At 41.4% G+C, this 115343-nt stretch carries 115 protein-coding genes and 1 pseudogene (2 of these 116 only partly in view); 6 read left to right on the top strand and 110 right to left on the bottom strand.

Going from position 1 to position 115343, the window contains the following annotated elements:
* The 8 genes from NKF87_RS05075 to mtaB all read right to left on the bottom strand — a co-directional run.
* Positions 1–165, bottom strand: partial view of a peptidase U32 family protein gene (locus NKF87_RS05075; protein ID WP_117597222.1) — the start only. The gene continues 1074 nt to the left of window position 1, outside the view; only the first 165 of its 1239 coding nucleotides appear in the window; it begins with the start codon at positions 163–165; its stop codon lies off the left edge, out of view.
* Between the two features lies 1 nt (position 166).
* The gene (locus NKF87_RS05070) at positions 167–832 is read right to left on the bottom strand and encodes an O-methyltransferase (RefSeq protein ID WP_117597220.1); all 666 of its coding nucleotides are present in this window, start codon (positions 830–832) and stop codon (positions 167–169) included.
* A 160-nt stretch (positions 833–992) separates the two neighbouring features.
* Complete coding sequence (locus NKF87_RS05065; protein WP_055281559.1) at positions 993–2660, bottom strand: ribonuclease J; 1668 nt, start codon at positions 2658–2660, stop codon at positions 993–995.
* 26 nt (positions 2661–2686) lie between these two features.
* On the bottom strand, positions 2687–3148 hold the full coding sequence (locus NKF87_RS05060) for a Fur family transcriptional regulator (RefSeq protein ID WP_055281561.1): 462 nt from the start codon (positions 3146–3148) through the stop codon (positions 2687–2689).
* Between the two features lie 6 nt (positions 3149–3154).
* A complete protein-coding gene (locus tag NKF87_RS05055) occupies positions 3155–3415 on the bottom strand; it encodes a DUF1292 domain-containing protein (RefSeq protein WP_028086992.1) in 261 nt (86 codons plus the stop codon).
* A gap of 14 nt (positions 3416–3429) precedes the next feature.
* Positions 3430–3864: a Holliday junction resolvase RuvX gene (gene ruvX / locus NKF87_RS05050; RefSeq protein WP_028086993.1), complete on the bottom strand. Its 435-nt coding sequence runs from the start codon at positions 3862–3864 to the stop codon at positions 3430–3432.
* A 5-nt stretch (positions 3865–3869) separates the two neighbouring features.
* Positions 3870–4133: an IreB family regulatory phosphoprotein gene (locus tag NKF87_RS05045; protein ID WP_055281563.1), complete on the bottom strand. Its 264-nt coding sequence runs from the start codon at positions 4131–4133 to the stop codon at positions 3870–3872.
* Between the two features lie 57 nt (positions 4134–4190).
* Positions 4191–5519: a tRNA (N(6)-L-threonylcarbamoyladenosine(37)-C(2))-methylthiotransferase MtaB gene (mtaB, locus tag NKF87_RS05040; RefSeq protein WP_117597218.1), complete on the bottom strand. Its 1329-nt coding sequence runs from the start codon at positions 5517–5519 to the stop codon at positions 4191–4193.
* 142 nt (positions 5520–5661) lie between these two features.
* Between mtaB and NKF87_RS05035 the strand changes: the two genes are divergently transcribed.
* Entirely contained in the window at positions 5662–5895 is a 234-nt protein-coding gene (locus tag NKF87_RS05035; RefSeq protein ID WP_006428559.1) for an HPr family phosphocarrier protein, read from the top strand.
* 68 nt (positions 5896–5963) lie between these two features.
* Here the strand turns inward: NKF87_RS05035 and thiI are convergent, their stop codons facing one another.
* From thiI to prmA, 4 genes are read right to left on the bottom strand one after another with little or no spacing between them, the layout of a single operon-like run.
* Positions 5964–7151, bottom strand: coding sequence for a tRNA uracil 4-sulfurtransferase ThiI (thiI, locus tag NKF87_RS05030; protein ID WP_028086996.1), 1188 nt, complete (start codon positions 7149–7151; stop codon positions 5964–5966).
* 45 nt (positions 7152–7196) lie between these two features.
* Positions 7197–8357 (bottom strand): cysteine desulfurase family protein, encoded by a 1161-nt coding sequence (locus NKF87_RS05025; RefSeq protein WP_055281567.1) that lies wholly within the window; start codon positions 8355–8357, stop codon positions 7197–7199.
* A 45-nt stretch (positions 8358–8402) separates the two neighbouring features.
* Entirely contained in the window at positions 8403–9140 is a 738-nt protein-coding gene (locus tag NKF87_RS05020; protein WP_161143413.1) for a 16S rRNA (uracil(1498)-N(3))-methyltransferase, read from the bottom strand.
* 10 nt (positions 9141–9150) lie between these two features.
* A complete protein-coding gene (gene prmA, locus NKF87_RS05015) occupies positions 9151–10104 on the bottom strand; it encodes a 50S ribosomal protein L11 methyltransferase (protein ID WP_117597214.1) in 954 nt (317 codons plus the stop codon).
* Positions 10105–10445: 341 nt separating this feature from the next.
* Here prmA and NKF87_RS05010 point away from each other — a divergent pair, with 341 nt between their 5' ends.
* A complete protein-coding gene (locus tag NKF87_RS05010; RefSeq protein ID WP_171029315.1) occupies positions 10446–10589 on the top strand; it encodes a hypothetical protein in 144 nt (47 codons plus the stop codon).
* A 10-nt stretch (positions 10590–10599) separates the two neighbouring features.
* On the opposite strand, the gene NKF87_RS05005 is transcribed toward NKF87_RS05010, so the two are convergent.
* The 3 genes from NKF87_RS05005 to NKF87_RS04995 form a co-directional block, all read right to left on the bottom strand.
* Positions 10600–12102, bottom strand: a complete 1503-nt coding sequence (locus NKF87_RS05005) for an ATP-binding protein (protein WP_117597212.1) — start codon at positions 12100–12102, stop codon at positions 10600–10602.
* A 34-nt stretch (positions 12103–12136) separates the two neighbouring features.
* The gene (locus NKF87_RS05000) at positions 12137–13420 is read right to left on the bottom strand and encodes a DUF2201 family putative metallopeptidase (protein ID WP_117597272.1); all 1284 of its coding nucleotides are present in this window, start codon (positions 13418–13420) and stop codon (positions 12137–12139) included.
* A 105-nt stretch (positions 13421–13525) separates the two neighbouring features.
* Positions 13526–14491, bottom strand: coding sequence for a leucine-rich repeat protein (locus tag NKF87_RS04995; protein ID WP_117597210.1), 966 nt, complete (start codon positions 14489–14491; stop codon positions 13526–13528).
* A 126-nt stretch (positions 14492–14617) separates the two neighbouring features.
* Here NKF87_RS04995 and NKF87_RS04990 point away from each other — a divergent pair, with 126 nt between their 5' ends.
* The gene (locus NKF87_RS04990; RefSeq protein ID WP_242998814.1) at positions 14618–15511 is read left to right on the top strand and encodes a polysaccharide deacetylase family protein; all 894 of its coding nucleotides are present in this window, start codon (positions 14618–14620) and stop codon (positions 15509–15511) included.
* A gap of 77 nt (positions 15512–15588) precedes the next feature.
* Here NKF87_RS04990 and NKF87_RS04985 read toward each other — a convergent pair whose 3' ends face one another.
* The 7 genes from NKF87_RS04985 to NKF87_RS04960 all read right to left on the bottom strand — a co-directional run bounded on the left by NKF87_RS04985 (position 15589) and on the right by NKF87_RS04960 (position 21114).
* Positions 15589–17331: a cohesin domain-containing protein gene (locus NKF87_RS04985; protein WP_117597208.1), complete on the bottom strand. Its 1743-nt coding sequence runs from the start codon at positions 17329–17331 to the stop codon at positions 15589–15591.
* Between the two features lie 33 nt (positions 17332–17364).
* On the bottom strand, positions 17365–18774 hold the full coding sequence (locus NKF87_RS04980) for an LCP family protein (RefSeq protein WP_055281578.1): 1410 nt from the start codon (positions 18772–18774) through the stop codon (positions 17365–17367).
* A gap of 143 nt (positions 18775–18917) precedes the next feature.
* On the bottom strand, positions 18918–19967 hold the full coding sequence (locus NKF87_RS04975; RefSeq protein WP_195656075.1) for an IS30 family transposase: 1050 nt from the start codon (positions 19965–19967) through the stop codon (positions 18918–18920).
* Positions 19968–20044: 77 nt separating this feature from the next.
* The gene (locus NKF87_RS04970) at positions 20045–20209 is read right to left on the bottom strand and encodes a helix-turn-helix domain-containing protein (RefSeq protein WP_161169758.1); all 165 of its coding nucleotides are present in this window, start codon (positions 20207–20209) and stop codon (positions 20045–20047) included.
* A 13-nt stretch (positions 20210–20222) separates the two neighbouring features.
* Complete coding sequence (locus NKF87_RS04965) at positions 20223–20501, bottom strand: hypothetical protein (RefSeq protein WP_195656076.1); 279 nt, start codon at positions 20499–20501, stop codon at positions 20223–20225.
* A gap of 113 nt (positions 20502–20614) precedes the next feature.
* Complete coding sequence (locus NKF87_RS14245; protein ID WP_005422810.1) at positions 20615–20746, bottom strand: hypothetical protein; 132 nt, start codon at positions 20744–20746, stop codon at positions 20615–20617.
* A 110-nt stretch (positions 20747–20856) separates the two neighbouring features.
* Entirely contained in the window at positions 20857–21114 is a 258-nt protein-coding gene (locus NKF87_RS04960; RefSeq protein WP_005422811.1) for a helix-turn-helix domain-containing protein, read from the bottom strand.
* Positions 21115–21250: 136 nt separating this feature from the next.
* Between NKF87_RS04960 and NKF87_RS04955 the strand changes: the two genes are divergently transcribed.
* Positions 21251–21574, top strand: a complete 324-nt coding sequence (locus tag NKF87_RS04955; protein WP_055218497.1) for a hypothetical protein — start codon at positions 21251–21253, stop codon at positions 21572–21574.
* A 119-nt stretch (positions 21575–21693) separates the two neighbouring features.
* Here NKF87_RS04955 and NKF87_RS04950 read toward each other — a convergent pair whose 3' ends face one another.
* From NKF87_RS04950 to NKF87_RS04705, 50 genes are all read right to left on the bottom strand, one after another.
* Positions 21694–21852 (bottom strand): hypothetical protein, encoded by a 159-nt coding sequence (locus NKF87_RS04950; protein WP_195656078.1) that lies wholly within the window; start codon positions 21850–21852, stop codon positions 21694–21696.
* A gap of 2 nt (positions 21853–21854) precedes the next feature.
* Positions 21855–22391 (bottom strand): hypothetical protein, encoded by a 537-nt coding sequence (locus NKF87_RS04945; protein ID WP_195656079.1) that lies wholly within the window; start codon positions 22389–22391, stop codon positions 21855–21857.
* Between the two features lie 15 nt (positions 22392–22406).
* Positions 22407–24050, bottom strand: coding sequence for a hypothetical protein (locus NKF87_RS04940; protein ID WP_253584104.1), 1644 nt, complete (start codon positions 24048–24050; stop codon positions 22407–22409).
* Complete coding sequence (locus NKF87_RS04935) at positions 24050–24481, bottom strand: phage holin family protein (protein ID WP_005422817.1); 432 nt, start codon at positions 24479–24481, stop codon at positions 24050–24052. Before NKF87_RS04935 ends, NKF87_RS04940 begins: the two co-directional genes overlap by 1 nt.
* 1 nt (position 24482) lies before the next feature.
* A complete protein-coding gene (locus NKF87_RS04930) occupies positions 24483–24710 on the bottom strand; it encodes a hypothetical protein (RefSeq protein WP_005422819.1) in 228 nt (75 codons plus the stop codon).
* Positions 24711–24761: 51 nt separating this feature from the next.
* Positions 24762–25028, bottom strand: coding sequence for a hypothetical protein (locus NKF87_RS04925; protein WP_005422823.1), 267 nt, complete (start codon positions 25026–25028; stop codon positions 24762–24764).
* Entirely contained in the window at positions 25015–26409 is a 1395-nt protein-coding gene (locus NKF87_RS04920) for a hypothetical protein (protein WP_253584102.1), read from the bottom strand. Before NKF87_RS04920 ends, NKF87_RS04925 begins: the two co-directional genes overlap by 14 nt.
* Before the next feature lie 417 nt (positions 26410–26826).
* Entirely contained in the window at positions 26827–28536 is a 1710-nt protein-coding gene (locus tag NKF87_RS04915; RefSeq protein WP_253584100.1) for a hypothetical protein, read from the bottom strand.
* 17 nt (positions 28537–28553) lie between these two features.
* Positions 28554–29360, bottom strand: coding sequence for a BppU family phage baseplate upper protein (locus tag NKF87_RS04910; protein ID WP_173903040.1), 807 nt, complete (start codon positions 29358–29360; stop codon positions 28554–28556).
* A 15-nt stretch (positions 29361–29375) separates the two neighbouring features.
* A complete protein-coding gene (locus NKF87_RS04905) occupies positions 29376–30890 on the bottom strand; it encodes a DUF859 family phage minor structural protein (protein WP_253584098.1) in 1515 nt (504 codons plus the stop codon).
* A complete protein-coding gene (locus NKF87_RS04900; RefSeq protein ID WP_173903038.1) occupies positions 30887–32593 on the bottom strand; it encodes a phage tail protein in 1707 nt (568 codons plus the stop codon). The genes NKF87_RS04905 and NKF87_RS04900 overlap by 4 nt, the downstream gene beginning before the upstream one ends.
* 13 nt (positions 32594–32606) lie before the next feature.
* Complete coding sequence (locus tag NKF87_RS04895; protein ID WP_253584096.1) at positions 32607–33305, bottom strand: phage distal tail protein; 699 nt, start codon at positions 33303–33305, stop codon at positions 32607–32609.
* A 3-nt stretch (positions 33306–33308) separates the two neighbouring features.
* Complete coding sequence (locus tag NKF87_RS04890; protein WP_253584094.1) at positions 33309–36995, bottom strand: phage tail tape measure protein; 3687 nt, start codon at positions 36993–36995, stop codon at positions 33309–33311.
* A gap of 17 nt (positions 36996–37012) precedes the next feature.
* On the bottom strand, positions 37013–37528 hold the full coding sequence (locus tag NKF87_RS04885; protein WP_173903035.1) for a hypothetical protein: 516 nt from the start codon (positions 37526–37528) through the stop codon (positions 37013–37015).
* The gene (gpG, locus tag NKF87_RS04880; protein ID WP_253584092.1) at positions 37528–37878 is read right to left on the bottom strand and encodes a phage tail assembly chaperone G; all 351 of its coding nucleotides are present in this window, start codon (positions 37876–37878) and stop codon (positions 37528–37530) included. The genes NKF87_RS04885 and gpG overlap by 1 nt, the downstream gene beginning before the upstream one ends.
* A gap of 17 nt (positions 37879–37895) precedes the next feature.
* A complete protein-coding gene (locus NKF87_RS04875; protein ID WP_005422847.1) occupies positions 37896–38507 on the bottom strand; it encodes a major tail protein in 612 nt (203 codons plus the stop codon).
* 2 nt (positions 38508–38509) lie between these two features.
* On the bottom strand, positions 38510–38866 hold the full coding sequence (locus NKF87_RS04870) for a hypothetical protein (RefSeq protein ID WP_044925009.1): 357 nt from the start codon (positions 38864–38866) through the stop codon (positions 38510–38512).
* A 4-nt stretch (positions 38867–38870) separates the two neighbouring features.
* On the bottom strand, positions 38871–39302 hold the full coding sequence (locus NKF87_RS04865) for an HK97-gp10 family putative phage morphogenesis protein (RefSeq protein WP_005422849.1): 432 nt from the start codon (positions 39300–39302) through the stop codon (positions 38871–38873).
* 15 nt (positions 39303–39317) lie between these two features.
* Positions 39318–39641, bottom strand: coding sequence for a phage head closure protein (locus NKF87_RS04860; protein WP_005422850.1), 324 nt, complete (start codon positions 39639–39641; stop codon positions 39318–39320).
* Position 39642: 1 nt separating this feature from the next.
* A complete protein-coding gene (locus NKF87_RS04855; protein ID WP_005422851.1) occupies positions 39643–39930 on the bottom strand; it encodes a head-tail connector protein in 288 nt (95 codons plus the stop codon).
* A gap of 20 nt (positions 39931–39950) precedes the next feature.
* A complete protein-coding gene (locus NKF87_RS04850) occupies positions 39951–41192 on the bottom strand; it encodes a phage major capsid protein (RefSeq protein WP_253584090.1) in 1242 nt (413 codons plus the stop codon).
* Between the two features lie 13 nt (positions 41193–41205).
* Positions 41206–41964 (bottom strand): head maturation protease, ClpP-related, encoded by a 759-nt coding sequence (locus NKF87_RS04845; protein ID WP_253584088.1) that lies wholly within the window; start codon positions 41962–41964, stop codon positions 41206–41208.
* Entirely contained in the window at positions 41954–43327 is a 1374-nt protein-coding gene (locus tag NKF87_RS04840) for a phage portal protein (RefSeq protein ID WP_418884114.1), read from the bottom strand. Before NKF87_RS04840 ends, NKF87_RS04845 begins: the two co-directional genes overlap by 11 nt.
* A 48-nt stretch (positions 43328–43375) precedes the next feature.
* A complete protein-coding gene (locus tag NKF87_RS04835; RefSeq protein WP_253584084.1) occupies positions 43376–45115 on the bottom strand; it encodes a terminase large subunit in 1740 nt (579 codons plus the stop codon).
* Between the two features lie 7 nt (positions 45116–45122).
* Entirely contained in the window at positions 45123–45650 is a 528-nt protein-coding gene (locus NKF87_RS04830; protein WP_253584082.1) for a phage terminase small subunit P27 family, read from the bottom strand.
* Between the two features lie 123 nt (positions 45651–45773).
* A complete protein-coding gene (locus NKF87_RS04825) occupies positions 45774–46241 on the bottom strand; it encodes a hypothetical protein (protein WP_253584080.1) in 468 nt (155 codons plus the stop codon).
* A gap of 231 nt (positions 46242–46472) precedes the next feature.
* Positions 46473–46973 carry a hypothetical protein gene (locus NKF87_RS04820; RefSeq protein WP_055218475.1) on the bottom strand — a complete coding sequence of 167 codons (501 nt, stop codon included), beginning with the start codon at positions 46971–46973 and terminating at the stop codon, positions 46473–46475.
* A gap of 15 nt (positions 46974–46988) precedes the next feature.
* Complete coding sequence (locus tag NKF87_RS04815) at positions 46989–47606, bottom strand: hypothetical protein (protein WP_253584078.1); 618 nt, start codon at positions 47604–47606, stop codon at positions 46989–46991.
* A 23-nt stretch (positions 47607–47629) separates the two neighbouring features.
* On the bottom strand, positions 47630–48064 hold the full coding sequence (locus tag NKF87_RS04810) for a single-stranded DNA-binding protein (RefSeq protein ID WP_253584076.1): 435 nt from the start codon (positions 48062–48064) through the stop codon (positions 47630–47632).
* A gap of 114 nt (positions 48065–48178) precedes the next feature.
* Positions 48179–48721, bottom strand: a complete 543-nt coding sequence (locus NKF87_RS04805) for a type II toxin-antitoxin system PemK/MazF family toxin (RefSeq protein WP_253584074.1) — start codon at positions 48719–48721, stop codon at positions 48179–48181.
* Positions 48693–48884: a hypothetical protein gene (locus NKF87_RS04800; protein ID WP_005422874.1), complete on the bottom strand. Its 192-nt coding sequence runs from the start codon at positions 48882–48884 to the stop codon at positions 48693–48695. Before NKF87_RS04800 ends, NKF87_RS04805 begins: the two co-directional genes overlap by 29 nt.
* A complete protein-coding gene (locus NKF87_RS04795) occupies positions 48881–49258 on the bottom strand; it encodes a hypothetical protein (RefSeq protein ID WP_055218469.1) in 378 nt (125 codons plus the stop codon). The genes NKF87_RS04800 and NKF87_RS04795 overlap by 4 nt, the downstream gene beginning before the upstream one ends.
* 14 nt (positions 49259–49272) lie before the next feature.
* On the bottom strand, positions 49273–49545 hold the full coding sequence (locus tag NKF87_RS04790; RefSeq protein WP_055218467.1) for a hypothetical protein: 273 nt from the start codon (positions 49543–49545) through the stop codon (positions 49273–49275).
* Positions 49545–50912, bottom strand: coding sequence for a ParB/RepB/Spo0J family partition protein (locus tag NKF87_RS04785; protein ID WP_242856395.1), 1368 nt, complete (start codon positions 50910–50912; stop codon positions 49545–49547). Before NKF87_RS04785 ends, NKF87_RS04790 begins: the two co-directional genes overlap by 1 nt.
* 2 nt (positions 50913–50914) lie before the next feature.
* The gene (locus NKF87_RS04780; RefSeq protein ID WP_055218465.1) at positions 50915–51295 is read right to left on the bottom strand and encodes a hypothetical protein; all 381 of its coding nucleotides are present in this window, start codon (positions 51293–51295) and stop codon (positions 50915–50917) included.
* Between the two features lie 2 nt (positions 51296–51297).
* Entirely contained in the window at positions 51298–52077 is a 780-nt protein-coding gene (locus NKF87_RS04775) for a ParA family protein (RefSeq protein ID WP_055218464.1), read from the bottom strand.
* A 12-nt stretch (positions 52078–52089) separates the two neighbouring features.
* Positions 52090–52383, bottom strand: coding sequence for a hypothetical protein (locus tag NKF87_RS04770; RefSeq protein ID WP_226861596.1), 294 nt, complete (start codon positions 52381–52383; stop codon positions 52090–52092).
* Entirely contained in the window at positions 52319–52531 is a 213-nt protein-coding gene (locus NKF87_RS04765; RefSeq protein WP_005422884.1) for a hypothetical protein, read from the bottom strand. The genes NKF87_RS04770 and NKF87_RS04765 overlap by 65 nt, the downstream gene beginning before the upstream one ends.
* Positions 52510–52977: a VRR-NUC domain-containing protein gene (locus NKF87_RS04760; RefSeq protein ID WP_253584072.1), complete on the bottom strand. Its 468-nt coding sequence runs from the start codon at positions 52975–52977 to the stop codon at positions 52510–52512. The genes NKF87_RS04765 and NKF87_RS04760 overlap by 22 nt, the downstream gene beginning before the upstream one ends.
* Before the next feature lie 112 nt (positions 52978–53089).
* A complete protein-coding gene (locus tag NKF87_RS04755) occupies positions 53090–53950 on the bottom strand; it encodes a transglycosylase SLT domain-containing protein (protein ID WP_173903016.1) in 861 nt (286 codons plus the stop codon).
* The gene (locus tag NKF87_RS04750) at positions 53931–54839 is read right to left on the bottom strand and encodes a rolling circle replication-associated protein (protein ID WP_253584070.1); all 909 of its coding nucleotides are present in this window, start codon (positions 54837–54839) and stop codon (positions 53931–53933) included. Before NKF87_RS04750 ends, NKF87_RS04755 begins: the two co-directional genes overlap by 20 nt.
* 209 nt (positions 54840–55048) lie before the next feature.
* Positions 55049–56050: a DNA cytosine methyltransferase gene (locus NKF87_RS04745; protein WP_253584068.1), complete on the bottom strand. Its 1002-nt coding sequence runs from the start codon at positions 56048–56050 to the stop codon at positions 55049–55051.
* 281 nt (positions 56051–56331) lie between these two features.
* Positions 56332–56649 carry a hypothetical protein gene (locus tag NKF87_RS04740; protein WP_253584066.1) on the bottom strand — a complete coding sequence of 106 codons (318 nt, stop codon included), beginning with the start codon at positions 56647–56649 and terminating at the stop codon, positions 56332–56334.
* Between the two features lie 51 nt (positions 56650–56700).
* The gene (locus tag NKF87_RS04735) at positions 56701–56904 is read right to left on the bottom strand and encodes a hypothetical protein (protein ID WP_227239612.1); all 204 of its coding nucleotides are present in this window, start codon (positions 56902–56904) and stop codon (positions 56701–56703) included.
* The gene (locus tag NKF87_RS04730) at positions 56901–57221 is read right to left on the bottom strand and encodes a hypothetical protein (RefSeq protein ID WP_173903012.1); all 321 of its coding nucleotides are present in this window, start codon (positions 57219–57221) and stop codon (positions 56901–56903) included. The genes NKF87_RS04735 and NKF87_RS04730 overlap by 4 nt, the downstream gene beginning before the upstream one ends.
* 49 nt (positions 57222–57270) lie before the next feature.
* Complete coding sequence (locus NKF87_RS04725; RefSeq protein ID WP_022426977.1) at positions 57271–57471, bottom strand: helix-turn-helix domain-containing protein; 201 nt, start codon at positions 57469–57471, stop codon at positions 57271–57273.
* 147 nt (positions 57472–57618) lie between these two features.
* Positions 57619–58545, bottom strand: a complete 927-nt coding sequence (locus tag NKF87_RS04720) for a glycosyltransferase family 2 protein (protein ID WP_117597203.1) — start codon at positions 58543–58545, stop codon at positions 57619–57621.
* A gap of 17 nt (positions 58546–58562) precedes the next feature.
* Entirely contained in the window at positions 58563–59870 is a 1308-nt protein-coding gene (locus NKF87_RS04715; RefSeq protein ID WP_055281583.1) for an O-antigen polymerase, read from the bottom strand.
* The gene (locus NKF87_RS04710; RefSeq protein ID WP_117597201.1) at positions 59854–60990 is read right to left on the bottom strand and encodes an LCP family protein; all 1137 of its coding nucleotides are present in this window, start codon (positions 60988–60990) and stop codon (positions 59854–59856) included. The genes NKF87_RS04715 and NKF87_RS04710 overlap by 17 nt, the downstream gene beginning before the upstream one ends.
* 18 nt (positions 60991–61008) lie before the next feature.
* Entirely contained in the window at positions 61009–62412 is a 1404-nt protein-coding gene (locus tag NKF87_RS04705; RefSeq protein WP_117597198.1) for an undecaprenyl-phosphate glucose phosphotransferase, read from the bottom strand.
* A gap of 221 nt (positions 62413–62633) precedes the next feature.
* On the opposite strand from NKF87_RS04705, the gene NKF87_RS04700 reads away from it, so the two are divergent.
* Positions 62634–63614, top strand: coding sequence for a glycosyltransferase family 2 protein (locus tag NKF87_RS04700; RefSeq protein WP_055281588.1), 981 nt, complete (start codon positions 62634–62636; stop codon positions 63612–63614).
* Between the two features lie 23 nt (positions 63615–63637).
* On the opposite strand, the gene NKF87_RS04695 is transcribed toward NKF87_RS04700, so the two are convergent.
* The 32 genes and pseudogenes from NKF87_RS04695 to uvrB form a co-directional block, all read right to left on the bottom strand.
* A complete protein-coding gene (locus NKF87_RS04695) occupies positions 63638–64873 on the bottom strand; it encodes an O-antigen ligase family protein (RefSeq protein WP_055281590.1) in 1236 nt (411 codons plus the stop codon).
* 8 nt (positions 64874–64881) lie between these two features.
* Positions 64882–65490, bottom strand: a complete 609-nt coding sequence (gene rfbC, locus NKF87_RS04690) for a dTDP-4-dehydrorhamnose 3,5-epimerase (RefSeq protein ID WP_028087012.1) — start codon at positions 65488–65490, stop codon at positions 64882–64884.
* A gap of 91 nt (positions 65491–65581) precedes the next feature.
* Positions 65582–66523 (bottom strand): dTDP-4-dehydrorhamnose reductase, encoded by a 942-nt coding sequence (gene rfbD, locus NKF87_RS04685; protein ID WP_055213658.1) that lies wholly within the window; start codon positions 66521–66523, stop codon positions 65582–65584.
* A gap of 2 nt (positions 66524–66525) precedes the next feature.
* Entirely contained in the window at positions 66526–67554 is a 1029-nt protein-coding gene (rfbB, locus tag NKF87_RS04680) for a dTDP-glucose 4,6-dehydratase (RefSeq protein ID WP_028087014.1), read from the bottom strand.
* A 41-nt stretch (positions 67555–67595) separates the two neighbouring features.
* On the bottom strand, positions 67596–68492 hold the full coding sequence (gene rfbA / locus NKF87_RS04675; RefSeq protein ID WP_028087015.1) for a glucose-1-phosphate thymidylyltransferase RfbA: 897 nt from the start codon (positions 68490–68492) through the stop codon (positions 67596–67598).
* Between the two features lie 186 nt (positions 68493–68678).
* Positions 68679–69629, bottom strand: a complete 951-nt coding sequence (locus NKF87_RS04670) for a hypothetical protein (RefSeq protein WP_117597194.1) — start codon at positions 69627–69629, stop codon at positions 68679–68681.
* Positions 69630–69640: 11 nt separating this feature from the next.
* A complete protein-coding gene (locus NKF87_RS04665) occupies positions 69641–70747 on the bottom strand; it encodes an AAA family ATPase (protein WP_117597191.1) in 1107 nt (368 codons plus the stop codon).
* The gene (locus NKF87_RS04660) at positions 70716–72017 is read right to left on the bottom strand and encodes a DUF262 domain-containing protein (RefSeq protein ID WP_055281596.1); all 1302 of its coding nucleotides are present in this window, start codon (positions 72015–72017) and stop codon (positions 70716–70718) included. The genes NKF87_RS04665 and NKF87_RS04660 overlap by 32 nt, the downstream gene beginning before the upstream one ends.
* Before the next feature lie 245 nt (positions 72018–72262).
* Positions 72263–73651, bottom strand: a pseudogene (locus NKF87_RS14480) (AAA family ATPase).
* An 89-nt stretch (positions 73652–73740) separates the two neighbouring features.
* The gene (locus NKF87_RS04650) at positions 73741–74925 is read right to left on the bottom strand and encodes a MerR family transcriptional regulator (RefSeq protein WP_117597189.1); all 1185 of its coding nucleotides are present in this window, start codon (positions 74923–74925) and stop codon (positions 73741–73743) included.
* Between the two features lie 13 nt (positions 74926–74938).
* Positions 74939–76147 (bottom strand): glycosyltransferase, encoded by a 1209-nt coding sequence (locus NKF87_RS04645; protein WP_117597186.1) that lies wholly within the window; start codon positions 76145–76147, stop codon positions 74939–74941.
* Positions 76148–76231: 84 nt separating this feature from the next.
* The gene (locus NKF87_RS04640) at positions 76232–76867 is read right to left on the bottom strand and encodes a GerMN domain-containing protein (protein ID WP_181978312.1); all 636 of its coding nucleotides are present in this window, start codon (positions 76865–76867) and stop codon (positions 76232–76234) included.
* A 104-nt stretch (positions 76868–76971) separates the two neighbouring features.
* Entirely contained in the window at positions 76972–77577 is a 606-nt protein-coding gene (locus NKF87_RS04635; protein WP_117597182.1) for a hypothetical protein, read from the bottom strand.
* Positions 77578–77589: 12 nt separating this feature from the next.
* Positions 77590–78324 carry an ABC transporter ATP-binding protein gene (locus tag NKF87_RS04630; RefSeq protein ID WP_117597180.1) on the bottom strand — a complete coding sequence of 245 codons (735 nt, stop codon included), beginning with the start codon at positions 78322–78324 and terminating at the stop codon, positions 77590–77592.
* A gap of 9 nt (positions 78325–78333) precedes the next feature.
* Complete coding sequence (locus NKF87_RS04625; RefSeq protein WP_028087419.1) at positions 78334–79110, bottom strand: ABC transporter permease; 777 nt, start codon at positions 79108–79110, stop codon at positions 78334–78336.
* 156 nt (positions 79111–79266) lie between these two features.
* Positions 79267–82299 carry a GBS Bsp-like repeat-containing protein gene (locus NKF87_RS04620; protein WP_117597178.1) on the bottom strand — a complete coding sequence of 1011 codons (3033 nt, stop codon included), beginning with the start codon at positions 82297–82299 and terminating at the stop codon, positions 79267–79269.
* Between the two features lie 162 nt (positions 82300–82461).
* A complete protein-coding gene (locus tag NKF87_RS04615; protein ID WP_117597176.1) occupies positions 82462–86502 on the bottom strand; it encodes a GBS Bsp-like repeat-containing protein in 4041 nt (1346 codons plus the stop codon).
* An 18-nt stretch (positions 86503–86520) separates the two neighbouring features.
* Positions 86521–89016: a glycosyltransferase family 2 protein gene (locus NKF87_RS04610; RefSeq protein WP_181978311.1), complete on the bottom strand. Its 2496-nt coding sequence runs from the start codon at positions 89014–89016 to the stop codon at positions 86521–86523.
* A 149-nt stretch (positions 89017–89165) separates the two neighbouring features.
* The gene (locus NKF87_RS04605) at positions 89166–90101 is read right to left on the bottom strand and encodes a glycosyltransferase family 2 protein (protein WP_117597174.1); all 936 of its coding nucleotides are present in this window, start codon (positions 90099–90101) and stop codon (positions 89166–89168) included.
* 1 nt (position 90102) lies between these two features.
* Positions 90103–92232, bottom strand: coding sequence for a DUF7657 domain-containing protein (locus NKF87_RS04600; protein WP_253584064.1), 2130 nt, complete (start codon positions 92230–92232; stop codon positions 90103–90105).
* Positions 92233–92245: 13 nt separating this feature from the next.
* Positions 92246–92632, bottom strand: a complete 387-nt coding sequence (locus tag NKF87_RS04595; RefSeq protein ID WP_117597170.1) for a GtrA family protein — start codon at positions 92630–92632, stop codon at positions 92246–92248.
* 142 nt (positions 92633–92774) lie between these two features.
* The gene (locus NKF87_RS04590) at positions 92775–94673 is read right to left on the bottom strand and encodes a sulfatase-like hydrolase/transferase (protein WP_242998810.1); all 1899 of its coding nucleotides are present in this window, start codon (positions 94671–94673) and stop codon (positions 92775–92777) included.
* A 20-nt stretch (positions 94674–94693) separates the two neighbouring features.
* The gene (locus NKF87_RS04585) at positions 94694–94960 is read right to left on the bottom strand and encodes an HPr family phosphocarrier protein (protein ID WP_117597263.1); all 267 of its coding nucleotides are present in this window, start codon (positions 94958–94960) and stop codon (positions 94694–94696) included.
* Positions 94961–94985: 25 nt separating this feature from the next.
* Positions 94986–96314, bottom strand: coding sequence for a YbbR-like domain-containing protein (locus NKF87_RS04580; RefSeq protein WP_117597168.1), 1329 nt, complete (start codon positions 96312–96314; stop codon positions 94986–94988).
* Positions 96295–97173, bottom strand: coding sequence for a diadenylate cyclase CdaA (gene cdaA / locus NKF87_RS04575; protein WP_117597166.1), 879 nt, complete (start codon positions 97171–97173; stop codon positions 96295–96297). The genes NKF87_RS04580 and cdaA overlap by 20 nt, the downstream gene beginning before the upstream one ends.
* Positions 97174–97218: 45 nt before the next feature.
* Positions 97219–98451, bottom strand: a complete 1233-nt coding sequence (locus NKF87_RS04570; RefSeq protein ID WP_117597164.1) for a hypothetical protein — start codon at positions 98449–98451, stop codon at positions 97219–97221.
* Positions 98452–98847 carry a hypothetical protein gene (locus tag NKF87_RS04565; RefSeq protein WP_028087429.1) on the bottom strand — a complete coding sequence of 132 codons (396 nt, stop codon included), beginning with the start codon at positions 98845–98847 and terminating at the stop codon, positions 98452–98454. It abuts the gene before it with no gap.
* A 58-nt stretch (positions 98848–98905) separates the two neighbouring features.
* Positions 98906–99634: a ComF family protein gene (locus NKF87_RS04560; protein ID WP_117597162.1), complete on the bottom strand. Its 729-nt coding sequence runs from the start codon at positions 99632–99634 to the stop codon at positions 98906–98908.
* Entirely contained in the window at positions 99627–101840 is a 2214-nt protein-coding gene (locus NKF87_RS04555) for an ATP-dependent RecD-like DNA helicase (RefSeq protein ID WP_055281684.1), read from the bottom strand. The genes NKF87_RS04560 and NKF87_RS04555 overlap by 8 nt, the downstream gene beginning before the upstream one ends.
* Positions 101841–101872: 32 nt before the next feature.
* A complete protein-coding gene (locus NKF87_RS04550) occupies positions 101873–102862 on the bottom strand; it encodes a rod shape-determining protein (protein ID WP_028087432.1) in 990 nt (329 codons plus the stop codon).
* A 206-nt stretch (positions 102863–103068) separates the two neighbouring features.
* A complete protein-coding gene (gene uvrA, locus NKF87_RS04545) occupies positions 103069–105912 on the bottom strand; it encodes an excinuclease ABC subunit UvrA (RefSeq protein ID WP_117597159.1) in 2844 nt (947 codons plus the stop codon).
* Positions 105913–105934: 22 nt separating this feature from the next.
* Positions 105935–107923, bottom strand: a complete 1989-nt coding sequence (gene uvrB, locus NKF87_RS04540; protein ID WP_117597157.1) for an excinuclease ABC subunit UvrB — start codon at positions 107921–107923, stop codon at positions 105935–105937.
* A gap of 236 nt (positions 107924–108159) precedes the next feature.
* Here uvrB and NKF87_RS04535 point away from each other — a divergent pair, with 236 nt between their 5' ends.
* Positions 108160–108573 (top strand): potassium channel family protein, encoded by a 414-nt coding sequence (locus NKF87_RS04535; protein ID WP_055281460.1) that lies wholly within the window; start codon positions 108160–108162, stop codon positions 108571–108573.
* A 69-nt stretch (positions 108574–108642) separates the two neighbouring features.
* On the opposite strand, the gene NKF87_RS04530 is transcribed toward NKF87_RS04535, so the two are convergent.
* From NKF87_RS04530 to lon, 6 genes are all read right to left on the bottom strand, one after another.
* Positions 108643–109890, bottom strand: a complete 1248-nt coding sequence (locus NKF87_RS04530; protein ID WP_117597154.1) for a chloride channel protein — start codon at positions 109888–109890, stop codon at positions 108643–108645.
* A 23-nt stretch (positions 109891–109913) separates the two neighbouring features.
* The gene (locus tag NKF87_RS04525) at positions 109914–110690 is read right to left on the bottom strand and encodes a hypothetical protein (protein ID WP_055281456.1); all 777 of its coding nucleotides are present in this window, start codon (positions 110688–110690) and stop codon (positions 109914–109916) included.
* 197 nt (positions 110691–110887) lie between these two features.
* Positions 110888–113266, bottom strand: coding sequence for a trans-4-hydroxy-L-proline dehydratase (gene hypD / locus NKF87_RS04520; RefSeq protein ID WP_117597152.1), 2379 nt, complete (start codon positions 113264–113266; stop codon positions 110888–110890).
* A 4-nt stretch (positions 113267–113270) separates the two neighbouring features.
* Positions 113271–114179 carry a trans-4-hydroxy-L-proline dehydratase activase gene (locus NKF87_RS04515; RefSeq protein WP_055281453.1) on the bottom strand — a complete coding sequence of 303 codons (909 nt, stop codon included), beginning with the start codon at positions 114177–114179 and terminating at the stop codon, positions 113271–113273.
* Positions 114180–114337: 158 nt separating this feature from the next.
* On the bottom strand, positions 114338–114943 hold the full coding sequence (yihA, locus tag NKF87_RS04510) for a ribosome biogenesis GTP-binding protein YihA/YsxC (protein ID WP_055281448.1): 606 nt from the start codon (positions 114941–114943) through the stop codon (positions 114338–114340).
* 46 nt (positions 114944–114989) lie between these two features.
* On the bottom strand, positions 114990–115343 hold the final stretch of the coding sequence (lon, locus tag NKF87_RS04505) for an endopeptidase La (RefSeq protein ID WP_117597150.1). 1977 nt of this gene lie beyond the right edge of the window; 354 of the gene's 2331 nt are visible here — the last part of the coding sequence; its start codon lies beyond the right edge, outside the window; the stop codon is at positions 114990–114992.

Below are 115343 nucleotides of genomic sequence, written 5' to 3'. Positions count from 1 at the left end.
CTGCACGCCTTCTTTCATGTCTTCCATAGAGAAGTTCTTTGCCTTTGCACGAAGTCCAAATGCCTCTCCTCCGATATATACTGCATCTGCACCAAACATAACCGCAGTCTTCAACACTTCCAGACTGCTTGCAGGAATCAGTAATTCTGGATGTCTGTTTCTCATCTTATTGATTCTCCTTCTCCTCTTTTTTCTTCTTGATACTGAGTGCCACACCATCACCCAACGGGATGATCGATGTCTCCAGCACATTGCTGTGCTTTAATTCATAGAGGTAATCCCGCATACGGCTGTGGATGGTACGGTTCCGCCTCTCTACCGCAAATCTGGATTCTATGATATCCCCATCCTGTAATACGTTGTCTGACATCAGGATACCTCCATCCGCAAGCAGTCTTACTGCCTCCGGCATATAATGGATATACTGTCCCTTGGCCGCATCCATAAAGATAAAATCATATGGACCTTCCAGGGTCTTCATCACTTCCAGGGCATCCCCTTCGATCAGCGTGATCTGTTCTTCTTTCCCCGCACGCTTAAAGTTGTTTCGCGCAATCGGGATTCTTTTTTCATAGTTTTCTATTGTTGTGATACGGCTTCCTTCCGGAAGATATTCACTCATTAAGATTGCCGAAAATCCGACTGCTGTGCCCACCTCCAGCACTCTGGCCGGGCGGTTCATTAACATCATTACCTTTAAGAAGCTCTGGGTTTCTTTGCGGATGATCGGTACGAAGTTTTCCAATGCTTCCTGTTCGATTACCTCTATCACAGGATTCTCCGGACGTTCCAACGACCGGATGTATGTAACCATACGTTCATCTACGATCATAGTATCTCTACCTCTGTTCTAACTGTTTGTACCTGTTCTTTCCTGCAGTTTCTCTTAGGATTCTACAAGGAAACGAGCCGTACATTGTACAAAACCAGCCTCACACACTGTGTCGGAAGGCGCCGGTTTCGTACTATGTGGCGGCTCATTTTTTCTTTTTTTATACGTCCATAATGATCGGGAGGATCATTGGTCTTCTCTTGGTACGTTTCCAAATGAAATCGTTCATCGTATCACGGATCACAAGCTTAATCTTACTCCAGTCTGCGTTGCGCTGATGTGTCAGACAATCCTCCACTGCATCTGTAAGGACTTTTCTTGCCTCTTCCATCAGGCTTTCGGACTCTCTTACATAGACGAATCCACGCGATACAATATCCGGACCTGCAAGAAGCTGATTGCTTCCTTTTTCCAGTGTCAGTACAACGATCATAATACCGTCTTCCGCCAGATGCTGTCTGTCACGAAGAACAATATTTCCTACATCTCCTACACCAAGTCCGTCTACCAGAATCTCTCCTGTGTGTACATTGTCTACTACTTTTGCTTCCTTCTCACTGACTTCCAGAACATTACCGGATTTCAGGATGAAAATATTATCTTTCGGAATGCCAAGCATTCTGGCAATTCCCGCATTTGCTTTGAGGTGACGGTATTCTCCGTGAACCGGGATCGCATATTTCGGTTTTACCAAAGAATAGATCAGTTTCAGTTCTTCCTGACATGCATGACCGGATACATGTGCATCCTGGAAGATGACATTCGCTCCCTTAGCTGTCAGTTCATTGATTACCTTGGATACAGACTTTTCATTTCCAGGGATCGGATTCGAGCTGAAGATGATCGTATCACCAGGCATGATCGTTACTTTCTTATGCACATCTGCTGCCATACGCGACAGAGCTGCCATAGATTCTCCCTGGCTTCCGGTTGTGATCAGAACGGTCTTCTCCGGCGGATAATTCTTAAGCTGGTCGATCTCGATCAATGTCTTATCCGGAACATTGAGATATCCCAGTTCCTGTGCAACCTGGATGATATTCACCATGCTTCGTCCCTCTACGACCACCTTACGGTCATATTTACATGCCGTATTGATGATCTGCTGCACACGGTCTACATTTGACGCAAATGTTGCAATGATAATTCTGGTATCTTTATGCTCTGCAAAAACATGATCAAATGTGATACCTACCGTACGCTCTGACTGTGTAAATCCTGGTCTCTCGGCATTGGTACTGTCTGACATCAGTGCCAGTACGCCTTTCTTACCGATCTCTGCAAATCTCTGCAGATCGATCGCATCACCATATACCGGTGTATAATCTACTTTAAAGTCTCCTGTATGCACAACAATACCGGCCGGTGAATAGATTGCCAGTGCTGCCGCATCCTGAATACTGTGGTTTGTCTTAATAAATTCGATACGGAACTGTCCCAGATTGATCGACTGTCCGTGTCTGACAACTTTTCTTCTTGTACTGCGGAGCAGATTGTGTTCCGTCAGCTTTTTCTCAATGATTCCCATCGTAAGCTTTGTCGCATAGATAGGAAGATTCAGTTCTCTTAATACATAAGGAAGTGCACCGATATGGTCCTCATGTCCATGGGTGATTACAAATCCTTTTACTTTCTGAATGTTATCTTTCAGGTAGGTGACATCCGGAATGACCAGGTCGATTCCGAGCATATCCTCCTCCGGGAAAGATAATCCGCAGTCTACAACAATAATACTGTCTTCATACTCAAAAGCTGTGATGTTCATTCCGATCTTTTCCAGACCTCCGAGTGGAATGATACGCATTTTTCCATTGTTTTCTCTTTTCAAAATTACACCTCCACGTGTTTACCGCACTACTTTTTTCTGCCTCTTTTTTGGCACTCCCTGCACTGTCCATAGAACTTTAATTCGTGGTCTAACACATGAAATCCCGTGGTATCTTCGATCTTATCTTCCAGATCTTCCAACAGATCATCCTTAAACGGAAGAATCTTACCACATGTTCTGCATATCAGATGGTGATGATGATGTCTTTCTTCTCCATCAAAGAATTCTCCGATTTCATAACGTGCACATCCATCATCAAGACTGATACGATCCACCAATTGCATTTCCAGTAACAACTGCACTGTCCGGTATATAGTTGCCAGCCCAATCTCCGGATAATCTTCTCTTACTAATTCATAAATATCTTCTGCAGTCAGATGCTTATCGCGGTGATCTGCAAGGACCTCCAGTACCAGTATACGCTGGTTGGTAACTTTCAACCCCTTCTCTCTCAGCATTTCTTTAAACTTCTCTTTACTGATAGACATTCCAAACTACCTTTCAATCTCTACATCTTCAAGTAGTTCTTCAAATACTTTCAGAACAGCAGAAAGCTCTACATCATCCTCTACGATCTCGTATACGCTCTCTGACTGGCTCTCTCCTGATGTGTCTTTCAGAATCAGACATTCTGCATCATCTTCTTCCGAATCCGTCACCAGAATATATGACACACCACCAACTTTCGTCTGTTCAAGTACATAAAAATCTACTTCTTCATTCATCTCTTCGGACATGAATTTAATCTTTTCCATCTGCAATCTACCTCTTAATCCAGTGGCGTGTGTGCAAGTGAATCCAGATATCCCTGCAATATAAAAACAGCCGCAATCTTATCAATATATTTCTTACGGTCTTCACGCCTTACCTTATTCTCTATTAAAGTCCGTTCAGCTTCTACCGTGGTCAGACGCTCGTCCCACATCACGACCTCCAGGCCGGTCCGTCTTTTTAACATCTCACCAAATGCCATTGATTTTTCCGCACGATCTCCAATATCATTGTTCATATGCTTCGGAAGTCCGAGGACAATCTTCGTAACCTGATACTCTTCGATCAGTGCTTCGATACGCGCACAGGTCTTTCTGAGCTTGTTCTCGTCCTTTCTGCATATAGTCTCCACTCCCTGAGCAGTAATTCCCAACGGATCACTGACAGCAACACCTACCGTCTTGGATCCATAGTCCAGTCCCATGATTCTCATAGTCATTATTTCCACTCATTATGCTCAATATACGTCTTGAGCATCTCTTCTACCAGTTCATCTCTTTCCATCTTCATGATCAGACTTCTGGCTCCGTTATGGCTTGTGATATAAGTCGGATCGCCGGACATAATGTATCCTACGATCTGATTTACCGGATTATATCCCTTTTCACTCAATGCCTTGTATACGATTTCCAGAATATCTTTTGCACTGATCTGCGGTCCACTTTCCACCTGGAAAAACTGGGTATTTGTCATATTTTTCATGTAATCACGTCCTCCAAAAATATTTCAATTTTATTCTACATGATTAAATCTTAAATTTCAATGCAATATTTGTAATTGGTTTTCAATTTCTACATTTACAAGCTGATTAATAAGATTATTCGGATTTTTTACACCAATTTTCACATATTCCTTTGTGTGGCCAATCTGTAATTCTTCTCCGTTGCGTATAATTTTCTCTTCGATCAGAACTTCCTGCGTGGTTCCGATCAGTCTTTCTTCGTATGCGGCCTGTTTTCTATGGCTCAGTTCTATAAGTTCCGCACTTCTTACAGCCTTGATCTGATCCGGGACCTGGTCTTTCATTGCTGCGGCCTTCGTTCCTTCTCTTCTGGAATATTTGAAAATGTGTGTCTCGTAGAAATCCACTTTATCTACAAATGCTTTTGACTCGGCAAATTCTTCTTCCGTTTCTCCCGGGAATCCGACGATCACATCTGTTGTAAGTGCCGGGTTACGGAAATACTTACGGAGCAGCCGGCATTTTTCGTAATACTCTTCTGCAGTGTATCTGCGGTTCATACGCTTCAGTGTTGCATTACATCCGCTCTGCAGTGACAGATGGAAATGCGGACACATCTTCGGAAGCTGTGCGATCGTCTGTACAAATTCCTCCGTGATGATTCTTGGTTCCAGTGATCCGAGGCGGATTCTTTCAATTCCATCTACTTCGTGGATCGCAAGGATCAGGGATAACAGATTGTCATCGCAGTCGATTCCATAGGAACTCAGATGGATTCCCGTCAGTACCACTTCTTTGTATCCGTTGGCCGCCAATGTCTTTACTTCTTCAAGTACGCTGTCACGGCTTCTGCTTCTTACTCTTCCTCTTGCAAATGGAATAATACAGTAAGAACAGAACTGGTTACATCCATCCTGTACCTTGATATACGCTCTCGTATGCTCTGCTGCCGTGCTTAAATGCAGATCTTCATACGCTTTTTCATGATTGATATCCAGAATCTCCTGATAGGTCTCTGCCGCTTTTTCCTGTTTTGCCGGTGTTCCGGCCTGGGCATCCGGATTTTTCTCTTTCTCATAATTTTCCAGGATCTCGACAATATTCTGCTTCTTGTTATTTCCGATGACAATATCGATTCCATCCGGGATGTCATCTTTTCTGGCCTGCACGTAACAGCCACAGGCAACGACAATCGAATCCGGATTCATCTTTCTTGCCCTGTGCAGCATCTGTCTGGATTTCCGGTCTGCCATATTTGTCACTGTACAGGTATTGATGATATACACATCTGCACCTTCCTGAAACGGCACGATCTCATATCCGTGCTTTTCCAGCAGTTCCTGCATGGCTTCCGTCTCATACGCATTCACTTTGCACCCGAGATTATGCAATGCTACTTTCTTCATGTATCTGTTCCTTTCTTTTTACACATTGTTGTAACTTCTAACGAAAATCTTCTGAATTCTTTGGCAATTTGTTTCTTGACTTTTCCTCGTCTGACTCTTAATATATCTATAGAACAAGAAATGAATCAAGGAGGGTATTCCAATGAAAACAGTAAAAATTTCTTTAAATTCAATTGACAAAGTAAAATCATTTGTAAATGACATCACAAAATTTGATTATGATTTTGATCTTGTATCCGGAAGATATGTCATTGATGCAAAATCAATCATGGGAATCTTCAGCTTAGATCTTTCTAAACCGATCGATCTGAACATCCACGCTGATGACAACGTAGAAGAGATTATGGAAATGTTAAAACCATATCTTTGTGACTAATCAGTAATAAAAGTAAATGATCTACTTAGAGAAAGGGCTGACCTGTTTAAGGGTTCAGCCCTCTTTTTTTATTTTACTTCAATGACCTCAACAGTCTCGATCGCCTGCTTCATCAGCTCATCAATCTTCTCATTCAGATTCTCTTCCGAACGCCGGATCACATCAATATTCGGCTTTGTTACCGGATGTTTTGCCACGAAGATCGTACAGCAGTCTTCGAATGGCTGGATGGATGTCTCGTAAGTATCGATCTTCTCTGATACATCCACGATCTCCTGCTTGTCAAATCCGATCAGCGGACGGTAAACCGGCATCGTACATACATCATTGGTTGCCGCAAGGCTCTGCATGGTCTGACTTGCCACCTGTCCGATACTCTCACCTGTGATCATACCTAAGCATCCATCTTCTTTTGCAAAATGCTCTGCAATACGCATCATATATCTTCTCATAATGATCGTCAGTTCATCGTGCGGGCACTGGTCATAGATATAAAGCTGGATGTCAGTAAAGTTAACTACGTGAAGCTTGATCGGTCCGGAATATTTTGCTACCTTCTTCGCAAGATCCACAACTTTCTGTTTTGCACGCTCACTTGTATACGGCGGTGCGTGGAAATAAGTTGCTTCAAGACTCACACCACGTTTTGATACCATATATCCCGCAACCGGGCTGTCAATACCACCGGATAACAGCAGCATCGCCGAACCATTCGTTCCAACCGGCATTCCGCCTGCTCCCGGGATGATCTGTGAATACACGTAAATCTCATTTCTTACTTCTACATTGACCATGACATCCGGATGATGCACATCAACTTTGATTCCGCTCTCCGGAAATGCATACAAAATAGCCTCTCCAAGGTCACGGCTGATCTCCATAGAATTCAATGGGTACGACTTCTTTGCACGTCTGGATTCTACTTTGAATGTGAAGTTCTTATCCGGATACATCTCATCCATATATGCCACAACGTCTTTCTTCAGTTCCTCAAATCCTTTATCCTCCATACGGACAACCGGACAGATTCCGACCAGACCAAATACCTTTTTCAGATGTTCTACCGTCTCATCATAATCGTAATCTCCTTCACAGTCCACATAGATTCTCGCCTGTGACTTATGCACATCAAACTGTCCGTCCACATCCTTTAATGCATAGCGCACCTGACGTACCAGTGCATCCTCGAACAGATGACGGTTCTTTCCCTTAATTCCAATCTCTCCATATTTTAATAAAAATGTATGAAATCTCATCTTCTGATTCCTTTCCTGATTTCTTTCTCTTTTATCGTGATCTACTTAATGTCTGGTATATCTTCTAAGCATCGGTACTATATTATATAGTGCATCGAGCGTATAGTCAATCTCTTCCATCGTAGTAAATTCTGACATACTGAACCTGAGGGTCGCATCCAGGAACTCCTGCCTTGCGCCGATTCCCTTTAACACACCGCTGATCTGTGGATGATTGGATGCACATGCCGAACCGGATGATACATAGATTCCCTTATCTTCCAGCGCATGCAGCAATACTTCACTCCGGATACCTGCGATTCCTACACTGATAATATGCGGTGCCGATGTCTCATCATATAATCCGTGGATCGTCGTATTCTCAATCTTTTCCACGCCTTCGATGAAATGCTGCTTTAGCATCCTCATCTTCTCTACCTTCTTATCCAGGTTGTCGTAAATCGTCTTTGCCGCCAGGGAAAGTCCTGCGATTCCCGGTACATTTTCTGTTCCGGAACGCATATCATGCTGCTGGCCGCCTCCATAAACGATCGGACGGATCTTTACATTTTCACCGATGTATAAAGCACCCACACCCTTCGGTCCGTGGATCTTATGACCACTGACGGAACACATATCTACCTTAAGTTTCTTCGGGTAAATCTTATATTTTCCAAATCCCTGTACCGCATCGACATGGAATAAAATATCTTTATTATATGCCTTTACGATACTTGCCGCTTCCTGGATCGGCTGGACAGAACCCACCTCATTATTCACATACATGATCGATACCAGAATCGTATCTTCACACAGTGCTTCCTGCAATGCATCCAGACGGATCCTTCCATATTGATCTACCGGAAGATAGGTTACACGGAATCCTTCTTCCTCTTCCAGGAAACGCATGGTATTAATGATCGCCGGATGTTCAATAGATGACGTGATCAGGTGGTTGCCTGCACGCTTGTTCGCCCTTGCTGCACCGATCAGCGCCATATTGTCACTTTCGGTACCGCCGGAAGTAAAATACACTTCCTTTTCCTGTACTTTCCATAGTCTTGCAAATGTCTCTTTTGCTTCTTTTATATATTTTTCTGCTTCCACACCCTTGTTATGCATGGAAGACGGATTGCCATAGTCTTCACACATAACCTTCTGCACCAGTTCCCCGACGCTTCGATATGCCATAGTGGTCGCCGAATTATCCAGATATACTTCCTTCATTTCTTCACTTCCTGTACTCTTCATTCTTAGTATTAGATTATGTCTCTACCCTTCCAGATGGAACATCAGAACCGAAAGCATTGTAAGTCCGGCCGTCTCTGTACGGAGGATTCTCTTTCCAAGTGTCAGCGGCTCTGCCCCGGCTTTCACAGCCTGTTCTACTTCTTCTTTCTCAAAGCCGCCTTCCGGTCCGATAAAGATGCCAACCGACTGCCCCGGCCGGATCTCTGCAATGATCTGCTTCGTCTCTTCCATGCCTTCTGCCAGTTCATACGGGATCAGGACAACATCCAGTTCCTCTGCACACTTCAGGGCCTGTGCATAGGTACACACTTCTCCTACTGCCGGGATAATGCCTCTTCCTGCCTGCTTTGCCGCACTGACTGCGATCTGCTGCCAGCGTTCGACCTTCTTTTTTGCTTTCTTTGCATCCAACTTTACTACTGCACGCTTCGTTGCCACCGGAATCACCTGGTATACACCCAGTTCCACCGCTTTCTGCACGATCAGTTCCATCTTGTCCTGTTTTGGGAGTCCCTGAAACAGATAGATTTTTGACGGAAGTTCGCTCTCATCCTTCTTTTTCTCCAGAATCTTAAGTACCGCCATGTCTTCTTCGTAAGATTCCACCACACACACATAGAGCCACCCGTCACCGTCCCCAATGGTCAGTTCCTCGCCGGTCTTCATACGGAGCACATTCTTCATATGATTGACGTCACTGCCTTCTACATAGATTTTTTCTTCCCTCACCTGTTCCGGTGATACAAAAAAATGCTGCATATCAGATCCTCTAATTCTTTCTTGCTGTTACAGATACCCACTCACCCTGGTGATTGACTTCCAGGACTTCCAGACCTGCCTCCTTCACAGCTTCTACTACCACATCTTCTTTGTCTTCGATGATTCCACTCGTGATATAGATACCGCCCTTTTTCATCTGATGAATGATCACAGGTGTCAGCGGCACCAGTACATCTGCCAGGATATTTGCTGCTACAATATCATATTTTTCATATCCCACCTTGTCCTGTACTGCTTTATCATCAATGATGTTACCGATCATGACTTCATACTGATCTCTGCTGATTCCGTTATTGTCCATATTCTCATATGTTGCATCGATCGCACACGGATCCAGATCCGTTCCTACGGAATGCTTTGCGCCGAACTTCAATGCCAGCATTCCAAGGATTCCGCTTCCACATCCTACATCTAAGATTTCTGTATCCTCTGTCACATATTTCTTAAGCTGACGGATGCAGAGCTGTGTTGTCTCATGCATACCGGTTCCGAATGCTGTACCCGGATCGATATGGATCACCATCTTGTCACTGTCCTTCGCCTCGACATTTTCCCATGAAGGAATGACAAGAATGTCATCAATATAGAACTGATGGAAATACTGTTTCCAGTTATTCACCCAGTCTACATCCTCTGTCTGTGATTCTTCAATCGTACATTCTCCTACATTCAGGTAGCTTCTCATCTCTTCCAATTCCTGTCTGACTTTCAGTAACAGTTCCTGTTTGTCTACATCTTCGTCCAGATAGAATGTCAGATATGCACATCCATCATCTTCCGGTATATCCGGCAGGATGTCTACGAACATCTGCTCTTTGTCAGACTGGGTGAGCGGTATCTTGTCCTCGATCTGCACTCCCTCGATTCCAAGATCAGCAAGCATGCTGCTGACAATATCTTCTGCCTCTGTCGTCGTCTTCAGGCGAAACTGATTCCATTTCATATATATTCTCCTTTATGTCATCTTATATTTTTTACGTTCATTCATCGTATATGCTGCTCTTATATGCGTTATATCCGCAATCCTCCCAGTATCCATATACATTGTTTATTCTAACACCTGTGCCGTTTAAAGTAAATGTACTTCTTTTGTTAAAACTCCGTTAAGAAATTAACGTATTCTGTTCAGACCGTGTTAAGAAGCCCTTTCTTCTCTTTCACTGCCTTGCCAAAATGCATATAATGTATCCGGAAGCAAAATTCCATATCATATTTACACAAAAGCTGCCACATTGGGTTCTTTGAAATCTCCCGGCGGCGAACATCAGCAAGGAGGACTTTTTTATGAATATTGGTATTTTAATTCTTATGATCATCGGCGGAGGTGTCGGCGTACTGTCGTCTCTTTATATTGCACTCAGTTTTCCGGCAGTCATTATCTGGAAAATTTTCCGTAAGATCCGCCACGGATATAAACTTACATATTAAATTTTAACCATTATTTTACGGCAGTGTTCAGATCCTGTTCGATCTCATCCATTTCGGACAGGATCTCTTCCTGCTGTTTGTCAAATAACAATTTCTTATTGTACTGATAATACTTGTCGCAGTCATTTTCCTTCAGGAACTGAATACTGTAATAATTCGTGTTAAGCTCTGTCACGAAAGAGACCATCTCCTGACTGTCTCCGAATGCATCTTCCATGAACTCAAATGCGTGTTCCAGCGCAGCAAGTGTATGCTCTGTCAGTTCTTCCCGCCCTGCCACTTCATTGCCAAACAATTCCTTTACACGTTCAAATGCTGCTTCTCCGTCCAGATGTTCCTCTTTCGTAAGCTGTTCATAGGATTCCAGCGTATCCAGTACCTGTTTGCGTACATGATCTTCCTGCTTTGTCATCTGCTCTTCTTTCCGGAGTTTTTCGTACTTGTCCCTCGCTTCACAGACTACAAGATCGATCTGCAGATTGGATCTTAATAACTTCAGATATTCATATAAGATCGTCACAAACCGGTCTTTCAGGAAATAATCTTTAAAGCAGGTTCCCAGTCTTCCGATCAGCATGTTAACTACACTGAGACGCTCATCAAATGCTGCATACTGCAGTCTTTCCAAGGTGTCCTTTGTGTAGACACCTTCAATGATCTTCTCAAGTCCGTAATCTTTCTTGTATTTTCTGTACAGTTCCAGATAATTTGCAAAATCCTTTGCAATCTTCCAGTGCTGAATGTACTGATGAACGACCTCTCTGTCTGCTTTCTTTCCCAGCTTCTCATATGTCTTCAGAAGCTGGGAGAGATCTTCCCATCCTCTGGCCGTTGCAAAGACTCTTCCGTCTACTGTCGTCTCCATGCGATAGAAATAATCTCTGCGGATTTCCAGATATGCAAGGATTGCCGGATGGATATCTGCCTGATATGCGTATTCTTTCCAGACATCATAGTTCACATCCACATCGATCTTCTTGATACGATCGAGCGTCACCACATCAAAATCGCGAACCGACTTATTATATTCCGGCGGATTGCCTGCCGCCACGATGATCCAGCCTTCCGGGATCTTCTGATTGCCGAACATCTTACACTGCAAGAACTGCAACATCGTCGGTGCCAGCGTCTCTGACACACAGTTGATCTCATCGATGAAGAGGATTCCTTCTTTTAATCCGGTCTCTTCCATCTTATCGTATATTGAGGCAATAATCTCACTCATCGTATATTCGGTAACGGAATATTCTTTTCCGCTATATACTTTTTTTTCAATAAATGGCAGTCCCACCGCACTCTGTCTGGTGTGGTGCGTAATCGTATATGCCACAAGCGCCACTTTACACTCTTTCGCCACCTGCTCCATCACCTGGGTCTTTCCGATTCCCGGAGGCCCCATCAAAAGAATCGGTCTCTGTCTGATCTGTGGAATCATATAATCTCCAAACTCATCTTTGGCAAGATATGCCTCGATGGAATCTTTGATTTCTTTCTTTGCTCGCTTTATATCCATTTATTTTCTTTCCTCCATGTATTTCAACATTTCCTTAAAAGTCCTGCCCTTCTTCCAGAATGATCTTGATCGCCCACGGCGGGACATCCACATCTTCATATTCTTCCTCCATGAACACAAATGCCGTCTCATAGACCGGGCGCTTCGCCGGATAGATTCCACGTCCGTCCGTAAAATAGATCATCCCCCGCAGATGTTCAAATGCATGCTGCCGGATCATTTCATCCACATAGGCAAATGCCGGGCGGAAATCCGTTCCGCCTTCGCCCTTTAATTCTAACTTCTCCATATAAGATTTCAGTTCTTCCTCACAGGTGATCTTCTGATCCGTCTGGATCTGGTCATCACACTGTATGATATGAATATTCACCTTTCGGAAAAAGCTGTCATTCTCACTCAGCACACCATATGTCTCTTCCAGGAACTTTTTCACCAGTTCCCCGGAGCACGACATTGATGTATCGATCACAATCACAAATTCTTCAACCTTCTGGACTTCCTTCCACTCCTGCGGCTCGATCAATGGCATATTCCCATACAACGACAAACCATAGCTGTAGAAATTATAGTCAAAAGAATCCGGATCTACCGTCATCTCTTCTTTTAAAACCGAAAACTTCCGTAAGAATTCCCGGTAATCCATCCGTTCCCGGTTCTCAACCTTCACCTGATCGATCAGACTGCCCGAACTTTCCGATGCTTCGTTGGAAAATGTCTCCATCTCCGTCTCCATACGTTCGCTGATGTCCTGCCACTGATTCTCGATCTGGCTCTGCTTCTTCTTATCCTCATCTTTCGGCCAGTAGCTGTGATCGTCCACACGGAAGTCTGACTCTAACTGTCCAAGCTTCGTTTCCGAGAATTCTTCTTTCTTCAGCACTTCATATACCCGTTCTGCCGTCAGTGTTTTCATTTCCTTCTTCAGCATCCGGTACATCTCTCTTCTCGGAAGAGACCTGGCCTTCATCACACAGCGGTACTGAAGCCCGTCGATGATGGATTCTGCCACAATGTCGCAGGCCAGATGATAAATCCGCTCTTCTCTTCCCTTTCTCCGGAGCATATGCCGGAAGATACCATGCAGTACCAGATGCAGATAGATCCGGTTCACCATAACGCGGTCTTCCCGGAACAATCCCCCCAGATACTGCGGATCATAATAAAGGTACAGTCCATCCGTTCCCATGCCGTCCGCACCAGTATCCGGTATAAATGGCATGCACGACAATGCAACGTCCAGGAAACGCATCTTCATATAAAGCTCATTTCTTGCCGTGATCAAGATCTTTCGGCTAACAGACTCCATACGCTCCTGCATGGAAGTTGACTGTGACACAGTCTCTGGTTCTGTTGTTTCTTTCTTTATTTCTTCATTTTTTATACGTCTCTTCGTATCTGCCATATGATTTTCCGCTTTTTCTCCTTACAATTCAAACGTCTTTTTCTTCTTCGGGAACAGCTCTTTTCTGACATCCATAAGCACACTCAGACTTTCCGTCCTGTTCCCCTCTGCCGCTACATCCATACCTTTCTGTAAAGACGGTTCACTCCACAGCTTCTTCTGCTCCAGGAACCGGATTCCTTCTATATCTTCTCTCTTTACCAGATACGCTGCCACCGTTTCCATATGCTCCCGTATGTATGTTTTGTAGACATTTTTGTTCTTCTCCGACAATTCCTCCGGGAAACGCAGACGGTCCAGTGCAAGCTCCACCGCCGTCTCTTCTGTATCCTCCGCAACCGTATGATAGAACATCTCATCATATTTCTTATAATCTAATTCCCGGTTATAAAAGCACTGGCGGTAGTATCCTCCCGCACCATGATGGTGTGTCTCAAGAATCCTTGCCGGGGTGTTCTCAACCGCCTCTTCATAGTGTTCCGGAAATAGAATCCGGACTTCCCGCAACCATTCATCTGTACTGTTTTTTTCTGCGCAACATCTCCAACTGTATCCGTATAAGCTTACACGGATCTGATAACGCATCTCTTCTACAATAGATTTCAGACAGCTCTTCTTGCCCTCACGGAAATATATCTCCACTTCTTCCAGACGACAACCCGTCAATGCACCGCCACCCATATCGAGCAGTTGATTCCCCAGAATCAGTTTTTTCAGGTTTCTGCACCGGTAGAATGCGTAACGACCGACTTCTTTTAACGCTTCCGGCAGCCAGATCTCTTCCACTTCCAGATTCCTGGCAAATGCATAAGCATCCAGTGCAGTCACAGTTTCTCCTTCTATCTCATCCGGCAGGACCACACAACTGTCCGCTCCATAATATTCGGTGATCATCATACCCTTCGCTGTCATTTTATATCTGATCTCCGCAGTGATCAGATTATCCTGCTTTTTATTCTTTACCTGTTCATTTATTTTTGCATCCATATTCCATTCAATTCCGTCCCTTTTTCTTTCTTCCCTATACTACTATGATTCCCTGCTATTTGCAAGGCAGGTCATAACTTTGTATTTGCTGCATATATATGAACAAATGATTCCTGCGGAGTTCTTATGTCCCGATTACATAATTACAAACCATTGATCCTCTTATTCTTCTTTTCATTCTGTTTCTTTGCAGGCGGACAGATTGCCCGGATCTTTCCGCCTGCGTCTGTCAAAACAGGTGATAAAAGTTCATCCGGTAATGCAGCTTCCTCCGGCACAGTTCCGGCAGCCTCGACTTCCGGCAATCCCCTCTCCACGATTCTGCCGGCTGCCGAAAACTGGGGGCTAAGCTTTCAGGAGGAAGGCAAAGTTCCTGTCGGTAATGCATCTTTCGATGAGCTTCAGCAATATCACGCCTACTATGCACAAAAGACGGATAAAAAAGTCATCTATCTCACTTTTGACTGCGGCTATGAAAACGGAAATACACCGGCTATCTTGAATGCTTTAAAACGGCACAACGTTCAAGCCACATTTTTTGTTGTCGGAAACTTTCTGCGTGATAATCCGGAGCTGGTAAAGCAGATGTTAAAAGAAGGTCATACCATCGGCAACCATACTTTCCATCACCCCGACATGTCCCAGATTGCAACAAAGGAGACATTTTCCAGAGAACTTAAGAGTGTAGAAGCTCTGTATAAAGATATCACAGGCAAATCCATGACCCGCTTCTACCGGCCGCCACAGGGAAAATACAGTACTGAAAATCTGCAGATGGCAAAAGACATGGGATATCATACCTTCTTCTGGAGTCTTGCCTACGTTGACTGGCTGGCCGACGCGCAGCCATCCAAAGAAGAAGCCTTTGACAAGCTTCTCGGACGGATCCATCCGGGTGCCATCGTGCTGCTGCATAACACCTCCAGTACCAATGGCGAAATTCTGGATGAGCTGCTTGGAAAATGGGATGAGATGGGGTATACATTTTCTACACTCAAAAAGCTTGTCAAGAACACTTGAAAATAAAAAACAAACCGGTTTGCTTCCATCAATTTCTTTCTGATTTCTGCAAACCGGTTCATTCTATTCATCCTATTTTAATCGAGATCAATCACATCCATTTTGAATGTATCATCCATCTCCGCATGACTTCTTCTCTTTTCCGGATGATTACTCAAAAGATCTGCTGTCGCATCAAACAGATCGTCATCATCATAACCTGCTCCGAACAGATCATAATCATCATCTTCTGAATAATAACCTTCAAAGTTGTCAAATGCTTCTTCATCCAGAGGTGTAAATGCTTCAAAATCATTGGTATCCTCCAGATTGATCTTCTTAACAGGTTTACGGATTGCCGGACCTGTCTCGTCTAAGGTACGGACGCCTTGGGATGGTTTCTTTTCTCTTTCAGGTTCTGTGCGTCTTGCTGGCTTTTTCTGCCTTGCTGATTGTTTCTTAGCAGGCTTGTGCTCCATTGCTTTTGCAATATTTTCTGTCACCCATGGATCCTCATCATCGAAATCATCCTCATAATCTTCAAATTCGTCTTCTCCATAGTCAAATCTAGACGTTTTCTTTACAGCTGCTGGTTTTTTAGCTGTCTTTTTATTTTTCTTCTTCTCTTTATTTACTTTTTTCGCAGCTTTTTTCTGAATCTTCTTCTCTGCTTCTTCCTCATCCATATCAATTCCATATTCGTCATACAGATCATCTAATTCAAGATCTCTATAATGAAGTTTTACAGAAGTAATAATTACTACGATCAGCAGTACTACAAAAAGAACAAGTGCAATAATTACTACGATATCCAAAAAACTATCTACAAAATTTAAAATTTTTCCCCAGATTCCTTTTCCGTTATTGACAGTAGAATCTGACGCTGAAGATGTTCCTGATGATGGCGAATATTTCTGGTACGTACCATCTGTTGTATCATAACGGTATGTTGTCTTTTCTCCATCCGAATTCATCGCATAGACAATATAATATTCCGCATTCTTTGTATCCTGCCATGTATCAAACTCTTTTCCGTTTAATGTAAGTGATGTCTTCTGATACTGGCTTGGCAATGAGATATTTCCGTCATCAGCCAAAGGAATAATATATCTGCCCTTTGCAACCTCTATTACTTCAAGAGGAGCGAATTTTCCGGTATCACTGTCATACAGATAAAAATCCGCATCTCCTCCGTTTTCAGGTGTAAGATACATTGCAAGTGCACCACTTGATTCCTGCTTAATAATCTGATGATCTGTTCCTTCAAATTTCAACGCATCTCTTACAAAACCATCAGGAATAATCGTATCCGAAAAATCATCCGTTACGATATATTTTGATTTTCCAATCTTAACCTCTGTTCCACCAGCAGCCGAACTGGTATCTTCTTTCTGAATCAGCGATTTATCGCCTTCTGCTATGCTGACAGATGAAGAACCTGACGTAATCTCCAATGCAACTCCATTGCTATCAATTCCATCAACCTTAGCAACTTCTACCGATGTTGTTCCCTCATCCAATGCCTGAAATTTTAAGTTGAATTCCATCGTTGTTCCGGCATTTTCATCATTTCTTGATATTGTAATTGTTCCGTCTCCACCTGTAGCATCATCACCGCTGATGAAGCGCAGCTTTGTTTTATCATAGCTTAATGTTGCCTGAATTGTATTTAACGCTTTCGCAGATGAAACCTTTGCCGTTACATCTACCTCTGCTCCGACACTGGTCTGCGGATCAGAAAATCTGAATTCTGCTGCGGTTGCACTTGCCACACATGTCATTCCAACACACAACATACACATCAAAAGAAATGATACAATTATTTTTTTGACTTTTTTCATGAATAATACCCCTTTTTTTATCTTTATGGTGTTCTACTCTGTGGTACCTTCGCCGCCGGTTGATTCTCCGCCTGTCCCGGTTGAAGTATCTCCCGTTGATGTACCATTTCCTGTCGTTCCTGTACTTCCTGTTGTTCCGCTTCCTGTTCCGGTTGATGTACCACTTCCCGTACTTGTTCCAGTTGTACTTCCCGTTGTCCCTGTACTTCCCGAAGTACCACTGTTACCACTCGTTCCCGATCTGTACGAAGTGCTTCCGGTTGTTCCTGTACTTCCCGAACTATTCTTTGTTGTTCCACTGTTTCCGGAATATGTCTCTTCCGGCTGTTGCATAAACTCCTGCGTTGATTCGTCTGTATCCGCATCTCTGTTTCCGGCTTTTTTCTCTATCTTTGCACTGATATCCGATACTGTGGAAGACACATCATAATTATCACTTTCTCCATAGAAGAAACTATGCAGCTGCTTTACATTACTTTCCATTGTAACCGGAATAACAACGCTTCCTACATTTCCCAATGTATCGGTTGTCTTATCAAATGGGAACCCTGTTGTTTCTCCCAGTTCATAATCAAACGCATCTTTCGCATATTCAAGGATTTCTGTCATTGTGAAGTTTGTCGAAACCTCAGGAAAGACCTTATCAATAATCTTATTCAACTGTGCCGGTGATGCCTTTTGCAGCTTCTCTACAACTTTCTGCAGAACCGCCCGCTGCCTTTCTGCACGTCTGAAATCATCTCCGGCCGTGTATCTGATTCTGGCATATGCAGTTGCCTGCACACCATTCAGAGTCTGTGTTCCCGGTTCTGTAACTCCCGGAGACAGCTTTCCGGTCACCTTCATAATTTCCTGAACATAACCACAGATGTACGGCATTTCATCTTCCTGTACATCGATATCAATTCCGCCCACAGAATCTACAATGTCTATCATCGAGTTGAAATTCACCGTTACATAATGTTCTATATTCATATCCAAATTCTTATTTAACACTGAAAGAGCACCTTCCGGACCGCCATATGAATATGCTGCATTGATTTTATTCAATGTTCCATCTTCCTGCTCTGACAATGTGTCTCTATATATCGATGCAATTTTCACCTTCATTGTCTTCTTATTCAGGCTTGCAATCATTATTGTATCACTTCTGGTTCCTTTATCCAGATCATTGTCTCTTGAATCCACACCAAACAATGCAACGTTCAGATATCCGCTTCCTCTTTTTTTGGCTTCCTTTGAAACGCTTAATTTATCTGTATCTAACTTTACTGTATTGATCTTCGAAAGTTTACTGGCTACAATGACAGCTCCAATCGCTGCTACCGTTACCAATGTTCCTCCAAGAATGGCTCCAATCTTCTTACCCAAAGACCAGGATGCAAATCCCCTTGTTTTCGACCTTCGTCCCCGTCTTTTATATCTTTTTTTATCTTTTGCCATTACTTTTTATATCCTTTCTTCAGCCGTAGCTTATCATATCATATCTATATTACCTTAAAATATGACAAACTTCAATCAAAAATAAAGCTTTTCGTCTACTTTGAAAATGTCAATATTAAATGCGACACTTTTTTAACTTTTTTTCAACTGATTTTCCGGATCTCCTCTTCAAACAGTTCGCCCGCCGAATGATAGCCATGGATCTTCCGCGGATAATTATTCACCCAGCTTTCAATCGCAGATATTTCTTCATCCGTTTTTTCATCGAAGTTTGTTCCTTTCGGAATATGTCTTCTGATCATTTTATTTGTCACTTCGTTGCTTCCTCTTTCATAGCTGCTGTACGGATGACAATAATATGTCTTTGTCCTGCTGCCTGCTCCCAGTGCTGAACGTTCAATTCCTTCACAGTCTGCAAATTCACTTCCGTTATCCATTGTAATCGTTTTAAATACTTGTTTAAACATATCGCCCCACTTTCTTTCGATCACATCCAGCGCGTTGACAACTGCTGCCGCCGTATGCTCTGGCAACTTCATCACAATTTCATCGCGTGTTTTTCTTTCAGTCAACACAAGAAGACTGTTCTTTGATTTCCCGCGCTTTCCTTTTACCGTGTCCATCTCCCAGTGTCCAAACTCTTCGCGCGTTTCAATTTCTTCCGGTCTTTTTTCTATGCTTTCACCCGCTGACGCTCTCGCCTGTGTTTTCTTGACCTTTTTGTATGTACGTTTCTTATTCTTTTTAACCGGAAGATTTTTATTTGTCAGGTGCAGAAAGATCCCTTTGTCAATATAACTGTACAACGTTGTTGTGCAGATCATCACGCTGAATTCGTTTTCTTTTTGTTGTGCCTTAATTTCCCCCAGTACCGCCGCCGGACTGTAATCTTCTTTCATGATCTTTTCTTCAATATAGTTCGCCAGTCTGATGTCATTCCCAATCTTCAGACTTCCCCCTTTACTCTTCAGATTTTCTTCATATTTATCATGTGCAATATCAGGGCTGTATCTTTCTTCCGTTGTCAGATCTGAATTAAGCGCAGTAAAACGTCCTCTTTTTAATTCTCTATATATTGTGCTTCTATGCACATGCAGCATGTCCGCGATCTCTTTGATTTTTACTCCCGCTTTTATCAATGCTTCAATTCTGATCCGGTCTGCTTTCGTCAAATGTTTGAACGTTCTTTCCATCTCCGCTTTCTCCTTCTATAAAAGAAGCCGCAGGCGATGACCATGATCGTCTGCGGTTCCTTGTAATTTATACAGCCTTATTTATCCCTTAATATTTTTTCGACAATTAGTTTTTCAATATAGTCAGGGCAACTTCTTTCCCCATTTTCCCAGTTTGTCAGCGTTCTATATGGAATTTCTAGCCACTCTGACAATTCTCTTCTGCTCATATTTTTCTGTTTGCGTGCTTCTTCTATTTTCATTCTATTCGCTTCCTTATATTCTGCATTCTTTTTCAATCATTTCATTGATAATGCTTTCGTCATACCCTTTTCCGTAATATTTGAAGATAACGCTTCCATCGTCAAATACTATCCAGTCACAATTAGTATCATTTAAAATTCCATCAAGTGCAACATCAGTCGGCAGTTCATGCCCGAACATTGAAAAATAACCAGCAGCTTCATCTATTGATGCAAAACTAAAAACTTCCCCGCCTTCTTCTTTGCATATCATGATATAATCATGCTTTGTGTATCCTTTTACAGCTTTCATTTTCTTTGCACCCCTTGTCTTTTATTTTTTTCCTGCTATAATCTAATTAAGCACTTGGGGCGGTTAGCAGGAATGTTTAGGTATCCGCCCCCTGTGTGATCCCTTATTCTATTTTATTTTCTTATTTCTTCAAGTATCTTGTCAATATGTTCCACGGTATGTATTTCTCCGTTTGTCCTTGCTACTTCTCTAATTGATACCAACATCGCTATTAAATCGGCTTTGCTCATTTCTTCGTTCTCCATTGTTTTCTCCTTTCCTGCTGTTCCCTTGTTACAATTATATTATATACCCATTGAGCCTACTTGTCAATCTTTTTTTACTCATTGAGCTACTTTTTTACAAAGAAAAAACACTATGATTCCATAGTGTCATCTTCTTCAAGCAGATCATCAACCGTCACATTCAAAACCTTTGCAAATAGCTTCAATTCGTAATCGGTCACAAACCTTGTCCCTATTTCAATTCTGCTTATACTGTCGCGTTCCAGTGTTATCCCTTGCAGCTGAATTTTCGCAGCCAGTTCCATCTGCGTCATTCGCTTTTTCAATCGTTCAATCCGAATCCTGTCACCGCATAGATTCTTTTTGCCTTTATAGGTGTATATCTTCATCCTTCATTCTCAATCCCTTGTGTTAATGTTCAGCATCATTCTTGACATTAGCACTTTTTTCACCTATATTTGTGTTAATGATCAGAATTACAGAAAACTGATCAAATATTATTATATAACGAAGGGGGCTTTTCCTATGTTTGGTAAAAAAGCAGATGACAAAATCGCCAAGAAACAGGCGGAGCAGGAAGCAAAAGACAAGGCGGCTATGGAAAAATTCGGTGTTGATTTCGACAGTTACACTTCGGACGACATCAAAGAAAAGAATGTCGCATCCCTTAAAGAAATCGCATCCAGTCTTGCAGGTTCAAAAATGTATTCTTTTGGAAGTCTTTTAAGTGGAAATTCAAATGAAACTTTCGCACTGGAAATGTCACGCGCACAGGTTGAACAGAATTTCATTCTTATGCGTCAGAATGAAGAAATCATCCGCCTGTTGAAGCAGATTGCAGAAAAATAATTTTCTTCTTTTTTGTACATATTGTCATCGCATAGATCCCGATCAGCGTCATGTATTCGATCTGTTTTCGTGATATTGCACAAAAGGCAGCGACTGTTCTTTGATCGCTGCCTTTTTCATTATTCCATTTTCTTACCTTTTAGGTACTCACAAAACAGCTTGTCTTCCTCTTCGTCCGCTTTCTTTGCTGCCGCTGTTATTGATAGCATGAAAATAGTTGTCACAGATCCAAACGCCGCAGACACGATCGCTGTGACGATGTATGATGCCGGAATCATCGTTATTCCTCCGGAATAAATTCTGTGTGTTCTGGATCTCCTGAAATCCAGTACCCGTCTGTCGTCTTGTAAAGTACCCCGTCACCGATCTTTGCTTTCTTCTCGACTTTCTTTTCATCAAACATCGTCACGCCACAAATTGCATCGTCTTCAAACGAAGGTCTTCTGCGAAGGCGAAGTCTTCCATCAAACACCCTGCGGATCGTTCCATGTACTTCTTCTTCGCTTCTGGCTGCTGCCGCCGCTGCTTCGACGTCTTCTGCTGTGATTTCATCCATTATTTCTTTCACTTCTTCAGCCGGAACTTCACCAACTTTTTTCCCGTTTTCATCATATGCATTCACAGATCCGTCCGGTTTTTCTTCCAGTGCTGCATCATCGGGAACGTCATCTGTCACCTCAACTTTCAGCGGATAAAGTTTTACACCTTCTTCATCCCATACTGACAAGCCATCCTTTTCTGCTGCCTTTTTTGCGTTCTGAATTGTTTTGTATTCCTTATTCGCTTTTTCATCGAAAGTGTTTCCAACATAAAACATCTGTTTCCCTCCTTCCTATTTTGCTTTCAGGTAACTGATTGAACTGAATCCGATATACTCCACTCCATCAAGTGTTACAGTAATATATAACCATTTCGTTCCATTCGATGTATTATAATAGCCGTAATTATGCACTGTGGTTCCTTTCGGGATGCAGCACAAAGCCTTTTTATTCTTTCCAGCGTCGTTTCTACAATACAGATCAGCTGTTGTGACGTAAGATCCCGCCAGCTTCTTGTCATACTCTCTTGCATAGCATGTTGACTTGACTGTTTTGCTGATGGTCTGATCTGCTGGCTGTGGTTTCGTAGTTGTTGCCGCTGATCCATTCAGAATTCTGTTTACCTCTTTCTGAATAGTATCCGGATCATAACCACTTGCAGAAAGTGCTTTTCTTCTTGCTTCTCCATTCCCCCACTGTCCCGCAATTACTTCATGCGCTACGGTTGACACGCTCTTTCCCGGTGTATTTACTGGCTTGCTTTCCGCCTGATCACTGTCATATTTTGGCGTGATAAATCCTCGAATATATCTTCCATTCAGCGATACCGTTCTTTTCTTTACGCTGTCGCTGTAATTGCCTTCGGTAACGACAAAATATCCTGCTACCTGATTAACGTATGTAACCGTTCCAACATGATCCGGTGTTCCGGTATTGTCGCCCACACCGTTATCCTGCCAATCATACAGCACCGCTTCGCCCAGCTTCGGAACGTGTGCATCATTTTCTTCCCATACGCCCATCTGCTTCGCTCTTTCAATCAGATAATAGCAGCTGATTTCAATCGGCATAATTGCCGTATATTTCAACGCAACGGCAAGTGCTGACCAAGTGCAAGCGCACCACGCCCATCCATACGCCATTTTTGTCCCACGCGGGAAGGCACCTGTGAAGCTATTATAAATATCAATAATTGATTTATATGATCCATCCGCTTCATTTTTTCCGATCCAGCTTTCTACCAGATCCACAACAGCCTGTCTTGAATACATTTTTGCACCTTCTTCCCCTGATTTATCCACATTGTCCACAACGTACTGTTTAATCCACCGCACGCAGCACTGATGTCTGCTTTCAAACTTTTTATCCCCCACCTGATTATCATTGCTTGTATCCTTCTGATCCAAGATCAGCGATGCATACACGGTATCAGGTGTATATGGTTTTTTCGCTCTCGCAAAAATTCGTTTTACTGGCTTTGAACCACCAAGATGTTCTATTTCGCACCACATCACCTGTGCTTGTATATTATCAACACCGTATGCTTCAGCTTCAGCGATGTATTTTTCCATCAGTTCCTTGAATAAATCATCCTGACACTTCTTTCCTGCATCCGTTGTGATAATCGCAATCAATGCAGCCTTTTCTTTTGCTGTCGGATTCCATCTTGTAGCTTCCCAGTCTACTGACAGTTTCTTTTCGATTCCTGCTGTGTCAGCAGTCCTGAAGGCTTTCGGATCTGCCTTCAGGATCATCTGACACAATCTTCTGCCTTCATTCCCATAATTTTGCGCCCAGCCTAATGTACACGTTTTTTCATTGTCTGCATTTGCTGCTTTTCCGGCATACGCACCATATTTTCTTTTTCCGTATGTCTGCCCGCCAGATTCCACGCCGCCGATAATGTTGGTCAAAATTGTCAGATATTCTTTTTTCATTACTGTTCACCATCCTTTGACACAGATGCTTTTCGTGTCAAAACTTCGATTGCATTCTGGATCACTGTCGGAAGTGGAATTCCCATCAGTCCGGCATTTTCCGTGATGCTGATCAATTCATTTGCCATGAATCCAATGATCACTGCATTGCGAATATAATTTACACCCAGCGCAAGATCCAGACGGTATGCGATCAACACAAACAGCAATGTCACACCTTTTCTGCACAGCCCCTTCCATCCGGCTCTGCTTTCCAACGCTCCATTTTCTGTTTTTCTGCTGTTGTGAAAAATTCCCGCAACAATCAGCCCCGATAAATAATCAATCACCATAAAGATCACCAACGTCACAAGTGCCTGATCCCATCCACCGAAAGCAGCTGCAATCGCGCTTCCCACTACTCCAACAGCAGTGCAGATTCCTTCTTTCATGTCATATCCTCCTTAGTTTCATTTCGATCCTGTCAAGATCATCTTCCGCCTGTTTTCTTTCTTCCGAAAGATCGGCAGGGAAGACCGCGCCCGCGATCCTCTCCTGCTCGATCAGGACAGCCTGTTTTCTGACGATGTCTGCCAGCTTTTCCGTTACGCCGCACATCATGTCGACGACTTCCAGCAGGCTTCCGGTTCCGCCTTCATACGGTTCCTTCACTTCGCCCATGTCTGCCCCTCCTTCCCGAATAAAATTTTGTATATTGAATGCCTAACAAAATTAAGCATATACAAGCTCCGACATTTCCAGCAGACAGGATTCCAGCATTTCATTCTTTTCCTGAAGTTTCTGAATTTCAACGGTCATTTCTGCCCGCGTCATTCCCCCACTTTCCGGATCCGGTTCATCATCTTTCATGTCTTCGTCTTTTCCAGCCTGATCAGTCTTCCCGTACTCCCAGTATTTTTCAAAGTCATCTTCGATCTGTTTTGTCGTGATCGTGCTGTCCGCCGGAAGTTCAAACACTACTTCATCAAAACGGTACATCTTCCGATCCTTTGCGTCTTCCTGACGGTATTCCTTGATATTGTCCGCCATCCTGACGGTCATTGCGCCACCCGGAAGATTTTCCATCATTACCTTTTCCGGCTTCTGATCTGCATCTACGTTCAAGTAAATCATGCAATTCCTCCATTCTTTTCTGATATTCCAGTTGTCCATAGAATCCATTTACGCAATGCGCCACCTGAAGCAGTTCTTCCGTGTGGTATCTTTCTTGTAAATGGAATGAATCAGATTGTTCAATATAGCTGTTATACGATATTATCTTCTGCGCCCGTTCACGGCGCAGTGTTCCATCACGCTTCAGTTCTCTATATCCACGGATCAGCTGTCGTCTTGCCCTTTTGAATACGCGCCGCCGGATCGTGATGTGTGTTCTGCTGATTCTGTATCCTGCCATGTCCAGCATCGGTACGCCCCTTTGCCCCGGACGCGGCAGGTTCCGCCTTCGCTTTTCTTCTTCAATCGGCAACAGCTTGATAATTCCTGTCGTTTCTTTTATTTGCAAGTGCCGATTCTTTGTCATCCACTTGTCCAATGCTTTTACTGCCCGCTGTTCTCCTTTTATGGATCCGGATCCTATCGAAAAATCATCCATAAATGTTCCGCAGCGTATAACATACGGTATCTTTTTTCCTCTTCGCGTCGATCCCAGTGTATACAGATAGCGGATCGCATACGACATCGCAAAATTAAAGAGCCATGCATCAAGATACCCGCCGATGATCAGATGTCCGCCCGGTGCGACGCTCTTTAAATATTTCAGCAGCCCGATCGCATATCTTGCTTTCGGAATTTCCATCATCACCAGTTCTATACATACATCGTATTGAAGTGAAGCATATGCATGTACAACATCTGTTTTTCTCACATATTCAATTCCCAGCGATTCCTTCAGGAAATAACGCAACATCTGATCTTTCAGCATTGTCTGCCCGTGTCCCGGAATGCTTGCATGTTGCGTTGGAAGCAATCGCGCCTGAATCAATGGTTCTATCATCAGTTTCGTAATATGACCGATCAGCTGATGCATAATACACAGCAGTGCAATGTCCCTGATCTTTCCCGTCATTCCATCCGGACGCTGCCGGATCGTCACTGGTTCCATATCGTCCGGTTCTATTCCGTGATCGACCAGATCTTCCACAATCCCAAGCATTGCCAAGCCAATCGCTTCAACAGCTTCATTTTTGTACTTCCACGATCCGGATAAATCATCTATTTTTATATCGTCGCGTGGAATTCCTGCATACTTTTCAATAAACGTCAGTACATCGTTTCTTCTCCATTTTCCTTTGAAACATTCGACAACTGCCTGTTCGCACAGCTGTCTGCTTAACTTTTTATATCTCTTTTTATGTGCCATCTTATTTTTACTTTATGTGTGAAGCGGCTTTCGGTTGCGACAGATCCTTGAATCAGGATCCGTCTTGTTACTACTTGCCGCACGCATAACCCGCGGTTATACATGCCAGTTTCCCGGCTTCCGGTTTTACTGATTTTCGCTTATGCGCGGATATACAGACGCATTTCAGCAAGTTTTCACCTGCCTTCATAAATACATAAATTCGCGGACGACTGTTCCAGTTCGAGTTACCCGGCGCATTGTTGCCATTCTCCGCAGCCAGACCAGCATTCCCGCCATTGTTCAAGTTCGCAAAACGCCACGGGCAGCGAACCCCGGCGGAGTTGGTACCGTAGAAAGCCGATCCCGCGCCTGCATACCCTTTTTATTTTCTTTTCCTGTTAGGTGTGTATGAGTGGTCTTGCCCCTCTGGTCTGCTTACGCAGACCATTCACCCCGCTTTTTACCCGCGCCACAAAGCCGCGGACGACCGTACCAGTTCGAGCTACCCGGCGCATGGTTGCCAGTCTCCGCAGCCAGACCAGCAGCCCCGCCATCGTACAAGTACGCAAAACGCCACGGGCAGCGAACCCCGGCGGAGTTGGAACCGTAGAAAGCCGATTTAAAATAAGTCGTTGAAGATCCGCCGATCAGCTTCGGAAACAGCACACCCAACTTTGACTTGATAAATGCTTTCACATAGTTCCATCCGGACGGCATACCGGAATATACAATACCTGTATCTTCATAGTCCGCTGTGATTGATCCCGACAGTTTCTGACTGTCGCGGCACTGATACACAGTACAATCAAATCCTCCTGCTTCATTTGCAGTCGTGTCATACAGTGGATCCAGCCCGATCGTATATGATCCATCCAAAACTTCTACACCAGCAACACGAAGCGGTGTCTTTCCTGCTGTCAGGCTGAATGTGCATCCGTCTTTATGTCCCGGCAATGCTTCTGTTGCGCCCGAATGCCACGGCATAGTTGAAATACACGTTGTTGCTGTCGTTGTGATCGTTCCGCTGATGTCAAGATTGATCGCTGTGTATTCTGTTCCATTTACTGTTACTTTTTCGATTGAAGATACTTTCACCAGATCCGCAAGGTTACGCATCCATGCATTCCATCTGTCTTTATTCGACTGTGCGCCCATATCGCCAACCGATACCGTGGATCCGACAATGAATCCTGCTGCCTGACTTGCAGACAGAAGAACCCTTTTCACATTTTCTTCCGGCAACGCTACCATGTACTGATAGTTGTAACTTGTGCATCCTTCAGCGATGTTTGAGTTTTCCAGATCAAAATGTCTTAACTGCCACATACGAAGAATCCATCTTGTATCGCAGTCATTCCACAGTCCTTCATAAATTGTTTTCTGTCGTGCCTTCTGGATCCCCGCCGTTGCTGATGCGAAGTTATATGCCTTGATCCCTGCGCCGGATGTCAATGCGCCTTTGCTGTCCAGACCACCGGGGAATGTTGCGTGCCATGTGATCGGTCGCTTTTTATTTTTCGGATCCACATCCCCCGCATCTGGATAATAGCCGGATCCCCTTGTTGTTCTGAATGAAATATAATCATATGCACCGTCATTCCATTCTTTAATCCATAATGCAAGCGCAAATGTATATACTGGCGCATCTTCGCCAGTGATGTCAAAACCATCTTCACCTTCAAAATATGTGATATTCATGGTTCCGTCTTCCAGTGACAGCGCGTTTGCTCTGATATACCATGTCATCGGATCTTCATCCGCCCAGTCTTCGATCGCTTCAGTATTTTCTGTACACAGCTGTGCTGCCGCTTTATCTGCCAGATCATCCATCGGTGTCATTTTTGTTATTCCTGATACTGACGGATCATAGCTTCGCAGTGTGTACGTCTTTCCATTCCATGCCTGTGCTGCTGCTGTTGCAAACCTTGAAAGCAATTTATATTTGTCTGTTTCGCCCGCCGCCAGCGCACGCGGATACCATGACCAGAAAACCCGTGTTGTATTTGTTCCGTCAAGTAATTGTCTGCACGCAGCGTCAAGTGCTTCCGCCGAATTCTGTCCGCCGTTCAGTGCGATTGCTTCCAGTGCCGCCGCCATTCTCTCATGCTGTGCATAAGACGGAAATGATAAATCAATTCCTTCCATTCTTCTTTTCCTCCTGTTTACTCATTGATCAGTGTTAATACCAGATGTGGGATTCCCCGTTCTGTATAAATTGCGTATGCATATTTAATATTTGCATCTTTATCCAGCATATATGACGCTTCATTGATCTGCCCCGCTATTTTTACAGCTTCATTCGCCTTGTCCAGAACTTCTTGCGCCTGCTTCTGTCTTTCCTGTTCTGCTGTGACGCGATCGCTTTCCGCTGACACTCTGCCTTTTTCCGCGTTCACACGACCTGTTTCTGCCTGCACTCTGGCTTCCTCTGCCTTTACGCGACCTGTTTCTGCCTGCACTCTGTCTTCTTCTGCGTCCACGCGACCTGCTTCTGCCTTCGCTCTGGCTTCTTCTGCGTTCACACGTTTCGTTTCCTGATCAGCATACTGTTTCATTGTCTTATCGAAGATAGAAAGTTCATCGCCCGAAACGATCGCATCTTCATCTTTTACCTTTGCTTCAATCTCTATTTCAAAAGTGACCGATGTTACCACCTGCATCAGATCTGAAGATTTCACTTCTACTTCACACAATGCCGTTCCCGCTGCTGCCAGTGCCTGACTGTCCAATTCCACCATCACAACATTGTCCGTGAATTCACACGGTGTATATACCCTGTGTCTATCTGGTTTTCTGATGAAAGCTGTGACGCTGGATCCCGCCGGGATCGTGTATGGTTCCCCATGATCCAGTAGTACGGTTTCGACATATCTTGTTGCCCGATCTCCCTGTTTTGCAGACACCATATACTGTTTTGTCCCGCCCGACATTTCAATTTCAATTCGCTGAATTACTTTTTCAAGTGTCACTGTCTTCCCTCCTTTCTATAATCCGAGTTTTTTCAGGATCTGCTGCATTGTCACTTCGGATCCATCTGATTTTATGAATTTCACCCTATGCCTGAATATCGCATCAAACGTAAAATCCACTGCGTTTTCCACGGTTGCCTTCGATCCAAAAGCCACGCCGCGCCCACCATGCAAAAAATGCATTGCATATACCGCTGTTGATACGAAGTCAATGACGGTCACTGTATTGAATGTATCTTTCAGCACATAACGAACATCATATGAAAATTCTGTATTCAGATCCCCGCCGCAAACAGTTGTTGCTTCCCCGATCGGAAGTTCTTTTACTGCTGACGTATATACACCCTGACTTGAAAGTTTATACTGTATCTGAAGTGTTGCTTTATTCTTTCCGTTGCATGTTGAATATGTGCTGTCTGTCGTCGCTAAAAAATATACGCCTTCATTTTCCAGTGTTCCATCCTGTCCACACCTCATAGAATCCACCTGAATCGTCGGCGGGTTATATTCCACGACTGTCACTTTTGCAGTTTTTTCCGCCGTCCGTCCTCTTGTATCACGGATCTTCACCGTCACGTCCATGATCCCGTAGTCTTCCAACGTATATGACTGTGGCAACGCAGAAGGTGTTCCATAATATGTCCTGTCATTCAGTTCCATATTGACTGATACAATATCCGCACCGTATGACTTTGTGATATTCGCTGCGGTAATGGCTATATTGCTGTTATGTTCCACGAACATCCCCCACGCCGTAGGGACACGCCCTTTTGTATCTGCGATGGATATGGAATTGATCACCGGGACACAATCATCCGGGACTGTCGCCCTCACCGCAGTATCCATTGATTGATATACCTGTGATCCAAACAGCACTTGAACTGAAAGTGTGCAGGATCCCGCTGTACTGTTTTTTATCTCTTCATTCCAGCTTTTCGGTATGGTGTAGCTTGTATTGATCTTTGTCGCCCCTGACGTTTTTTTGTCCAGCGTATACGACTTTGATCCAATCGCCCACTTGAATCTGTACGTTGCATCAGATGATAGTTTCACAGAAAACAGTGAATCTTCATTTGCATTTTCTATATTGATAGGAACTGCCGTCTTTCCATCAATTTCAAATTCCGAAGCCCCCGGATTAAATCCGTATGGTGTAAATGATCCCAGATCGTAAAATGAAAAGGTCATTTCTGTTCCTTCTTGTGTCGGATTCTGACCGTATACAATTTTGAAGAATGGTTTTCTGATTGTCAGCTTTGTTCCAATGTTCAGTGTTGCTTTTTTTACCCATGTTCCTTGTGCTACGATGGTATTTAATGTAAAGTAGGAATTCACTGTCCATCTGTATTGTTTTCCATCAATGATCATGACTGATGGCATATCTTCTTTTTTTACACCCAGTAGCCAGTCATCTTCGTTTTGCGTGAATGTTACTGATGTGATTGTTGTTACATCTCCGCTGACATTCCCGGTGAAGACAGCCTTTGCATATATACTTGTGACTGGTACTTCTCTTCTTGTCGTACTCATACTTTTACTACCTCGAATATTCCATCATCGTCGATCAGCTGTTTGTATTCCTGTTTCTGTTTTTTCCTTTTGACGCTCTGTGTTGCCGTTTCTTCCACCTGCTCCGCTTCTCTCCATTTCACACCCATTCCGTACTGTGTAGATATGAAATCAAAGTATCCGCCGTCGTCTGCTGCTCCAACTGACCATCTTCGCACCGCTTCGACGTTTTCAATGTGCAGCTTATTGTACTGCACATATGCCACCGGAACGCCTTCCTGTCTGAATTCCAGTCTTTTGTCTGATAGCAATGTTGAAAACGGCAGTACCCCGCCATCTTGCTTTTTTCCGATCTCCATTCCATCATCCGTGTAATGGAAATACGTTTCATTCTCTCTTCTGAATTCTTCCAGTTCGTCGCCCTGCGATGTCACAGTTTCTTCGACCGACTTAATAGACATATCAAATGAATTTGCAGTCTGATTCAGTGCTGTTGAATATTCATTTGTCATTCTTTCAATGGTCTTTTCATTCAGCTGCGAAGCATAGTCTTTCGCTTCCTGTTCTGCTGCATAGGTCAGATCCCTTTGTTCTGTTCTGACCTGTTGAACCGATGTCATGATCCCGCTTTCTGAAGATTTAATTGCAGCCTGTGCCTGTTCGATTGTCCAGTATCCTTCATTCAGCGTTTTCTTTGTCCTTGCCTGTGCCTGATCCACTGCATCGGACTTCATTTTTTCTTCTGTTTCTTCCTGAAGCTGCGCAAAACTCTTTGTCACATTAGAAAGTTCACAGGTGTTTTTATCCGGATGCTGCGGATATTCCGTCATCTTCACGATCCGCTGTTTTTCTTTTGTAGCTTCCGTTTTTGAAATTAGATGCACTGTATCACCGATGTCATATTCCAAAATGCTGTATTCCTTTTTCTGCGATGCCAGATCCGCAACGTCAGCAGTATATGCTGTATACGGCTTCGATGCTGTGTCCAGCTTCGCAGTCGCGTCTTCGATCAGATTTTCAGTGATAGTGTATCGTTCATCTTTCCAATAGCGCGGAATCACTTTATCTGAATACTGATGATTGTCAATATACGGAACCCCCAGCATAATTTCCGGTGTGATCCCATCTTTTCCCACTGGATAAATTCTTGTGTAGAAATCATATGTATCTGATTTCAGTGTCAACTTCCGCAGGTTTAATCCTTCTATGAAATACGCTCCGCGATCCATTCCGATCGCTTCATATAGGTCTATTTTCTTCTGGATACTGTCGATCTTGCATTCGCATCTGTATGTGTCCATAACCTCCTGAAGTACATCCCAAGCATTGCACGTTTCATCAATGCTGACTGTTCTTCGCTTTGTTACTGTGCAATTTCCAACTGTCCAACCCGTTCCATCAAAAGCGAATTCCAAGCAGGCACGCGCCGTCTGTGTTACGCTCTCAAATCCATACAGAAATTCCTGTGATTCCAATTCTTCTATATTCAGCTGCGCTACATAACTGTTTTTATTTTCTCCTGTGCTTATTTCCTTCAGAACATATTCATCATCTTTTGTCCTGATATAATATTCAGCCCGCAGATTTTCAATTTCTGATCCTGTTTTCGGATAACTGAATGAAATCTGCTTATCTCCGGATGATAATGTTTTTTCAATTTTCAGATCATCCGGATCATCTATTCCTGCAATTCTCCGGTGCTGATCATCATATATTTGAAGCATATATCATCCCCCTTTATAACCACATCGGGGAATACCTAACTATCACCCTTGCGCCATTCGTTGAAAACGCAAGGTCATTTCTTCCCGTTTGCAGTTTAGGGAACGCCCACAGATCCACGGATCCGAAAGCGTTGCCCCCTTCCTTTGTTATTTTCCCGGTCTTCCCGTTAATCACAATCGTTTCGCCATTCATCAGGCTTTCAATAGTGTACGGTTCCCCGTTTAGTGTTATCTTATAGTTTGTCAGATCCGCTTTTGCTGTCACTTCAATGATGCAAGGTGTGTCCCTGCTTCCCTCTGCATACAGCTTTCCTTCCAGTTTCTGATCAAATAACGCTTCCGCTTCGTCGTCAAAAAAGAATCCATCAAATTCTAATGTCAGAATTCTTTTTTCCTTTTCAAGCGTTTTTTCGTAATCATCGCCAGTCAGAAACCCTTTATATTTTCCTTTGAATCCTCTGATTTCTTCCATAATGCAGGACGACCTGAAATTCTGCATAAAAGATGACATTGTTCTTTCCAGTGTCGCCCTGTTCTTTCCCCTGAAGTATATGGTCATTGTCATAGAACCCAGCGGAATATCTGTGTCGTACTCTGTCGGAAGAAGTGTTTTTGACATCATTTCATAGTTTGCCGTCATCTTCGGGGGCTTTGTTTCTGCCGTCAGCAATGTCGCCCCGTATCTTCTGACGTCAATCCCGTTTATGATCATGCTTTACCTCCTCCGTTTTATTTCATTTGTGAATTTTTCTTCCACTTTTGAATATACTTTCGTTGCCACGACTTCGCCGTCCATTGTTACATAGACATATACCGTTGTTCCTGTCATAATTGCATCCAGCTTTTTATCCAGCATGTCGCCCAGTCTGTCATAGAACTGTTTCAATGGAAGGATGGCTTCTGCTCCCGCTTCTCCTCCTGCCAGCAATGTGTCGCCTGCTGCCCCGAATGCGGTCGGTTTTGTCATAATACCGCCGTTCTTATACCAGCTAATGCTGAAATGTGGAACTGATGGCGGATTCAAACTGAATGATCCGCTGATAGACGGATGCGGCAGTTTCAAATGCGGCAGTGACCAGCTGAAGTTGAATTTTGATCGGATCGCGCTGATCGCATTTCCTACCGCAGTTTTTGCTGCATTGATCGGTGTTGTGATCGCTGTCTTGATTGCGTTCCATGTTGAAGACGTTGCTGATTTCACGCTATTCCATACAGAACTTATCGTTGACTTAATCCCGTTAATCGCAGATGTCACTGCTGACTTTGCGGCATTGATCGGTGTTGTCACCGCAGTCTTCACTGCATTCCATGCCGTCGATGTTCCTGTTTTGATCGCGTTCCAGATTGTTGTCACTGTTGTCTTTACTGCATTGAATACAGTCTGCACCGTCGTTTTGATCGCATTTACGGCAGTCTGCACTGCCGTTTTGATCGCATTCCACACTGTTGTGATGACTGTTTTTATTCCATTCATTACAGGCGTGATCACGCTGTCTTTCATGAAATTCCATGCCGTCTGTACTGCGGACTTTATTGCATTTATCACTGTCGTGAATGTTGTTTTGATGGTATTCCATACCGTCGTGATCGTTGTGCTGATCGCATTCATCACTGGTGTGATCACATTATCCTTCATGAAATTCCATGCCGTCTGTACCGCAGACTTTATTGCATTTATCACCGTTGTGAATGTCGTCTGAATCGCATTCCATACCGTCGTGATCGTTGTGCTGATCGCATTCATCACTGGCGTGATGATATTATCTTTCACAAAATTGATTGCTGTCTGTACCGCACTTTTGATTGTTTCCCATACGCTTATGATCGTATCTCGACAATTTTCCCAGATAAACCGGAACGGTACGGTTATCAATTCAAATGCGGCTTTGATAACTTCCACTATGAACATGATCGCAACCTGAACCACATTCTTTATTGTTTCCCACACATTAGACACGACATCTTTTACAGCATTAAAGATTGTGCTGATTGTATCGTGTACGGTCGTGCAGAACGCCGTCACGTTTGTAACAATTCCATTCCACACCGTTGTGCAGAATGTTGAAATCCCATTCCAGATTCCTTCAAAAAACGAAGATATTCCGTTCCAGATTCCTTCAAAAAAGGTTTTCACTCCATTCCAGACAGTTTCCCAGTTAGTTCCAAACCATCCAAGAAAAACATCCGCTACGCCTTTGACTGCTCCGATTATTGTTGAAAAATATTCTTTCAGACCATCCCAGACGCTTGAAAAAATTCCTTTTACAGCTTCCCACGCACCAGACCAGTCGCCACTGAATACAGCAGAAAATACATCCCATATTCCAAGAATGACATTGAAAGCTGTTTGTAATGCGATTGCAATCGTATTGAAAGCAGCTTCCAACACTGGTGCAAGTAAATTACAGAATCCGTCCCAGATTGTTTTTATTGCTGACGTCACATCACTGAATGTAATTCCCAACGCTGACAGTCTTTCACTGATTCCTGCCGCAAATGTCGTGAAGGCATCTTTGATCTTCTGCCAGATCGCCGTGATCGTATTTCTGAAATCTTCATTCGTATTCCATAAGTGAATAATAACCGCCGTAATTGCTGCAATCGCTCCCACTACAATCGCCGCTGGTGATGTAATCAATCCCAGTGCTTTCGTGAATACCCCTGAAAATCCGCCTGCTTTTACAAGCCCGGCTGACAGCGTTCCAAGTGCGCGTGATACATTTGCGCTGAATATGATCACTTTTCCCAATCCTATCAGCATCGGTGCAAGTGCTGCCACAAACATTCCGATGCGAAGAATTGTTTCTTTTTGTCCTTCGTCCATTGCATTCAGCTTGTCCACAAAGTTCTGAATATGTGTCACAATATCACGGATTTTTGGCATCAGAATTTCCCCGAAGCTGATAGCAAGTTCCTGAAGCTGCGACATCAGGATCGTGATCTGTCCCTGAAGATTGTCGTTCATTGTGTTTGCCATCTTTTCAGATGATCCGTCACAGTTGTCGATCGCTCCTGCCAGCTTTTCAAAATCTTTATCTGATCCGTTTATAATCGCCAGCATTCCGGACATTGCATCCTTTCCGAACAATGCCGCTGCTGCCTGTGCCTGTTCCGCTTCTGACAGTCCGCCCAGTTTCTGACGCAACTGTTCCATCAATTCACGCAACGAAAGCATCTTACCGGAACTATCTGTCAATGATATTCCATACTTATCCATCGCAGCCGCAACAGTATCTGTTGGTTTTGCAAGGTTTGTGATGGCTCCTCGCAAAGACGTTCCCGCCTGACTTGACTTGATACCTGCATTCGCCATCAAACCGATCGCAAGTGCAGCATCTTCTGCTGTGTATCCTAACGATCCAAGAACCGGGGCTGCGTATTTAAACGTTTCCCCCATCATCGACACATTGGTATTTGCATTCGATGATGCTGCCGCCAAAATATCAGAAAAATGACTGGAATCTTTTGCCGAAAGTCCGAAGGCGGTCAGGGCATCTGTTACGATGTCAGATGTCGATGCAAGATCTTCACCTGATGCTGCCGCAAGATTCATGATGCCCTCCAAGCCGTCCATCATGTCCTGCGTCTTCCATCCAGCCATCGCCATATACTGCATACCCTGTGCAGCTTCTGATGCGCTGAACTTTGTTTTCGCGCCCATTTCACGGGCTTTTCCTCGCAGTTTATCAAGATCCGTTCCTGTTGCTCCGGAAATCGCTGATACTTTCGACATTTCACTGTCAAAATCTGCTGTCGTCTTAACAGCCGCAACTCCAAGTCCTGCGATACTGGTCGATAACGGAAGAAGTTTCTGCCCTACACTCGTTAATGTGCCGCCAACCTTTTCTGCTTTTGCTGCATATCCGTCAAACGGCGCGCGCGCAAGTTCTGCGTTCACATTTTTCAGTTCCGCTTCCATTTCAGTCAGCGCAGCTTTCGACTGATTCACTGCCGCTTCCTGCTTCGTGATCGCTGTTTCTGTTTTTGTGATCTGGCTTTCACTGGTGGACAGCTGTGAAGACAGTTTTTCATATTCCGCCTTCAGCTTCTGTGTTTCTTCGCTGTCTTCGCCTGTCGCTTTCGCACTATCTTCATATGCTTTTTTTGCTGCTTCAACCTTTGTCTTCAGCTGATCGTGCGCTGTTTTTTGCAGTTCCAACTTCTGTTTTAAGTTGTCATACTGCTGTCCATTCTGCTGCACGATCCCCTTTTGAACATCTATCTTCGATGTCAGTTCGGTCACTCTTGCACGCAGGGCGTCCTGCGCGGATCCGCTTAACTTTGCTTGTGCCGCAGCCAGCGAATGCTGTGCCGTCAGGTTTTTCATTTCTGCTGCTGCCTGACGCATCGCCTGCTGATACTGCGACGTTTCTGCCCTAATCTCAATTAAGGTTTTAGCCATGTTTCGCGTTCCTTTCTTTACTTCTCATCGACCGTCCTAATCTCGAATGCCGCATGATCCAAAAGGCTCATGATGTCCGCTTCCATGCACTGCTGATATGAGTTTTTCATAAGATTGATACAGATCTTCACTATCCGATCCACATTTTCCCTGCATATCTTCCACAGGTTTTCGCCCGGATCTTCATCGTTGTATCCATTTTCTTCGTCATATTCGTCGAAAGCAGATTTTTCTTTCTGTATCTTTTCAGGATGTTCTGGATTAAGATCCAGAAATTTCTTCGTGATCACATCCTGCATCATGAAATGGATTTCTTTCACAGCTGACAATACATCTTCCGGATCTGCTTCTTCCACCTCCCGCTGCCTTGCTCCGAATACTACCATTAAGATCTTCGTATTCGCTTCAAAAGCATCCCTGATCGAATCACTGTCATTCCGTTCCATGATTTCCGTATATCTGCGATACATTTCCACTGAAATCGTCGTGCAGACATATTCTTTGTGTCCACACGGCAGAATCAGTTCCGGCATCACTTGCCATTTGTAAAATTTTTCGCGAAGTCTTCCGTTCTTTTATCAACCTTTTCACCCACTGATACATCCATCAGTGCAAATTCCATCACGATCGAATCCGGTGTCATTCCGGTTTCAGCATCCAGCATGTCATCTGTTGTGAACTGGTTTCCGTACATTTCAACAATAACGTCCATCATATCCATGAACTGCTGTCTTGTGTACAACGCCTGTTTCGCTTCTGTGTCCATAATGCTGTCGCGCACTTCCAGATAGTGCAAATATGCCATCGTGGACATCTTCTGCGGCATCGTATATTCTTTGTTGCCGATGATAATTGATCTTTTCTTTGTTTTAGCTGCTGCCATTTCTTTTCCCTCCTGTTTTATGCTGCATCCGGTTTTTCCTGAACTTTTGAAAACCAGTCTTTGATCGCTGCCGCTGCTTCTGTATGTTCCGCAAGAAGATTGCTTTCATCAACGCTGCATTCATATCTTCCATCCATCTGACGGGCATAAAAATCGCCCTTCAATGTTGCTGTCTGCGTTGTTTTTGTTTCCCCTTCTGTTTCGTAATTATCTTCAAATCCCTGACCGAATCTTCCACAGTACAGCCATTTGAATTCATACTTGCCATTCAGCTTCTTCGCACGCCATCCAAGCGCAAGTTCCGGTGCTTTGTCATCCTTCGTCTTAATCAGGAAGCCTTTTTCATACAGATGCCCGAACACCTGCGACTTATCCTGCGGTGCCAAACTGTTCACTTCCAGTTCCACGCTTGTCCCTTTATATGACATGTTTACATCTTCAACCGAATCATCACTGTAAATTTTTTCAGTTTCAAATTCATCGCTGATCTTTCCCGTGATCGCGCGTGCCAGCTTTGACGGTGTTTCTGCCGTGTATTCTGTTTCTGTATTCGTTGTAACTTTTGCGATATGAATATCTCTGAACGATACAGTCCTGCTTCGCACGATCTTTTCTTTTTCTCCTGCCATGTTTATTCCTCCGTTTCCTCTGCTTCTTTCAAAATTAAAAATCGCATCGCATTGATAAAGATCCCCGTATCTGTTTCAGTCTGATCATTTCCTTCCTGAAATAGAAATCCGTTTTTCTTCATCAGTCTTTTTATTCTTTTCACAAGCGTCTGCTGATCGCTCCGCGACCAGATATTCACTTGTATGCTTGCTGCTTCAATTTCACATTCATCATCTGAATGTGCATCTTCTGTGTCTCGTAGCTTCCACAGTGTCACATGAAGCCGTTTCAGGCTTTCGTCATACCATCCTTGCTGTACGATTGTTCCTTCATCCGAAATCGGCTTCAATGCTTCCGCTGCCAATCCAATAACATCCACTGTTTTATCCTCCCAGTTTTTCGTTTAATGCTTTCTGGTACTCTTGATCAGCTATCATGTGATATTCACTTTCACACTCCGATTTCGTATTGTTCAGGAAGTCCCGCGGCGGCATTTTCGATGTCCCCCACTCCACAAACTTCATGTAAAACCAGTTTTGCGCGTCGCCATTCAATTCCCATCCGACTTCGCCTTTTTTGGTCGTTACCTTCTTAGGAATGTTGTCCCGCGCATGTCCCGGCGGTCTGTATCCATTCCGTCCTGACTTCGAATTGTCAGCAGATCTTGCCATGTGTGCCTTCATCTTCGGTTCTGTAATATCGGCGGATCTCTGAAATATTTTTTTATTGATCGCTCCGATTTCAGCACTTGACGACAGGGCTTCCACACCACGCTGTACTTCCTCAAATCCTTCAAATCGGAACGATATTTCCATCTCTATTTCCTCCTGTCAGTCGTGTCTGTTGGCTTTCAGTTGCACATACTGCCTGTCATTTTGTTTGAAATCCGTTGCATAAATGTCATATCTGTCGCCTTCAAATTCGATCAAGAAATCTTTTGCATGTACTTTAATCTCTTTTATACGTCTGCAATATCTCACTTCAAATACGATTGCATTTTCCAGCCTGACATCCAGTGCTTCGTACAATTCCTGCCCGTAAAGGTTTCTGATCTCACACCATGCTTCATAAAACAGTGTCGGTTCTTTTTCCTGCTGCCGTCCGTTTTCCAGACTTTTGTTTCGCTTATAAAATTTGATCCTTGCTGTTGCCATGCTATCCCCTTAACGTTTCTTTCAGCATCATTGACTGAATCGCGTACCTGATGCGTTCCGTTGAATCAGATGTGATTTTCCCGTTGTTGTACATTCGATCCCTGTGATCGTATAATTCCTTCACATACGAACAGATCAGTATTTTCTGCCTATTTGTTGGCTTTTCCGGATCGAATGACGGAATCAGTTCCTTCATTTCGTCGATGACAGCATCATGCATTAGTTCGATCATGCTGTCATCGTCTGTATAATCGACGCGCAGATACTGCTTCAATTCCTTTAGGCTCATATCATCACGCCCCTTTTGTGTTAGCCAGCCACAGCAACGCTGATTTCGCCTTTAACAACCGCAGTTTCATCAACGGACTGAACGTCAAATCTGTCACGAACCTTGATTCCCGTCAGATCCTTCGCCCACAGATCTCCCGCTTCAGTAGAAAGTTCGATCGTCATTTTCTCGCGGTCGAACAGGGTAACAGCTTCCTTCAGATCTCCCATGTATACCGGATATTTGTAACCAGTCACATCGTTTTTGTCAGATCCCGATCCGCCTTTTAATACATTTGTGCTTTTCAGCGTCTTATTGCTCACAACCTTTACCGGATACTTGCCAAAAAGAAGTGTCTTTGTTGCATCTGTCGGATCCGGCTGCATGATGTACTTGCCATCCTTATCCTTCAGCTTGTCCATGTAGTTAAAGCCATCCTGATTCGTCAATACAATAGAACTTACTGCAATCGCCGGATCCAGCTTCACGTTGAATACATCTTTGAAATCATCAAAAGTCGCAACCGCAACTTCTTTTCCTTTTGTGATTGTGTTAATCACATTCAGAATTGCAGCATTTCTTGTCGCTCTTGACTTCTTTGCGATCCACTTATTCAGATATGCAAGGATATTCGTAGTAGTGTCCTGAAGCAGTTCGCGTGTTGTCTTCAGAATTCCGCCCTTTTTCTTGATTGCATACTTGATCTGTTTCAGGTTCGGTGTTTCTTCCTCTCCGAATTCTCCACCTTCATCCACGTCGCCCCAAGGTGTACTGTCTGCATCAACTTCGATCACACGGGATCCACTCATTGTCGCTACCTTTTCGACATTGACGTACTGTTCCAGATCGTTTTCTGTACGGCGCAGTTCAATGATGTCTGTGCTTACATCCTCCGGAACCGTAAAACCTCCATCCTCGTCTACGCCTTCCTTCATCATGTTTTTGAAGCTGTCCATGATCTCCTGATCTTCTTCCGGCATAGCACGTTTACGAAGACCACATACGATCCTGTTTACAAACGCTTTGCACACCTGCGCTTTGCTGTACTTTTTAGACTTCTGACCATCTTCAATTTCCTTCACCTTCCCATTGTGCAAAGAATCCTTGATACCATCGTCATCGTCTTCTTCCATTTCCATCAGCATGTCGAATTCTTCCTGCATCTCACGAAGTTCCGCCATCTGATCCTTCATTTCCTGTGTTTTTCCCTGCCCCTGAAGACCTCTGATCGCATTTTTCTTGTCATTGATCTTCTTCAGCAATGCCCTTGCTGCTTTGCTCATTCTGTTTTCCTCCTTAGATTCCGAAAAGTTCCATTTCATCGATGATTGCTTCTTCTTCGGCTGTAATCTTCGCCGTCACATCATCTGCGCTTTGTGTTTTAATGCCTTCTGGTGCTTTTTTGAAATTCTCCATCATCCAGCCAACACAGGCGGCGACCGCTGGACGTTCTTCGATCTGCACATCGAAGATTTCCTTTGCTTCCTCTGCCGTCATCCATGTTTCGGCATTGATCAGATCTGTGACTTGTTCTTCTGTCACGCCTTCTTTCACTCGTCCCATATATATGTCCGTGATGCTTTTCTGACATTTATCCAGTTCACTGATCAGCCGCTGAAAATCATCCGCATTTCCATATGCCCATGACAGCGGTTTGTGAATCATGATCTGCGCTCCCGATGACATTACAATCGAATCACAAGCCATCAGGATCACGGATGCGATCGACGCAGCCATTCCGTCCACGATGCCTGTTTTATGTCCGGTATGCCGTGATAAAATGCTGTGAATCGCTATCCCGGCAAATACGTCACCACCGCCACTGTTGATGTACACCGTCAGTTCAGCCCCCGGTTCAATCTGATTCATAAAATCCGATATATCCTGCGGGCATGTATCTTCATCGCACCATGCTTCCCATGTTGAAGAAACAATGTCACCGTATATATACAGGTCTGCTGCATTATTCGATACATTTCTGAATTCCATAAATCCAGTATTTTCAATCTTCTTTGTTTTTGGATTTCTCCGTGAAAAATTGAATTTATTCTTCATCGTTTTCCCCTCCTTCCTGCGATTCTTTTTCATCAGGTTCTGTTCCGGTCGTGTCTGCCTGATCTCCTTCTTCCAGATCCTTCTGCGTTTTCTGATCCGTTTCCGGCTGTATAGGAAGCACGCTTTGCTGCTGTGCATTTCCCGCTTTTTCGTACTGTTTTCCAACTTCTGTGATCGGAATATAATTTCCGTTCACGATCAGCTGATCACCGCCTTCTGCATCCATCAGATCCAGTTTTCGTCGGCATTCATTCACTTTTTGAATTCCATTCTGGACACCTGTTGCGAAAATCTCCATCTGTGTCTTGCTGTCAGTTCTTAGCAGAACTTTTTCATTCAGTTTGTAATATTTTCCTTCGCTGAAGGCTTCTTCATCTGTCAATAACTTATAATTGACCTCTTCTTCGTACTGCTTTAATACAAAAAGCATCGTGTCTGTTAGGAATGACAACTGCTGCATTTCGCTGTTGCTGTACGAAGATTTTGTGTAATCATTGATCTGATTCGGCTTGATTCCGAATGCAGCTGCGATCTGAAGTGCTGAATATTTCTTTAGTTCGATGAACTGACTGTCCGAAAGTTTAATATCCAGTGGCGTCAGCTTCATCCCAAGCGGAACCGGAATGATTTTTCCTGCATTTTTTGCGCCTGATCCGAATTCTTCAAATGCCTGCACCAGTTTTTCTTTTAAATCTTTGTTCAGATCTCCTGTGTATTCCAGTGTTGCTTTCCCAGTCAGTCCGCTTTCATATAAGCTGTTCAGATAGTCCTGTGATGCCGCTGCGCCCTCCACAGTCGTCTTCAATATCGCCTGCACAGGAAGCCCCGTAATACCATCCAAGCTGTGTGATGTCTTGAAATGCAGAACTTCATCTGTCCCGAACACATATTGCTGCCCGCTGTATTTATCGTTGTAGACATACCAGATCTTTCCTCTTCCTCCGAAGTATCCTTCATCATCCACTACAATCTGCACGCAGTTCGACGGCATAATCCACAAGTCCATGACTTTGTATTCTCCGCCGTATTTTTTTCTTTTGAACTTCGACCTGACATATACATACGCATTTCCGAAGTGATTTCGGTTCATTTCCACGGCATTCCAGAAAGCTGTGGGCGTCATAAACGGATTCGGTCTGTTTTTCAGCAGTTTCGCAACATCCGACAGTTCTGGTTCAATGATCCCTTTTTCAGTTTTTTGATAATATTTCCACGGTATTTTTGCCAGCGTTTCAGACATCATTTTCAAACATGTGAAGTACGTTACTTCCGCCATCACATCCTTGTTTTTTCTTTTCACACCAAGCCATTCAAGAAATGATTCTTCCTTCATCGCTGGTGATGTTTCCACGGTGAAGTTCATTTTTTTTGCAATCCATCCTTTGAACTTCTGCCATACATTCAACCCGCATCACCCCCTCGCCTGTTTTTTCTTACTTGCTTCATATAGTTTCAGCCATTCTTCGACCGATTCTGCTGTATTCTGTTTCACTTCGCCTTTCATTGCAGCTGTCCATGCGTCAATGATCGCATCTATCACGTCGATTCGTTCTGTCTGATACTCTTTGTCGATCTTGATTTCTCCGAAACTGTTGGAAGTTGTCTTTGCATTCGCGATCGACCATTTGATCATCGCGTTTCCATCGTGTTCCACATTTCCTGATTCAATTTCAAGTCTGAAGTCAACCGTTGCATCATTCAGTGCTTTTGCTGACTGTGTTACAGCCACGCTGTCGAATCCCAACGCTTCCAGATCCGTCAAGAAAGCTGACGCATTATGCGGATCGTAAAGAATAAATTGCACATCCAGTTCATAATCGGTGATGATTTTTTCCAAGTAGGTTAAAATATACCGATAGTCAGTTTTTACCCCGCCCATCGTTTCTGTTACCGTCACAAGTCCGTCGCGGATCCATAAGTCATATTCCGTCCGGTCTGTTTTGATATGTTCTTCAACCCTTCTTTTCGGTATGAAACTGTGTGCATGAACAAAATATTTTCTGACATCATCTTTCAAGAACGGAAATACGATCGCCAGTGATGTCAAATCTCCACCAGCAGAAAGATCCAGCCCCACATAGCACTTCTGTCCCCGAAAATCCTCTAGTGTCTTCTTTGTCGCGCCATTTTGCCACAATTCCATGTCTTTCAGATAGACATCATTCGTCCATTGAATCCACATGTTCAGCTGTTTCACAATGAAATCGCGCAAACTGGATCCGCCCATTTCTTTCGCTGTTTCAGCAATCGGAATCATGTTTTCAAGTGCTTCCAGATCATATTGCAGGATCGGATTCGCCTTGATCCAGTTCTTCGGCGTCCACATGTCGTCTGTTTCATCCATTTGTGCGATGTATATGAACTGTGAATCATTGTGTGCAATGCCTTTCAGCACCTTCACGCAATATTCATACAATGCATAACATGGTGACTTCAGATCGAACCCTGCTGTCGTGATCACACTGATCAGCGCAGATTTCATCTTCTTGATTCCGCCTTCCAGAAGTTTGTACATCTGGTCGTTTTTGTGTGCATGGTATTCATCGACAATTCCAAGATACGGGCGGAATCCGTCGATTGACTTCGTATCTCCTGAAAGCGCCTTTATTTTGCTATGTGTCAGTAAACAATCTATTGTGCTGTTGTGTTCGTGTACGTTGAAACACTCATCCAGATCATGATCCGACCGGATAAACTTCACAATTTCATTGAATACGATCAGCGACTGATCTTTTTTCGTTGCTGTGCAGTATATCTGACCGTATTTGTACTTCTCAAAATTTCCGTAATATGCAGCCAGAATTCCATTCAGAAAAGATTTACCGTTCTGTCTTCCAAGTTGCACATATGATGTTCGGAATCTTCTGTGTCCGCCTGTTTTTGTCCGCCATCCGTTCAGATTTCCGAGAATAAAACACTGGAATGCGTAACATTCGACCTGTTCTTCCTCTTCGCCTTCTGCAATGGTCAATGTTTCAGCGAATTCAATGATTCTTTCCGCCTGCTCCACATCAAAATAGTATTTATATGGCGCAGCCTTTGACTTTTCGATGTCGTCCAGATGACGCTTGCAGGCAAGTTTTACCAGATCCCCGGCAATTATTTTTCCCGCAAGGACATCCGCAGCGTACTGTGTCGTTCTGTCCTGCATCGCATCATCACGCAAACTTGTCTTTAAATTTGTTTGTCTTCGGTGCTTCCGGTGCTTTTGGAATAATCAGGCGGCATCTTGACGATACTGTCAGTCCAAAATCTGCTGCACCCTGTCGGCACTGTTTGAAATACCTGTCCTGAATGATCGCCAGACGTTCCACCTGACTGTTCACAACCTCATGTTCTGCCATGATCGGATAGCCTTCTGCATCTTTTTTCCCTGTGTCGTATGCCACAGTTACCATCAGTGGCTGCTTTGCGATCGTTTCTGTCACTTCTCTGTATTTCTCCTGCGCGATCACTAACCGCGCCAGTGCTTCCACGTCCAAGTTTGAAATCAGGTCGATCGCCCGCAGTTCTTTCACCGTTTTTCTGAATGCCTTTTTCTGCGTAGCTGTCAGGTATGACGGCGGCGTCACTCTGTCCGACGGTGCTTTCACTTCCGTCCGTTCTCTTTCTGCGATCTCTGCCTTTGTCAGATGTTTCTTTCCTTTTGCTTGTACCAGCGCGATCGGCTGTCGTTGTCCTGCCATTATATCGACCTCCTTTCCCGCTGCTTTTCCTTGCGGATTGTGTCAGAATCTGACACATGACCGTTTGCCCTTATATCTGAAATTTCCGTGGGGAGTTTTCTCCACAGAATAGAGGGGGCGCGACTAATCCAGCCCGGTCAAAACTTTTTCGATACCCCCTACCCCTTTCCAGTGCTGGCGGATAATGTTCCGTAGCAGCTCCTGTGTCTGTCTTTTCGTTGCTTCATCCTTCTTGTACAGCGCACTGATGATCCCGTGGTTTCCATTGCTTAACGGGAATAGATTTTCCACGTTCAAACGTTGCGTCCAGTCTTCTTCTATCTCTGTGATGTGGTGTACCATGTCAGCCACAACGATCTTGTGTTGAACATAGTACGCATACATGTCTAAGCTGTCATATAAAGACAATGCAAACGCCCGTACTTTGCGCCATTCCGCCGACACATAAAAAGCTGCTGCTTTCTTATTTCTCCGGCGCAGATTGTATTCCATGTGCCTTGACACCTTGTCGCTTTCCTTTGCTTCACAGTCCGGACACAAGCGTAATTCCTGCGGTATCAATGTCCCGCATTTACATCTGTGTAATAGCACTATGCACCACCTTCTTTCGTGCTATATACACACCGCACGCAGGCATCTTTACGGATGCCCGTTGCAGTGTTCAGAAGGGCGTGGAAATGGCAATAAAAAAGCGACTGCACATTTCTGTACAATCGCTTCTTGCAACTTTCCACGCTATCAGTTTACATCTTTCATCCCACCATTAAAACCCCAGCTTTTCCCCAACTTTTCCCCAAAAAGAAAAGCAAAAAGGATTTCTTTTTAATATTTTTCAACGCCATCTATCCCGAATAACTTCACTGACATTTTCCTGATCAATTCTTTTGACCATCTGGACGGTGTGTTCTTTCCGCAGTTCTGGATGTCTGCAATCTCTTCATACGATACCCCGTCAATATAATGCATCTTAAAGGCATCGTATTTGTATATCATTTCCTTCGTTTCATATTCTGCCCGCAGTTCTTCCATTGCTCTGTCAATATTCGCAATCATCATTGCCGTCTTCATTTTTGACCTGCGAACACTTCCGAGATGTGCGCCTTCTCCTCTGAATACATCATACTGTTCTTCCTTCAGTTCTTCTTCCTCCGATACTGCACTTTCAATGTGTCTTTTCATTTCGATGTATTCTTCCATCAGCATCCGTGTGTTGTGCAGCACCTGCTGCCTGCGGATTTGTCTTTCCGCTTCCAGTGCTGTCTGCACCACCTTCTTCACGAAGGTTTCTTCATTCTTTTCCTTTTCCTGCTCCATATTTGCCACACCATCCTTCCTTTATTATCCTTTTGTCGTCTTCTTTTTCGGCGGTCTATACTGCTGCCGTTTTGGTCGTTTTACCATCGGAATCCCTCGCCTTCTGCGCTCATTGTTTGACATCCGGCTTTTCTCCTCATAATATCGCCGCCATAATTCTCTTTTTCTGATCTGTGTTTCTGTCATCGTATTATTTTCATGTATACGCCTGAAAACCTCTGATATTTTGTCAGCTACCTGCCGTATATTTTCCATCATTTCCGTAAACGCCATATTCAGCTTCACGGCTGCATCACTGATCATTTTCAATGTTTCTGCTGCCTTATCTGGCGACAGATTCCATTCTGCTTCCGTTTTTCTGATCACTTTTTCCACTTCCTCCGGTTCAACCTGCATTTTAGCCGCAATATAAAATTTTCTGTCTTCATATGCCGGAAGATCTTCGATTTTTCGGATTTCTGCATCTTCTGTTTCCCTTTTTTCTTCCGGTAGTGGAATATCATTTATAGGAATTACCGTTTCCGGCTTCTGGTCTTTTTCTTCGACCTGAATTCCGCCTTTTTTGTATTTTTTCATTCCGATCTTCATTTTTGTTTCTTCGATCGCCTGTCCCACTTTTCTAAACGCTTCTTTCAGCCCCATATCGTCACATCCTTCCTTTTTGCTTAATTGAAAGGCAATTCTTCGTCGATGCCTTCCGGTATATTCATAAATCCATCGTTTTCCGTCTGATCCGGTTTTTGATGTCCTCCTGCTCCGCTGGATCCCTCTGCTGCCGCTTTGCTTTCTGCGAATTCGATGTCTTCCGCAATCACTTCCGTCGTGTATACTTTGATATTGTCTTTATTTGTGTAGCTTCCTGTCTGGATCCGCCCGGTCAACACAATCTTCGTTCCCTGATGCACATACTTTTCCACAAATTCCGCACTTTTCCCAAAAGCAACACAAGAAGGAAAGTCAGCATCTTGCTGACCTTCCTGTTTTCTTCCCCTTCGATCGACCGCAAGCGTAAATCTTGCAATCGCCATCAGATCCTGCCCCTGTGTGTATCTCACCTGTGGATCCCGTGTTAAACGTCCCATCAAAATCACTTTGTTCATGTTTTTCTTCCTCCTGCTTTATGTATCCCACTGGAATTAGTATTCTTTTTTCTCCTTTGTCTTCAACGTCGTATACTTCCCCTGTTGCAAGTACAATCTGTGTTTTTCTCATTCTCACCTTTCTAACAGCCTTTCGGTCATCTGTTCATACAGCTTCTTGAATATATCTCTTTCCGCCCTTGTCTTGATCAGTTCTTCATTTGTTTCCGTCTGGACTTTCGTTTCCGTCTTTTTCTCCTCTGCTTTTTTCTCTTCTTTCTGATCAGTGACAACTGTTTTGTCCTTTGTCGCCCCCCCCGCATCGCCTAAACCGATCGAGATCATCAGCCCTATGTCGATGTTCTGCATCTCCTGCGCTGTACACACTCCGATGTATTTTCCAATGCGTTCCACAGCGACTGTATGGATCTGTTCGCATAAAACAGTGCTGACGCGCCCTGTTGATCGGATCGTGCAATGTGTCGGAAGTTCATTCTTCGGCTGCGTTGTCAAATATACAACTTCCAGTGTCTGACTATTTTTATTGTTTTTATCATTGCTGACAATTACGCCCGGTCTGTCTGCCTGCTGTTCGCTTCCTGTGTTGTATCCTCCCCGGCTTATATAATAGATTTCTCCTCTTTTTACATCATCTTTCGGAAGTGTTGTTATCTGCATCTTTCCTTTCTCCTTTCCTGTCCATATCTTTAATGCCCTGACTGATTGCCTTTGCTGCAATTATGATCAGACCTGCAAGAATCACTGCTGCCAGTATCATCACAAGCCAGATCAGCAACGATCCTGTTGCATTTATCATTCTTTCGATGTTCATCTGCATCATGATCCGATTTCCTCCTTGTATTGTTCCTTCAGCATAATCATTCTTTCTTCCTGCTGTTTCTTGATCTTTTCAATCTTTGTGATCAGACGCTGGATCGTCTGCGCCCGACTTCGGATCTGTCTATGCAGTTTGATCTGTCGTTCCACCTGCTGCCGTTTCTGAATCAAGAACTGCATTTCATGATCTACAATCAGCACTGTGTATTTCTTCCCGCATTCCTGACAGGTAAAATACTGTTCTGTCACGTTGAATCCTTCCGCCTGTCTTGCGATGATCCTTGTTTTCACATTTATGTGTTCAATTACAGATCCGCAGACGTCGCAAACAACTTCTGCTCCGTTTCTGTACGCTTCTTCATTGAATTTCTTTTCCATGTCGTTCTCCTTTCCTATGTCGCAGGCATCAGGACATCTTGACCGTTTTCCTGATCCGGTTGCGCGTGTGCGGGCATCACCCCGCACATATGCGCCATCATTGCAGCGATCGCTGTGTCAAATTCCGGTTCCAGCTTTTCATACTGATCATCCGGCATCGTTTTCCATAGCTGCGTCTGAATTTCTCTAATTCCGATCATAGCGTTCATCAGTCTATCCTGTGTCAACAACTTCTTTGCGCTGTATGTCTTCAATTCCGGTTTTATAAATTTATCTTTATCTGCCATCAGTCTTCATCCCCCAAGTCAATCAATCCCAGTGCTTCCGCATCGTAAACATCCATGATCCCGATGACAGCATATCCTTCAATGATCGCACTGGATGTCTGCGCATCATCGGCGCATGTAATGCACACACGCATCTGTTCACCTGTTGATCTTCCATCGCGGAATGCAAGCAGTGTCAAAATGTCCTTTTCTCTGTATCCCGCCTGATCCTCTTTTACAATCATGTGACGGATCTTTCCTTCTTTGATGTCTTTGAACAGTTCCGCCGACACCCGCATCATTCGCGCTTTCTTTTCATCCGAAGGCAGGTTCTTCATCTTTTCTTCCTGCTCCATTTCAGTCAGCTTTTTCGCCGTTTCCCTGTCGATTGCCGCCTGTTCCTCGTCATATCGCTGTTCCGGCGTCTTTTCAGCTTCCGCCTTATCAACATAACGATCACAGTCCTGACATGTCCCTGTTTTCACGTTGCATTCTGAATATCGCTGGCATGAATAGCAAAGTGATGTGATGCTTTCCGGATGTGCCTGCTGCCATTCTTCTTCCTGCTCCTCTTCTGCTTCCTCTTGCTCCCATTCCTCCGGATCTTCCGGCAAATTCATCTGCCCCGGAATTTCTGCTTTCTCTGCTGCTTCTTCGATCTCTTTCTTTGCCTGTTTCACTTCTTTTAATGACAGCCCGCCTTCTTTGTACTTTTCCAGCAGTTCCATCTGCTTATCCTCTGCCATTCCGCTAATTTCATATGCTGCTGAAAATGTCAAGCGACCTTCTTTCAGTTCTGCTGAAAATTCCGGAATCAAATGTTTGTTAATGCTTTCGATCTGTGCAATCTTCGTTCCAGTCATATTCATGATCGAAGCAATCACATCACGCAGACGTCCGCTGTCCAGTTTGTACCCCTGAAGCGTCAATCCATTATCCTTCATGTACTGAAGTGATTCCTTCAGGCGTTTTTCCTCTTCCAACATGTCCGCGATCGTCTTGTCACGATACGCATTCGCAATGATCAGCTGTACCATTTCTTCGTTCTCTTCAGCTGCGCTTTTGATCTGGCATGTCGCCGTTTCAAAATCTTCATATCCCTTTTCCAGTAACAAATTCAATGCACGCCATCTTCTTTCCCCGGCGATGATCTTATATTCTCCGCGTTCACACGGCGCATATGCCACTGTCATATTCTCCATCAGACCAACCGCCAAGATCTCCTGTGCCAGCTGTTCAATTCCCGGCATCGAATAAAAATTCCTGTCATTGCTGTAAATCTTCCGGATGCTAATGTCCCGTGTCCGGAATCTTGCTTTCGGTTTCTCTTCTGCTGCTGCCTTGCTGTTTTTATTTAAGGCATCCATTACGCTCCATCCTGCTGCCATGTTTATTCCTCCTCTGTTTTCATCGTGATCGTTATCTGTTCCAGCACCTTCCGGCTTGCGTTCTTCACATCCGCATGTGAATCACTTCTGTCTTTTTCTATGTACTTCTGAATCAAACGCTTTGTCTTCTCCGGATCCAGAATGATCCTAAACTTCGCAATCGCTTCATCGAACCTTTTCTGTATCTGTTTATCTGTCATATTGCTATCATCAATTTCACGAAAGATCGGTTCTGCTTCTGTTTCGTCGATCTGATCAATAATGTCCGTGATCTCCTCTTGCAGATCCTGCATTCTCTTTTTCAGTTCGTCCGCCTGCTTTGCTCTGTCCTGAAGCTGGTTAAATGTCTTCAGGCTGATCGTTACCTGTCCATCAATGTCCATGCCTATCCCTCCATATCTTTCAGCAGTTCTGTCACAACATTCCGATAGTCCTGTGTGACAATACAATTTTTAGAAAACTTCGGAAGCGGCACACGTTGCATTGTCGCTTTTTCTGCAATGATGGATCTTCTAACAGCCGTCACGAAGCAATCCTGTCCAGATGATTCTTTCAGCCATGCTTCCACCTGAAGGCTTGTCTGGTTCTTCTGTCGCATAGTCATTAAAATCTTCATGCGGATCCGGTCATTCAGGCTTCGCAGATCTTCCAGCTGTTCATCCATATTCGCAATCGCTTCAATTTCAAATCCGCCGATCTTAACCGGAAGGATCACAAGATCCGTCGCCACCAGAACATTCGTCACGGTCATATCCAGCAGCAACCCGCAATCAACCACACAATAATCATATACATCCTGCACTTCCAGCATTGCAGCCGCAAAGCGAAGGATCTGATCTTCTTTTTCGTTCAGTAGCAGATTCATGTTAGTCCGCATTAAATATCCATTTGCTGTGATGATGTCAATATTGTGATACGGTGTTGTCTGGATCAGGTCTGTTGTCTTGTAAGATCCTCCAACGCTTCTGTGCCTTTCTAACAATTCAGACATCCCGATCCCTTCCGGTTTGTATCTGTCATACAGCATTGATACATTGCCCTGCTGATCCGCATCGACCAGCAGCACCTTCTTCCCCTGTTCTTCTCCCAGCAGGTAAGCGATCGAAGCCGCCGTCATTGTTTTGCCGATCCCGCCCTTCTGGTTCATAATTGCGATTGTTTTCATGATGTGTACCTCCTATTTCACAATTTTGAATTTTTTCCTGTTTCTTTTTGCCTGTTCCTCCGTGATGATATATTCATCGCATTCCTGTTTCCATTTATCCGGATTCTTCGTATCTCCGTCATACCATCTGCACCACTCGCAGGCATCGCAAAATATCTTTGCTTCCCCTGCCGTTTTATCTTCGCTGTATAAATTGTTCGCGCAGTGATTGCAGATGCAGCCGCCGCAAGGAAAAGCATAATCACTTCGCTTCATAGTATTCGTTATACTGGCAACGCTTGCACTTCCGATCCAGCGTTCCGTCATCCGGATTTCTGCACCCGGTACATTCTCCGCGGCTGCTGATCACTGCTTCCTTGAATCCGAATTTTTTCTGCCTTTGTGCCAGTTCGCAGTTCTTCAGTGCTTTCCTTGCCTGTTTTGATCTTTCTTCTACTCTTTGAAAATAATACATTTCACTTTCCCGTTCTTTCTGACCATCAAGTTCTGTTCTGACATTGTATCTTCTCTGTTTCCAGTATCAATTTTCTTCAGGTTGATATATTCTTGCAGCACCCGGATCGCTTCTTCTGCCCCATAACAAACTGTGCAGTAATGTCCTGCTGCCGCCAGTGCCTTCAGCATCTTCTTCTGGCTGTCTTCCAGTCTTCCGGCGTCGTATTTCATTTCAATATACAAACCGCTGTACATCCCCATCGGAACCGGAAGACATAGATCCGGAATTCCAGCTTTCACGCCCATCCGTTTCAACTTCACTGCTTCCGCTTTGTTGCGGCTCCCCCCATTCGGACAATGATGCAGCAGTTCCAGTTCCGGATGCGCGTTTTGATTCCATCGCGCCCAGTCCATGACGCTCATCTGCTCTGTATCCTCGCTTCTTCTTGCATATCTTCGATTCACTCTTCTTCCTCCTTGCATATGTTCCAATATTTGCAGAACAGGCAGCAGTGATGACATTGCTGGATCCTGATCATATGGATCATGTGTCTGATCTTCTTCGTGATGTTCCTGATCATCCGCGCCCCTCCTCTGCTTTCTTTTTCTCTTCTTTCAGCTGTTGCGCTCGATCCATAATCTTTGTGTTGTATGTATACTTCACAACGCCCTGATCCCACAGATTCGCTTTTGCGCCCTGCTTCCCGTAGTTATAAACTGCCAGCGTATAGTACGGAAGATCTTCATCTGGTACTGTTCCGCGAAGATCGTTCTGGATTTCTGACAGATAATTCACGCCAACCAGCACATTCTGATATGGATTCTTCAAGTCATACGCTCCCAGTTCTTCCATCCTTTGCATATGCCATTTTTCCGACACCTGCATCAAACCGATTGACGTTCCATTGTCGCCTTCAGCGTCCCATCTGCATCGGGATTCCTGTTCGATCAATGCAAAAACCATTTCATAATCGACGCCATTCTGTTCGCATACAATGTATGTATATACCTGAATGATCGTCGGCAACTCTCCGCCTGCTGCCTTGCATTCTTCAGATATTTCATGATAATAAAATCCTGTCACTTGATCGCTCCCCCAGTCCTGCGACATTGTATTCCACGGAAAATCATATGTACCGTACAGACTTTTGCATCCATATACATCCGTCATGTCTGTCTGCTCCACTGGATCCTGCCGATCATACAATTCTTCGATCTGCTCCTGCTGCTGCCGGATCTCCTGATCCCACGCCTGCACCTGCTTTTCAAATTCGTGCATTTGTATTGTCAGCACCAGCAGAAAAATGATCAGCGGCATCGCAAGCATTGCCGGATGCCTTGCAATGAAATCCCATACAGCACATACGATCTTCAAAGTCTTCCTGATCAGTCTTTTGATCTTTCTTCGTGCTGTTCTCCTACTTCTTGCCCTTGTCATGTGCCGTTCCTTTCCTCAACCGCATCCGCCCGTATATGTAGAACCTGCCGTTGAACGTGTTATATTTCACTTCTGCTTCAGCAAAATCATATTTATCGCCATACCATTTCATCAAATGATCGCAGACATTCAGATCTCCTTTTACGATCCTGTCCACATCCTTCTGTTTCGTTTTGTAATGATTGACTTTTTCTTTCGGTTTCCGCAGTCCCTTTGATGCACACCATGTCTTTTGATACTTTCCTTTTTTGCTTTTCTCTTTCGTGATGTACCTTGCCATTCCGACCAGACCGTTTTCATCCCTCTGAAGCCTTCTGATCTCATTTCTTTTTCCAAGATTCCAGACTGCTTCAACCGTGTCCATATCCACATCGCCATCCATAACGATGTGATGATGCCAGCGTCCTTTTTCACTGCATTCTGTGACATACACATATCTTGCATTACTCAATCCCTGCTTCTTCCGCCGGTAATTCAGTCGCCTGATATAGTTCTGCATGTTCTTCGTTGCCACTTCCATCGAAGCAGGCATATTGTCATCCGTGTATGTGAATGTCGCCCATATATCTCTATCCGTGAAGTTCTCACTGATCACCCTTTCGCACATCTTTTTACTGTTTTTATCATTCAGATTCTTCTGTGCCTGTCTTTGCCTTTTTCTTTTCCCTTCATCCGGGATCTGATCTTTCTGTCCCTTTGTAAACTCTGGATAGATTTCCACTTCCAGCTGATCACCTGATCGAATCTCCTTCGTTGCATAGATGCTTTTCACCTTGCCTTCCTTCAGGATCCTTTCTTCGTTTGCTTCCTCCATCTTATCCAAACTATTCTTATACGCTGCTTCATAGTCATAAGGGACATATACAGCCTTCCTTCTTTTCTTTCTCATTCCCTTTACTTCCTTTAGTTGAATTGTTAGTATCCATTACAAGGTCGTTTTAGGAAGTTCAGAAAAGCGCGGATTCATTGACTTTTCAGGCTGTCCGGTGTACAATATCTTTGATGTGTACTATGGTTTTCGGGCATCGTCCTGAAGCCACTGTGAAGCCTTCTGGTGCCGCCAAGCATACCAGAGGGCTTTTATATTACCCTGCTTTTCTAACGTCCTGCATCGCCTTCCTGACGTTCACTGTCATCCTTCTTTCTCTTCTCCTCTCCCAGAATTATCTTTCGGAAGATGCTTTCAAATATCGGAACCGCTATGCTATTCCCCGCCTGTTTATACAGTGTCATGTAATATCTTCCTTTTCTCTCATGTACAGCTTTTGCTGCTTCAAATTCTTCGTCTGTATATCCCATCAGCCGCCAGCATTCCCGTTCTGTCAAATATCTGTATCGTCCTGATCCACAATCAATCACCTGTGCTGGTGTTCTATCCTGCCGTGTTGTAATCGTGTAGGCAAAATCTTTGATCACCGTCGCCCTTTTTATCCCTGACGCGCCGATCATGTTATATACAGATGGCTGTGTAACGTTATATACTTCTGGAACATTTTCGTTATCTTCCAAAAAATCGCTGATCTTACGCATAGGCGTCCTGATCAGACTTGTGAAATCAAATTTTTCACCATTCAGGCAGCTGATTGTAAACACTCTTTTGCGTGCTTGCGGCAGCCCGAATTCTCTTGCATCTAAAACATCGTAATTATTTGTATAGCCCATTCGTTCCATCTCTTTTTGATAACGCACAAAATTCGCAATCATATGTTTCGATGTCACATTTTTCACATTTTCCCAGATCACATATTTCGGTTTCCATTCCCCCATCTGGTCAATAATGTGAATCGTTTCCCACATTAAACTTGATCTTGTTTCGCTTCCTTCGTCCGCCCCTCTTTGATGTCCGGCTATACTGAAATCTTGACACGGACTTCCATGTATCAAAATATCCGGCTTCAGGTTCCACCCCACGACAGACTGTGTTTTATATGGCAGTTCTTCACTAAACATATTGTTATAAGATCGGACTGCTTTTTCATCAATTTCAACGTAGTCGATCGCTTTTGTTGGTATCTTTAGATTTCGCAATGCACATCGCGGGCTTCCTATTCCTCCGAATAGTTCCAAAATCTGCACTGGTCTTTCTTCTGTTGCTGTCATCTGTTCATTTTCCTTTCTATGTACCGCCTTCCGGCATAATCAATCTGCGCTGATCAGCGCAGTCATATATATCACCACATCCCTTCCGGCAACATCTGACGCTGCGTTGTTGCTTTTCGCATTAAAAAGCATCTGAAAACCTGTTGGACATCCGCATAGAATTCTGGCAGTCTATGCCCGCCGCTATTTTTCCACAGTGTTCATCGGACGGCTATCAGCTTGCCATCGTCAGCGATCACGTTGCCATCGTGACCGGACGGGGCTTGCGCCCCGTTTCGGCTTCACTCTCCGTTGAACATTTCTTTCAGAAGATCTTCGATGCCTGCTGCCACTTCCTGCCCTGCTTCCGCAAGCTGTTTGATCAGATCTTTCTGTTTTTCCATTTCTTCCTGTGTCGGAATCTCTACTGCTTTGCTATCCTGTTCCATCCCTTTAAAGATCGCATATATCACCAACATACAATCTTCTTTCGTTTTGAACTCCGCGATCTCCTCTGCGCATCCATCAAATACCTGAATCGTATGCCTGATGTTTTCACTCTTTCTTTGTTTGTAGTCTTTTGATTCTTCATATCCGATCCCTTCTATGTGACCAGACATGTTATAAATCCGCGTTTTGTCCTGCGATAAAATGTACATTTCTTCACCTTCTTAATAGTCATAATCAATATTTTCATCTGCTTCTGTGTAATATTCCCCGTCATAGCCTTTCGCCATTAGTTGATCGTAGCAGTCCCAGCAAACCAGTCTGAACGGGATCCCATTGCAATCCCGTGTGAACTGCATGTCACTTCGTTGCACCGGATGCCCGCACACGGGACATGTCCGGATGTCAGTCGATCTTTTCTTTGTCACTGTCGTTCCTCCTTTCTGTTCTCTTTCATCAGCCAGATAGTTTCATCATCGTTACAAATTCCGAAGTATTCATCTGTCCGTGTAAAGTTGAATTCAATTCCATAAAACTGTCTGATTGCTAACTTGAAAACTTCCCATCTATCCTGGCAGCTTTTGCATGTACGATCCCAATATCCGAAGCCTATTCCCTGATCTGGATCACCAATTCCCGGCGTCGCTTTTCTTCGTTCTTCCAGTGCCTGATCCCATGCCTTGATCGTTTCTTCCAGTTCTCCGCCCATTTCTGTCATCATAAATTTTTTAATATTCAGCTTCATATTCTTCCGCCTTTCATATGTACTTCCCCGATCCTTTTCGGGGAACAAATTATATTGCCTTCTGTGCCATGTCTGCGCTGTACTGCTTCCGGTTTCCGTTTTCTGCGCCACCTCTTTTCAGTTCGTGGTAGATGGTGGCTCTGTGAACGTCCATTGCTTCCGCGATCTCTTCTGCACGCTTTCCCTGCTTGCACATCGCTTCAATGGCTTTCCGGTCTTCATAATTCAATCTTTTATATTTCCTTGCCACGTTCTCATTCTCCTTTCCTTTGTAAATAAAAAATGCGGTAAGAGTTTTTACGCTCTACCGCATTCTGCTTTTTGAGTAAAAAAAATAAATGCGGCAGAGGTTTAATGCCTCTTGTCGCATTTAATTTTAAAACTTATAGCTTTTCGTCTACTTTTCCCAGTAACCCGGACTCATCGAACACCATTTAACGACTTTATCCGGCAATTTTTTATACATTTTCCCCATCCGGTAACCAATATACTTACAACCACTTTGATAAACCAGTTTTGGAACCATATATATTTTCCGCTGTTTTACCAAATGAGCGGCTGTCTGTTTCACCAATTTTATTCCTTCGCTTTCAGACTTTATACCCTCAAATACTTCCGGATGTTCTGCCTGTGACACAGCCATATCAAAATTGCGGTGAAACTGCTGCATCCCTGTATAATTATGCGAGTGAATCACTCTCGCTTCAGCCACATAAGCGACCTTATATCCGGCATTTATCATATGACCGGCCAATATCATATCCTCATTAAATATTGTTTTCTTGCAGAATCCACCTGCTTTTTCATAAATATTCCGTTTATATGCCGCACAAACGTTAGAACAGAAGAATGTTTTAATGCCCATTTCCTGTAAATCTTCCTTGCTTTTTATCCGGCTGTTTTCCGGGTAATTGAATTTTCTGGTATATTTTTCTATATAATTACAATCAGATGCTGCAAGCTGACGTGCATACGCCGCCCCGGTCATTTCATCTTCTTCCAGTACTTTCACCAGATTTCCAATCACATATTCATCTGCTGGCACTGCATCCTGTGTCATAAATACAACAATTTCCGCCTTTGACATCTGCATTCCCATATCCCGTGTTGCGCCATGATCAAATTCCCGGCGTTCTATATGGGATACTTTTACCTTTTCCATCTGCTCTACTTCTTTCGGAAACCTTCCGGCCTTTGTATTGATCACAAAAATAGTGCCGATCGGATATTTCTGTTCCTGAAGTTTTTTTACAAGTCTGCTAAAATTTTCATCTGGTCTGTATGATGGTATCACCACATCTACAGAAGTCTGATCGTTATTCATCTTTTCTTTTTCATCCTCTATTTCTTATCATATCCTACATAGCAATAAATCATCCCTGTAATGATCAGCCAGAACCATGTCGCAGGACTGCTGAACCATGTTGTAAAAAATGCAAGAGCCAGATACACTGCAATCTGTCCATAAAAAAGATATACAACCGGGTTATCACTTTTTTTAATAATATCAATAATGACCTTTGCCACAACACCAATAAGCAAAGCTATCACAAATACTCCAATGACTCCAAAATCATAATAAGCATCATAAAACATTGTAAACGTTGTCAATTCGGTACTGGTCAGATAGACCGTTGCCGGAACCAGATTTGGCATTACAAATTTCAATCCCGTTAATGACACAAACGGGAATAACATCCGCAGGCCATAAGAAAATTTCGGCAGATTTTTCACCAGACAGTCAAAATTATCGTAGTTATTGGCAATATAGATATACGGCTGGGTCAGAAACACCGGCATATGTGTATATTTCATTTTAAATACATTGTTCAAATATATCGCATCCCGCTTCTGTGACAATGTAATCACCACATACGCTGCACAAACCACAAGGCCAAGAAGAACCAAGGTACTTTTCCGCATATTTTTATTTACCAGTATATAAATGACTGCTGCCACACCTATTTCAAACAGAAACTGAAATCTCGATACATAGAGAAACGGAACTGCAAATGCCACTATATTTGCAATAATGATCGCTCCATTACGCCACTTACTTTCCTCAGAATCGATTTTTTTCCAAAGCACCGTAAGTCCCGGTATCAGGATACAACTGATTGCACAATAATGAAGATAATGTAAAGCCGACATTCTGAAATAAGAATACGAATAAGGTTCATCTGAAAAAACCGGAATATAACCGATCCGGATAATTTCGATTACAAAACATCCGGCCGACACAACCAGCAGCAACATAATACATCGAAAAAGTCTGTTTGCCTTTTTTTTATTTTTTTCAGGTTCTTTTCCCTCTACCCTGCTATACTTTCTTCCCCATTCATATCCTATTCCAAAAGCTATATATATCACAAAAAAGCTCAACCAGGTTATATAGCTCCATGTATCCTGTAATGTACTGAGTTTCAGACAGCTGATTCCCTGGCCCCCTACCCAGGCAAGTGTAAACAGAGCCCTCAGTTCCACAAAGCTTCCACTTTCCCTTACCCAGTGAACATACAAATAAACAGCTTCCACAATCAGAATAATTCCCGAAGCATAATACCATTTTGCCAGTGACGCTATGTAACTGACAAAAAAGCTCAGCATATAAGTTCCATATTCTAAAATAATTTTATTCCGTTCCCTCATTCAGACTGTCTCCTTTAAACGTAGACTCCATTGCCTCTGTATTATCTGCTGTTATATCCGTCAGATAAACAATGTCACTGTCAATCTCTTTTACTTTGTCTGATGCCTCATAAGAATCATCATTAAACAGTTCCTGATGTAATTGCTTTACATTCTGTTCCAAACCGATTGGAATGACAAAAGATACACCGCTATGATTCTTCACTGTTTCACTGGTTGTTACCTGATATGGAAATCCATTTGTTGACACCAGATTATAATTCAGTGCATTCGCTGCAAATCCCAGAATCTGTTTTGAAGAAAAACTTGTCGAAATCATCGGAAATACTTCATTTACTATTTTATTTAAAGTAATGAAATTCGCTTTCTGTGCTTTCTTTGCAACCTTTTCTAATACAATTCTCTGTCTCTGTGCACGTTTGAAGTCATTACCACTTGTATAACGGATTCTTGCATATGCCACACCATGAATACCGTCCAGATGCTGTGTACCGGCTTTTTCTTCTATATCCGACCAATGTTCGCCAATCACTCTTGCCGTCTCGGCACCATACAGATTGCACCAGTGTGCTTCTTCTTTCGTCATTTTAATATCAATCCCACCCAGAGCATCAATCACTTTTACAAGCGCATTAAAATTCACACTGACATAATTCTTAATATCAAGATCAAAGTTGCGGTTCAGAAGACTGATTGCCTCTTCCGGACCGCCTGTATTATATGCTGAGTTCGCTTTATTATAGCGTCCATTCTTTTGCTGCAGCAACGTATCCCTGTATACCGACACAAGCTTCACGTCACTTGTCTTATTATTGATACTTGCGATCATAATACAGTCACTTTGTACACCGCCATCCAATTCATTATTTCTCGAATCTAATCCAAACAATGCAATGTTCGTATACTCTCCTGTATCCTTATAAACTTCCAGATTTTTTTTATTCAACACATTATAATCCAGTTTCCCGAGTTTGAATATTCCGTAAGCAGCTACTAATAAAGCAGCCAGAATTATAATTTCAACTGTTAGTAAAATAATTCTTTTCCTTTTTCTTTTGCGCAATTTTTTTTGTCGTTCTTCTCTTAATTGTCTTTTTGTCTTGCGTCTTTTCTTTGCCATTGTCGTCTCCTTTAGAAGCTAATAAGCATTCTTATTAATAAAACCTTTGAAAAATGTCAGAAATAATATTTTTATATCAAATCCCAATGTCCAATTTTCAATATAATATAAATCATACTCGATTCTCTTTTGAATCGATGTATCACCACGTAGTCCATTCACCTGTGCCCATCCGGTAAGTCCCGGCCGCACCTGATGTTTGATCATATATCTTGGGATCTCTTCTTTGAATTTTTCTACAAACTGAGGCCTTTCCGGTCTCGGGCCGATCAGACTCATATCCCCTTTCAGGATATTGATCAGCTGCGGTAATTCGTCAATGCTTGTTTTTCTTATAAACTTTCCTACCGGCGTAACACGCGGATCGTTCTTTACCGTCCATCCATTCTTTTCTTTTGATGCATCCTGTACAACCATAGACCGGAATTTATACATATAGAATGGTTTATTCTGCAGACCGATCCTTTCCTGTTTGAAGATCAGTGGTCCCGGAGATGTCACTTTTATAATAATTGTTATTACCAGCATGACCGGTGAAAATAATGTAAGCGCAACCAATGCTCCAAAAATATCCATTGCCCTTTTTACAAATGCATTCAACATATTGCTAAGCGGCACTCTTCTTATATTAATTACCGGAAGTCCTACCAGATCTTCCGTATATGGTTTTGTCGGAATGATATTATTATAATCCGGTATAAACTTTGTATGGACACCAGATTTTTCACACATACCTACAATCTTTTCTAATTTATGATATTCTGCCAACCCGAGAGTGATTGCTATCTCATCCAGTTTATTTTCCGGAAGAACAATCATAAGATTATCGATTCTTCCAAGTACCTTAATTCCTTTATACTCTGTTCCTCTTGGTACATTATCCGCAAGAATTCCTCTCACGATATATCCCCATTCCGGATTTGCTTTAATTCTGTCAATATACTGTTCCGCCGCACGGCTATATCCGATCAGCAGAATGTGCTTCTGGTTATATCCCTGCTTCCGCATATCCCGCAGCACTTCACGGATAATATTTCTTACAACAACCTCTAAAAATACATTCACCAGGAAAAATACAAAAATCATTCCCCTTGAAAAATCAGGCTGCTTCCACACATATAACAGTAAAATAAATGCCATCAGACCAATTACATTCGCCTGAATGATATGCCATGCTTCCAGTCTGCGTCCCTGCACACGTTTTGGTGTATATAACTGGAATCCATAATATAAGACCAGATATCCCGGCACAATTATAATCAACACTTTTGCATATTCCTGCAATGATAAAAACCATGGATCCAATTCAAAAATCCCGCTTTTAAATCTCAGGTACCACGATGCAATATATGAAAATACAATTACGACTGCATCTATTACTACATGTAATCTGTTTAATAACTTTTGATTATCCTTTATCAATGTTCCTCACCCATATTTATCTAATTTTACATTACGTTTTATCTTACAATAATTTTTTCCTTACGGCAACCCATTATACCACAGTTTTTCTTAATACTTTATTAATAATTTTGAAATATATTTAAAAAATTATTTTACCCAATCTTCATATGGCACCCTCTTCTTTTTTTTGCTATAATAGACACAAAGCAGAAAATAGAGATCGGAGTATTTCTCAAACTATGAAAGTAACAATTATCATCCCAAACTATAACGGGAAACATTTTATGGAGCCCTGCCTCCAGTCATTATCAGAACAGACCTGCAGGGATTTCAAAGTATTAGTGGTTGACAACGCATCTTCTGATGGAAGTCTGGAATATATGAGTGAGCACTACCCAGATATAGAAGTTATCTCCTTAAAGAAAAATTACGGTTTCAGTAAAGCGGTCAATGTCGGAATCGAACATTCCACTACACCTTATGTGATATTGCTCAATAATGATACGACCGTTGATACACACTATGTAGAAGAAATGATCAAAGCGATTGAAAAATCTCCGCGCATCTTTTCTGTCAGCAGTAAGATGATCCAGATGTATCATCCAGAACTGATCGACAGCGCCGGTGATCTTTATACCTTAATGGGTTGGGGCGTGTGCCGCGGAACCGGACGTCCTGTCTCCAATTACACAAAAGCAGATCAGATATTTACCGCATGCGCCGGGGCAGCCATCTACCGTCGAAATGCTTTTTCAAAAATCGGCTTATTTGATGAAAACCATTTTGCATACCTTGAAGATATCGATGTCGGATACCGTGCCAAAATTTACGGCTACAAAAATACATACTGTCCCACAGCACTTGTCTACCATGTAGGAAGCGGTACAAGCGGTTCAAAATATAACTCTTTCAAGGTTAAATTATCTGCCCGCAACAATATTTACCTGAATTACAAAAACATGCCTTTCTTACAGCTGGTTTTGAACTTTATTCCTCTTTTTCTCGGCTGTGTTGTCAAATATCTGTTTTTCATGCATAAGGGGTTCGGTAAAGACTATGCCTGCGGAATAAAAGAAGGGCTTTCCCATGCCCGGGAACAGAAAAAAGTTGCTTTTAAGCTGCGGCACCTGCCTAACTATATTTTGATCGAGTTTGAACTGATTCTTCATACTCTTTCTTATGCCAGAGACTGGTTTAGACGAAAATTATTCAAAAAATAGAAAAAAACAGGAACCGTATCATTTTACTTTTGATACGGTTCCTGCTTTTTATTAAAATACATATTGATCATCAATAATCCGATCATCTGAAATCCATTCTGTAGTCCGAGAAATGCAGGATTAAATGCAGGTCTTATCACAAACCAGCCCAGTCCAATCAAAGTAAATACTTTAATGACCCAGATATTTTTTCTGGCATACTTTACGATTTTTCTTATGTATATCAGGAGAACTCCTCCGACAAAAACTACAAATCCTAAAATTCCCATCTGGTAACAAAATGACAGATATTCTATTTCATATGAAAACGGTATCGATCCGCTTCTTGTATAATCACTTATGTAACTTCCAAATCCATGCCCGAATACCGGTGACTCCTTCACTCCGTTTATCAGTTCTCTCATTTGTATCTGCCTGACATCATCTGATTCCGCAGCAAATGAAGAAAAGAACCGGAATTCTATCATTTGTATCACAGGCTTCAACCATAATACCGACGAAGCAAGCACCAGAATCAACCCGATGCATCTTACCTTCTTCGGAATTTTTTTCCAATAATATAACACTGCAACAAACGCAAAGCAGCAGAATTCAACCATCAAAACTCTCGAAAATACAATCAATGTATAAATCCCGCTCAATATAAACAGCAGACTTCTGATGCTTTTTTTATATTTCTCCATCATCCAGTAAAACGGCATCAGTGTTACAACTATAATATCGGATGAAGTCTGCACACGGATCAGCAATAATCTACCCAAATGCATTGTCATCGTCGATGCTTCCGTTCCAAACATGTTTAGATAAAATTCTATTACAGCCTCATATTCTATCAACTTACATACAAAGACGATTTCTATGATTATTTTTCCCAGAATCTTCAAAAGCATCATATAAAGGATACATTCTACAATCTTTTCCGGTTCAGCCAATTCATATCTGACCAGAAAATACAATTCTACAAACACAATTACCGAGATATAAAATAATCCCGTAAATTTTATGCTCCATTCATTTCCAAGAATGTAACTGACTATACATGCCAACAATCCCAAAACACCTAAAGTAATCTCCAGCTTCGCACTTTTTATAATCTCAAGGCTTTTTCTTTGTAAAACCAGGCATATTCCTCCTAGAATAATCAACAGGCATACCAATATTTTCTGAATTGGTATGCCCTTCATTACTCCCGTTGGAAGTGCATAACTTATGATGCACAGATAAATCACAACATTCAGTAATTTTGATAACTTATTCATAGTTTATCCTAAAAATGGAACGTATCTTTCAGTCCAACCCACAGCTGATCCTTATCACTTAAGTTCAGTGCAGTGCCGTCTTCCAGCGCATAACCTTCCCCGGATGCTGTTCCTTTATACTCTCCTGTCAGTGTCGGCCACTCAATACCGATCTCAGGATCGTTCCATGCAAGACCACCTTCGTCTCCCGGATGATAGAAGTCTGTACACTTGTAGCAGAACTCGGCAAGATCACTTAATACCAGGAAGCCGTGTGCGAATCCTTCCGGAATATAGAACTGTTTCTTATTTTCTTCTGTCAGTTCTACACCGAACCATTTTCCGTATGTCTCACTGTCACTTCTTAAGTCTACTGCCACGTCAAATACAGAACCTTTTACGACACGTACCAGTTTTCCCTGTGGAAATTCTTTCTGGAAATGTAATCCTCTTAAGACTCCCTTTGTAGAACTTGACTGGTTGTCCTGAACGAACTGCATTGTAAGTCCTGCTTCTTCCATATCTTTCTGGTTATATGTCTCCATAAAGTATCCTCTTGCGTCACCATGTACTGTTGGTTCAATTACACAGAGTCCCTGGATACCGCCTGCGTTTTTTTCTACTTTAATCTGTCCCATTATTACGTCTCCTTATTGTTTTAAATGATTTATACGTGAGTTAATCCCAGCCACGTCATGTGGCTGAGATTATTCTTCACCTATATAAAATTTAGAATTCGATTTCTTTTAGATATCTTCCAAGCGCATCCTGCCATGTCGGAAGTGGAGTAAATCCATTTTCCACAAGTTTACTCTTGTCCAGTCTGCTGTTGAAAGGTCTTGCTGCTTTGGATACACCGTACTCTTCTGTTGTTACCGGCAGAACCGTCACCTTGTCTTCGCCGTATTCGTCATGGCCAAGCTCTGCTGCCTGGCGGAAGATTTCCTTTGTAAAATCATACCAGCTGATATATCCGCCTTCATTTGTTGCATGATAGTAACCATATTTGTCAGTCTCGATCATGTCAACGAGAAGTCTTGCAAGGTCAAATGTATAGGTTGGTGTTCCGATCTGGTCATTTACAACTTTCAATGTATCGTGTGTCTTTGCTACATTGAGCATTGTCTTGATAAAGTTCTTACCGTTCTTTCCGAATACCCACGCGATACGTACGATGAAGTACTTATCCAGAGTCTCAGATACGGCAAGCTCTCCGGCAAGTTTTGTCTCTCCATATACATTCAGTGGTTTGTAATCCTTGCAGTCAGGTTCCCAGGCTTTCTCTCCCTGTCCGTCAAATACATAGTCTGTACTGATGTATACCATCTTACAGTCTAACTTTTTACATACATCTGCAATGTTCTTTGTTCCTGTTGCATTGACCGCTTTTACGATGTCTTTCTTATCTTCGTCTTCTGCAAGATCTACGGCCGTCCATGCAGCACAGTGTACCACTACATCCGGTTTTGCATCTGTCAGAACTTTTTCTACAGAAGATGCATCTGTGATATCCATCGGCACATATGGCATTGTTGTTACCGCTGTACCATCCTGGATTCCGCTGTATGTTTCTTTGATGTCAGAACCGATTCCCTCATAACCACGGGATGCCAGTTCGTTCATCACGTCATGACCAAGCTGTCCGCCAACACCTGTCACTAATACTTTCATTCTTAAATCTCCTCCCGGTGAGCATACATTTTCTCATAATAGTTCTGGTATTCTCCGGAAATGATCGTCTCCCACCATTCCTTATTTTCAAGATACCATTTGATCGTCTTCTTAATACCATCTTCGAATTTGGTCTCTGGAAGCCATCCAAGTTCGTTGTGGATCTTTGTAGGATCGATCGCATAACGCATATCATGTCCCTTACGGTCTGCAACGTGAGTGATCAGGCTTTCCGGTTTTCCAAGCTCTTTACAGATGATCTTTACGATCTCGATGTTTGTCTTCTCATTGTGTCCGCCTACGTTGTATACTTCTCCGACTCTTCCGTTATGGATGATCAGGTCGATTGCTTTACAGTGATCTTCTACATATAACCAGTCACGTACATTTAATCCTTCTCCGTATACCGGAAGCGGCTTGTCATTCAGTGCATTGGCGATCATCAGCGGGATCAGTTTCTCCGGGAAGTGATATGGTCCGTAGTTGTTGGAACATCTGCTGATAGATACCGGCAGTCCGTATGTTCTGTGATAAGCAAGAACTAACAGGTCTGCTGCTGCCTTAGATGAGCTGTATGGGCTGCTTGTGTGGATCGGTGTCTCCTCTGTGAAGAACAGGTCCGGTCTGTCAAGCGGCAGATCTCCGTATACTTCATCTGTAGATACCTGATGGTAACGTTTGATACCATATTTTCTGCAGGCATCCATCAGTACAGCAGTACCTTTGATGTTTGTATCCAGGAATACTTCCGGGTTCTCGATAGAACGGTCTACGTGACTTTCTGCTGCGAAGTTTACAACCATGTCCGGTTTCTCTTCTTCGAATAATTTGTACACTGCTTCACGGTCTGTAATGCTTTCTTTTACAAAACGGAAATTCGGATTGTCCATTACAGGCTCCAGTGTAGATAAGTTACCTGCATATGTCAGGCAGTCCAGACAAACGATGCGATAGTCCGGGTATTTGTTTAACATATGAAATACAAAGTTACTTCCGATAAATCCGGCTCCTCCGGTTACAATAATTGTCATTTTTTGATTTCTCCTTTTTGTATCATTTCTTAATATAGATTTTAGTACAGATTTTCTTTATATTTTCCATCCAGGACGTCTTTTAAGTACTGTCCATACTGGTTCTTCTTCAGAACTTCATATACTTCCATTACCTCGTCCTTGCTGATCCATCCGTTCAGGTATGCGATCTCTTCCAGGCATGCAATCTTACGGTGCTGATGTGTCTCAACCGTCTTCACGAAGTTGGTTGCATCTACAAGGCTTTCGTGTGTACCTGTATCCAGCCATGTGAATCCCTGTCCGAGAAGTTCTACATTCAGATCACCTTTCTCAAGATATACACGGTTCAGATCTGTGATCTCCAGTTCTCCACGTGCACTTGGCTTTAACTCTTTTGCATACTTCACAACATTATTGTCATAGAAATACAATCCTGTTACACAGTAGTTGCTCTTTGGCTGCGCCGGCTTTTCTTCGATGGAAATAGCTTTTCCTTCGTGATCAAATTCTACGATACCGAAACGTTCCGGATCATCTACATAATATCCAAATACAGTAGCTCCCTTTCCGGTCTCTGCATTCTCAACAGCAGCTTTCAGACGTTTATTCAGTCCATGACCTGCAAAAATGTTATCTCCGAGAACCATTGCTACTGTATCATCACCGATGAATTCTTCTCCGATGATAAATGCCTGAGCAAGTCCGTCCGGGCTTGGCTGTACTGCATAAGACAGATTCACACCAAACTGATGTCCGTCTCCTAACAGTTCTTGGAATCTTGGTGTATCCTGTGGTGTTGAGATGATCAGGATATCACGAATGCCTGCGTTCATCAGCACTGACATTGGATAATAGATCATCGGCTTGTCATAGATTGGCAGTAACTGCTTTGATGTTACCATTGTTAATGGATACAGACGTGTGCCTGAACCACCTGCTAAAATAATTCCTTTCATTTCAGAAACCTCCTCGTTTTGTATAAATAGGTTATCAAGTTCTTCACTTTCTATTCTAGTCTCCATGTTTCGTGTTAATTAGATTATAAAAGGTGACCTTAGGTCACCTTCAAGTATTTTTTTATTTTTTTGTAACTTTCCTGTAATATTTAAGAAATTCTTAAGAATCACTTCTGGTATTCATCTCTAATGTGGATACTTTTTGGTTGGCAACTTATGTCCTATATGCCCTATATACATCTTCTTTTGTGTTGTATCCGGATAAAAAAATATTCTTCCGGCATATCCTCCGGTAAACCTTGTATGCCATGAAAACAGTTGTGCATTTCCTTCCGGTAACAAAAAAGTATGTTCCGTCTCATATTGTTCTAATGTTAGCGGTGTTTCCGGTGAAGCTTTAGGTAAAAGCTTCTTGTCAAATTGGTTTCCCATTTTTTCAGCTGCCACCTGTAACTCCAACAGGCGTTTATACACTTGTCCCGCTTCTGCAACACCTACATTCTTATAACATCCATTTATCGCATTTTCACAAAAGATTAAATTCGGAAATCTAGTCTCTTTACATTTCAAAACATCTTGTGCTGACCGGATCTCTGCACGCCACTCTTTCCTTTTTTCCTTGTACTTTTCTTCAAAAGGCTCTACATTCTTCTGACACGATACATTCGGGACCTGTACATGTTCTTCCTTTAAATCGTCCTTCTCATTAAATGTCACATAATATCCACTAATCTCAGGGGTTTCCCAATAGTCATCACTCAAAAAACTAATCGTCACGCCCTCTGTTTCATATGCCAGCAGACATCCCTTTGATATATATTTCTTCCCTTGAATTTCTAGATCGAATTCGCTTTCCAATTCAACCTCCGAAGGATCATATATCACGGATTTATTTAATAACGCTCGGAATCTTCTCTTTGTTTCCATATCTACAACCGGATCATTTCTCCACTGTTCTATTCTGTAATTTTTTGCCAATTCAAAAGAACAATAATTCTGATCCATAAGCACAGAGTCATTTATAATTATTTTCTTCACTTTCGAATATGTATTCAAAAAACTATCCATAATCTGTCTGCCCTCGGATATTGTATCTACCGGAAATTTTGCAGACAAGTCATTTATTATCATTTGCATACTTGTATCCTCTAGAACAATTCATCAATTGCCCTGTCCCATTCATCAAAGAACCCTTCCGGCCAGAAGCTCAGTCTTCCATCTTTATATAAGACCGGATTATCAATAACTGGGATAGAACTGTATTCTTCTGTATCGGCTTTTTTTCTGGAAAAATAATATAGGCGCACTATATCCGGATCAATCATATTATGTTTTGCACACAAACGTATTCCATTCAAAATATGATCACTATGCGTTTCTACAATAACCTGCACACCTCCCTGTGCTGCTCTGGCGATCAGTTCTCCCATTTTTCTCTGTCCTCTTGGATGTAAATGCGCTTCCGGATTCTCCAGAATGATTAATTCTCCCTTTTTCGCCTTCACAAGTGCCAGCACAATTGGTAATACATAAGAAATACCAAAACCAACATTCTGCGCAGTAAAGTAGTCTGCTCCTATATTTCCCTCCTGATGCACCATAAGACCAATTCTGTTGCTATGTCCATAATCTTCCATTCGAAGAGACACACCCGGCGTAATCTCCCCCAGCCAACATTCTACCTGTCTTTGAAGTCGTCTACTCGGTTCCTCATCATAAAGAATATTTTTATTTTCAACTTCTTCTGACTCGTGCGTCTGTAAATAGTGTACCGCATACTCTCCATGATTTCCGATTTGTTCCTGTTCCCAGACTTCGTAATATGATTTTTCATAACTACTTTGTGGTCCCAGACGATCCGCCGCAATATAGTTAAATCCACTTCCAAACAAATTCATATCTTTAACCATATTTATGTCTATATTTTCTAATAATTTCAGAAAATCTGCCATACCATTATAATCATATTCTGCCGACAGCATCGTACTTTCATCGCTTATTTTCATTTTTATGCGATTCTCTTCTGCCTCTGTATATAATACATCTTTTCCCACACCAAGATTTGTATATTTTCCATTCAGATAAATGCCCTTTTCCAAAGCATTCTGTTCATACGACTGTCTTAACAACAACAGCATCTGTATTATCGTAGACTTCCCCATACTGTTTATTCCCGACAGTAAATTCAAATTAGACATCTCCAACGAAATATCTTTGAAACATTTAAAATTCGATGCTTCTATTCTTTGTATCATCTAAGACTCCTCTCAATAAATTCTCAATTCTTGTAAACCGAAATAAAAAGGATTTTTTATCACTTGCTTTAATAATCTGCAAAAACACCTCATCATTACAAAGTTTCATAAATCTTTTATATACTTCTTTCTTTTCTTCTGCTAATTTTTTTAATTCCGAATCATTTAACACAAACATACTTCTGCACCATGCTTCATAAATTGCTTTATTAATCGGGCGGCGCATTCCATTCTCCCCTAATTTTCGAAATGCATATTTTCCCATGATAATTCTGGAATATCTCATCACACGTATGAACTGCTGCTCCATCAGTTCTTCATCCACACATTCTTTGGAATTCAGAAATTCCATTGCTCCATTCAGATAATTATCCGGTACTCCTTCATATTTTTCAATTCCATAATAACAAACCGCTATAAATCTAAGAACAAATTCCTGATCCATCATCCGGTCTTCTTTTATGCTAAAGGTGGTTGCAGATAAAAATTCCTGTATCTTTGCAAATTTTTTACATATCTTTGTTGCATTCCCCTGATATAATGCATGCCTTATTTCCTGTGGTTTTAATTCCAGTCCGCCTGTATTAATTCTTTTAAATATATTATATTTCACATTTACCGGAGTTCCACTTTTTACAATATAAGCGACAATATTCGTCTCTTCAATACGTCTTACAAACGCTCTCGGAAGTTCTGAAAATGTCAATCCATTCAAGTCACTGAAGAATTCCAGTCCAGTAAGCTTCAGCGTCTTATCAATCACAAACTCTTTCAATGCCGTAAGTCTTTGAAGTCCATCTATAATCAGCCACGAATCAACAATTCCACCATCAAAATAAAAAGCCGGAATAGGTATTCTTAAAAACAAAGACTCTATTAACTGACTTTTTTGAATGTCCGTCCACAATCCACCCTTTCTCTGAAAATCCGTATTCATATCAATCTCTTTATATTGTAAGCGCTTAATCAAACTTGATAATTCCATTGTCTTCATATCGATATCAATCTTACTTGGATCAAACGGACGGATCATCGGTATTGTCTGTTCATCATTTTCAACTTCTGCATCCTGTTCCTGAACATCATCGATAACTTCTATATTCATCTTACTTAGATAAGCTTTTATCCGATTGTACATCTCCTCTGTCTGCTTTTCAGATGATAATTCTACCCAGTAATTGCTCACAAGCATAGAACTTATCTTTCCTGACTGTTTTTCACCAATTTCCACCAACAAATCTAAGTCCTTTTTTTCTTTTTCGCTAAACATGTATACTCTCCCGTTTCCGTGCATATAATATTCAACAACTAATAGCTTAACCTTTAATTATTATACTTCCTCAAAGGATTATTGTAAAATGGAATCTGAATACGCAATCAAAATATCCCTCACAAAACATATACATGACAATCCCATCCGTCCATATTACTGGAGTTTAATAACATATACGACCCAATGGGTTCAGATTATCGGTGGATGGGAATCATCTCCTGCAGCCTGCATGGAAACCGCTCTTAAGTATTATCAGAATCATCTCCAATCATAACTTTACAATCCTTCTTATAACATGCAATTCCGTATTTTATAAACTGCCGCATACCGTCCTGCTTCAGTCTTGCCATATAATCCTTTTCTTCAATCTGCTGCAATGCTTCTGTGCATGCCCGCTCCAGATCACCATCTTCCGCATACTTCATCTCGACAGCCACACCTGTGCGGTCTTTCGGGATCTCAATCAGGATATCACTGTATCCAAGTTCAGATACCCGGTTGTAAAAAGAACGCTCCACAGATTTTCTATTGAACTATCTAATTCATTATAAGTCAGATCCTGACGAATCTCCTTTATAATCAATTCTCCGGCGATCAGCTGCTCAATCTCATTTTTCGTCCAGTAATCCGCCTTATCAATAAAACACCGTACCATAGCGTTTCCACTGGTATTCGACCAGTAGTCTTCCGGCAGTGCATTGATATCCGCACAACGATTCTTGCAATAATTGATCACATCCCACGGACAGTATACATCCGTTTCACCGAACTGGTATCCGTCATACCATTCTTTCACGGTATCCTAGCATTCCTTAATTCCATAGTATGACAACATTTCTTTTACTTCCGTATCTGTAAATCCGAAATATTCATCAAATTCTACATTGGTAATTGAATAAATATTAAAATTATTGAGTCCCGTAAATATACTCTCTTTTGAAACACGAAGACAGCCTATCAGCACCGCAAAGAACAAGTTCGAATTCGTCTTTAATGCATTACCAAATAATCCACGGATCAACATTACCATCTCATCATAATAACCATACTGGAAAGCTTTATCCAATGGCACATCGTATTCATCAATCAAAATGATCACTTCTTTACCGTAATGCTTTGCAAGCAGTTCAGACAATACAAGCAAACTCACCGGCAACATTTTCTTCTTCTGCCAGGAAACGCCCCTTGTCTATGCGTACCATACTGTCATACATTTTTCTTTCACCGGCATCCAGTTTCTCACTTTCGGTCAGAAAAGAGAATCTTCTGATTTCACTCCCAATCACATACTGCATTGCTTCTCTGGCTGTCTGAAAGTTCTGTCCTTCGATTCCTTTTAAGCTTATAGAAATCACTGGAAACTTTCCCATATATTTATCGCATAATTCTTTTTCTTCAGAAATCTTTAATCCTTCAAAGACGGATTTGTCTCTTCCGATTTCAAAAAAGGGTTGGAGCATGTTCATATTCAGGCTTTTTCCGAAGCGTCTTGGGCGGGTGAAAACATTTACCTTTGCCCAGCTTTTAAGAAGTGCCACAATGATTGTCGTCTTGTCTACATAATAAAAATTTTCTTTGATTAGTTTTTCAAAGTTCTTCACACCTACCGGCAATTTTTTCCTGTTATTCATTTATTCATGCTCACTTTCTTGCCACATTTCAAAAAGCGCATTTATTAATGCATACATTTATTTTATTATACACAACATTTTTATTATTCTCAATCATTATACCCAACAAAAATCCCAGCATCTTTCGTAATATGAAATCCGCCTTCCGTCTTCTTCCGCACATAAGACTGGAACTCCTTGTAATGATCCAGAATATACTGTCCCTGATTTCCATGGCACGACAAGATATAAGAAATCAATGGCTCCGGTTCCGGCACGATAAGCGAATCCTCATACCGCCTCCACTCTATCTTTTCAAAATCCTTCTGAAGAATCTCTTCTCCGTTCTCTTTTCCAAAACGCTCGTACAGATTCTTTGCTGCCAGTACGATTCGGTCATCGAACTTCTGTACCAGTTCACTCACTTCTCTCATATGATCATTGCCATATGTACTGCAGACAAATCTTCCTCCCAGCTTCAATACACGTTTTACTTCTTTACAAACTTTCGGGATATCTTCGCAATAAAACAACACATGATTGGCAATTACAAGATCAAATGCATCCTTATCATATGGGATTCTTCCCGCATCAAATACACGGAATCTGAACCTGCTGTCGTCTGCACCGATCGTACGCCTTGCATCTCTTAACATTCCATCCGATATATCTGATACTACGATCTCCGTCTGTTCCGGAATCTTATCCCTGTCCACGTTCCAGAGTGTACCATCTCCACATCCCAGCTCCAGAACCTTCATTCCCGGCTTTAATTCCAGTTGTTCGAAAATCCATGGAAACCATCCTTTCGTATTCTGTGAATACAGACTGTGTAGGTTAATTCTTGCGGAAATGTTCGATGCATCCTGATACTGGTTCTTCATACTTTTCTCCATACCGGTCAGATGGATCAGATTCAACATCTGGCTCCAGTCAATGGAATGTTCTTTCTTAATCAGATCCGACGTATCCTGAATTGCCTGCTCCACCAGCTGCATCTGTTCGATGCGGTCACGGACTAATTTTAACTGAATGTTAAGAGAGTTGAGCATGAAGTGATAGTCTGCATCATCGATCGTCATATCACGGATATCGTCCAGCGAAAATCCCAGATATTTCAAAAGTAATATCTGCTGTAGTCTGGCGAAGTCTTCATCTGTGTAGAATCTTGCGCCAGCTTCTGTGACGTAAGATGGTTTTAATATATTCTGTTTGTCGTAATAGCGAATTGTCCGCAGGGTCACGTGGGCCATGCGGGCAAATTCACCGGATGAATAGTAGCCTGGTTTTTTCAACTTACTTTCCTTCCTACTTCTTTACAATTGTTCCAATTTTTCTTAACGGTTTTGTCAGCTTCCATGAAGTTGAATTTTCATAATCTTCTATGATTGCTTCCAACTCTTTTATTTTATTATCTCTGTCTGCTATGTCTTTTTTTAACATAAGTTTTTGCTGTTCATTTCTTCGTATTTCATTTTCAAATACTTCTTCCTTTTTCTTTATGTTTTGAATTATTTCTTGTACTTTCCAATCATTATAAAGATGTTCTCCTGTTAATTCATAAAACTTTTTTATATTTAATTCATATTTACTTTCCAAAATATCTGCCGTTATTTTATCTTGAAGTAAGTTTATCAAATATTCTATACCAACATTTGATATAGTTCTTCCCTGTCCTACAGGACTACACAATAAAAATGCTTTTTCACATTCCAATTCTTCTCTTGATTCAGCATTATTATTTTTAAAATATTTTCCAAATGTTTTTTTCAACACTACATCCGACATTTCATCAAAAAAATGTCTTCTGATATCCACATATTCATTATATGTTCTAGTCATATTCTCTTCCGAAGTATTACTATTATTTATTTCATTATCATATCTTCTCATTCTAACTAATTTTTTACTTATCACGGCCATCGGACATTTTTTTGCAACCCTAACCCAATAATCAAAGTCATGTAATTGTCTATATGCAATATTAAATTCTCCTATTTCTACCATAAGTTTTGTTGTCATAAGTACTGATGTCATTGGTAAACAATTCCCAATAAAGAAAAATGTTTCCAACCATTCCTCTTGACTTTCATAATTTACTGCATATAATTTTTCCAACTCCGAGTCAATTATTTGATCCTTCTCATTAATAATTGCTGCATGCGTAAAACAGATTTTTTGTTCTGAATGATTTTTCAAATATTCCACTTGAATCTCTAACTTGTTTTTTTCCCATAAATCATCACTATCAATTCGTGCAAAATATTCTCCGCGCACTTTTTTCATTCCAATATTAGTCACTGCACATATTTGCTTATTTTCTTTTTCTTCATACAACTCAATTCTCGGATCTTCTATACTATTTATAATTTCAACTGAATTATCAGTCGATCCATCATCGACAATAATCAATTGAAGTTTCGAATATGTTTGCTCCAACACACTTCTTATCGATTTTTCAATTGTGTCCGCATGATTATAATTAACCATCAATACACTTACAAGATCTTTTTTCATTATTGTCCAATTCCTCTCCGTCAACACATATATATTATATTTCAATCTTTATTCTTTGATTTTATAATATTATTAAATATCTTTTTAAAATTCAAACATATAATCCGGATAATCATTATGCCCCGTCTCTAAACAATTTCCATCAACAGTTATTTTTATTCTATCCGCCCGATATGCTTTTATAAAAGTATTGCAGATTCCACCAACAACATAATACTCTTGCGTAGAACCACACGACATAATATACTCTTTAAATTTTTGATCAAAATCAATGTTTATACTCTGCATTCCGTCAATTTCCGATACTTCAAATTTATTAATCTTTATATCTTTATCTATTACTCCTTTATCCGCTAAAGCATTCAATACATTTTTCGGTGTAAGTTCTTTTATTTTTACCATATCCGCAGTAAAAGCAGTTGCATCATCATTACTGTAAAACACACTGATTGTAACATCTTTTTTTGTTTCCGTTTCTGATTTTGATTCTTTATTTTCGTCACTTTCACTTGTTGTATCATTATCCTGCGTTTCTTTTTCTTCTTTTGCTTCTTTTGCTTCTTCTTCTTTGTCAGAATCCTTCTTCGTATTGATTTCTAATTTTTCTGCCTGCTTTTTATCTTGTCCATTTTTCGAAATGTCATTTGTTTTTCCGCTTTCATTACATGCAGTTAACATTGCTATACTTAATATCGTAATTATAAATATTCTTTTCTTCATGTTTCCACACCTCCCCATGTTTTTCCATTTATCGGACTTATATATTTCTATTATAAAATAATTCCTGACTTTTCACAATGAAAAGTCAGGAATATGCATCTTAACTATTTAAACAATCTATATAAGAATTTAACAAAAAATACAATATATAACACAAACAGTAATACTACGCAAAATGTCTCCATATCAAAACGGTTCGTTACTGTTTTTGCAATCAATGTACCATCAACATTATTACCGTTAATTAAGAGTTCAGTTCCTTTTTCTGTCTTTGGTTCGTAAGAGAAACCAACTCCTAATGTTTTCTCTACATCACCGTCAGGATTTTCTACATACAGCGTATATGTCTTTCCTTTACACTCTGAAATCCTGTCAAATCTAAAAACATTAAACTTACTATTTTTAATGTCTTTTAATTTCAATTCAGTTTTTGCTACAATCTTGCCTGTCTCATCATCTTTTAATGAAATCTTTACTGTAGAATCTGCCGGTGCTCCTTGTATGGAACATTTGATTGTTATTCCATCCAGATAGTCCTCTTCCGACACAAATTTCTGTTCAATTTTTCCCGAAAGCACTCCGGTACCCATATATTTACTGGTATCTATTCTGTTATCATACAAAATATGCGTTTTGGCAATATGCGCATATAAAAAGCTAAACATTATAATTACAGCTATGCCAATAACCCATTTCATTATTTTCTTCATTATTGGTCTCCTTTATGAATTTTTATATTCACTACAAATTGGCTCCGCATCTCCAAATCGTTTTAAAACTCCATGATCCAACCAAACAACTTTATTGCATATCGATTCTACCTGTTCAATACTGTGTGAGACGAAAAGAATCGTTGTTCCTCTGTCCATCATACTTCTGATTCTTGCTTCACATTTTTGTTGGAATCTAAAATCTCCTACTGAAAGAACTTCATCTACGATCATAATGTCCGGTGTCCCAATCGTCGCAATCGCAAACGCCAGTCTGGATACCATTCCTGATGAAAAATTCTTAACCGGAACATCCATAAAGTTTTGTAATTCTGAAAATTCTACAATTTCATCATAATATGAATTCATCATTTCCCTTGAATATCCCAGCAGAGCTCCATTCAGGAAAATATTCTCTCGCGCAGTTAAATCAAAGTCGAATCCTGCTCCTAATTCAATCAACGGTGCAACCGTTCCAAACACACTTACAGATCCCTTAGTTGGTTTCAATACTCCTGCAATCGTCTTTAACATCGTACTTTTTCCACTACCGTTCAAACCGATCAGACCTAACGACTCTCCACGGTATACTTCAAATGACACATCTTTTAATGCCCAGAATTCATTATATGACACTTGCTTTTTTAAACTCTTTATAATATATTCTTTCAGACTGTCAAACTTCTCAGACGCAAGATTAAATTTCATAGATACATGATCTACTTTAATAATTAATTCTTTCTCCATGTCATACTCCTAAATATTTAAAATAAACTGATCCTGGTTTCTATAGAATACATAAAATCCAATAATCAAGAATACAACAGTTTCCACAACTGCAACTATCAGCTGACCTATACTGAACACCATGTTATTAATCATTACATCTCTGAACATCATCAGAATATTCGTCAATGGATTTAACATAACAATCTTATATAACCATCCCGGTAAAATTGACATCGGATAAATCACAGGTGTCAAATACGTCAATGCGGTCAGAAATACAGAGTATAAATGCATAATATCTCTGAACTTGACTGTGACTGCTGATAAGATCATACCAACTCCTAATGAGAACAATACTAATAACATCAGCGGAATTGGTGACAGCATTACTGTCCAGTGTAATTCCGAACGCATAGCCATCATAACCAGAAGTAATGCAGTAAATGAAGCCATCAGATTAATAAAGCTTGAAAATACTCTGGAAATAACAAATAAGTATTTCGGTACATATACTTTTTTGATCAATGCTGCATTTCCGGTAATTGCAGACATTGCACTCGATGTAGATTCACTATAAAAATTAAATACAATCTGTCCACTTAATAAATACAGCGGAAAATTTTCAACATCAAATTTAAATAAGTTTGAAAATACTACAGATAAGATAATCATCATAAGCAATGGATTTAACAATGTCCACAGCACACCCAAAACCGATCTTCGATATTTAATTTTAATATCTCTTGAAACCAATTCACTTAAGAGCGGTCTGAATTTCAAAAAATTTTGTATATATCTTGACATATTCTCCTCCAAAAATCATTATTTACAAACGACAATATATTTTAGCATATTCTTTTCTAAATCTCAACCTATTAGCAATATTCTGATAATTAATTGTATAATTCTTACCAAAATAATAGGCGGCTGATGTATTTCATCAACCACCTATATTCATTATTAATGATATACTACCACTGTACTTCCTGTTGGAATAGTATCATAAATCCATTTTGCATTATTAATATTTAATCTGACACATCCATGTGAAAGTGGCATTCCCAGTCTTCCATCCATTAATGTTCCATTTTTATTGTACAAAACTGAATGGAACAAATAATTTCCTCTGAACTGTGTATACCAGTAACATCTCGCCGAACCCGAATCAAAATAGTAACCTTTACTTCCTACCTGGAATGTTCCTTCCACAGTTGGTGTACTTGGTGCTCCATCTGAACAGTCCCAATACTGAATGCAACGCCAGTTTCCCTGCCATCCCTGATAGATTCCTACTTTATGTGTACTTCTGTTTACCAGTAACAAGTACGGTGTTCTGCTTGAATACATATTTGCTTTTGCATTCATAAACTGCTGTGCTGTCTGGATTCTTTCCAGCGAGTAGCTTGTTGAACCAACTGCACTTCTTACACCATTTTTTGTGACATATGCATGTGTATTGTATGTTCCACCATGCTTGTGATTATTACTGTCTACAGTAACACTCCATGTACCGTTTCCTCTGTTAACACCACTATACCAAACGATATCATCCTGACCGTTTGTTTCACTCCATGTAGGAAATTGAACCTGCTCAGCATTTGCTCCCAAAAGCCAGACTTCTCTTTGAGAAGCACTGACATACTTACTATAGAGATAATTGTCCGGATTAATCGTTTGTGAACCTGCGCATACTCCTGTAAAAATACCATTTCCCATAGTCGCATATACGCTCATCTTATAATTTCCAAAATGATATGAATGCTTCTTAACATCCATGGTTGCAGAATATATACCTTCAGCTTCTTTTATTGCTGTATACCAGACAATATCACTCTGGTTATCAGAACACCACGTCGGAATCTGGATTTTTTCGATACCGGAAGGTGCCATAACACCTGAAATTGTTACTTTAAATGTTCCTTTATGTCCATCAATATTTGACACCCGTAATCCCGCATATTTTACCTTTTGCGACACATTAAATGTTGTGTTTGCGATCCACTGTAAATCATTACTTTGTGTTTTGTAATAAGCATTAACATTATATACACCAAGTTCTCTGTGATTTCTAATCGAAACATTCAAACGGTAATCATATTGTCCCACTTTTTCTGCTGTATACCACTTAAGGTCATTTTGTCCTCTTTCATTTCCCCAAACAGCAAAAAGTACTTCTTTTTCTCCACCTGGTACATTCAGATTTTTCAAATTTATCTGATATACACTTTCAGATCCGTCTCTGTCTACTGCCGAAAGTTCTCCATATTCTGGTGACATATCGCAACTTATTCCAGCACTTCCTTTACGCATTCCAGTAATATCTGTCACATATACATTTATCTTATAAACACCACTATGATATTTATGTTTATTAATGTTTGTTTCTACTATATAATTCCCTTCAGAATCTTTTTTAGCTGTATACCAGACTATATTGTCCTGATTACTGTCTGACCAAATTGGAACCTGAACTTTTTTTATCAATTCACCATTTCTTTTTACCGGAATTTTTACTTTTATCTGTCCGCTTTTTTTGTCACATTCCACTTCTGGACGATCCAATTCTGGTTCCTCAACCACAAAATCAGAAGATGTCAATCCTGCCATATTTCCATTTGGTTGTACTGCATATGCATTAACACAATATTTTCCAAGTCCTTTGTGTTTGGAAACATCAAGATTCACCTCATATTGCCCATCTCCATTTTTCTTAGCTGTATACCAGACCAGATCATCCTGTCCGTTTACCTCACTCCATACCGGCACCATAACTTTTTTTATACCGCCAGGTACTTCAAAGTCTTTTACTATTATCTGATAAGAAAAATCACCCTTTTCATTTATCTCTATATTGCCTTTTTTTATATTAAAATCAGTACTTACACTTTTCGCACCATATTGTGCATTCGTTACATCAGTAATATAAACACCGATATTATATTTACCCATGGAATAATTGTGATTCTTTATATCTACATTTACTGTATATTCATTTGTATTTTCTTTTTTCTTAGCCGTATACCAGATTAAATCATCTTGCTCGTTTATCTCACTCCATACCGGCACCTTGATATTCTGAATATTTTCCGCATTATCAATATCCGCTAATCTAACTGTAAATGTGCCTTTTTCCAGATCCTTATTTACAATTTCTGCTGTCGCAATCTTCGGAGTATCGATTGAAAACATTGTTGTTCCTAACTGAATCATATCTCCGGCTTTATTTTCTCCATAGATATGTACATTATATTTTCCCAGACCTTTATGATCACGTATATCAACAGTCAATGTATAATGGCCATTGTTATTTCTTTTAACCGTATACCATTTCAGATCATCCTGTCCGTTCGCATCACTCCATACCGGAATCCATACATTTTTTATACCACCTGGTATATTCACATTGCTTACATCAATATCATATTTTAACTTATCTTTTTTATTTTGCTCAACCGTAGCTGCTATTTCAGATTTATTTAATTCAAAAGAAGTTCCTGTAATACCTGTCAGTTTTCCCTCTGTGTCAACAGCATATACACTTACATGGTATTTTCCCAGCTGATATTTGTGAGCAGACACATCATCTGTTATTATGTAATATCCTTTTTCATTTTTTACTGCACTAATCCATTTCAGGTCATCCTGACCATTTGTATCACACCATACAGCCATCAGCACTTCTTTTATCTTATCCTCATTCTGCACATTTGATAATACAGCAGAAAATGTCCCATTCACATCATCAAGATTTTCTATTTCTACTGTTCCTTTTATAACAGCATTTTTTATCTGTTCATCTTGAATTTGTGTATTAATTTTTTCCTCTGTCGCTTGCTCTTGTTGTAACTGTTTTGAATCTCCTGCGTTATCTGCTATGTTTTCTCCTTCAATTACCTGTGCATTTTCAGAAATTGATTCTTTTGCATAGCTAGCTGTACTGCCCAGCGTCAGGCAAAGCATCAAACTTGCAATAAAGAAAAACCTTTTTTTCATATAGCCACCTCTTTTTCACCTTTCGTCCCTCATATTCTAAAAATATTTCTCAATTAAAAAATATTTTCAGATTTTATAAAACCATCATACCATCTTTTTTTTCTTTTGAAAACAAAAATGTCCTGTAAAATGCTTCATTTACATTTTACAAGACATTGTTCATTAGTTAGCTTTTAAACTTTTAATCATGCTTAATATTTTTTCTGAATATTCTGCATCCGTAGCCCAGCCAATTCCATATGGATTGTTCGCTTTACTTAACCATTGTACATAAAGAGCTTTATTTCTCAGCCAGGTTCCCCAACGTGGATCAACGCACGCATTATTCAGTGCAGCATCACTTGCATAACATTTCAAATGCTGTATTTGAGCTCTTATTCCTTCACGGACATCACTAAATTTTTCTCCAGAAATACCTCCTGTTGCACCCATTCCTGCAAAATTATATTGATCTGGTTTTACATCTCCGCCAAATTTCAAAAAACCCGTTTCTAACATAGCCTGTGTAAAAGCAACTTCTACTCTCACACCTTCTACTTCTGCTTCCTGTTTAAAAATCGTACAATAAATTTCTATATTAGCAGCTCCACCCTTTGCTAATATTCCATTATATTCACTCAAACTTCCTGTATATTTGTCATATGTCAAATTATTTTTTTTATAATATGCAGCCATTTGATTAACTGTCACATCCGAGCTGCCCATAATCGCATACAGCTCTGTGCGTTTTATCTCTAATGTAGATCGTCCAATTCCAGCCTGAATACCATTTCCAGTTTTTACGTAAACATCTGCTTTATATATTCCCTCATGATTTTTATGATTGGCTATATTTACATTCACTCTATATGTTGTATTGTCAATTTTTTCAGCCTTATACCACACTAAATCATTTTGATTCTCTGCACACCAGACCGGAATCAATACTTCTTCTACCCCTGAAGCTGATTTGATATTTTTCACCGTTACATAAAAGGCTCCCTTATTGGCATTATATTCTGAAATACTAATTTCACCTGTCGGTTTCGTTACATTAAATGTAGTTGTTTTCGTTACTCGTTTTCCGTTTGCTAATGTAATATATGCATGTACATTATAGATTCCAAGCGTTTTGTGATTTTTTATCTTTACAGCCTTTGTCCATTCTCCGGTATTCTTTTTCTCTGCATTGTACCAGATCAGATCATCCTGTCCATTTTGATCACTCCATACCGCAAACTGCACCTGGCGAATATTTCCATATACTCCGGCATTTGTCAGACTTATCTGAAATTCTTTTTCAGTTCCTGCAGTATCTTTTGCTTCCAGAGATACATTCGGAACTTTCATCTGACAACTACCTGATGCAATCCCTGTCTGGATTCCATTTCCATCTACGATATAGCATGCAACCTGATAAGTTCCTTCATTATAATTATGATTTCCCATATCAACGGTAATTTTATAGGTTCCGTCTGTCTGATTTTGAGCCGTATACCATACCAGATCACTTTGATTTTGCTGACTCCATACTGGAATCAGTACTTTATTTATTCCTGATTTGCTCTGAATATTACTTACTGTTACTTCTACAGTTCCTTTTTCCTTATCCTGTGTACCCACCGTCAATGTCGCCGTTGGTCTGCTTACATTGAAAGTCGTTGTCTTTGTCTTTACGCTTCCATTTACCAGTGTGATATATGCATGTACATTATACGTTCCCAGTGTTTTATGATCTTTTATCTTTACCTTTTTTATCCATGCAGCGTCATTCTTTTTCTCTGCGGTATACCAAATCAGATCATCTTGTCCTCCTTGTACACTCCATACCGCAAACTGGACCTTACGGACATTCCCGTATGCTGATGTATTTCCTAATGTAATCTGAAATTCTTTTTCAGTTCCTGCAGTATCCTTAATTTCAAGATATGTATTTGGAAGCTTCATCTCACACGTTGTAGACGTAATTCCTGTCTGGATTTCATTTCCATCTACGATATAGCAGGCAACATGATAGGTTCCTTCGTTGTAATTATGGTTTCCCATATCAATCGTAATCTTATAGGTTCCATCCGGCTGTTTCTGTGCCGTATACCATACCAGATCACTTTGATTTTCCTGACTCCATACCGGAATCAGTACTTTATTTATTCCTGACTTGATTTGAATATTGCTTACTGTTACTTCCGCCATTCCATTTGTACTATTTTGTTTTGCCACCGTAAGCTTTGCTGTCGGTTTCGTAACATTAAATGACATTGCTTTTAAGAATACATTGGTTCCATCGTTCAGCACAGCATAAGCATGTACATTATATTTTCCATACCTTTTATAATTTTTTACAGCAATATTGGTTGACCATGTATTTCCGCTTTTTGTTCCCGCATACCATTTCAAATCATCCTGTCCATTCTGGTCGCTCCATACCGCAAACTGGATTCGATTTAATGTATCCGGAACATTTGTAATTTCTGCAGAAACCTTAAAGTTTTTTTCTTCTCCTGTTGTGTCCTGAACTTTACAGTTTGCATTACTGTTGTACATATTACAGGTCATTGTCTGTATACAGGTTACTTTTTCATTTTTATCATATTTATAAATATGTATATTGTATATTCCATCTGCATTTTTGTAATTGGCAGTATTATACTCAAGCTCTACTTCATTCCCTGACTGCTTATTGACTACAGTCCATAAATTATTCGTGTCCTGTCCGTTTTTATCTGACCAGACAGCAACTCTGTAGCTTTCTCCTTCTGAAAGTTTTCCGTTTATTTTTACCGTAAATGTTCTTGTAAAATCATTTTTCTTTACAATTGATGCTGTAAATTTACCGGAATCTAAATCTTTTGATAAGCCAAAATATTTTGCAATTCCCGTAGCATCCGCAACTCCCAGACTCTTAATAAAACTTTCCTGCTTCAGTTTTTGTGCATCTGATGAATTCGTCAAAAAAGCATGTTCTACAATAATCCCAGGAAAACCGGCCAACTTACTATTTCGTATTACGCTGTAATAGTCAGCAATGCTTCCATCCTCATATTTTGACCCATTCTGCGAATTTCGTATTTTTACACCTCTGTCAGCCAATCCCAGGCTGACAAGTTCCTTTTCAATCTCAGATGCTAGTTTCTGTCCATTATTATGTATTTCTGAATTATAGCTGCTGTTCGGATACCATACCTCAGCTCCTTGCGCGGCAGCACTCGCGGAGTTCATATGGATACTTACAAATACATCTGCACCCCAGTTTTTCGCCTTCTGCACACGTTCTTCCAAATCTACAGCCACATCCATACTTCTCGTCATATATACTGTTACGCCCGCGTATTTTTCCAGTTCTTCCTTACAGTACTGTGCTATTTTCAGAGTAAGATTTTTTTCAACCAATCCATTCGCCGATGCTCCGCCATCGCTTCCACCGTGTCCGGGATCCAATACAACAACTTTATTCCTGCTTCTGGCAGTTCCTTCTTCAAGGCTTTGTGTTGAAATTGCTGATTCCGTTTCACTTAAAGTTGCAGCAATATCTGTTGATGCAGCAACTAATTTCCCAGACTCCACATCAACTACCGAAGCCTCTATTTCCGGTTCTGTATCTGTATCAGAGCTTCCCAATTCATATCCCTCATAATTCTCATCTACACCGAATTTGGCATTAACACCTATGGACTCCAGATCAATGGAATATTCCATTCCATTAAGAATGTATGTAAATGTTTTTACAGAATAAACGCCCTTTTCTTCTTCCGAAAAACTATGTGAAAAAAGGAACAATTCTTCATTCTTTTCGCTAAATGCAAAATCTATTACACTTCCATCAGCCTTTTGAAAACTTAATCTTGGCTGTTCAATATTCTCAGTTCCTTTTCCAAAAGATACTACAACTTTCTGTTCCCCAGGACTTTGGAGATATCCCTGATCTACAGCCAGATAATTAATAACCGCCTGTTCTTCCTCTGAACTTTCTGTTGTTGCGGCAGCTTCTGTTGTTGTATGATCTTCCGTCACATTTTCCGTCTGATTTTCTGCCGTATTTCCCTCGTTTTCTCTATCATTTTCTGAGTTACCCTGTGTTATTTCACTTGTTTGCCCGTTATTATTTTGATTTTCTACTATTCCATTATTAGTTTCCTGTACTTCAGCAGCTGCCACACTGACATTTCCAGTAACACTTGTCAAAAGCATAATGGCAGATAAGAAAATTGCTATTTTTCTTTTCATCTTTTTCCTTCCTTTTATTTATCCTAATGTGAACGGTGCCTTGTCAATTGGGAAATTTGGATTATAGAATGGATCTCCTTTTTCCAAAATTTCTGGCCATTTTTTCTGGAATTTTGCTACTTCTCCTTCAAAACGTTTTAATTTTTCCGGAGTATCTTCATATCCTCTTGATTTCGATTCATAATGATACCACTCTGAAAATGCATTAAATACAACCCACTTTCCAGTTTCTCTTACTTTCAGACAGTAGTCCACATCATTACATGCAACAACAAATTGTTCATCGAATCCACCAACCTGCTCAAACAGTTCTTTTTTAGTAATCATACAAGCTGCTGTAACAGCGCTATAATTACAGTTAATCTGCGCTCTGACCATATATCCATAATCATCTCTTCGAATTCCTATATTTACATGTCCTGCATATCCACCGAATCCTACTACAACACCAGCATGCTGTACTGTATCATCCGAATATAACAGTTTTGCACCAACAACACCGACATCTTCTCTCATACAGCATCCCAGTAATTCATTGATAGCTGTCGGTGTAATCATCTCTGTATCGTTATTTAAGAAGAGTAAATATTCCCCTTTTGCAAAGCTCACACCATAATTGTTAATAGCAGAATAATTGAATCCCTCTTCCCATTTGACTACTTTTACATTCTCATACTCTTTCTGGAGTTTCTCATAATATGTAAAAGTTTTATCTTCTGTACTGTTATTTTCAACGATGATAAATTCAATATTTTTATATTCACTTTTATTTATAATTGATTTTACACACTTATCTAAATCATCTGTATGATCTTTATTCGGAATAATAATCGAAACAAGTGGATTACCTGGAGTCTCATAAATCACATGATACATTCCCCAAAGCCCTGTATGTTCTACTTTAGCTTTCACACCTATACGTTTAAAGTGATCTTCAATTGCTCTTTTTCCTGCGTCATAAGCATACATTTTACTTGCCGGATCACCTGCAACAGAATTCATATGTATTCTCCAATGATATAATATCATCGGAATATGTTTAATACTGTCGGCACTTTCAATACATCTGAACATCAGATCATAATCCTGTGAACCATCATATTCTGGTCTGAATCCGTCAATTTCTTTAATAATATTTGTTTTCACAACAAAGAAATGGGTAATATAGTTATGTGAACAGAATAAATCCATACTGAAATCAGGCTTAAAGTTTGGATCATTATGTTCTTTCCCATCTCCGGTAATCTTGTCTTCATCTGTATATAAGATGTCATACTCTTTTTCCTGTAATGCTTTTACCACTTCATATAAAGCATTCGGTGCAAGAATATCATCATGATCAAACAATCCTACATACTCACCGGTTGCCAGTTCTAACGCTGCATTCGTATTTCCTGAAATTCCTTCATTTTTTTCCAGTAATGTATATTTAATTCTGTCATCCTGTTTTGCATATTTTTCCAATTCAGCCTCTACTGCAGCATCACCTTCGCTTCCGTCAGCAATACATAATTCCCAATTGCTATATGTCTGATCAACAACAGAATCTATCATTTCTCTCAGGAAATTAATCGGTGTTTTGTATGTCGGAACAATAATACTGATCTTTGGTTCGAATTCGAATTTAACTTTTTTCTGCTTTTCAAGTTCTTCTTTTGTTGGTTTATTTAATTCAAACCATTCACCGTACGGCATTGTAGATGCATTTACACGACTTACAATATATTCCTTCAGTCCTTTTACACCATGTTTTCTGATATGGTTAATCCCTTTTTCTATATTCTTCTTATTGATGCATTTTACTAATTGTTTTGCAAAGCCCCTGCGAGCTTCTACTTTATTATTTCTGCGGATAACTTCCGGTTTTAATTCGATTCTTTTTCTCTTCTTTTTATCTGCGATTGATAAGTAATATATTTTTTCTTCTTCATATGGAAATTCAATTGTAAATCCGCATTTCGAATTTTCTTCTTCTACCAGACCTGCTTCAACAAGATCTTTACGATCATTTCTTGCTAATTTAACGTCTTCTGCCGCTTCCATTTTTTCATTTAAAATACTTATCTTCAACTGATCTACTCCCCAGTCAGAAATAGTCCATCCACCAATTAAAATCTTAACATCTGTTATTCTGACATAATCCAAATTATACGCAATCGTGCTGTCATCCTTTATTTTATCAATTTCTTTTTTATTTATACTGCAGATTTTATCAATCTTCTCTCCACATTTTACAAACAATTCGACCTTTTCTAATGCATCGTTATCTTTCGGCCAACATGCTTTTATATTGAAACCACTCTTCAGCGGAACATTATATTTTTTCTGATATTTTTTCTCTACATCAGAACGTTTATTCCTCTTTACTTCACTTTCTACAACTTCACCATTCATCTTTATAAAAAACTCAATATTTCTATTTTCTATATCAAAACACCAACCCGTTATGCGCACATAATTTTCATAAGGCTCTAATCTGTATACTTTTGTATCAACATGAAATTTACAATTCATTACTATTTTCTCCTTTTTGTTTAGTCTGTAGAACTTTTCTTCCGAATACATAGTTATAAAGAAAAGAATATGCTACAAATTTTATTGTAGCATATTCTTTCTTCATTCACAATCTCAATATACGCTTTTACTATATGTATAAATTCTTCCTATCTATTATTCTTCATGCCGATTTCGAGCTGATTCAATTCGATTTCATATAATTGTCGATGTTTTTTCACAACAACATCTAAGATCAAACCGCAAATCCATAATAAAATACCAACTGTAAACACAACACCTGACACTATAATGGTCGGGATTTTTTCTACCAGTCCGGTGTGAATATAGCTGACAAATACCGGAACAAAGAATCCTATTCCTAACAATAAGCAAATAATTGAAGCACACGAGAAAAACAGAAGTGGTTTATAATCTCTAAATAAACTTGCAATAGTCTTCAATACTTTCATTCCATCACTGACTGTATTTAATTTTGATTCGCTTCCCTCTGGTCTGTCCCTATATGTTACAGGAATTTCTTCCAATAAAAAGTTCTTGTCTAAAGCATGAATGGTCATTTCGGTTTCTATCTCAAACCCTTTTGACAAAACCGGAAAACTTTTTACAAACAGTCTGCTGAATGCGCGATAGCCTGTCATGATGTCCTTTACATTACTATGAAACAAATGATTAATTAAGCCACGTACTATTCTATTCCCCATATTATGAAAAGGTCTTTTGTTTTCTGTAAAGTATGTAGACGAAAGTCTGTCCCCTATAACCATATCTACACCTTTATTTAAAACCAAATCAACCATTTCTCTTGCATTTTCGGCCGGATATGTATCATCTCCATCTATCATCAAATAACATTCTGCATCTATATCCCGAAACATACTGCGGATTACATTACCCTTTCCCTGTCGGTATTCATAAACCACTTTTGCTCCTGCTTTTCTGGCTAATTCATCTGTATGATCACTGGAATTATTATCATATACATAAATTGTAGCCTCTGGCAAAGCTTCTTTGTAATCAGATACAACTTTTTCAATTGTTAAACTTTCATTGTAGCACGGTATCAACACTGCTATTTTATCCATTTTATTTCTCTCCTATATCATAAATTTTATAATTATCACTGTTGTATACTACGATACACGAATCATCTTCATAAGTCAATAAGTCATTTCTGCTGTATATATATTTAACTCCTAATTTTCTCAGGTCTTTTAATGTTATATACAAATAAACCTGATCCGGCGCATCTCCCACTTCATATTTGGGTTTTCCAGATTGCTTTACAAATATATGGATATGTGCATATCTATTATACACTTTTTCATGTTGTCCAGTTGGATCAAGTTTTTTCCCAAAAGCTAAATTCGGATAGACATTTGTAGAATTTATCGTTGGTGCTCCTGCCATTACCGGGAAATTAATGGTTGGAATTCCTTCGCCTTCAACAATCCATTTTGCACCTTTATCCTCATTTACAATTTTCTCTATCGCCTGATATTCTCTTAAATTTGTAACTGAATCAATTCCCGATCTAACCGGATTAACCAATCCTCCGCTTATCAACATTAGTCCAATACACATATAACTCCAAAACTTCTTATTAGCAGCATTTCTTAATATACCATAGAAAATTACTGCAAATGCCATGATAGAAATCCATAAATATTTTTCAGAATAGTATTCTGGATTAATATTAAAAACAATTTTATTCAAACATACGGATAATATAAAGGCTGCCAAAGCTGAGATTATCTTATTAAACGATTCTTTTATCAAACTCATCGCACGAATCATTAATAAAATATTACACATTCCAAATGCAATCATTGCACGACTACTTTGAACATTACTTAATAATGTGATTTTGGCTAAAATTTCAGGGAATCCAATAATACTATAAATTCCCAGGAAACAACTGACAATTGATAGTACAATTAATAATTTATCTTTCGTCTTATATTTAATCGTATACCAGATTGCAGGAAAATAACACACAGGAAAGAAATCAATAAACATTGCATTTTCACATACATTTGATTTGATGGAAAGTCCAAACATTGATTGCCAGATATTTGACATATATAATATTAAATTCTCTCCGGAGCCTCCGCCAGTCTCACACCTACTTCCCGGGTATACTGTATTAGTTAAAAGCTGGATTGTCTCTTTTGATTTCCAAAATGTCAATCCCAGTATCAAAATTGTAGATGTTACTGCAATAATTATAATAAGTATATCTTTTATTTTTATATGAAATTTTTTATAATTTTCCCATATTATCCAAACAAATATTCCAAGCAGCACATACGCCAATGAAATCTGCCAGGCTGGATACATGGTCAGTATATATCCCCCCGCACAAATCATTATCACTACTACATAAGGAATTCTCTGCACGGAATTTTCGGTATTCATATATTTCCATACCATAACCATTGAAAGCTGCATAAAAATCAACATTTCAACTAAACCATTAATCGCAAACCACCACTGAACAACCGGTGCAAACGAGATCAAGAAACTTAATACCACTGACAATCTTTTATTTTTACCAGTAACCAGCATTCCGAATTCAAAAGTAACCATAAAAAGTGCAATCAGTCTTCCGCACCAAAAAAATGCCATTCCTTTTGCTATTGGTAAAAAAAGATATCCAAGATAAAATGGTCTGAATATCATCGCAATAAATTGAACCGGTTGTCCATATTCAAAAAATACATCTGTACTACCTGCTCTGATCGTATCGCTGAAATATGGAAACTTTCCTGTGAAATTATGATACTGCGAAAATAACATAGGTGTGGAAACAGCCCATTCATCTGTACGGATTGCCCTTGATACTCCCCATATTACATTATTATCATCTCCACTTAGATACCCACACCACATTCCTATAGATGAGCCATTTATTTCAAATATAATACCCAGAACAAACAAAACACCTGCTATTACAAATCTATATTTATAGATAACAGAAGATACATCAATTTTTCTATATTCTATAATGCAAAAAATAAAACTGAAAACAATGAATAATGTAATTGTATTCCCTTCTTGGAAAGCATGTAATACAGTATCTGTTAAATCAATGTTCAAATAGTCATTTCCAACCACCTCTACCATATAAATATATGTATTCCAAATAAGTGCTATACAAAAAGCACTTACTATTCCAAGCATATATTTATATGTTTTTTTCATACCATCACCCATACCATCAACTCCTCTATTTTTTTTCCAGAATCAATTTTCTGGTCACGAAATTATATACCATCACAATTATTGTAGCTGCAATTTTCGCTATCATATAAAAAATCTTTAATTTATCCACGCATAACCACATAATTACCTGATTAATTCCAAGTCCAATAATACTTAAGCCAATAAAAATCAAGCATTCTTTTACTTTATTATTTTTTTTGTCTGTTTCAAATACATATTTCAGGCTTAAAATATAATTTACAATAACAGATACCGAAAAAGAAATTCCTGAAGATATCAAATAATTTATACTTATTACTTCAGTCAGAAAAATCAGCAAACCATAATCTATAACAAAACACATTCCTCCTACTATACCAAATTTTATTATTTGCTTAATCAGATTAATCATTTAATCGTTTTTCTCCTTTCAACATATCAATAATTATTGCATCGAAATCCTCAGCTTTTATCTACTTAACAAAAACAGCAAACAAAGTGATCCAAGCCATTTACATTCTCAGATCACTTTTAATCATTAATATATACTTTCTTTATTCCAATTTTACCATATCTTGCGCAACATTGTATTGTGTACCTGTACCGTCGATCATATATACATGAATATTATACATCCCTTTATTTTTTGTTTTCTTTTTCACATTAACTTTTCCTGTCCATTTTCCATCATCCTGAACAGCTAGCGGAACCCATTGTAAATCACTTTGATCCCGGTTACTCCACACTGCTGCACTTGCCGACTGTACACCATTTTTCATATTTTTCAAATCATCAACTGATATTTTTATTTTGTACTTTTTGTCTGCAATATGTTGTTCTTTTGTTTTTATTTGTGCCTCTGGACTTTCTTCTTCATTCTGTTCATCGTTATCTTGCTCTATTACTTTACCTTTATTTATATTTGCCATTTTATGCATTAGTTTCGATTGCTTGGATAACTCGATTTTTTCTTTTTCTATTCCATATTCTTCACTTAACGTTTGTCTATCTGAAAACAAATTTGTTCCAAGTCCCAATCTGTCTCCCACTATCTCTGCTCCCAATGCTGCTATTGTTGTAGGAAAATTATCAAATGTCGTATAAACTCTTCTTTTTTCACCACTACTTGCTACTGCCGGATTAATATATGTTGTATACACTTTTCTATCATAATCTGTGTCAACATCTTCGCAAAAATCACTATCCATAGTTAAATGATCCCCGGATATAACAATCGTTGTGTTCTGCGCGAAACTTTGTTGTTCAACCCAGTCAACAAACTCTTTCACCTGTTTACTCGAACATGCCATAACATTCGCATACTGATTTTTTCCAAAAGTATACGGGCATTTTTCACATATATACCCGTCCTCAAAATGTGTATCTACTGTAAGCATTGTCAGATTAAACGGAGTATCCTGTTGTGACAATTCTGTCAGTTTATTTTTTGCAAACTCAAATAATTTTTCGTCTTCATATCCCCACCAGACTTTATAATCTTCTGGAATCCATCCATTTTCAATCGCATAATTATAATCCAGGATATCATAATCGCCATGTTCTTCAAAATATAATCTTCTTCCACCAAAAGTTGCATCAGATCCAATTAAAAGTGTTTGTGAATACCCTTCTTTTTGTAAAATATCGCCCAAAGTAGTGGTGTCTTTAAAGAAAGTATCCTGTGTATCCATCGCATTATCATCAATAGAAATACTTAAAGGTAATCCAGAAGTCTGCGCAAACATTGCTCCCATTGTCCACGTAGCCCCCGGCATAGCGTATCCTCCATTTAATTTTTTACTTTTTCCCGAAAAATCCTCATTAGCCTGTGCCAATTCTGTAAGTTCAGGTATAACATTCTTTTTAAATGCACCTCCATTTTCATTATCGGAATATGTTGCTTCCATCGACTCTAAAAAAATATATATTAAATTTCTTTTCTGCTCAGGAAATGAAACATTCGTTGTAGACGGATCTGCATAATTATCATCAATAAATTCAGAATATGTATGCTGGCCTTTCAAATATTCACCGATATTTAACTTGTGCCATGTGACAGCTACTGCCGTTCCAATCACAACAATTCCCATCAAACATATAACAATCATCATTTTGTTTATGTTTTTCTTTTTTAGACTGCAAATTACCCAAATAGCAACCACTGCAGCCAAACAAATTACTGCCGGAACGACACATTTAAGGCAATACGCTTTTATCATATCCGTATTGGTGCCTTCCAGAGATGTCGTTAAATGAAACACCAACTCATCCATTGTCAGACTTGTCCATGTATCAAACATCCATTTAGCACTAAAAGCAAGTAACACTGACACTACCATCAATAAACTGCTTAAAATTATTCCTATATATTTAAATATCTTATGTTTCTTCATTATCTTTTCGGGAACGTCTCCTAAACATATCGTTTTGGCCCATTCATTCTCCTCTTTCACCCTTACATCTGTATAAAATCTTACTCTCCAAGCCCGCTCTCAACCGCATCCACCATTGCTTTCATGGCCTCTTCTTCATCTTCCCCGTCGCAGATAAGCTCGATTTCATCTCCCGATTTCACGCATGCTCCAAGGACACTCAATACACTTTTCGCATTTGCTGCAGTGTCATCGTTATACATGAATTCTACTTTGCATTTGTATCTGCTTGCTATGTTACAGAACATCCCTGCAGGTCTGAGATGTAGTCCCGTCGGATTTGTTATTGTAACTTTCTGTCTGATCATAATGTATTCTCCCCATTTCTGTCTGTTATTCGCTCTGGCCGTTCTGATTGTTTTCATCTGTCTTTGTCTGACTGCTGTTCTGGCTTTCACCCTGTGTTTTACTGCTCTGCTTTGAATTTTCAAGTGTGATCTCCACATTCACTTCATTCACAAGTGTGCAGCCATCCGGCAGTTCGACAGACACCGGAACAGTATATGTACCAGGCTCTGTATAATTCTTAAGATCAATGCTGACTTTCTTCGCAGGTGAGAACAGATTCAACACATCATTCGGTCCCTTCACCTGTATCTCCAGATCAACGGTAGATCCGTAATTGATGCTCAGTCCGTCCGCTATATTCTCCAGGATGATCGATCCTGTCGATATCTCAAAGCTCTTTGTTCCCGGCTGTTGTACCTGGATGGATATTACCACCTTATTCGCATTCTCTTCCGCAAGGGATACACCGCTCGGAAGATAAGATGAGATATCAATGGTCTGCTCCGTTCTCTGTGTCAGTTCTTCCAATTTCAGGGCACTCGGTGGAATATCGATCTCCGAGATCTCGGCAAGCGTACTCTTATCACCTGTCACTTCCACTTCCTGCGGTTCTACCGTGATCTTGCCAAGTTTATACCCTTCTGCTGCCGACACCTCTGATGTATCCACTTTAAGCGGCACGCTTTTCACCTGAAGCAGTTCTACCTCAACACTGACACCTTCTTTTCCAAGGTTGTTTGCAAGAAGTGTCTGGTCGATCACATTATTATTTGCATCATACAGTACCAGTTTTGCTTCTACCGTCTCATCTTCAGATAATCCGGATACATTTGCTTCTGCTGTTACTTTTGCAATATTGTTAATGATTCTCTTCGGTCCGCGAAGTGTTACTTTTTCCGGAAGTGCTTTCAGACTTCCTACTTCATATCCGTTTCTTACCGTTCCTGTTGTTGTCGGTGTGATTGGGAAATTATTCTTCGCTTCCTCATCTATCTGAATCTGCAGATTTCTTGGATTTGCCGTTGCCTTTTCATATTTTCCTGTATATCCTTTGACCGTCACTTCAATCGGCACCTGTGTACGAAGCGTCAGTTCTTTCATGTTCGCTGTCGCAACAATATCCTCTGCCCTGATCTTATCCAGTACCGACCGCTGTGCTGTAACTGTTACATTAATCTCCTGCGTGTTATCCACGATCTGATACGTATTATTATTATCCGTAATCACTTCTTCATGCGTTACCTGCACCGGGATATTGGAAAATGTCTTGTCATCCACCGGGTCATCGATATTCACTACAACCAGCCATAAGAATGCCGCAATCAGGAAAGCCAGTATTTTCAGCGCAAGATTGTTAGTTATTCTTTTTCGCATGCTTCCGCCATCCTTTCCACATTGCCTTTATTCTGTTGGTTTCACTGCTCTTATGCTGTACCTCTTCCAGCTTCACACGAAGTTCTGCTTCATTGATACTTCTTGTAAGCTCTCCTCCCTGTGCGACTGACACAGCTCCTGTCTCTTCTGATACCGTAATGACCAGTGCATCACTGACTTCGCTCATTCCTACTGCCGCACGGTGTCTGGTGCCCAGATCCTTGCTGATCCCCATATTATCCGAGAGAGGAAGATAGCAGGTCGCCGAGACGATCCTGTCACCTCTTACGATGATCGCACCATCATGAAGCGGTGTATTATGTTCGAAGATATTGATCAGCACCTGACTTGATACCAGACAGTCCATCTGGATTCCGGTGCTTTCATATTCCGTAAGCCGTATTGCCTGTTCTACGACGATCAGAGCCCCTGTCTTGACTTTTCCCATGGCAAAGCATGCACGGATAATATCCTCTCTTGTTTCTTCACTGAAACGTATCTCCCGGTTCTGTTCAAAAGGAACAACTGATGTCAGGAATTGCTTCTCTCCAAGCTTTTCCAGTGCCCTCCGCAGTTCCGGCTGAAATACTACAATTGCCGCTGTAGCCATGACCGTCAGTGAATTTCTCGCGATGAACAGGATCGTATGCATCTTGAATATAGCTGCGAGAAGAATAAAGCCCGCAAGTACAATGATTCCTCTGAGCAGCATCCATGCTTTCGTATTCTTTATCCATATGATGATCTGATAGATCAGAAAAGTGAGGATCAGAACTTCTATGATATCTGTGATATGCACTCTCGGAATATAAAGTCCAATTCCATATTTATCAATAAAATCTGCAATTGTCTGTCCCATTCCTCTCACCTCCCTGCATGGTTTTTAATGATTTTTTCTGTCTTTCTATCTTTTTCTGCGGTTGCCTGCATGAAATTCATTTTCCAGACTCTGTGTCAGAAGCATCTTATCTACATCTTTCATGTCATGTTTCTTCGGTGCCGGTCCTCTCTTCGGCGAATGCTTTCTTGCCTGACTTGCCCGGATCTGTGCCGGACTTCTGTAGTCTGCATCACCATATGACGGCTTCCGTTCTGTTTCTCTTTTCTGTCCATGTCCCGCATGTACTTCCAGATCGATGGCTTTTGTCTCTTCTTCCGCCGTATCCTGCGACAAACGTTTTACCGCTTCTGCATCGATGATCTCCGTCTCCTGACGTTCATTGATCTTCTTCACAGTCTTCTCCGGCGTTGTCATGGCAACCTTCGGTATTGCTTTTACATAGTAATAATATTCATCGTCTTCAAACTGCAGACGTTCACTTCTTGCATAATCTACCGAGAACAGGAATAATTCCAGCACAAGTCCTGCAACGGCTGCCACAATATTTCCTATGATCAGCGGACCATAGGAGGTGTTTACGCCCAGTGCAATACTTCCCATTGCCGTTACGACCACATTGGCAATTGCTCCCGCAATAATCCCAATCTTCCAGGCATGATCCAGTTCCTGTCTGCGAATGGTATAAATGATAAAAAATCCAATGATAAATGCAACTATGTAGAGCCACATTTCTTTATTCTGGAACACTTTCTGTACGTATGTGCTGATCTCGGCAAGCATTGCCTTACTTCCGGACGTCTTAGATGCCGCACTTATTTTCTTAAGATATTCCATCATATAATATACAACAGTTCCACATCCCATCGGTACAAGACTTACCGGTGTATAGATCAACGCACATGCAACCGGTACCACAAACGGTATCTTAAGTGCAAATGCAATCGGTGTCAGAAGCACAACAAATGCCATCTTCGGTGCCAGTCTGATATAAAATATATACATGATCAGGAAGATCAGTGCAGACACTGCGAATATGCCTATGGACGCTGCCAGTGTATGTGCAAGCAGCAGTATCGTTGCAAGCACCACCATAACCGCAGGTGGAAGGAAAGTAGCAACCACAGCCAGCCCCAGAGAGATCACCGGTGAGGAAAGTGATTTCATAAATCCTGTATTCTGATTGATCATTGTAAATGTTATCATTGCCAGTATGAACTGAAAGGCTTTATCAAATGACTTGGAATGCTTCCCATAAACCGCTTCTATTCTTTCACGTATTACATATATATTGTCCATCTATCTTTTCTCCTTTTCATACATTTTCAGCAGTTGAATCAGATTATGATTATACTTTTTCACTCTTTTCCTTGCCTTTTTGTGTTTCTCATTATAAATGTGACTGGCAATTCCGCAATATACGATCACCACACCCACATAGCCTGCCAGAATGATCAGAAAAAGGAACAGGATCAGACCATTCGACATATTACTCATTATATCCTCCACACCGGCCAGTAAAAGCAGCGCCACCAGACACACATAACCGACTGATACGCTCAGAAATGCATATATAACGTGCAGGCTTGCATAATCTTTTCTATAATAGGAACTGATCTTAAAATCTTCTTTTCCATAAGTCTCTTCATAGAGAGCAAGCTTTGTCATTAATTTTACTTTTCTCTCATCTAACATATATCCACCTCAACATGATATTAATTCCATAAAAACATCATTTTAAGTATAACAAATATCAGTACCCTTGTCCAATACTTATAGTTAAAAAATAAACCTTCTCCACGCCTTTTTCCTTTAATGCTTTTGCCGCCGCATCCAGTGTATTGCCGGTCGTATATATGTCATCCACCAGCAGCACCTTCCGGACAGGGCGAAATGCCGATGTTACCGCAAATGCATTTTTCAGGTTCTTTTTTCTCTCATTATGTCCAAGTTTCTTCTGCGGACTGGTCTTCTTTCTTCTTGCCAGGCTTTTACTGTCCACCGGAATGCACAGCATCTTTCCCAGGTTTTCCGCAAGAATCTGTGCCTGATTATAACCCCGTTTTCTACGTCTCGCCCGGTGCAGCGGGACCGGTATGATCACATCCGGGTTCCATCGCCGGATTTCTTTCTGAAAATTTTTCACGAGTTCCTGACTGTACAGTTCCCCGTATCTTCTCTGATTGTGGTATTTGAACTGATAGATAGATTGATTCACAGGAGCTTTATGATTCCATAAGCTTAATCCCTGCTCATAATAATGATGTGTATGCATACAGTCATAACAGTATTCCTTTTCCATACTACGGATCTGCTTGCCGCATTGCATACACCTTGGTTCTCTGATTCTTAAGAATTCCAGCCTTTCCCTGCATTCTGTACAGATGCCCTCTTTACAGACTTTCTGACAGAATGGACAGGTTTCCGGCCAGAACAGAACAATTATATTTTCTTTGATATCTTGTATGATACTTTTATTCATTAAATTCACGGATTCGCTCTGCGAGACTCGTATTGCGGTTCTGCTGGTTTGTGTTTTGTATCATCTCCTGGAATACGCTTTCACTTCCGATCACCGTCACACATTTTCTCGCTCTTGTGACAGCTGTATAGAGCAGATTTCTATAATAAAGCTGTCTTGGTCCCTGTAACAAAGGAATAATGACTGCAGGATATTCGCTTCCCTGCGCTTTATGGATTGTGATCGCATAAGCCAGTTCCAGTTCATCCAGCAGATTGTATGGATATTTTACCTGCTTCTTTTCATCATATTCGACCGTCACGGTCTCTTCATATGTATTGATCTTTTTGATGATCCCCATATCCCCGTTAAATACACCGATCCCTTTATCGATTGTCATTCCGTACCGGGTGGTGATCTCCCACTCAAGCTGGTAATTATTCTTGATCTGCATCACCTTATCCCCCTCACGGAACAGATGATCTCCATATTCTTTTTCCTGTTTGCCAGGCTTCGGCGGATTCAGATATTCCTGCAGGATCTTATTGATCCGTTCCACTCCGAGCAGGCCCTTTCGCATCGGCGTCAGAACCTGAATGTCTGCTTCTGATGCAGATACGAATTTGGGAAGTTTCTTCTGGATCAGTGTGATGATATTACTGATGATCATATTCGTATCATCACGTTTCAAGAAGAAGAAATCCATGCTTTTGTTATCCAGCACAACCGGTTCACCCCGATTGATCTTGTGGGCATTGACGATAATATCACTTTCGCCTGCCTGCCGGAATATCTTCGTAAGCTTTACCACCGGAAAACATCCGGATGAAATAATGTCTTTCAGTACGCTTCCCGGCCCTACACTCGGAAGCTGGTTCACATCTCCCACCAGGATCACACGGGTTCCCGGCACGATCGCATTCAAAAGTGCATACATCAACGGCAGATCTACCATTGACATCTCGTCTATGATGATCACATCTGCTTCCAGCGGATTCTCTGCATTGCGCTGGAAACCACCAACTGTCTCATCATCCGGATTGCCGGATACTTCCAGCAGCCGGTGAATCGTCTGTGCTTCACATCCGGTTGCTTCGGTCATACGCTTTGCTGCTCTTCCTGTCGGTGCTGCCAGATAGATGTCCAGTCCTTCACTTTCGAAGAAATGAATCATCGCATTGATGGTCGTTGTCTTACCGGTACCCGGTCCTCCGGTCAATATCATCAGACCATGCCTGACTGCTTCCATTACTGCATCTTTCTGCATCTCATCCAGATACAGTTCTGTATTCTTTTCAATCTGATTGATCCTGTGAAGAAGTGTCACATCAGCTGCTTCAAAATCAAGATTCAGATCATGCAGCATCTTCGCAGTATTCAACTCCATATAATAATAATGGGAAGTATACACTCTCACCCCCTGCTCTGACTGCTTCATGACGATCTTCTTTTCCATCATAAGATCCATAAGATACTTTTCCATATCTTGTATCTGTACTCCAAGAAGGTCTCCCGTCTCTTTCAGCAACACGTCCTGATACAGATAGACGTGTCCTTCATTCACACTCTGTTGTAAGGTATAAAAGATTCCGCTGCGGATCCGGAAATCAGAATCTGTGTGTATGCCAATCTTCATTGCAATCTCATCGGCAGTCTTAAATCCCACTCCCGGCACATGGTCTGCCAGATGATACGGATTCTCCTCTATCGTGCGGTAGACATTACGTCCGTAATGCTGATAGATCTTTGCTGCCAGTGTTGTAGAAATACCGAATTTCTGCAGATAGATCATTGCCTGCCGCATATCCTTCTTCTCTTCTACCTGTGAAGCGATCTCTCTTGCTTTCCGTTCACTGATTCCTTTGATCTCTGCCAGTCGTTCCGGCTCCTCTTCGATGATCCGGAAGGTATCTTCTTTGAATTTTTTCACTATCTTTCCCGCCAGAGAAGCTCCGACTCCTTTGATCGCACCGGAACCCAGATACCGTTCGATGGATACCAGATCTTCCGGCTCACATATCTCCGATTCCTCCACAGCGAACTGAAGGCCATACATCTTATGCGTTGTATAGCCTCCTTTCAGTCTTAACAGTTCACCTTCTTCAATATAATGAAAACTTCCGACACAGGTCACTTCTCCATCTGAATTATTCAGATGGAATACCGTGTACCCGTTGTCTTCATTGCGGTAAACAATATGTTCTACGTATCCTTTTATTTCTTCCATTCGATTTCACTCACCCGGATTCCTATCTGAATCTAGATTCCTTTTCTGTCACCCATAAACTCTACGTATTCTCCGGTTCCGATGGCAACAACCTTCATCGGATCATCCGCCGTCATCGTGTTGATGCCTGTCTTTTCCTCGATCAGTTCTTCCATACCACGTAACATAGATCCGCCTCCGGTCAGCATAATCCCTCTGTCAAGGATATCTGCGGAAAGCTCCGGTGGTGTTCTCTCCAGCACGCTGATAACAGCTTCTACGATCTGTCCCGTTGTCTCCCGGAGTGCTTCTTCTGTCTCTGTCGAAGTTACCGTTACCGTCTTCGGAAGTCCTGTTACCAGGTTTCTTCCTCTGACTTCCAGCGTCTCATCTTCGATCATTGGATAGGTTGTACCAATCTTGATCTTAATATCTTCCGCTGTTCTTTCACCGATCAGAAGATTATGTTTTTTTCGCATATAGCGGACAATCGCCTCGTCGAAATCATCTCCGGCAATCTTTAAGGATGTATTTACAACCGTTCCGCCAAGTGAGATGACGGCAATATCGGATGTCCCTCCGCCGATGTCAACGATCATATTGCCACACGGCTTTGAGATATCGATTCCCGCACCGATTGCTGCCGCAACCGGTTCTTCGATCAGATGTACCTCTCTTGCTCCTGCTGCATAAGTTGCTTCCTCCACTGCCTTGCGTTCCACTTCTGTAACCCCGCTTGGTACACAGATACTGATTCTCGGCTTCTTGAATGTACGCTTTCCAAGTGTTTTCTGCACGAAATATTTGATCATTTTTTCTGTTACTGTATAGTCTGATATCACACCCTGTCTCAAAGGTCTGACTGCCACAATATTTCCCGGAGTTCTTCCAAGCATCAGTCTTGCTTCTTCTCCGATCGCCTTGATTGCATTCGTATCTCTGTCATACGCTACAACAGAAGGCTCTTTTAAAATAACACCCTTTCCTTTTACATACACCAGTACGCTGGCGGTTCCCAAATCAATTCCAAGATCTACTGACATTCCCAATTCTCCCTTCATCAAGCTGTCTATATTCCTATCTTTGGTGAGATATGATTATATCACATGCTATTTTTGAGCATGTTCCCATTATAATCAAAATCATTTAAAATAAAAAGACCCATTTTGCTTAAATCTTTATGAACCTTTTTACATAAATATTACAATATGACGAATCTGGACGATGCATTGAACAAAATGTCATATTTCTACCGTTCCAGCATTGGTTTTATATACTTTCCCGTATAGGATACCGGACTTTCCGCAACTTCTTCCGGTGTTCCCTCTGCGATCACGGTTCCGCCTTTGTCACCGCCTTCCGGACCGATATCGATGATGTAATCTGCGGTCTTTATCACATCCAGATTGTGCTCGATCACAATGACTGTATTCCCATCTTCTGTCAATCTGTGGAGAATCTCTGTCAACTTATGCACATCGGCAAAATGCAGTCCCGTCGTCGGCTCGTCCAGAATATAGATTGTCTTTCCCGTACTTCTCTTACTCAGCTCTGTTGCCAGCTTGATACGCTGGGCTTCTCCGCCGGACAGAGTCGTAGACGGCTGTCCCAGACGGATATAAGAAAGCCCGACATCATACAAGGTCTCCATCTTTCTGCGGATACTTGGTACATTTTCAAAGAAATGCATTGCTTCTTCTACGGTCATGTCCAGAACATCATAGATATTCTTTCCTTTGTATTTCACTTCCAGTGTCTCTCTGTTGTAACGTCTTCCCTTACATACTTCACATGGAACATAGACATCCGGCAGAAAATGCATCTCGATCTTGATGATTCCATCTCCGCTGCAGGCCTCACATCGTCCTCCTTTGACGTTAAAACTGAATCTTCCTTTTTTATAGCCTCTTGCTTTTGCATCTGGTGTTGCCGCGAACAGATCCCTGATCAGGTCAAATACTCCGGTATAAGTTGCCGGATTGGATCTCGGAGTCCGCCCGATCGGAGACTGGTCGATGTTGATCACCTTATCCAGCTGTTCCAGTCCCTCGATGCCTTTGTGTCTGCCCGGAATGGTCCTTGCACGGTTCAGGTCTCTTGCCAGACGTTTATAGAGGATCTGGTTCACAAGTGAGCTTTTTCCCGAACCGGACACACCGGTAACACAGGTCATCACGCCAAGCGGAAACTTCACATCTATGTTCTTCAAGTTATTTTCCTGTGCTCCGAGTACTTTCAGCCATCCGGTTGGTTTTCTTCTTACTTCCGGAACCGGGATCCGAATACGCCCGCTCAGATAGGCTCCGGTTACAGAATTTTCATTCTGCATGATCTCTTCCGCATTTCCGGTTGCAACTACTTCACCGCCATGTTCTCCCGCTCCCGGTCCGATATCCACGATAAAGTCCGCTTCTCTCATAGTATCCTCATCATGCTCGACCACGATCACGGAGTTCCCGAGATCCCGCAGATGTTTTAAAGTTCCAAGCAATTTATCATTGTCTCTCTGATGCAGTCCGATACTTGGTTCATCCAGAATATATGCCACACCTACGAGTCCGGAACCGATCTGTGTTGCCAGACGGATTCTCTGTGCCTCTCCTCCCGAAAGTGTTCCGGTCGATCTTCCAAGTGTCAGATAATTAAGTCCGACATCCATCAGAAACTGGATTCTGGAATTGATCTCCTTTAAAATCTGTCCGCCGATCAGCAATTGCTGGTTCGAAAGTTTCAGTTCTTTTAAAAAGGTCTGCAGTTTTTCAATTGACATTCCTGTCAGTTCGGAAATATTTTTATCTCCTACCGTCACAGCAAGTGCTCCCGGCTTCAGGCGCTGGCCTTTGCACGCAGAACACGGTGTGATATTCATAAACTCTTCGTATTCTGCTTTCATCGTTTCCGACGAAGTCTCCCGGTAACGGCGCTCTACATTGCGGATCAGACCTTCGAATGCCACATCATAGACTCCTTCTCCGCGCTGCCCCTTATAATATACTTTCACTTCTTTGCCATTTGTCCCATGGATCAGAACATCATGGACTTCCTTCGGATAGTCCTCAAACGGTGTATCTAATGAAAAGCCATATTCTTTGCTCAACGCATCCAGGATCGCATACGTGAAGCTCTTCTTATCCGTGCAGGACTGCCATCCCATAACAGTGATCGCACCTTCACTGATACTGAGACGTTTATCCGGAATCATCAGGTCTTCGTCAAATTCCATCTTGTATCCCAGTCCAAAGCACTCCGGACATGCGCCGAACGGATTGTTGAACGAAAAGCTTCTCGGTTCGATCTCTTCAATACTGATTCCGCAGTCAGGACATGAGAAGCTTTCACTGAACTGGACCGGTTCCCCGCCGATTACATCCACGGCCATCAGTCCTTCCGCAAGATTCAGTACATTTTCAATGGAATCGGTCAGACGCTGTTCAATACCCTCTTTTACTACCAGACGGTCTACAACAATCTCTATATTGTGCTTGATGTTCTTATCCAGCTTGATCTCTTCCGACAGTTCGTACATATTGCCATCGATCCTGACTCGGACATATCCGCTCTTTCTGGCGCGCTCCAATAATTTTACATGGGTTCCCTTTCTGCCTCTTACGACCGGTGCCAGCAGCTGTATCTTGGTTCTTTCCGGAAATGCCATCACCTGTTCTACCATCTGATCAACCGTCTGTTTCTTAATCTCGCGCCCACATTTCGGACAATGCGGAATTCCTGCTCTTGCATATAATAACCGGAAATAATCATAGATTTCCGTTACCGTTCCTACGGTAGATCTTGGATTGCGGTTCGTAGATTTCTGATCAATGGAAATAGCCGGAGACAATCCTTCTATACTTTCTACATCCGGTTTTTCCATCTGTCCCAGGAACTGTCTGGCATAAGAAGACAATGATTCCATATATCTTCTCTGTCCTTCCGCATAAATTGTATCAAATGCCAGTGATGATTTTCCTGATCCGCTAAGACCGGTCAATACCACCAGTTTGTCTCTTGGTATGTCTACGTCTACATTCTTCAGATTGTGTTCATTTGCTCCTCTGATCTTGATATATTGTCTTGAATCTTTTTCCTGTGGCATGTAAGTCTATGATCTCCTTTTTCTATATCTTTATTTCCTGCAATGTCTTCTTAAGCTCTATTAACTTATCCCTGAGTTCTGCTGCCGCCTCAAAATTCAGATCTGCCGCAGCTTTCTTCATCTGCTTCTCCAGCTCTTTGATCAGCTTCTCTAATTCTTTCTCACTCATGGATTCCGGATCTTTTTCCATCTGTAATTCAGAAGCCGCCACTTTCCGGGATACTGAGATCAGATCTCTGACTGCTTTCTGGATCGTCTTCGGTGTAATACCATGTTCTTCATTATATGCCATCTGCACTTCACGTCTTCTCTGCGTCTCATCCAGTGCTGCACGCATGGAATCTGTGATCGTATCTGCGTACATGATAACATGCCCTTCTGCATTACGGGCCGCACGGCCGATCGTCTGGATCAGAGACGTCTCGGAACGCAAAAATCCTTCTTTATCCGCGTCCAGAATCGCAACCAATGTGATCTCCGGAATATCCAGTCCTTCCCGCAGAAGATTAATGCCGACCAGAACATCGAATACGTCCAGGCGCATATCTCTCACGATCTCTGTACGTTCCAGCGTGTCAATATCCGAATGCAGATAGCGCACGCGGATTCCCAGCTCACGCATATAGTCGGTAAGATCTTCTGCCATACGCTTGGTCAGCGTTGTTATCAGTATTTTGTGTTTATTGGCAATCTCTTTATTCACTTCTCCGATCAGATCATCGATCTGTCCTTCTACCGGCCGCACTTCTACTTCCGGATCCAGAAGTCCGGTCGGCCGGATCACCTGCTCGGCTCTCAAAAGTTCATGCTCTTCTTCATATTTCCCCGGTGTTGCAGACACGAACATGACCTGATCGATCTTATTTTCAAATTCCTCAAAACTAAGCGGACGGTTGTCCAGTGCCGATGGCAGACGGAATCCATACTCTACCAGTGTACGCTTTCTCGACTGATCGCCGTGATACATACCGCCAATCTGCGGAACCGTCTTGTGCGACTCATCGATCATTATGATAAAATCATCCGGGAAATAATCCATCAATGTATTCGGCGGCTGCCCCGGAGCAAGTCCTGCCAGATGCCTGGAGTAGTTCTCAATCCCTGAACAGAATCCGGTCTCGCGCATCATTTCTATATCAAAATTCGTTCGTTCCGCAATTCTCTGTGCTTCCAGAAGCTTCCCTTCTTCTTTGAAATATTTCACCTGTTCTTCCAGTTCAATCTCAATATTTTTTATTGCTTTCTCCATACGCTCCTTTGGTACAACGTAATGGGAAGCCGGGAATATCGCAATATGATTCAATGTATTTTTAATCTCTCCGGTAAGCATGTCTATCTCTGAAATCCGGTCAATCTCATCTCCGAAGAATTCCACCCGGATAGCTGTATCGCCCCGGTCTGCCGGTACAACTTCTACAGTATCGCCTCGTACACGGAATGTTCCCCGCTTGAAATCCATATCATTTCTGTCATATTGAATATCTATCAGCTGGCGCAAGACTTCATCTCTGTCCTTCTCCATCCCCGGTCGGAGCGATACCATCATCTGTTCAAAGTTTTCCGGTTCACCAAGACCATAGATGCAGGAAACGCTGGCAATTACGATCACATCCCTGCGCTCGATCAATGCTGCCGTTGCCGATAATCTCAGCTTATCAATCTCTTCATTTACGGAGGAATCCTTCGCAATGTAGGTGTCTGAAGATGGGACATAAGCCTCCGGCTGGTAGTAATCGTAGTAGGAGACAAAATATTCCACTGCGTTATTCGGGAAAAACTCTTTAAATTCTCCATATAGCTGCGCAGCCAGAGTCTTATTATGCGCAATGACAAGCGTCGGTTTATTGATCTGCTGAATAACATTCGCCATCGTAAATGTCTTACCAGATCCGGTGACACCAAGCAGTGTCTGGCACTGATTTCCTTCTTTAAAGCCTTTGACCAGATCCTCGATTGCCTGCGGCTGGTCACCGGTCGGCTTGTATTGTGATATTAATTCAAAATGATCCATATGATTTCTCCTAAGCCGCTCTGTCTGACGGTGATATTTTAGAAATAGTAGTTGTATTTTTAGTATTGTTACTTGTATAGTATATCATTCAGGAGAAAAAAAGTACAGAACTAAACCGAATGTTTGTTCTATGCTTTTTTATTACTTTTATTTTATTATCAAAAATGCCGAACACTTTTACGCATTTCATGATATACTTAAATCAGTTTTTACACGGATACAAGGAGAAGCAGATTATGAAAAAACTCAGAATCTTATGGGGAATTTTAAAACGTACACGGGCAGATCATATTCTTTTAGGTTTTGTCCTCTTCCTCCTGGCCGATGCCGCCGTTATCCGGCTTGTCGAACCGGATATCCACCGCTATGGTGATGCGCTGTGGTATTGTTACGCCGTCATCTCTACCGCCGGATTTGGAGACATTGTTACCGTCACACTGATTGGAAAGATCTGTTCCGTCCTGCTCACGATTTACACTATTTTTGTCGTTGCGATCGTCACAGGTGTTGTCGTAAACTTCTACACACAACTGGTTGAAATGCAGCAAAAGGAAACACTTGCTATGTTCATGGATAAGTTGGAACGGCTCCCGGAGCTTTCGAAAGAGGAACTGGAACATATCTCGCAGAAAGTCCGCAAATTCCGTTAAAAAATACCCGCTGTCAATATGTATTCCTGTTTGCATCATCGAAATACATACTGATAACGGGTATTTTCACTATACTTCTTTTCCCATCTTCTTCACACATTTACTTCCTACTGCTGCTGCAATAAATATCCATATAAACATCTTCACCGGAAAACACAGGAACAAAAGCATGGTCACCGCCAGCGGCTTCTTCATGATACCGCCTAGAAGTGTCGATGTTACAATCGCCGCCGCAAATACAACATGACTGTCCCCCTGCTGTCCGAAGAACAGCATCGCAAGTCCGTATCCCAGACATACTCCTGCAAAAATAACCGGGAAAAAATGCCCTCCTTTTAATCCAAACTGGATACAGAGATTTGTCAATATGATTTTCAGAAATGCTGCGCCGATCAATGCTATCGCCATATAACCGGCATACTCTTTCATAAGGACACCCATCTGCTCTTCTCCCGAAAACATCACTGCCGGTATCAACATTCCGATCACACCCAGACATAACCCCGCCAGAATTTCTTTTACGACACCCGGAATTTTTCCGGCAATGATTCCGGTTACCGTATGTGTCGTCTCATAAAAATATGCAAGTACACATCCACAGAACATATACACAAGCATCATCACATAATCGATTCTCTGTACCGCAACTGCATCAAATGACGGAAAACCGGACATTCCTCCGCCCAGCAAAGCGGAAAGTCCCGCATAACTTCCTGTTCCGGCTGCAAGTGCAATTCCATATATGAAGATCTTGGATCCTTTTCCAAGCTCTGCCATCTGCATATCCGGATCTTCTTCCACCTCAAAGATTCCAAATAACGGTGCATGAAATAACACACTAAGGGAAACGGCTGCGCCGATCTGTGAATATTCCTTTGTATGCTGTTTTGCAAATTTCAGATTCTCTCCTGCCCAGTAACATAATCCTACGATAATCCCGGTAAGTCCTGCCTCAGGACCTACACTGCTTCCGATCAGAAGCGGCAGCAGTGCTGCGATCATCATGACCAGCATATTTTTATATTCGTATCTTTTTTCTTTCTTTACTTTTCCCATGACGGTTTCCATATCTTCCGGATAATCCCCGTATAACTTTCGAAATATCCCGATAATGGCTCCGCCCACAGTACACACGAGCACTGTATAATACGAAATATGGATTCTTTCCGGTATCCACTCCCATATTATTTCTGTTCCTGATGCCATGATCTTCAGCAATGCCCAGACCAAAGCTCCCGCCACAGTTCCTATGACCGCACAGAATGCCCATAATTCCAATTGGTTCTTTATTTTGATCTTCTGTATATTCTTTTCCATAATCCACTCTTATCCGGTTCTTTTTATCGCTTCTGCTCCTTCTCATCTCTTACCTGCGGGATCAGTGATGCCGCAAGCTTTCCTTTGCCGCGGTGCTTCAGATATAGAATTCCGATGATCGAGAACACCACCGCTCCGATAAAATTCACCATCAGATCTTTCATCGTATCCACTATTCCGATATCCAGATATCCACCCAGATTCCATTTTTCGCCATTGATCACCACTGACTGGATGTCCACATGCACCGGGACATTTGCACCTGTCGGGTTGAGTTTCACAGAGCTGATCGATGGAAGGATCCAGTCTTTCTGCATATCCAGTCCGAAGAACCAGTCCATTGAAAATTCAAAGAACTCCCACAATACACCGACTGTCATCGAAAAACAAAATGCAAAAAATGCCACGAAATACGGAGACATCTTAATTGAGAACCGGTCACTTCTGTTAAACAGGTCGATCAGTGCAAATCCAATTGCCGCCATAAGAAAACCGTTTGTCGTATGTAAAATGGTATCCCAAACAGGAATCTTAACATAAAATGCGTTGATCTCTCCCAGTATTTCTGCCGAAAAGATAAAAATCAGAATCACCGTCTCCAGTCCTACCGGAATCGTTACTCCCAGTGTCTGATCTAATACAGCGGGTACCATGAACAAAAACAGGGTCAGAATTCCCAGAAACATATTGTGGTAATTTCCCAGGAAAAACTGTCTGACTACCGACAGTATAACGAAAACCGTCAGCGCCATCTGAATTTTTGTCCTTTTCTTTTTCAAATTCACTCCTTTTAGATTCATAACTTTTCTCCATCTCTTTTCTTAATTTTTTTCTGTATTTCTACGTTTACTGATATCATATCATATTTTTTGCTGTCAAGCCTAAAAAAAGTCCTTAAACAAGAATTTATACATCCGGCAACAGCCGGCATCACGATTCCTGCCTAAGGACTTTTTTATTTTTTAATTATCTTCAGGTTTACCCTGCAGATTTCATTTTATTCAAATGACTGTTCTGTACGGTTGATGATCTCATCCTGTAACGGTTTGCTTAAGTTACGGAAGAAGTCACTGTATCCGGCAACACGAACGATCAGGTCTCTGTAATCATCCGGATGTTTCTGTGCTTCGATCAGTGTCTGTCTGTCGATGACATTGAACTGAATGTGATGTCCGTCCATTGCAAAGTAGCTGCGGATCAGGCTTGACATATTCTCAAGACCTTTTTCTCCGGCAACAACATCAGGCGTAAACTTCTGGTTCAGAAGTGTTCCTGCTGTTGCAAGATGATCCATCTTAGAGCAAGACTTGATAACAGCTGTAGGTCCGTTTGTATCAGCAGACTTCTCTGGTGAGATACCTTCCGATACAGGCACATTCGCTTTTCTTCCGTTTGCAGTTGCTCCGATCACTTCTCCGAAGTATACGTGACATGTAGTAGGAAGCATATCTACTCCGTATTTTCCACCTCTCATGGTCGGACGTCCTGTGATCAGGTCATGATACAGGTTGAATACATCCTGCATAACAGAATCTGCATAATCATCATCGTTACCATACTTCGGTGTCTTGTCATGTACCATACGGAAGATTGCATCATAACCTTCGAAGTTATGATCCATAGCTTCAAGCAGCTCTTCCATTGTGAAATTCTTCTTATCGAATACATTATACTTAACAGATGTGATACAGTCGGTAACTGTTCCGATACCTACACCCTGGATATAGTTTGTATTGTATCTTGCTCCACCTGCATTGTAATCTTTTGCATTGCTGATGCAGTCATTTGTTACCACTGACAGACAAGGTGCCGGCATATTCTCTGCATATAATTTCTCGATCACATTGTTTCCGCGAATCTTAATATCAATAAAATGTTTCAGCTGTTTCTGGAATGCATCCCATAATTCATCATAAGACTTGAAATCTTTTGCTTCACCGGTCTTAAGGCCGAGCTGTTTTCCGGATTCCTTGTCAAATCCATTATAAAGTGTCAGCTGGAATACTTTTGGAATATTCAGGTATCCTGTCAGGATGTATGCTTCACTTCCCCATGCTCCTGTCTCAACACATCCTGAAGATCCGCCGCGACGTGCATCTTCCAGTGATTTTCCTGCATTGATAAGCTCCATGGTCTGTGCTTCTGTATTGTAGAACGCAGGCTGTCCCCATCCCTTTCTTGAGATCTCGCATGCTCTCTTCAGGAAACGTGCAGGGGTCTTCTTACTGATCGTTACGTTAGAGTTTGGCTGAACCAGCTTCATCTCGTCCATACAGTCAAGGATCAGGTAGCTGACTGCATTGACACCATCACGTCCGTCCGGTGTAACTCCACCTGTATTGATATTTGCAAAGTCTGTGTATGTAGCACTTTCTTTTAATGTGATACCTACTTTAACCGGTGCAGGCTGATTGTAGAATTTTACCCATAAGCACTCTAACAGTTCTTTGGCTCTCTCATCATCCAGAATTCCTGCTTCTGTATCTGCTTCATAATATTTGATCAGATGCTGGTCAAGACGTCCCGGGCTGAATGCATCCCATGGGTTCAGTTCTGTTGTAACTGCCAGATGTGTAAACCAGTATAACTGGATTGCCTGCCAGTATGTCTGTGGTGCATGTGCAGGTACAACCTCCAGATTGGCTGCGATCTGTTTTAATTCTTCTTTACGTACCGGATCAGCCTCTTTTTCTGCCATCTCCAATGCTAAGTCATGATATCTCTCACCAAGAATGATCACTGCATCACAGGAAATATCCATGGCCTTTAACTCTTCCATTTTATCCAGTGCATCCGGATCATTCATAAAATCAAGAGCATCCATTGTCTTTTTGATCTTCTCTTTATAGTCCAGATATCCTGTTGTAAATACCTGTTCTCCACCACATGTATGTCCAGGTCCTCTCTGCTCCATAAACTCTGTGAACATACCTGCTGCATAACAGTCGTTCCATTCCGGAGTCATGGAAGCCAGAAGTCTCTCTCTCATAGTTCTTCCCTTCCAGAACGGAATAATCTCTTCTGCCTGGAGTTTTCTGTCTTCTTCTGTTGTGTGGAAGGATACCAGATCACGCTCACTCATAACTGTCATATCCTCAACGCTGTGACAGCAAAGTTCCGGGAATGTCGGAGATGCCTGTGGATCTTTTCCCTTCTCTCCTACGATCAGCTCACCGTCTCCAAGGTAAAGTGTCTTCTTTGAAAAATACTCTTTTAACACCATAGCTCTCATAACCGGGATAGAATATTTTCCGTCATTTTCTCTGTAAAAATCTGTTTCGATCTTTGCTCTTTCCAGATCGATGTGTACCGGTGTTGTAACACTCAGTTCTCTTAACTTCTGGATTCTTTCGTTCATGCCTCTTTTTTCAGCCATTGTTTTAACCTCCTATCTTTGTGTTAGAAAAACCTGCTTCCTGGAAGAGTTTCACAAACCCCTCCATCTCTTCTTTTGTCGGTGCATTCAAGTCATTACCTTTATATTCCATATCCAGCTTCGGATATTTACTGCTTCCCGTATTATGATATGGCAGCAAATTAACCTGTGCCGGGTGAATACCGTGTTCTTTCAGGAAACGGATCGTCTCTTTCATATTCTCTTCGTTTCCATTTACTTCCTTAACAGTAGGGATGCGGATGTATATCCTTGCTCCTGCATCTGAAAGTTTTACAAGATTATCTAAGATCAGTTTATTGTCTACTCCGATATATTGCTTATGTAATTCCGGATCCATTACCTTTACATCATATAAAAATGTATCGACATATGGAAGGATTGCTTCGAACTTCTCATACGGAACATATCCGCATGTATCAATTGTAAGCGATACTTCTTCTTTCTTCAAGGCTTTTGCGATCGCAAGTACATAATCTGTAGACATAGCCATCACTTCACCACCGGAAAGTGTAACTCCACCGCCGGACTGTTCATAGAACATCAGATCTTTCATCAGTTCCTTTACAAGTGTTTTTACCGGATATTCCTGGCCAACGATCTCCCGGATTCCCTGTGTACAGAAATTCTCACATTTTCCGCAGAGCTTACAAAGTTTTTTATCCAGCTTCGGTCTTCCGTCTTCCATGGTGACCGCGCCGTTCGGACAGACTTTTGCGCATACGCCGCAACCGGTACATTTCTCCGCATCATACTGAATTTCCTGCTCGAAGCGCTGTGTCTCAGGATTATGACACCACACACACTTTAACGGACATCCCTTAAAAAATACAGTCGTACGGATTCCGTCCCCGTCATGAATAGAATACTTCTGGATATTGGTTATCAGATCCATGATATTCTCCTTTCCTCTTATTATACTTGTTATTTTCACATTTTTTACCCGTTTTAGACCAACGTTTGTACTTTAGTCTAATCATAACAAAAAAGATAAAGTTTGTCAATCCTTTGACAAACTTTATCTCATTAATTACCATCTGAAATGGATTCTGTCTATTCTTCATTCTCCTGAGTATTCAGATAATTTCTTTCCACCAGCTCCCATATCTCATCACGTCCCTGTTTCGTCACTGATGAGAACGGGATGACAATTGTTCCCGGTAACACTCCCAGACCTTCTTTTACAATCTTGATCTGTTTGTCTTTCTGGCTGCGTTTGATCTTATCGAGTTTTGTTGCAATGATCACCGGATGGAATCCCTGTGACACGATCCACTCATACATCATCTTGTCGTTACCGGATGGTTTATGACGGATATCGATCAGAAGGAATACTACTTTCAACTGCTTCGACCCGTGCAGATAACGTTCGATCAGCTGTCCCCATTTGATCTTCTCCTGTTCGGATACCTTCGCATATCCGTAACCCGGCAGGTCGACCAGATATAATGCCTCATTAATATTATAGAAGTTGATCGTCTGTGTCTTTCCCGGTGTTGCAGATATTCTTGCGTATGATTTGCGGTTCATAAGCGCATTGATCAGGGATGACTTTCCTACGTTGGATTTTCCTGCAAATGCAATCTCCGGAAGTGTATTCTCCGGAAGTTTGCTGGTGATTCCACATACGGTTTCCAGATTAATATTTCTGATTATCATATATTTCTCCTTTGATCCATCTCCTGACCCGTGCCAGAAGATCTGACTATACAAGTGCTTCTTTCAGCACCTCATTCATGTGTGTTACAAATTTAATTTCCAGTCCCTTTGTAATCTCTGTTGAAATTTCCTCAACATCTCTTTCATTTTTTGCCGGAACAAGTACGGTCTTCATTCCTGCATTTTTTGCAGCCAGAAGCTTTTCTTTCAGCCCTCCGATCGGGAGTACACGTCCGCGCAGTGTAATCTCTCCTGTCATAGCGAGGTCTGCCCGTACTTTTCTTCCTGTCACCGCAGACATGATTGCAGTTGCCATTGTAATACCGGCAGATGGTCCGTCTTTTGGAACGGCTCCCTCCGGAATATGGATATGTATATCATGTTTCTTAAAGAAATCATC

Origin of the sequence: Dorea longicatena (assembly GCF_024168045.1) — a bacterium.
Lineage (GTDB): Bacteria > Bacillota > Clostridia > Lachnospirales > Lachnospiraceae > Dorea_A.
The sequence above is the reverse complement of the archived record's forward strand: the minus strand, read 5'-3'. Positions and strand labels throughout refer to the sequence as shown.

Excerpts from the sequence above, each read along its gene's own strand:
- yihA (WP_055281448.1), bottom strand. The coding sequence starts at position 114,943 with ATGATAATCAGAAATATTAATCTGGAAACCGTATGTGGAATCACCAGC.
- NKF87_RS04955 (WP_055218497.1), top strand. The coding sequence starts at position 21,251 with ATGTTTGGTAAAAAAGCAGATGACAAAATCGCCAAGAAACAGGCGGAG.
- NKF87_RS04995 (WP_117597210.1), bottom strand. The coding sequence starts at position 14,491 with ATGGATGCAAAAATAAATGAACAGGTAAAGAATAAAAAGCAGGATAAT.
- NKF87_RS04660 (WP_055281596.1), bottom strand. The coding sequence starts at position 72,017 with ATGTTTAGCGAAAAAGAAAAAAAGGACTTAGATTTGTTGGTGGAAATT.
- NKF87_RS05060 (WP_055281561.1), bottom strand. The coding sequence starts at position 3,148 with ATGTCTATCAGTAAAGAGAAGTTTAAAGAAATGCTGAGAGAGAAGGGG.
- cdaA (WP_117597166.1), bottom strand. The coding sequence starts at position 97,173 with ATGGGACAGACAATTGCAGATTTTATTGATAAATATGGAATTGGACTT.
- NKF87_RS04780 (WP_055218465.1), bottom strand. The coding sequence starts at position 51,295 with ATGGACATTGATGGACAGGTAACGATCAGCCTGAAGACATTTAACCAG.
- NKF87_RS04985 (WP_117597208.1), bottom strand. The coding sequence starts at position 17,331 with ATGAAAAAAGTCAAAAAAATAATTGTATCATTTCTTTTGATGTGTATG.
- NKF87_RS04620 (WP_117597178.1), bottom strand. The coding sequence starts at position 82,299 with ATGAAAAAAAGGTTTTTCTTTATTGCAAGTTTGATGCTTTGCCTGACG.
- NKF87_RS14245 (WP_005422810.1), bottom strand. The coding sequence starts at position 20,746 with ATGGAGAACGAAGAAATGAGCAAAGCCGATTTAATAGCGATGTTGGTA.
- NKF87_RS05010 (WP_171029315.1), top strand. The coding sequence starts at position 10,446 with ATGAATATTGGTATTTTAATTCTTATGATCATCGGCGGAGGTGTCGGC.
- gpG (WP_253584092.1), bottom strand. The coding sequence starts at position 37,878 with ATGGCAGCAGCTAAAACAAAGAAAAGATCAATTATCATCGGCAACAAA.
- rfbC (WP_028087012.1), bottom strand. The coding sequence starts at position 65,490 with ATGGGACAGATTAAAGTAGAAAAAAACGCAGGCGGTATCCAGGGACTC.
- NKF87_RS04560 (WP_117597162.1), bottom strand. The coding sequence starts at position 99,634 with ATGAATAAAAGTATCATACAAGATATCAAAGAAAATATAATTGTTCTG.
- NKF87_RS04850 (WP_253584090.1), bottom strand. The coding sequence starts at position 41,192 with ATGAGCAAAGCAGCAAGGGCATTGCTGAAGAAGATCAATGACAAGAAA.
- NKF87_RS04595 (WP_117597170.1), bottom strand. The coding sequence starts at position 92,632 with ATGATTAATCTGATTAAGCAAATAATAAAATTTGGTATAGTAGGAGGA.
- NKF87_RS04915 (WP_253584100.1), bottom strand. The coding sequence starts at position 28,536 with ATGGAAGGAATTGATTTATCATTTCCGTCTTATGCACAGCATGAGAGA.
- NKF87_RS04750 (WP_253584070.1), bottom strand. The coding sequence starts at position 54,839 with ATGAGAAAGAAAAGAAGGAAGGCTGTATATGTCCCTTATGACTATGAA.
- NKF87_RS04970 (WP_161169758.1), bottom strand. The coding sequence starts at position 20,209 with ATGAAAATAGAAGAAGCACGCAAACAGAAAAATATGAGCAGAAGAGAA.
- NKF87_RS04535 (WP_055281460.1), top strand. The coding sequence starts at position 108,160 with ATGAAAAAACTCAGAATCTTATGGGGAATTTTAAAACGTACACGGGCA.
- NKF87_RS04980 (WP_055281578.1), bottom strand. The coding sequence starts at position 18,774 with ATGGCAAAAGATAAAAAAAGATATAAAAGACGGGGACGAAGGTCGAAA.
- NKF87_RS04930 (WP_005422819.1), bottom strand. The coding sequence starts at position 24,710 with ATGGGCGAAGTGAAGGAACCGTATGAAGGCGGAACCGGAAGCCTGCTG.
- NKF87_RS04990 (WP_242998814.1), top strand. The coding sequence starts at position 14,618 with ATGTCCCGATTACATAATTACAAACCATTGATCCTCTTATTCTTCTTT.
- NKF87_RS04945 (WP_195656079.1), bottom strand. The coding sequence starts at position 22,391 with ATGTTTTATGTTGGAAACACTTTCGATGAAAAAGCGAATAAGGAATAC.
- rfbD (WP_055213658.1), bottom strand. The coding sequence starts at position 66,523 with ATGAAAGTATTAGTGACAGGTGTTGGCGGACAGCTTGGTCATGACGTG.
- thiI (WP_028086996.1), bottom strand. The coding sequence starts at position 7,151 with ATGAGATTTCATACATTTTTATTAAAATATGGAGAGATTGGAATTAAG.
- NKF87_RS04570 (WP_117597164.1), bottom strand. The coding sequence starts at position 98,451 with ATGGACAATATATATGTAATACGTGAAAGAATAGAAGCGGTTTATGGG.
- NKF87_RS04745 (WP_253584068.1), bottom strand. The coding sequence starts at position 56,050 with ATGACAGCAACAGAAGAAAGACCAGTGCAGATTTTGGAACTATTCGGA.
- NKF87_RS04615 (WP_117597176.1), bottom strand. The coding sequence starts at position 86,502 with ATGAAAAGAAAAATAGCAATTTTCTTATCTGCCATTATGCTTTTGACA.
- NKF87_RS04835 (WP_253584084.1), bottom strand. The coding sequence starts at position 45,115 with ATGCAGGACAGAACGACACAGTACGCTGCGGATGTCCTTGCGGGAAAA.
- NKF87_RS04920 (WP_253584102.1), bottom strand. The coding sequence starts at position 26,409 with ATGGCACATAAAAAGAGATATAAAAAGTTAAGCAGACAGCTGTGCGAA.
- NKF87_RS04565 (WP_028087429.1), bottom strand. The coding sequence starts at position 98,847 with ATGTTAGATGAGAGAAAAGTAAAATTAATGACAAAGCTTGCTCTCTAT.
- NKF87_RS04965 (WP_195656076.1), bottom strand. The coding sequence starts at position 20,501 with ATGAAAGCTGTAAAAGGATACACAAAGCATGATTATATCATGATATGC.
- prmA (WP_117597214.1), bottom strand. The coding sequence starts at position 10,104 with ATGAAATGGAATCAGTTTCGCCTGAAGACGACGACAGAGGCAGAAGAT.
- hypD (WP_117597152.1), bottom strand. The coding sequence starts at position 113,266 with ATGGCTGAAAAAAGAGGCATGAACGAAAGAATCCAGAAGTTAAGAGAA.
- NKF87_RS04885 (WP_173903035.1), bottom strand. The coding sequence starts at position 37,528 with ATGCCGGAACTGATTCTGCCGTGTGGACACAAAGAATATGTCTGCACG.
- NKF87_RS04755 (WP_173903016.1), bottom strand. The coding sequence starts at position 53,950 with ATGACAAGGGCAAGAAGTAGGAGAACAGCACGAAGAAAGATCAAAAGA.
- NKF87_RS04700 (WP_055281588.1), top strand. The coding sequence starts at position 62,634 with ATGAAAGTAACAATTATCATCCCAAACTATAACGGGAAACATTTTATG.
- NKF87_RS04860 (WP_005422850.1), bottom strand. The coding sequence starts at position 39,641 with ATGGCAACAGCAAGGATCAAATTTTATAAGCGAAACAAAAGTCTGGAA.
- NKF87_RS04715 (WP_055281583.1), bottom strand. The coding sequence starts at position 59,870 with ATGAGGGAACGGAATAAAATTATTTTAGAATATGGAACTTATATGCTG.
- NKF87_RS04960 (WP_005422811.1), bottom strand. The coding sequence starts at position 21,114 with ATGAAGATATACACCTATAAAGGCAAAAAGAATCTATGCGGTGACAGG.
- NKF87_RS04895 (WP_253584096.1), bottom strand. The coding sequence starts at position 33,305 with ATGATCATAAACGGGATTGACGTCAGAAGATACGGGGCGACATTGCTG.
- rfbB (WP_028087014.1), bottom strand. The coding sequence starts at position 67,554 with ATGACAATTATTGTAACCGGAGGAGCCGGATTTATCGGAAGTAACTTT.
- NKF87_RS04720 (WP_117597203.1), bottom strand. The coding sequence starts at position 58,545 with ATGAATAACGATCAGACTTCTGTAGATGTGGTGATACCATCATACAGA.
- NKF87_RS04900 (WP_173903038.1), bottom strand. The coding sequence starts at position 32,593 with ATGCTTCAAATATATGATGATCAGCACCGGAGAATTGCAGGAATAGAT.
- NKF87_RS04950 (WP_195656078.1), bottom strand. The coding sequence starts at position 21,852 with ATGATTCCGGCATCATACATCGTCACAGCGATCGTGTCTGCGGCGTTT.
- NKF87_RS04635 (WP_117597182.1), bottom strand. The coding sequence starts at position 77,577 with ATGAAGAAAATAATGAAATGGGTTATTGGCATAGCTGTAATTATAATG.
- NKF87_RS04845 (WP_253584088.1), bottom strand. The coding sequence starts at position 41,964 with ATGAAGAATAAATTCAATTTTTCACGGAGAAATCCAAAAACAAAGAAG.
- NKF87_RS04855 (WP_005422851.1), bottom strand. The coding sequence starts at position 39,930 with ATGAGCCTAAAGGAATTGAAGCAGTATCTGCGCGTCGATTATACAGAC.
- NKF87_RS04875 (WP_005422847.1), bottom strand. The coding sequence starts at position 38,507 with ATGGCAGGAGAAAAAGAAAAGATCGTGCGAAGCAGGACTGTATCGTTC.
- NKF87_RS04530 (WP_117597154.1), bottom strand. The coding sequence starts at position 109,890 with ATGGAAAAGAATATACAGAAGATCAAAATAAAGAACCAATTGGAATTA.
- NKF87_RS04670 (WP_117597194.1), bottom strand. The coding sequence starts at position 69,629 with ATGCAAATGATAATAAATGACTTGTCTGCAAAATTTCCGGTAGATACA.
- NKF87_RS04790 (WP_055218467.1), bottom strand. The coding sequence starts at position 49,545 with ATGGCAGATAAAGATAAATTTATAAAACCGGAATTGAAGACATACAGC.
- NKF87_RS04695 (WP_055281590.1), bottom strand. The coding sequence starts at position 64,873 with ATGAATAAGTTATCAAAATTACTGAATGTTGTGATTTATCTGTGCATC.
- NKF87_RS05055 (WP_028086992.1), bottom strand. The coding sequence starts at position 3,415 with ATGGAAAAGATTAAATTCATGTCCGAAGAGATGAATGAAGAAGTAGAT.
- NKF87_RS04815 (WP_253584078.1), bottom strand. The coding sequence starts at position 47,606 with ATGGGGCTGAAAGAAGCGTTTAGAAAAGTGGGACAGGCGATCGAAGAA.
- NKF87_RS04640 (WP_181978312.1), bottom strand. The coding sequence starts at position 76,867 with ATGAAGAAAAGAATATTTATAATTACGATATTAAGTATAGCAATGTTA.
- NKF87_RS04740 (WP_253584066.1), bottom strand. The coding sequence starts at position 56,649 with ATGTCTGGTCACATAGAAGGGATCGGATATGAAGAATCAAAAGACTAC.
- NKF87_RS04710 (WP_117597201.1), bottom strand. The coding sequence starts at position 60,990 with ATGGCAAAGAAAAGACGCAAGACAAAAAGACAATTAAGAGAAGAACGA.
- NKF87_RS04830 (WP_253584082.1), bottom strand. The coding sequence starts at position 45,650 with ATGGCAGGACAACGACAGCCGATCGCGCTGGTACAAGCAAAAGGAAAG.
- uvrA (WP_117597159.1), bottom strand. The coding sequence starts at position 105,912 with ATGCCACAGGAAAAAGATTCAAGACAATATATCAAGATCAGAGGAGCA.
- NKF87_RS05025 (WP_055281567.1), bottom strand. The coding sequence starts at position 8,357 with ATGAAGGAAGTATATCTGGATAATTCGGCGACCACTATGGCATATCGA.
- NKF87_RS04550 (WP_028087432.1), bottom strand. The coding sequence starts at position 102,862 with ATGTCAGTAGATCTTGGAATTGATTTGGGAACCGCCAGCGTACTGGTG.
- NKF87_RS04785 (WP_242856395.1), bottom strand. The coding sequence starts at position 50,912 with ATGGCAGCAGGATGGAGCGTAATGGATGCCTTAAATAAAAACAGCAAG.
- NKF87_RS04665 (WP_117597191.1), bottom strand. The coding sequence starts at position 70,747 with ATGATACAAAGAATAGAAGCATCGAATTTTAAATGTTTCAAAGATATT.
- NKF87_RS04890 (WP_253584094.1), bottom strand. The coding sequence starts at position 36,995 with ATGGCTAAAACCTTAATTGAGATTAGGGCAGAAACGTCGCAGTATCAG.
- NKF87_RS05035 (WP_006428559.1), top strand. The coding sequence starts at position 5,662 with ATGAAAACAGTAAAAATTTCTTTAAATTCAATTGACAAAGTAAAATCA.
- uvrB (WP_117597157.1), bottom strand. The coding sequence starts at position 107,923 with ATGGATCATTTTGAATTAATATCACAATACAAGCCGACCGGTGACCAG.
- NKF87_RS04585 (WP_117597263.1), bottom strand. The coding sequence starts at position 94,960 with ATGATCAGACAGAAAGTTACAATAACAAATCCGACGGGACTACATCTC.
- NKF87_RS04940 (WP_253584104.1), bottom strand. The coding sequence starts at position 24,050 with ATGAAAAAAGAATATCTGACAATTTTGACCAACATTATCGGCGGCGTG.
- mtaB (WP_117597218.1), bottom strand. The coding sequence starts at position 5,519 with ATGAAGAAAGTAGCATTGCATAATCTCGGGTGCAAAGTGAATGCGTAT.
- NKF87_RS04805 (WP_253584074.1), bottom strand. The coding sequence starts at position 48,721 with ATGCAGATAACAACACTTCCGAAAGATGATGTAAAAAGAGGAGAAATC.
- ruvX (WP_028086993.1), bottom strand. The coding sequence starts at position 3,864 with ATGAGAATCATGGGACTGGACTATGGATCCAAGACGGTAGGTGTTGCT.
- NKF87_RS04580 (WP_117597168.1), bottom strand. The coding sequence starts at position 96,314 with ATGCGAAAAAGAATAACTAACAATCTTGCGCTGAAAATACTGGCTTTC.
- NKF87_RS04905 (WP_253584098.1), bottom strand. The coding sequence starts at position 30,890 with ATGAGTACGACAAGAAGAGAAGTACCAGTCACAAGTATATATGCAAAG.
- NKF87_RS04555 (WP_055281684.1), bottom strand. The coding sequence starts at position 101,840 with ATGGAAGAAATAAAAGGATACGTAGAACATATTGTTTACCGCAATGAA.
- NKF87_RS04775 (WP_055218464.1), bottom strand. The coding sequence starts at position 52,077 with ATGAAAACAATCGCAATTATGAACCAGAAGGGCGGGATCGGCAAAACA.
- NKF87_RS04935 (WP_005422817.1), bottom strand. The coding sequence starts at position 24,481 with ATGAAAGAAGGAATCTGCACTGCTGTTGGAGTAGTGGGAAGCGCGATT.
- NKF87_RS04625 (WP_028087419.1), bottom strand. The coding sequence starts at position 79,110 with ATGTCAAGATATATACAAAATTTTTTGAAATTCAGACCGCTCTTAAGT.
- NKF87_RS04975 (WP_195656075.1), bottom strand. The coding sequence starts at position 19,967 with ATGGAAAGAACGTTCAAACATTTGACGAAAGCAGACCGGATCAGAATT.
- NKF87_RS04515 (WP_055281453.1), bottom strand. The coding sequence starts at position 114,179 with ATGGATCTGATAACCAATATCCAGAAGTATTCTATTCATGACGGGGAC.
- NKF87_RS04630 (WP_117597180.1), bottom strand. The coding sequence starts at position 78,324 with ATGGAGAAAGAATTAATTATTAAAGTAGATCATGTATCTATGAAATTT.
- rfbA (WP_028087015.1), bottom strand. The coding sequence starts at position 68,492 with ATGAAAGGAATTATTTTAGCAGGTGGTTCAGGCACACGTCTGTATCCA.
- NKF87_RS04925 (WP_005422823.1), bottom strand. The coding sequence starts at position 25,028 with ATGTACCGTTTTGATGAAGTAGTGTTTGAACTTCCGGCGGACAGCACG.
- NKF87_RS05045 (WP_055281563.1), bottom strand. The coding sequence starts at position 4,133 with ATGAAAAATATGACAAATACCCAGTTTTTCCAGGTGGAAAGTGGACCG.
- NKF87_RS04645 (WP_117597186.1), bottom strand. The coding sequence starts at position 76,147 with ATGAAAAAAGATCTTGTAAGTGTATTGATGGTTAATTATAATCATGCG.
- NKF87_RS04840 (WP_418884114.1), bottom strand. The coding sequence starts at position 43,327 with ATGAACTTCACCGTGGAAACATCACCAGCGATGAAGGAAGAATCATTT.
- NKF87_RS04730 (WP_173903012.1), bottom strand. The coding sequence starts at position 57,221 with ATGAAGCTGAATATTAAAAAATTTATGATGACAGAAATGGGCGGAGAA.
- NKF87_RS04610 (WP_181978311.1), bottom strand. The coding sequence starts at position 89,016 with ATGAATTGTAAATTTCATGTTGATACAAAAGTATACAGATTAGAGCCT.
- NKF87_RS05005 (WP_117597212.1), bottom strand. The coding sequence starts at position 12,102 with ATGGATATAAAGCGAGCAAAGAAAGAAATCAAAGATTCCATCGAGGCA.
- NKF87_RS05000 (WP_117597272.1), bottom strand. The coding sequence starts at position 13,420 with ATGCAGGAGCGTATGGAGTCTGTTAGCCGAAAGATCTTGATCACGGCA.
- NKF87_RS04765 (WP_005422884.1), bottom strand. The coding sequence starts at position 52,531 with ATGTATTATTTTCAAAGAGTAGAAGAAAGATCAAAACAGGCAAGGAAA.
- NKF87_RS04605 (WP_117597174.1), bottom strand. The coding sequence starts at position 90,101 with ATGGATAAAATAGCAGTGTTGATACCGTGCTACAATGAAAGTTTAACA.
- NKF87_RS04810 (WP_253584076.1), bottom strand. The coding sequence starts at position 48,064 with ATGAACAAAGTGATTTTGATGGGACGTTTAACACGGGATCCACAGGTG.
- NKF87_RS05070 (WP_117597220.1), bottom strand. The coding sequence starts at position 832 with ATGATCGTAGATGAACGTATGGTTACATACATCCGGTCGTTGGAACGT.
- NKF87_RS04600 (WP_253584064.1), bottom strand. The coding sequence starts at position 92,232 with ATGGGTGATGGTATGAAAAAAACATATAAATATATGCTTGGAATAGTA.
- NKF87_RS04770 (WP_226861596.1), bottom strand. The coding sequence starts at position 52,383 with ATGACGGAACGCTGGATCGGAAGTGCAAGCGTTGCCAGTATAACGAAT.
- NKF87_RS04525 (WP_055281456.1), bottom strand. The coding sequence starts at position 110,690 with ATGAATCTAAAAGGAGTGAATTTGAAAAAGAAAAGGACAAAAATTCAG.
- NKF87_RS05020 (WP_161143413.1), bottom strand. The coding sequence starts at position 9,140 with ATGCAGCATTTTTTTGTATCACCGGAACAGGTGAGGGAAGAAAAAATC.
- NKF87_RS04795 (WP_055218469.1), bottom strand. The coding sequence starts at position 49,258 with ATGGAAAAGAAATTCAATGAAGAAGCGTACAGAAACGGAGCAGAAGTT.
- NKF87_RS04865 (WP_005422849.1), bottom strand. The coding sequence starts at position 39,302 with ATGGAAATATCGTTCCGATTTGAAGGATTTGAGGAAGTACAGCGTGGT.
- NKF87_RS04800 (WP_005422874.1), bottom strand. The coding sequence starts at position 48,884 with ATGATGCAGATGAACATCGAAAGAATGATAAATGCAACAGGATCGTTG.